Annotated in this window: 118 protein-coding genes, 4 tRNA genes, 1 pseudogene and 1 riboswitch (2 of these 124 only partly in view); of the genes and pseudogenes, 28 read left to right on the top strand and 95 right to left on the bottom strand. The window is 61.1% G+C overall.

Features of this window, described 5'->3' with window-relative positions:
• The 3 genes from AC0VX3_RS13405 to AC0VX3_RS13395 form a co-directional block, all read left to right on the top strand.
• On the top strand, nt 1-207 hold the 3' end of the coding sequence (locus AC0VX3_RS13405) for a GntR family transcriptional regulator (RefSeq protein WP_475525104.1). It extends 336 nt beyond the left edge of the window; only the last 207 of its 543 coding nucleotides appear in the window; its start codon lies off the left edge, out of view; the stop codon is at nt 205-207.
• Between the two features lie 164 nt (nt 208-371).
• Nucleotides 372-593, top strand: coding sequence for a hypothetical protein (locus AC0VX3_RS13400; protein WP_475525103.1), 222 nt, complete (start codon nt 372-374; stop codon nt 591-593).
• A gap of 427 nt (nt 594-1,020) precedes the next feature.
• Nucleotides 1,021-3,765: an autotransporter outer membrane beta-barrel domain-containing protein gene (locus AC0VX3_RS13395; RefSeq protein WP_475525102.1), complete on the top strand. Its 2,745-nt coding sequence runs from the start codon at nt 1,021-1,023 to the stop codon at nt 3,763-3,765.
• Nucleotides 3,766-3,849: 84 nt separating this feature from the next.
• Here the strand turns inward: AC0VX3_RS13395 and lysM are convergent, their stop codons facing one another.
• Complete coding sequence (gene lysM, locus AC0VX3_RS13390) at nt 3,850-4,284, bottom strand: peptidoglycan-binding protein LysM (RefSeq protein ID WP_475525101.1); 435 nt, start codon at nt 4,282-4,284, stop codon at nt 3,850-3,852.
• 261 nt (nt 4,285-4,545) lie between these two features.
• Between lysM and AC0VX3_RS13385 the strand changes: the two genes are divergently transcribed.
• Entirely contained in the window at nt 4,546-6,027 is a 1,482-nt protein-coding gene (locus tag AC0VX3_RS13385; RefSeq protein WP_475525100.1) for a protein adenylyltransferase SelO, read from the top strand.
• A 210-nt stretch (nt 6,028-6,237) separates the two neighbouring features.
• Entirely contained in the window at nt 6,238-6,666 is a 429-nt protein-coding gene (locus tag AC0VX3_RS13380) for an HIT family protein (protein ID WP_475525099.1), read from the top strand.
• Between the two features lie 31 nt (nt 6,667-6,697).
• Here the strand turns inward: AC0VX3_RS13380 and AC0VX3_RS13375 are convergent, their stop codons facing one another.
• The 3 genes from AC0VX3_RS13375 to AC0VX3_RS13365 all read right to left on the bottom strand — a co-directional run bounded on the left by AC0VX3_RS13375 (nt 6,698) and on the right by AC0VX3_RS13365 (nt 8,685).
• Complete coding sequence (locus AC0VX3_RS13375; protein ID WP_342892627.1) at nt 6,698-7,081, bottom strand: AzlD domain-containing protein; 384 nt, start codon at nt 7,079-7,081, stop codon at nt 6,698-6,700.
• Complete coding sequence (locus AC0VX3_RS13370) at nt 7,081-7,842, bottom strand: AzlC family ABC transporter permease (protein ID WP_475525098.1); 762 nt, start codon at nt 7,840-7,842, stop codon at nt 7,081-7,083. Before AC0VX3_RS13370 ends, AC0VX3_RS13375 begins: the two co-directional genes overlap by 1 nt.
• Nucleotides 7,843-7,980: 138 nt before the next feature.
• A complete protein-coding gene (locus AC0VX3_RS13365) occupies nt 7,981-8,685 on the bottom strand; it encodes an SDR family oxidoreductase (RefSeq protein ID WP_475525097.1) in 705 nt (234 codons plus the stop codon).
• A 201-nt stretch (nt 8,686-8,886) separates the two neighbouring features.
• Between AC0VX3_RS13365 and AC0VX3_RS13360 the strand changes: the two genes are divergently transcribed.
• A complete protein-coding gene (locus AC0VX3_RS13360) occupies nt 8,887-10,290 on the top strand; it encodes a patatin-like phospholipase family protein (RefSeq protein WP_475525096.1) in 1,404 nt (467 codons plus the stop codon).
• A 371-nt stretch (nt 10,291-10,661) separates the two neighbouring features.
• Here AC0VX3_RS13360 and clpA read toward each other — a convergent pair whose 3' ends face one another.
• From clpA to AC0VX3_RS13345, 3 genes are all read right to left on the bottom strand, one after another.
• Entirely contained in the window at nt 10,662-13,109 is a 2,448-nt protein-coding gene (clpA, locus tag AC0VX3_RS13355) for an ATP-dependent Clp protease ATP-binding subunit ClpA (RefSeq protein ID WP_475525095.1), read from the bottom strand.
• Between the two features lie 12 nt (nt 13,110-13,121).
• Nucleotides 13,122-13,454 carry an ATP-dependent Clp protease adapter ClpS gene (clpS, locus tag AC0VX3_RS13350; protein ID WP_475525176.1) on the bottom strand — a complete coding sequence of 111 codons (333 nt, stop codon included), beginning with the start codon at nt 13,452-13,454 and terminating at the stop codon, nt 13,122-13,124.
• A gap of 401 nt (nt 13,455-13,855) precedes the next feature.
• Nucleotides 13,856-14,188 (bottom strand): phasin family protein, encoded by a 333-nt coding sequence (locus AC0VX3_RS13345; RefSeq protein ID WP_475525094.1) that lies wholly within the window; start codon nt 14,186-14,188, stop codon nt 13,856-13,858.
• A gap of 606 nt (nt 14,189-14,794) precedes the next feature.
• Here AC0VX3_RS13345 and AC0VX3_RS13340 point away from each other — a divergent pair.
• The gene (locus tag AC0VX3_RS13340) at nt 14,795-16,471 is read left to right on the top strand and encodes a serine hydrolase (protein WP_475525093.1); all 1,677 of its coding nucleotides are present in this window, start codon (nt 14,795-14,797) and stop codon (nt 16,469-16,471) included.
• A gap of 16 nt (nt 16,472-16,487) precedes the next feature.
• On the opposite strand, the gene AC0VX3_RS13335 is transcribed toward AC0VX3_RS13340, so the two are convergent.
• The 3 genes from AC0VX3_RS13335 to AC0VX3_RS13325 form a co-directional block, all read right to left on the bottom strand.
• The gene (locus AC0VX3_RS13335; RefSeq protein ID WP_475525092.1) at nt 16,488-17,195 is read right to left on the bottom strand and encodes a DnaJ domain-containing protein; all 708 of its coding nucleotides are present in this window, start codon (nt 17,193-17,195) and stop codon (nt 16,488-16,490) included.
• The gene (locus tag AC0VX3_RS13330; RefSeq protein ID WP_475525091.1) at nt 17,192-17,935 is read right to left on the bottom strand and encodes a vWA domain-containing protein; all 744 of its coding nucleotides are present in this window, start codon (nt 17,933-17,935) and stop codon (nt 17,192-17,194) included. The genes AC0VX3_RS13335 and AC0VX3_RS13330 overlap by 4 nt, the downstream gene beginning before the upstream one ends.
• A gap of 93 nt (nt 17,936-18,028) precedes the next feature.
• Complete coding sequence (locus tag AC0VX3_RS13325) at nt 18,029-18,679, bottom strand: DUF2306 domain-containing protein (protein ID WP_475525090.1); 651 nt, start codon at nt 18,677-18,679, stop codon at nt 18,029-18,031.
• A gap of 79 nt (nt 18,680-18,758) precedes the next feature.
• On the opposite strand from AC0VX3_RS13325, the gene AC0VX3_RS13320 reads away from it, so the two are divergent.
• A complete protein-coding gene (locus AC0VX3_RS13320; RefSeq protein ID WP_475525089.1) occupies nt 18,759-19,379 on the top strand; it encodes a TetR/AcrR family transcriptional regulator in 621 nt (206 codons plus the stop codon).
• Here the strand turns inward: AC0VX3_RS13320 and AC0VX3_RS13315 are convergent.
• On the bottom strand, nt 19,376-19,810 hold the full coding sequence (locus tag AC0VX3_RS13315) for a DUF1489 family protein (protein WP_475525088.1): 435 nt from the start codon (nt 19,808-19,810) through the stop codon (nt 19,376-19,378). The two genes, AC0VX3_RS13320 and AC0VX3_RS13315, sit on opposite strands and share 4 nt — an antisense overlap.
• Nucleotides 19,811-19,993: 183 nt before the next feature.
• Between AC0VX3_RS13315 and AC0VX3_RS13310 the strand changes: the two genes are divergently transcribed.
• Both AC0VX3_RS13310 and AC0VX3_RS13305 read left to right on the top strand, forming a co-directional pair.
• A complete protein-coding gene (locus AC0VX3_RS13310) occupies nt 19,994-20,878 on the top strand; it encodes an SDR family NAD(P)-dependent oxidoreductase (RefSeq protein WP_475525087.1) in 885 nt (294 codons plus the stop codon).
• 284 nt (nt 20,879-21,162) lie between these two features.
• Nucleotides 21,163-21,702, top strand: coding sequence for a hypothetical protein (locus AC0VX3_RS13305; RefSeq protein WP_475525086.1), 540 nt, complete (start codon nt 21,163-21,165; stop codon nt 21,700-21,702).
• Nucleotides 21,703-21,797: 95 nt separating this feature from the next.
• On the opposite strand, the gene AC0VX3_RS13300 is transcribed toward AC0VX3_RS13305, so the two are convergent.
• Nucleotides 21,798-21,932, bottom strand: coding sequence for a hypothetical protein (locus tag AC0VX3_RS13300; protein ID WP_342892547.1), 135 nt, complete (start codon nt 21,930-21,932; stop codon nt 21,798-21,800).
• A gap of 392 nt (nt 21,933-22,324) precedes the next feature.
• On the opposite strand from AC0VX3_RS13300, the gene AC0VX3_RS13295 reads away from it, so the two are divergent.
• Nucleotides 22,325-23,080, top strand: coding sequence for a DUF599 domain-containing protein (locus AC0VX3_RS13295; protein ID WP_475525085.1), 756 nt, complete (start codon nt 22,325-22,327; stop codon nt 23,078-23,080).
• Here AC0VX3_RS13295 and AC0VX3_RS13290 read toward each other — a convergent pair.
• Both AC0VX3_RS13290 and AC0VX3_RS13285 read right to left on the bottom strand, forming a co-directional pair.
• Complete coding sequence (locus tag AC0VX3_RS13290) at nt 22,966-24,213, bottom strand: adenylate/guanylate cyclase domain-containing protein (RefSeq protein WP_342892545.1); 1,248 nt, start codon at nt 24,211-24,213, stop codon at nt 22,966-22,968. The two genes, AC0VX3_RS13295 and AC0VX3_RS13290, sit on opposite strands and share 115 nt — an antisense overlap.
• Nucleotides 24,214-24,317: 104 nt before the next feature.
• On the bottom strand, nt 24,318-25,208 hold the full coding sequence (locus AC0VX3_RS13285; RefSeq protein WP_475525084.1) for a YdcF family protein: 891 nt from the start codon (nt 25,206-25,208) through the stop codon (nt 24,318-24,320).
• 299 nt (nt 25,209-25,507) lie between these two features.
• On the opposite strand from AC0VX3_RS13285, the gene AC0VX3_RS13280 reads away from it, so the two are divergent.
• On the top strand, nt 25,508-25,912 hold the full coding sequence (locus AC0VX3_RS13280) for a globin domain-containing protein (protein ID WP_475525083.1): 405 nt from the start codon (nt 25,508-25,510) through the stop codon (nt 25,910-25,912).
• An 87-nt stretch (nt 25,913-25,999) separates the two neighbouring features.
• On the opposite strand, the gene AC0VX3_RS13275 is transcribed toward AC0VX3_RS13280, so the two are convergent.
• The 12 genes from AC0VX3_RS13275 to AC0VX3_RS13220 all read right to left on the bottom strand — a co-directional run bounded on the left by AC0VX3_RS13275 (nt 26,000) and on the right by AC0VX3_RS13220 (nt 34,730).
• Nucleotides 26,000-26,614: an ATP-dependent Clp protease proteolytic subunit gene (locus tag AC0VX3_RS13275; protein WP_475525082.1), complete on the bottom strand. Its 615-nt coding sequence runs from the start codon at nt 26,612-26,614 to the stop codon at nt 26,000-26,002.
• 183 nt (nt 26,615-26,797) lie between these two features.
• A complete protein-coding gene (locus tag AC0VX3_RS13270; protein ID WP_475525081.1) occupies nt 26,798-27,649 on the bottom strand; it encodes an adenylate/guanylate cyclase domain-containing protein in 852 nt (283 codons plus the stop codon).
• Between the two features lie 75 nt (nt 27,650-27,724).
• Nucleotides 27,725-28,168 carry an ACT domain-containing protein gene (locus AC0VX3_RS13265; protein WP_475525080.1) on the bottom strand — a complete coding sequence of 148 codons (444 nt, stop codon included), beginning with the start codon at nt 28,166-28,168 and terminating at the stop codon, nt 27,725-27,727.
• A 247-nt stretch (nt 28,169-28,415) separates the two neighbouring features.
• Nucleotides 28,416-29,378 (bottom strand): agmatinase, encoded by a 963-nt coding sequence (locus AC0VX3_RS13260; RefSeq protein ID WP_475525079.1) that lies wholly within the window; start codon nt 29,376-29,378, stop codon nt 28,416-28,418.
• Between the two features lie 84 nt (nt 29,379-29,462).
• Nucleotides 29,463-30,152 carry an SDR family NAD(P)-dependent oxidoreductase gene (locus tag AC0VX3_RS13255; RefSeq protein WP_475525078.1) on the bottom strand — a complete coding sequence of 230 codons (690 nt, stop codon included), beginning with the start codon at nt 30,150-30,152 and terminating at the stop codon, nt 29,463-29,465.
• Between the two features lie 65 nt (nt 30,153-30,217).
• Nucleotides 30,218-30,601: a cupin domain-containing protein gene (locus AC0VX3_RS13250; RefSeq protein WP_475525077.1), complete on the bottom strand. Its 384-nt coding sequence runs from the start codon at nt 30,599-30,601 to the stop codon at nt 30,218-30,220.
• 21 nt (nt 30,602-30,622) lie between these two features.
• A complete protein-coding gene (locus AC0VX3_RS13245; protein ID WP_475525076.1) occupies nt 30,623-31,795 on the bottom strand; it encodes an isovaleryl-CoA dehydrogenase in 1,173 nt (390 codons plus the stop codon).
• Nucleotides 31,796-31,873: 78 nt separating this feature from the next.
• Nucleotides 31,874-32,320, bottom strand: coding sequence for a PaaI family thioesterase (locus AC0VX3_RS13240; RefSeq protein ID WP_475525075.1), 447 nt, complete (start codon nt 32,318-32,320; stop codon nt 31,874-31,876).
• Nucleotides 32,317-32,718, bottom strand: a complete 402-nt coding sequence (locus AC0VX3_RS13235; protein ID WP_342892534.1) for a MerR family transcriptional regulator — start codon at nt 32,716-32,718, stop codon at nt 32,317-32,319. The genes AC0VX3_RS13240 and AC0VX3_RS13235 overlap by 4 nt, the downstream gene beginning before the upstream one ends.
• 90 nt (nt 32,719-32,808) lie before the next feature.
• Entirely contained in the window at nt 32,809-33,519 is a 711-nt protein-coding gene (locus AC0VX3_RS13230; protein ID WP_475525074.1) for a glycoside hydrolase family 25 protein, read from the bottom strand.
• A gap of 69 nt (nt 33,520-33,588) precedes the next feature.
• On the bottom strand, nt 33,589-34,011 hold the full coding sequence (locus tag AC0VX3_RS13225; protein ID WP_475525073.1) for a VOC family protein: 423 nt from the start codon (nt 34,009-34,011) through the stop codon (nt 33,589-33,591).
• Between the two features lie 293 nt (nt 34,012-34,304).
• A complete protein-coding gene (locus tag AC0VX3_RS13220; RefSeq protein WP_475525072.1) occupies nt 34,305-34,730 on the bottom strand; it encodes an organic hydroperoxide resistance protein in 426 nt (141 codons plus the stop codon).
• A gap of 149 nt (nt 34,731-34,879) precedes the next feature.
• Between AC0VX3_RS13220 and AC0VX3_RS13215 the strand changes: the two genes are divergently transcribed.
• Complete coding sequence (locus tag AC0VX3_RS13215) at nt 34,880-35,617, top strand: MarR family winged helix-turn-helix transcriptional regulator (protein ID WP_475525071.1); 738 nt, start codon at nt 34,880-34,882, stop codon at nt 35,615-35,617.
• A gap of 28 nt (nt 35,618-35,645) precedes the next feature.
• On the opposite strand, the gene mgtE (AC0VX3_RS13210) is transcribed toward AC0VX3_RS13215, so the two are convergent.
• From mgtE (AC0VX3_RS13210) to AC0VX3_RS13190, 5 genes are all read right to left on the bottom strand, one after another.
• Nucleotides 35,646-37,061, bottom strand: a complete 1,416-nt coding sequence (mgtE, locus tag AC0VX3_RS13210; protein ID WP_475525070.1) for a magnesium transporter — start codon at nt 37,059-37,061, stop codon at nt 35,646-35,648.
• Nucleotides 37,062-37,276: 215 nt separating this feature from the next.
• Nucleotides 37,277-37,621 carry a hypothetical protein gene (locus AC0VX3_RS13205; RefSeq protein ID WP_475525069.1) on the bottom strand — a complete coding sequence of 115 codons (345 nt, stop codon included), beginning with the start codon at nt 37,619-37,621 and terminating at the stop codon, nt 37,277-37,279.
• A gap of 134 nt (nt 37,622-37,755) precedes the next feature.
• Nucleotides 37,756-38,337 (bottom strand): hypothetical protein, encoded by a 582-nt coding sequence (locus AC0VX3_RS13200; protein ID WP_475525068.1) that lies wholly within the window; start codon nt 38,335-38,337, stop codon nt 37,756-37,758.
• Nucleotides 38,338-38,552: 215 nt separating this feature from the next.
• Nucleotides 38,553-38,639, bottom strand: a tRNA-Leu gene (locus tag AC0VX3_RS13195).
• 132 nt (nt 38,640-38,771) lie between these two features.
• On the bottom strand, nt 38,772-39,038 hold the full coding sequence (locus AC0VX3_RS13190) for a FliM/FliN family flagellar motor switch protein (RefSeq protein ID WP_342892526.1): 267 nt from the start codon (nt 39,036-39,038) through the stop codon (nt 38,772-38,774).
• A gap of 97 nt (nt 39,039-39,135) precedes the next feature.
• Here AC0VX3_RS13190 and lipB point away from each other — a divergent pair, with 97 nt between their 5' ends.
• On the top strand, nt 39,136-39,843 hold the full coding sequence (lipB, locus tag AC0VX3_RS13185) for a lipoyl(octanoyl) transferase LipB (protein WP_475525067.1): 708 nt from the start codon (nt 39,136-39,138) through the stop codon (nt 39,841-39,843).
• Between the two features lie 123 nt (nt 39,844-39,966).
• On the opposite strand, the gene AC0VX3_RS13180 is transcribed toward lipB, so the two are convergent.
• The 8 genes from AC0VX3_RS13180 to AC0VX3_RS13145 form a co-directional block, all read right to left on the bottom strand.
• A complete protein-coding gene (locus AC0VX3_RS13180; RefSeq protein WP_475525066.1) occupies nt 39,967-40,830 on the bottom strand; it encodes an NAD-dependent epimerase/dehydratase family protein in 864 nt (287 codons plus the stop codon).
• Nucleotides 40,831-41,697 carry a glycosyltransferase gene (locus AC0VX3_RS13175; protein ID WP_475525065.1) on the bottom strand — a complete coding sequence of 289 codons (867 nt, stop codon included), beginning with the start codon at nt 41,695-41,697 and terminating at the stop codon, nt 40,831-40,833.
• A gap of 9 nt (nt 41,698-41,706) precedes the next feature.
• Nucleotides 41,707-42,927, bottom strand: a complete 1,221-nt coding sequence (locus AC0VX3_RS13170) for an NAD-dependent epimerase/dehydratase family protein (RefSeq protein ID WP_475525064.1) — start codon at nt 42,925-42,927, stop codon at nt 41,707-41,709.
• A gap of 158 nt (nt 42,928-43,085) precedes the next feature.
• A complete protein-coding gene (locus AC0VX3_RS13165; RefSeq protein WP_342892521.1) occupies nt 43,086-43,373 on the bottom strand; it encodes an acylphosphatase in 288 nt (95 codons plus the stop codon).
• A gap of 31 nt (nt 43,374-43,404) precedes the next feature.
• Nucleotides 43,405-44,352 (bottom strand): DMT family transporter, encoded by a 948-nt coding sequence (locus AC0VX3_RS13160; RefSeq protein ID WP_475525175.1) that lies wholly within the window; start codon nt 44,350-44,352, stop codon nt 43,405-43,407.
• 52 nt (nt 44,353-44,404) lie between these two features.
• Nucleotides 44,405-44,594, bottom strand: a riboswitch (FMN riboswitch).
• Between the two features lie 50 nt (nt 44,595-44,644).
• Nucleotides 44,645-45,295 (bottom strand): HAD family hydrolase, encoded by a 651-nt coding sequence (locus AC0VX3_RS13155; RefSeq protein WP_475525063.1) that lies wholly within the window; start codon nt 45,293-45,295, stop codon nt 44,645-44,647.
• Between the two features lie 34 nt (nt 45,296-45,329).
• Complete coding sequence (locus AC0VX3_RS13150) at nt 45,330-46,898, bottom strand: hypothetical protein (RefSeq protein ID WP_475525062.1); 1,569 nt, start codon at nt 46,896-46,898, stop codon at nt 45,330-45,332.
• Between the two features lie 205 nt (nt 46,899-47,103).
• On the bottom strand, nt 47,104-49,116 hold the full coding sequence (locus AC0VX3_RS13145; RefSeq protein WP_475525061.1) for an acetyl-CoA carboxylase biotin carboxylase subunit: 2,013 nt from the start codon (nt 49,114-49,116) through the stop codon (nt 47,104-47,106).
• Between the two features lie 192 nt (nt 49,117-49,308).
• Between AC0VX3_RS13145 and AC0VX3_RS13140 the strand changes: the two genes are divergently transcribed.
• From AC0VX3_RS13140 to AC0VX3_RS13130, 3 genes are all read left to right on the top strand, one after another.
• Nucleotides 49,309-49,785 (top strand): hypothetical protein, encoded by a 477-nt coding sequence (locus tag AC0VX3_RS13140; RefSeq protein WP_475525060.1) that lies wholly within the window; start codon nt 49,309-49,311, stop codon nt 49,783-49,785.
• 119 nt (nt 49,786-49,904) lie between these two features.
• Complete coding sequence (locus AC0VX3_RS13135; protein ID WP_475525059.1) at nt 49,905-50,375, top strand: hypothetical protein; 471 nt, start codon at nt 49,905-49,907, stop codon at nt 50,373-50,375.
• A 157-nt stretch (nt 50,376-50,532) separates the two neighbouring features.
• Entirely contained in the window at nt 50,533-50,847 is a 315-nt protein-coding gene (locus AC0VX3_RS13130; RefSeq protein ID WP_342892515.1) for a hypothetical protein, read from the top strand.
• Nucleotides 50,848-50,913: 66 nt separating this feature from the next.
• Here the strand turns inward: AC0VX3_RS13130 and AC0VX3_RS13125 are convergent, their stop codons facing one another.
• On the bottom strand, nt 50,914-52,446 hold the full coding sequence (locus AC0VX3_RS13125; protein WP_342892514.1) for an acyl-CoA carboxylase subunit beta: 1,533 nt from the start codon (nt 52,444-52,446) through the stop codon (nt 50,914-50,916).
• A 437-nt stretch (nt 52,447-52,883) separates the two neighbouring features.
• On the opposite strand from AC0VX3_RS13125, the gene AC0VX3_RS13120 reads away from it, so the two are divergent.
• From AC0VX3_RS13120 to AC0VX3_RS13095, 6 genes are all read left to right on the top strand, one after another.
• The gene (locus tag AC0VX3_RS13120) at nt 52,884-54,308 is read left to right on the top strand and encodes a circularly permuted type 2 ATP-grasp protein (RefSeq protein ID WP_475525058.1); all 1,425 of its coding nucleotides are present in this window, start codon (nt 52,884-52,886) and stop codon (nt 54,306-54,308) included.
• Between the two features lie 168 nt (nt 54,309-54,476).
• Complete coding sequence (locus AC0VX3_RS13115) at nt 54,477-55,427, top strand: alpha-E domain-containing protein (protein ID WP_348146580.1); 951 nt, start codon at nt 54,477-54,479, stop codon at nt 55,425-55,427.
• A 187-nt stretch (nt 55,428-55,614) separates the two neighbouring features.
• The gene (locus AC0VX3_RS13110) at nt 55,615-56,436 is read left to right on the top strand and encodes a transglutaminase family protein (RefSeq protein WP_475525057.1); all 822 of its coding nucleotides are present in this window, start codon (nt 55,615-55,617) and stop codon (nt 56,434-56,436) included.
• A gap of 74 nt (nt 56,437-56,510) precedes the next feature.
• Nucleotides 56,511-57,242, top strand: a complete 732-nt coding sequence (locus AC0VX3_RS13105) for a proteasome-type protease (protein WP_475525056.1) — start codon at nt 56,511-56,513, stop codon at nt 57,240-57,242.
• Nucleotides 57,243-57,319: 77 nt separating this feature from the next.
• Complete coding sequence (mgtE, locus tag AC0VX3_RS13100) at nt 57,320-58,744, top strand: magnesium transporter (protein ID WP_475525055.1); 1,425 nt, start codon at nt 57,320-57,322, stop codon at nt 58,742-58,744.
• Between the two features lie 118 nt (nt 58,745-58,862).
• On the top strand, nt 58,863-59,168 hold the full coding sequence (locus AC0VX3_RS13095; RefSeq protein ID WP_475525054.1) for a GIY-YIG nuclease family protein: 306 nt from the start codon (nt 58,863-58,865) through the stop codon (nt 59,166-59,168).
• Nucleotides 59,169-59,265: 97 nt separating this feature from the next.
• Here the strand turns inward: AC0VX3_RS13095 and AC0VX3_RS13090 are convergent, their stop codons facing one another.
• Complete coding sequence (locus AC0VX3_RS13090; RefSeq protein ID WP_475525053.1) at nt 59,266-60,039, bottom strand: ATP12 family chaperone protein; 774 nt, start codon at nt 60,037-60,039, stop codon at nt 59,266-59,268.
• Nucleotides 60,039-60,719 carry an HAD-IA family hydrolase gene (locus AC0VX3_RS13085; protein ID WP_475525052.1) on the bottom strand — a complete coding sequence of 227 codons (681 nt, stop codon included), beginning with the start codon at nt 60,717-60,719 and terminating at the stop codon, nt 60,039-60,041. Before AC0VX3_RS13085 ends, AC0VX3_RS13090 begins: the two co-directional genes overlap by 1 nt.
• Before the next feature lie 418 nt (nt 60,720-61,137).
• Here AC0VX3_RS13085 and AC0VX3_RS13080 point away from each other — a divergent pair, with 418 nt between their 5' ends.
• The 3 genes from AC0VX3_RS13080 (at nt 61,138) to AC0VX3_RS13070 (ending at nt 63,207) form a co-directional block, all read left to right on the top strand.
• Complete coding sequence (locus AC0VX3_RS13080) at nt 61,138-62,418, top strand: DUF2778 domain-containing protein (protein ID WP_475525051.1); 1,281 nt, start codon at nt 61,138-61,140, stop codon at nt 62,416-62,418.
• A 68-nt stretch (nt 62,419-62,486) separates the two neighbouring features.
• Complete coding sequence (locus tag AC0VX3_RS13075) at nt 62,487-62,657, top strand: hypothetical protein (RefSeq protein ID WP_342892504.1); 171 nt, start codon at nt 62,487-62,489, stop codon at nt 62,655-62,657.
• A 49-nt stretch (nt 62,658-62,706) separates the two neighbouring features.
• Nucleotides 62,707-63,207, top strand: coding sequence for a P-loop nucleotide/nucleoside kinase family protein (locus tag AC0VX3_RS13070; RefSeq protein WP_475525050.1), 501 nt, complete (start codon nt 62,707-62,709; stop codon nt 63,205-63,207).
• Nucleotides 63,208-63,228: 21 nt separating this feature from the next.
• Here the strand turns inward: AC0VX3_RS13070 and AC0VX3_RS13065 are convergent, their stop codons facing one another.
• The 6 genes from AC0VX3_RS13065 to AC0VX3_RS13040 form a co-directional block, all read right to left on the bottom strand.
• Nucleotides 63,229-64,248 carry an RluA family pseudouridine synthase gene (locus AC0VX3_RS13065; protein WP_342892502.1) on the bottom strand — a complete coding sequence of 340 codons (1,020 nt, stop codon included), beginning with the start codon at nt 64,246-64,248 and terminating at the stop codon, nt 63,229-63,231.
• 131 nt (nt 64,249-64,379) lie between these two features.
• Nucleotides 64,380-64,769, bottom strand: a complete 390-nt coding sequence (crcB, locus tag AC0VX3_RS13060) for a fluoride efflux transporter CrcB (protein WP_475525049.1) — start codon at nt 64,767-64,769, stop codon at nt 64,380-64,382.
• 275 nt (nt 64,770-65,044) lie between these two features.
• Nucleotides 65,045-65,833: a sterol desaturase family protein gene (locus AC0VX3_RS13055; protein WP_475525048.1), complete on the bottom strand. Its 789-nt coding sequence runs from the start codon at nt 65,831-65,833 to the stop codon at nt 65,045-65,047.
• A 74-nt stretch (nt 65,834-65,907) separates the two neighbouring features.
• Nucleotides 65,908-66,687: a sterol desaturase family protein gene (locus AC0VX3_RS13050; protein ID WP_475525047.1), complete on the bottom strand. Its 780-nt coding sequence runs from the start codon at nt 66,685-66,687 to the stop codon at nt 65,908-65,910.
• Nucleotides 66,687-67,466: a sterol desaturase family protein gene (locus AC0VX3_RS13045; protein ID WP_475525046.1), complete on the bottom strand. Its 780-nt coding sequence runs from the start codon at nt 67,464-67,466 to the stop codon at nt 66,687-66,689. Before AC0VX3_RS13045 ends, AC0VX3_RS13050 begins: the two co-directional genes overlap by 1 nt.
• A gap of 101 nt (nt 67,467-67,567) precedes the next feature.
• The gene (locus AC0VX3_RS13040) at nt 67,568-69,961 is read right to left on the bottom strand and encodes a patatin-like protein (protein WP_475525045.1); all 2,394 of its coding nucleotides are present in this window, start codon (nt 69,959-69,961) and stop codon (nt 67,568-67,570) included.
• A gap of 487 nt (nt 69,962-70,448) precedes the next feature.
• On the opposite strand from AC0VX3_RS13040, the pseudogene AC0VX3_RS13035 reads away from it, so the two are divergent.
• A pseudogene (locus tag AC0VX3_RS13035) lies at nt 70,449-71,273 on the top strand (adenylate/guanylate cyclase domain-containing protein); the annotation flags it as partial.
• A gap of 84 nt (nt 71,274-71,357) precedes the next feature.
• On the opposite strand, the gene AC0VX3_RS13030 reads toward AC0VX3_RS13035, so the two are convergent.
• The 47 genes from AC0VX3_RS13030 to AC0VX3_RS12800 all read right to left on the bottom strand — a co-directional run bounded on the left by AC0VX3_RS13030 (nt 71,358) and on the right by AC0VX3_RS12800 (nt 109,956).
• A complete protein-coding gene (locus AC0VX3_RS13030) occupies nt 71,358-72,662 on the bottom strand; it encodes a replication-associated recombination protein A (protein WP_348146542.1) in 1,305 nt (434 codons plus the stop codon).
• Nucleotides 72,663-72,669: 7 nt separating this feature from the next.
• Nucleotides 72,670-74,157 carry a DegQ family serine endoprotease gene (locus AC0VX3_RS13025; protein WP_475525044.1) on the bottom strand — a complete coding sequence of 496 codons (1,488 nt, stop codon included), beginning with the start codon at nt 74,155-74,157 and terminating at the stop codon, nt 72,670-72,672.
• A 162-nt stretch (nt 74,158-74,319) separates the two neighbouring features.
• A complete protein-coding gene (locus AC0VX3_RS13020; RefSeq protein WP_475525043.1) occupies nt 74,320-76,383 on the bottom strand; it encodes a methyl-accepting chemotaxis protein in 2,064 nt (687 codons plus the stop codon).
• Nucleotides 76,384-76,682: 299 nt separating this feature from the next.
• On the bottom strand, nt 76,683-77,108 hold the full coding sequence (gene rplQ / locus AC0VX3_RS13015; protein ID WP_342892494.1) for a 50S ribosomal protein L17: 426 nt from the start codon (nt 77,106-77,108) through the stop codon (nt 76,683-76,685).
• 77 nt (nt 77,109-77,185) lie between these two features.
• Nucleotides 77,186-78,208: a DNA-directed RNA polymerase subunit alpha gene (locus AC0VX3_RS13010; protein WP_094071083.1), complete on the bottom strand. Its 1,023-nt coding sequence runs from the start codon at nt 78,206-78,208 to the stop codon at nt 77,186-77,188.
• Nucleotides 78,209-78,298: 90 nt separating this feature from the next.
• On the bottom strand, nt 78,299-78,688 hold the full coding sequence (gene rpsK, locus AC0VX3_RS13005) for a 30S ribosomal protein S11 (protein WP_153768601.1): 390 nt from the start codon (nt 78,686-78,688) through the stop codon (nt 78,299-78,301).
• A 71-nt stretch (nt 78,689-78,759) separates the two neighbouring features.
• Nucleotides 78,760-79,128: a 30S ribosomal protein S13 gene (gene rpsM, locus AC0VX3_RS13000; RefSeq protein ID WP_342892622.1), complete on the bottom strand. Its 369-nt coding sequence runs from the start codon at nt 79,126-79,128 to the stop codon at nt 78,760-78,762.
• A 177-nt stretch (nt 79,129-79,305) separates the two neighbouring features.
• On the bottom strand, nt 79,306-79,902 hold the full coding sequence (locus AC0VX3_RS12995; RefSeq protein ID WP_475525042.1) for an adenylate kinase: 597 nt from the start codon (nt 79,900-79,902) through the stop codon (nt 79,306-79,308).
• Nucleotides 79,899-81,230, bottom strand: coding sequence for a preprotein translocase subunit SecY (gene secY, locus AC0VX3_RS12990; protein ID WP_475525041.1), 1,332 nt, complete (start codon nt 81,228-81,230; stop codon nt 79,899-79,901). Before secY ends, AC0VX3_RS12995 begins: the two co-directional genes overlap by 4 nt.
• A gap of 50 nt (nt 81,231-81,280) precedes the next feature.
• The gene (rplO, locus tag AC0VX3_RS12985) at nt 81,281-81,748 is read right to left on the bottom strand and encodes a 50S ribosomal protein L15 (protein WP_475525040.1); all 468 of its coding nucleotides are present in this window, start codon (nt 81,746-81,748) and stop codon (nt 81,281-81,283) included.
• A 22-nt stretch (nt 81,749-81,770) separates the two neighbouring features.
• Complete coding sequence (gene rpmD / locus AC0VX3_RS12980; RefSeq protein ID WP_342892490.1) at nt 81,771-81,968, bottom strand: 50S ribosomal protein L30; 198 nt, start codon at nt 81,966-81,968, stop codon at nt 81,771-81,773.
• 41 nt (nt 81,969-82,009) lie between these two features.
• Entirely contained in the window at nt 82,010-82,576 is a 567-nt protein-coding gene (rpsE, locus tag AC0VX3_RS12975) for a 30S ribosomal protein S5 (protein WP_265962079.1), read from the bottom strand.
• 41 nt (nt 82,577-82,617) lie between these two features.
• A complete protein-coding gene (gene rplR, locus AC0VX3_RS12970) occupies nt 82,618-82,980 on the bottom strand; it encodes a 50S ribosomal protein L18 (protein WP_342892489.1) in 363 nt (120 codons plus the stop codon).
• Nucleotides 82,981-82,992: 12 nt separating this feature from the next.
• The gene (gene rplF / locus AC0VX3_RS12965; RefSeq protein ID WP_342892488.1) at nt 82,993-83,526 is read right to left on the bottom strand and encodes a 50S ribosomal protein L6; all 534 of its coding nucleotides are present in this window, start codon (nt 83,524-83,526) and stop codon (nt 82,993-82,995) included.
• A gap of 41 nt (nt 83,527-83,567) precedes the next feature.
• On the bottom strand, nt 83,568-83,966 hold the full coding sequence (gene rpsH, locus AC0VX3_RS12960; RefSeq protein WP_342892487.1) for a 30S ribosomal protein S8: 399 nt from the start codon (nt 83,964-83,966) through the stop codon (nt 83,568-83,570).
• Between the two features lie 12 nt (nt 83,967-83,978).
• Nucleotides 83,979-84,284: a 30S ribosomal protein S14 gene (rpsN, locus tag AC0VX3_RS12955; protein ID WP_342892486.1), complete on the bottom strand. Its 306-nt coding sequence runs from the start codon at nt 84,282-84,284 to the stop codon at nt 83,979-83,981.
• A gap of 21 nt (nt 84,285-84,305) precedes the next feature.
• Nucleotides 84,306-84,863, bottom strand: coding sequence for a 50S ribosomal protein L5 (gene rplE, locus AC0VX3_RS12950; RefSeq protein ID WP_342892485.1), 558 nt, complete (start codon nt 84,861-84,863; stop codon nt 84,306-84,308).
• Nucleotides 84,856-85,173, bottom strand: a complete 318-nt coding sequence (rplX, locus tag AC0VX3_RS12945) for a 50S ribosomal protein L24 (RefSeq protein WP_342892484.1) — start codon at nt 85,171-85,173, stop codon at nt 84,856-84,858. The genes rplE and rplX overlap by 8 nt, the downstream gene beginning before the upstream one ends.
• Nucleotides 85,173-85,541 carry a 50S ribosomal protein L14 gene (rplN, locus tag AC0VX3_RS12940; RefSeq protein WP_475525039.1) on the bottom strand — a complete coding sequence of 123 codons (369 nt, stop codon included), beginning with the start codon at nt 85,539-85,541 and terminating at the stop codon, nt 85,173-85,175. Before rplN ends, rplX begins: the two co-directional genes overlap by 1 nt.
• 68 nt (nt 85,542-85,609) lie before the next feature.
• Nucleotides 85,610-85,840, bottom strand: a complete 231-nt coding sequence (gene rpsQ, locus AC0VX3_RS12935) for a 30S ribosomal protein S17 (RefSeq protein ID WP_342892483.1) — start codon at nt 85,838-85,840, stop codon at nt 85,610-85,612.
• Between the two features lie 10 nt (nt 85,841-85,850).
• A complete protein-coding gene (gene rpmC, locus AC0VX3_RS12930) occupies nt 85,851-86,051 on the bottom strand; it encodes a 50S ribosomal protein L29 (RefSeq protein WP_475525038.1) in 201 nt (66 codons plus the stop codon).
• Between the two features lie 21 nt (nt 86,052-86,072).
• Nucleotides 86,073-86,486: a 50S ribosomal protein L16 gene (gene rplP / locus AC0VX3_RS12925; RefSeq protein ID WP_006936446.1), complete on the bottom strand. Its 414-nt coding sequence runs from the start codon at nt 86,484-86,486 to the stop codon at nt 86,073-86,075.
• A 47-nt stretch (nt 86,487-86,533) separates the two neighbouring features.
• The gene (gene rpsC / locus AC0VX3_RS12920) at nt 86,534-87,262 is read right to left on the bottom strand and encodes a 30S ribosomal protein S3 (RefSeq protein ID WP_342892481.1); all 729 of its coding nucleotides are present in this window, start codon (nt 87,260-87,262) and stop codon (nt 86,534-86,536) included.
• Nucleotides 87,262-87,642 carry a 50S ribosomal protein L22 gene (gene rplV / locus AC0VX3_RS12915; protein WP_342892480.1) on the bottom strand — a complete coding sequence of 127 codons (381 nt, stop codon included), beginning with the start codon at nt 87,640-87,642 and terminating at the stop codon, nt 87,262-87,264. The genes rpsC and rplV overlap by 1 nt, the downstream gene beginning before the upstream one ends.
• A gap of 2 nt (nt 87,643-87,644) precedes the next feature.
• Complete coding sequence (rpsS, locus tag AC0VX3_RS12910) at nt 87,645-87,923, bottom strand: 30S ribosomal protein S19 (RefSeq protein ID WP_342892479.1); 279 nt, start codon at nt 87,921-87,923, stop codon at nt 87,645-87,647.
• A gap of 12 nt (nt 87,924-87,935) precedes the next feature.
• Complete coding sequence (rplB, locus tag AC0VX3_RS12905; protein ID WP_342892478.1) at nt 87,936-88,769, bottom strand: 50S ribosomal protein L2; 834 nt, start codon at nt 88,767-88,769, stop codon at nt 87,936-87,938.
• A gap of 18 nt (nt 88,770-88,787) precedes the next feature.
• Nucleotides 88,788-89,081 carry a 50S ribosomal protein L23 gene (locus AC0VX3_RS12900; protein WP_342892477.1) on the bottom strand — a complete coding sequence of 98 codons (294 nt, stop codon included), beginning with the start codon at nt 89,079-89,081 and terminating at the stop codon, nt 88,788-88,790.
• Nucleotides 89,078-89,698, bottom strand: a complete 621-nt coding sequence (gene rplD, locus AC0VX3_RS12895; RefSeq protein ID WP_342892476.1) for a 50S ribosomal protein L4 — start codon at nt 89,696-89,698, stop codon at nt 89,078-89,080. Before rplD ends, AC0VX3_RS12900 begins: the two co-directional genes overlap by 4 nt.
• Nucleotides 89,698-90,408, bottom strand: coding sequence for a 50S ribosomal protein L3 (gene rplC / locus AC0VX3_RS12890; protein WP_475525037.1), 711 nt, complete (start codon nt 90,406-90,408; stop codon nt 89,698-89,700). The genes rplD and rplC overlap by 1 nt, the downstream gene beginning before the upstream one ends.
• A 23-nt stretch (nt 90,409-90,431) precedes the next feature.
• Nucleotides 90,432-90,740, bottom strand: a complete 309-nt coding sequence (gene rpsJ, locus AC0VX3_RS12885) for a 30S ribosomal protein S10 (protein WP_006936455.1) — start codon at nt 90,738-90,740, stop codon at nt 90,432-90,434.
• Between the two features lie 74 nt (nt 90,741-90,814).
• Complete coding sequence (gene tuf, locus AC0VX3_RS12880; protein ID WP_475525031.1) at nt 90,815-92,005, bottom strand: elongation factor Tu; 1,191 nt, start codon at nt 92,003-92,005, stop codon at nt 90,815-90,817.
• Between the two features lie 47 nt (nt 92,006-92,052).
• Entirely contained in the window at nt 92,053-94,128 is a 2,076-nt protein-coding gene (gene fusA, locus AC0VX3_RS12875; protein ID WP_475525036.1) for an elongation factor G, read from the bottom strand.
• Between the two features lie 25 nt (nt 94,129-94,153).
• Nucleotides 94,154-94,624 carry a 30S ribosomal protein S7 gene (gene rpsG, locus AC0VX3_RS12870; RefSeq protein ID WP_342892473.1) on the bottom strand — a complete coding sequence of 157 codons (471 nt, stop codon included), beginning with the start codon at nt 94,622-94,624 and terminating at the stop codon, nt 94,154-94,156.
• A gap of 12 nt (nt 94,625-94,636) precedes the next feature.
• Nucleotides 94,637-95,008, bottom strand: coding sequence for a 30S ribosomal protein S12 (gene rpsL, locus AC0VX3_RS12865; RefSeq protein WP_006936459.1), 372 nt, complete (start codon nt 95,006-95,008; stop codon nt 94,637-94,639).
• 668 nt (nt 95,009-95,676) lie between these two features.
• The gene (locus AC0VX3_RS12860; RefSeq protein WP_475525035.1) at nt 95,677-95,970 is read right to left on the bottom strand and encodes a regulator; all 294 of its coding nucleotides are present in this window, start codon (nt 95,968-95,970) and stop codon (nt 95,677-95,679) included.
• A gap of 81 nt (nt 95,971-96,051) precedes the next feature.
• On the bottom strand, nt 96,052-100,251 hold the full coding sequence (gene rpoC / locus AC0VX3_RS12855) for a DNA-directed RNA polymerase subunit beta' (protein ID WP_475525034.1): 4,200 nt from the start codon (nt 100,249-100,251) through the stop codon (nt 96,052-96,054).
• A gap of 92 nt (nt 100,252-100,343) precedes the next feature.
• Nucleotides 100,344-104,483, bottom strand: a complete 4,140-nt coding sequence (gene rpoB / locus AC0VX3_RS12850; protein ID WP_475525033.1) for a DNA-directed RNA polymerase subunit beta — start codon at nt 104,481-104,483, stop codon at nt 100,344-100,346.
• A gap of 284 nt (nt 104,484-104,767) precedes the next feature.
• Nucleotides 104,768-105,145, bottom strand: coding sequence for a 50S ribosomal protein L7/L12 (gene rplL / locus AC0VX3_RS12845; protein WP_342892469.1), 378 nt, complete (start codon nt 105,143-105,145; stop codon nt 104,768-104,770).
• Nucleotides 105,146-105,203: 58 nt separating this feature from the next.
• Entirely contained in the window at nt 105,204-105,722 is a 519-nt protein-coding gene (gene rplJ, locus AC0VX3_RS12840) for a 50S ribosomal protein L10 (protein ID WP_475525032.1), read from the bottom strand.
• Nucleotides 105,723-106,049: 327 nt separating this feature from the next.
• Nucleotides 106,050-106,748, bottom strand: coding sequence for a 50S ribosomal protein L1 (gene rplA, locus AC0VX3_RS12835; protein ID WP_342892467.1), 699 nt, complete (start codon nt 106,746-106,748; stop codon nt 106,050-106,052).
• 4 nt (nt 106,749-106,752) lie between these two features.
• Nucleotides 106,753-107,181, bottom strand: coding sequence for a 50S ribosomal protein L11 (gene rplK, locus AC0VX3_RS12830; RefSeq protein ID WP_342892466.1), 429 nt, complete (start codon nt 107,179-107,181; stop codon nt 106,753-106,755).
• A 174-nt stretch (nt 107,182-107,355) separates the two neighbouring features.
• The gene (gene nusG / locus AC0VX3_RS12825) at nt 107,356-107,886 is read right to left on the bottom strand and encodes a transcription termination/antitermination protein NusG (RefSeq protein ID WP_342892465.1); all 531 of its coding nucleotides are present in this window, start codon (nt 107,884-107,886) and stop codon (nt 107,356-107,358) included.
• A gap of 54 nt (nt 107,887-107,940) precedes the next feature.
• Complete coding sequence (secE, locus tag AC0VX3_RS12820; RefSeq protein WP_342892464.1) at nt 107,941-108,138, bottom strand: preprotein translocase subunit SecE; 198 nt, start codon at nt 108,136-108,138, stop codon at nt 107,941-107,943.
• 104 nt (nt 108,139-108,242) lie between these two features.
• Nucleotides 108,243-108,318, bottom strand: a tRNA-Trp gene (locus AC0VX3_RS12815).
• Between the two features lie 107 nt (nt 108,319-108,425).
• Nucleotides 108,426-109,616: an elongation factor Tu gene (tuf, locus tag AC0VX3_RS12810; protein WP_475525031.1), complete on the bottom strand. Its 1,191-nt coding sequence runs from the start codon at nt 109,614-109,616 to the stop codon at nt 108,426-108,428.
• A 159-nt stretch (nt 109,617-109,775) separates the two neighbouring features.
• A tRNA-Gly gene (locus AC0VX3_RS12805) sits at nt 109,776-109,849 on the bottom strand.
• Nucleotides 109,850-109,871: 22 nt separating this feature from the next.
• Nucleotides 109,872-109,956: transfer RNA gene (locus AC0VX3_RS12800), tRNA-Tyr, on the bottom strand.
• Nucleotides 109,957-110,319: 363 nt separating this feature from the next.
• Between AC0VX3_RS12800 and AC0VX3_RS12795 the strand changes: the two genes are divergently transcribed.
• On the top strand, nt 110,320-110,428 hold the 5' portion of the coding sequence (locus AC0VX3_RS12795; protein WP_475525030.1) for a MarR family winged helix-turn-helix transcriptional regulator. Its footprint extends 434 nt past the window's final position; the window shows 109 of its 543 coding nt (coding positions 1-109); the start codon lies at nt 110,320-110,322; its stop codon lies beyond the right edge, outside the window.

Raw genomic sequence — 110,428 nt, 5'->3', positions numbered from 1 at the left:
ATCCCGGACCCGATCCTGCGGGATGCGTTTTCAGCCAGTTACTGGCGGATCGTGCGCTGGCAGATGAGTGACCTCGCGGCCGATGCTCCTGCCGCGGCAGAGGCGCTGCGCGGACTTGTCCTGCACCTTGCGACCTATGAGGCGCAAAACAGTATCGACCTGTTCAACCGCGTTATCGAAGCGGAGAAGCTGCAAGGGTCCCGCTGACGGATACAACCGCGCGTGTTTCAGCCCCCCTCCTCCTGCGCGGACAAGACCGCCCCTCGAACGGCGCGCTGAAAGCATTGCCTGTGTGTGGCCTGAGGGACCAGGCCTTGTTGCGAGGCGTTTCCTTGAGGACACTGCGATCGGGCTTGCGGGAACATGCCGGGATGTTCCCGCCCGTCCATCTTCGCCCCACCTTCGCCCCATCTTCGCCCTGTCTTCGCCTGCGCCGCCTGAGCCGGGCAGGCGCGGTGCTCGCGGCTGCCGATCCGGACGTTACCACGACCACTCAGATGGCGATGAAATTCGGAATTCTGCTTCCCGGCCGCTTTGCCGGTGACTACTGGCGAATCTACGGCGACACGCTTTCGGCGACGCTCTTCTTCTGAGCCGGAGAACCCGTTTCCTGGTTGTTTTTCAAAATTTTCGCTGTTTTGCAGAAACTGAATAGCCGCCTTGCGAATCCGTTCCTAAAACGACTCCCGGCAGCAAATGCACTGGCTGGTGGCGATGCCTTTCGGTCAAGGCCGGCTCTCAGACGATTCCGATCCACAGGGTCGAGCCCACGACTTCAACAACAGATACATCGCGCGGTTTCAAGCCAGGATCAAATTGGCGAGATCCGGTCCGCCAGGCAACCTATTCATGCGCATCAAAAAAAAGCACACGATCCCTTCCGGCTTGTCGAATTGTCATACAGACGTTCCATCGACATGGAGTTTCCCTCCACCGAAATCCCTGCCATCCTCATTTTCCAAACGCGTATTCAGCACCCTGCGCCTCGCCACACTCGACATCGTTCTTGGAACCGCTGTCTTGGCCGCACCATCCGTCACGGCGGTCCAGGCCGGGTCCGTCGGTGTCGCGGGCGCCGATGGAACCTCCATCACCAACAGCGATGCATCGTCCACCACGAGCACAACGCCGGGAATAAACGCGGGCGTGATCGACCTCACCGCAATTGCCGGTATCGCCAACGGCGACAGGGTTGATTTTACAGTCGACGGCACAACAACCACAGTCACCATCAACACCGGCGATACCCTGGCCGACTTCGCGAATGATATTTCGGCAATCTCCGGTATCACCGCCTCGGTCACGAACTTCGGCACCAACGACACACTCACAATCTCCTCGGAATCCGTGAATACGCAGGTTGTCGCAGCGAATACGGCAGGAACACCGTTAACCGCGCTCGGGTTCGCACTGATCCCGGGAACACTGCCGGTGGTGACCACGCCAGGCGGAGACGGCACCGATGGCGGCAGCGGCCAGATACAAGTCGCGGGGACGACGCTCACCGTTGCCGACACGATTACCGGCGGAGCCGGCGGCAAGGGCGGAACGACCGTCTACAATCTGACCGCTACGGACGGCGGCAACGCCGGTGCCGGCGGAGCCGGGCTTTCCTATACCGGAACCGATTTGCAGACGCTGACCAACACAAGCACGATCACAGGTGGCGCCGGTGGCGTGGGCGGTGCGGGAACCGGACCCGGTGGAAACGATGGCGCAACCGGCAGCGGCGGAGCCGGCATCACCAACACCGATGCCGGTGCCGCGGGTCTCGAGATCGTCAACTCGGGAACCATCTCGGGCGGCCTGAGCGGCGATGGAACAACACGCGCCAGGGCCATCGATCTGGTCAATTCCGGCAATACACTTTCCTTGAAGACCGGGTCTTCTCTGGTCGGCGATGTGGTTCTGGGCTCCGGCGCGGGCACCCTGAAACTGGATGGCACCGGCACCGAGGTCTCCCGTTTCATGGAGACACAGACGATTGTCGCGGCCGACAGATCCAACTGGACCCTTTCCGGCGATGTCGAGCTTGCAGCTGGTGGCACGCTGGCGTTCACCACAGCGGGCACCAGCACACTGACCATGAGTGGAACCCTTGATGCCGATGATCTGAGCAAGGCCGGCAGCGGAACGCTGCTTGTGACCGGCGACAACTCCAGTCTTACCGGCACGACAATGCTGAATGCCGGCAAGCTGGTGGTCAACGGCAGCATCGGCGGCATCACCCTGAATGGTGGTACGCTTGGCGGCTCCGGCACCGTCGGCTCGTTGACGGCCCGGTCCGGTACCACTGTCGCGCCCGGCAATTCCATCGGCACGCTCAATGTCTCCGGCAATGCCAGCTTCGCCTCCGGTTCCACCTTTGCTGTAGAGGTCGACGAGGACGGCAATGCCGACAAGCTGGCCGCCACCGGTGCGGTGACGATCGATAGCGGCGCTGCGGTCAGCGTGAGCGCGGAGAACGGCACGGACGACGGCTCCACCTACGCCGCCTCCACCGCCTACACGATCCTCACTGCAGGCACCGGAGTGACCGGCACCTTCGGGTCCGTCAGCGAGAATTTTGCCTTTCTCGACGCCGCGCTCGTCTATGGCGCGAAGGCCGTCACGCTGACCTTGACGCGCAATTCTTCGGGTTTTTCCTCCGCAGCCCAAACGCGAAACCAGCGCGCAACGGCCAATGGCGTCAGCAGCCTCGGCAATGGCAATTCCCTCTATGATGCGGTCGTTGTCCTCAGCGCAGCGGACGCAAGGGAGGCCTTCGACGGTCTTTCGGGCGAGATGCATGCCTCAACTAACACGCTTCTGGTTCAGCAAAGCCGCTTTGGTCGCGATGCCGTTGGCGAGCGTATTCGCGGCGCGTTCGACGGACTGGCGGCGGGTGACCTGCCGATGATCGCCTACAACGGCGCCGGTCAGGCGCTGGACCGCTCCATGGACGTGACTGCCTGGGGCAAGGCCTACGGCAGTTGGGGCGAGACCGGCGGCAACGGCAACACGGCGCAGATGGACCACACCAGCGGCGGTTTTTTCCTCGGTCTGGATGCGGACATCTTCGACGGTTGGCGCGCCGGTGTGCTGGCCGGTTACGGCAAGACCAGTTTCGACGTTGACGCCCGCACCTCGTCGGGGGATGCCGACAACTACCAGCTCGGTGCCTATGCCGGCCATCGGTTCGGCGCGCTCGGCCTGCATCTGGGGGCCGGTTATGCCTGGCACGACGTTTCCACCACGCGCAATGTCAGCGCGGGCACGCTCAAGAACACCTTGAGCGCCGACTACGCGGCCTCCACCGCGCATGTCTTCGGAGAAGCCGGTTACATGTTCGAGACGCCGTTTGCCCGGCTTGAACCCTTCGCGGGAGCAGCCCTTATCCATCAGCGCAGCGATGGCTTCACCGAGACCGGCGGCGCGGCGGCACTCACCGTTGCTTCCACATCGCAAACCCTTGGCACCACCACGCTCGGCCTTCGGGCGGAAGCACAGATCGCAGCTATCGGCGCGTTCAACGCCTCGCTGACCGGCAGCCTTGGCTGGCGTCACGCCATTGGTGATCTGGATGCGGCCTCGACGATGCAGTTTTCCGGTGGTGATGCCTTCGACATCTCCGGCACGCCACTCGACCGCGACGCCGCCCTGATCGAGGCCGGCCTGAACTTCGGCATCGGCGACAGCCTCAGCGCGACTCTCGGCTACAGCGGCGAACTGGGCGAAACCGCAAGCGATCACGGCGTCAACGCAAGGCTGTCGGCCCGGTTCTAGAAGGTCAGATTGACCGCGCGCACCCGCGAGCAGACAGACCGCGGCATATACCGCGGTCTGAAAAACCGGTCTTGCAAACCCGTCTTACTGGGCCGGAATGCGCAGGACCTGGCCCGGATAGATCTTGTCCGGGTGCGAAAGCATCGGCTTGTTGGCTTCGAAGATCGCCTGATACTTGGCCCCGTTGCCATAGGCCTTTTCGGCGACCGCCCACAGCGTGTCGCCCTTTTCCACCGTGTGGAAAGTTGCTTCCGGCTCGCTGGTGGCGACCGAAATCTCTTCTTCGACCTTGCCGATACCCAGAATGTTGCCAGCGGCAAGGATCAGCTTTTCACGGGCTTCCTGTGTCGGTGCCGCGCCGGCGATCTTGACGGTATCGCCATTCACCTCGACCTTGACGTTGCCGTCCAGCCCAAGATCAGCAACTTCCTTTTCGATCGCTTCCGCGCTCGAGGCCGGAGCTTCGTCATCGCCGAAAAGCTTTTTGCCGGCATCCTTTACAAAATCGAAGAAACCCATGTCATTTTCCTTTTGAGCGTGCTGATGCGAAACCCGCCGGCCACCCTTGTGGTAGCAATTTCACGTAACGGCATCATATTGCAGAATTATGGTACACGCGGAAGCAATTTTCCCGCGCCGCGCTCGCTGGCAAATGAGATGCTGCTGCCGGCAGTGTGACCGCATAGCCTCCAGCAGCACTTGCGATTGTCCGTGCTCTTGGCTGGATTTGTGAACCGCAGTGCCTACATCCGGTCCTGGAAACCTGCTATTGCGAGACCCATGACCTCATCACAGACGCCATTCCGGTTCGACAATTCCTTCGCCCGCGACCTGCCCGGTTTCTATGTGGCCTGGGAAGGGGCAAAGGTGCCCTCCCCGGAGCTGATCCTGTTCAACACCGCGCTGGCGGAAGACCTTGGCCTGGACGGCTTGCATCGCGAGACGGCCGGAGCCGCTGAAATCCTCTCCGGCGTGACAACACCGGAAGGTGCGTACCCTCTTGCCCAGGTCTATGCGGGCCACCAGTTCGGCGGCTTTTCCCCGCAACTCGGCGACGGCCGGGCGCTGCTGATCGGTGAAATCCTCGATCAGGCCGAGCGCCGCCGGGACATCCAGTTGAAGGGCTCGGGTCCGACGCCGTTTTCGCGCGGCGGTGACGGAAAGGCAGTGATCGGACCGGTGTTGCGCGAATATGTCATAGCGGAAGCCATGCATGCGCTCGGCATCCCGACAACGCGCGCACTCGCAGCCGTGACAACAGGCGAAACCGTCTATCGCGACGGTGAGAAACCCGGTGCGGTCCTCACGCGCGTGGCCGCCAGCCATTTGCGCATCGGCACATTTCAGTACTTCGCTGCGCGGGGCGAGACCGACAAGCTCGGCCAGCTCGCCGACTATGCAATCGCACGCCATGATCCGGACCTGACCGGCGCCGACGGCCGCTATCTTCACCTGTTGCGGCGGGTCGTGGAGCGTCAGGCTGCGCTTGTCGCCCGGTGGATGCTGGTCGGCTTCGTCCACGGCGTCATGAATACGGACAACACAACCATTTCAGGGGAGACCATCGACTATGGCCCCTGCGCCTTCATCGATGCTTATGATCCCGCTGCCGTGTTCAGTTCGATCGATCACGGCGGCCGCTATGCCTTCGGGCGTCAGCCGTCGATCCTGCAATGGAACCTGGCGCGTCTGGCCGAGGCGCTGCTGGCGCTGATTGCACCGGACGATCCGGACGGGGCCGTGGAACGCGCCAGCGCGGAACTCGGCCGCTTCGCCGATCTCTACAGGACGCACTGGCTGACCGGCATGCGCGCCAAGCTCGGCCTGGAAACCGAGGACCCGGGCGACCAGGATCTTTGCGAGACCCTGCTGGGCCTGATGCAGCAACAGGGCGTCGACCACACCTTGTGTTTTCGCCGGCTTGGCGACGCCGCGGCGGGCGCACCGGACAGGTTCCGGGATCTGTTCACCGATCTGCCTGCAATCGATGCCTGGCTGCTGGACTGGCGGCGGAGGCTTAAGCAGGAGGCCGCTCCGGACACGGACCTGAAGGCCCGCATGAACAGGGTCAATCCGCTCTATATACCACGCAACCACAAGGTCGAAGAGGCCCTGTCCGCGGCGGAAACCGGGGACTACACATTTGTCAGGACCTTGCTGGAGGCTGTCAGTTCTCCGTTCGAGGAGCGGCCCGACCTGGAGGCCTACGCCGAACCGGCACCGGCCGCCTTCGGACCGTACCAGACCTTCTGCGGAACCTGACGAGGCTTCAAGGGCCTACCCGCGCGTCCCTGAGACACCCCGCCCTGGGCCGGAACCGGTACCAGGTCCGCCGGCCGATTTTGCGTGATTGTCCGTCACAGCGCAAACGGCGAAGCTAGCCTCTTGCCCCGCCTCTGCCTCTGGGCATAGTCTCCGGTAAAACCACCCATGCTTCGCCGGTCCCGGCACCTGATGAAGGAAATTCACCCCATGTCCACGCCCGCCTATGACGACCAGAATGTGTTCGCGAAGATCCTGCGCGGTGAGCTTCCGTGCCAGAAGGTCTACGAGGACACGAAGACCCTGGTGATCATGGACATCATGCCGCGCGGCGACGGCCATATCCTGGTGCTCCCGAAAGCCCCGTCTCGCAACATTCTGGATATCGATCCCGAGGATCTCAATGCCGTCATGGCGACCGCCCGGAAGATGGCGCGGATCGTGATCGAGGCCTTCGATGCGGACGGCACGACGATCCAGCAGTTTTCGGAACCGGCCGGTGGCCAGGTGGTGTTTCACACCCACGTCCATGTTATCCCGCGCTTCGACGGCGTGCCGCTGAGGCCGCATACCGGCGACATGGCCGACCCGGACGTGCTCGCAAGCCAGGCGGAAAAGATCCGCGCGGCCCTGAGCTGAGGCGGCGGCCAAAACGGCGCGGCATCTTTCTTCAGAACGCGCCGTTCAATGCATCGAGCCCGAGCCAGCCGGCCAGAAGAAACACTTCCGCCGCCAGCACCCCGACCACAACCCGCTGCCTGGACAGAAAAAACGCCGCGAAGCCGAAACCGGCCGCCGCCAGCCGAAGCGACAGCGATGTTTCGGCCAGAGCCCCTTGCGGAAACAGGATCAGCTTGGAAATGACGCCCGCGACCAGCGCCGTCGCCACGCAGCGGACCCAGATCAGCAGCTCGCCGTCTTCCCGAAGCCAGCCGCCCGCAAAGACCCCCAGCCACCGCCAGACATCCGTCGCCAGCCAGCCGGCGACGAGGATCATCACGAACGGCCACCACCAGGTATCGGCAATGGCCACGCTCGCCACCTGCCCGTCCATCACGACAGCCCCCGGCGCATGAGGCGTGTGCCCAGATAGGCGATCGTGCCGCCGGCAAGCCCGGTCCACAGCAGATCGAGCCCCGGCAGATACAGGAAGAACACCGGCCCCAGCGCCAGTCCGGTCACCATCGCGGCCTTGTCCGCGTTCAGCCGCGAGGCGCCCCAGAGCGAACACAGGAAATAGACAGGCGTCAGAAGGAACAGCGCGCCCGCCACCACATCCGGCAGACGTTCCACCAGCAGATAGGCGACCGCCGTCATGCAGAAGACGAATCCGGAAACGGCGCCACCAAACCCGACGAAGAACGGCAACCGGCCTTCCCTCGGCATGTTGGGCAGGTTCTTCATGGCAAAGACCCAGGCCGTCACCGCCACGAAGTGGGACGCGATCAGCAACTGCCAGCCGCGGGTCTTGCCCGGCACCTTGATGAGCGGCATCAGCGCCATCGTCATCGGCATCAGCCTGACGGACGCCAGCGCGACGGCGATACCCGCGGGCAGCAGACCCATGCCGGACGAAAGCGCGCCGGTCAGCACGACAACCGACGGCAATGCCCAGACAAGGCCGGTCATGGCCAGGGTTTCGGCCAACGTCAGTCCGGTCTCGCGGGCCAGTCCCGCATAACCGACAAAGGCGGCCGTAAGAATAAGTGCGGGGATGGATATGGCAGCACGCGCGCCACGCAGCATCCAGACCCGTGCGGGAGGCAGCGGATCTTCGGGCGCGACAGGCGGCGCAGACCGGGATTGGGCAGTCATGGACCTGATCTCAAGAACTGGATTTTAGTAAGGAAGCCTTACCTTTATACGGACAAGCTGTCTAGGTCACGGCCTCATAAATGAACGCGAAATGGTTTGAGGCGGATTGCGCGTCATCAAGGATCCGGAAGCGGCCGGTCAGACCGATCGGGTCAACCCGCCGTCGATGCGAATGTTCTGGCCGGTAACATAGGCCGCCTGATCGCTGGCAAGATAAGACACCAGACCGGACACTTCGTCGGCACGTCCGTAACGGCCCATCGGAATGCGGGCCAGGCGGTCCTCCTTTTCCGGCAGGCTGTCGATGAAACCCGGCAGGATGTTGTTCATGCGCACGTTTGCGGGTGCGAACTTGTCTGCAAAGAGCTTGGTGAAGCTTGCCAGCCCGGCCCGGAAGACGCCCGATGTGGGAAACAGCGGATCCGGCTCGAAGGTTGCGAACGTGGAAATGTTGATGACCGTGCCGCCTCCCCGTTCGGCCATGACCGGCGCGACCAGCCGGCTCGGGCGTATGACGTTCATCAGGTAGGTGTCCATGCCGAGGTGCCAGTCCTCGTCGGATATCTCCAGAATATCACCTTTCGGACCATGCCCGGATGAATTCACAAGAACATCTATTCTTCCATATGTTTCCAGAGCTTTTTTTACAAAAAGCTTCAAGTCATCACTGGACAGATTGGAGCCCGTAAAGCCGACACCGCCAAGCTCTCCGGCCAGGGCCTCGCCCTTGCCGGAGGAGGACAGGATCGCGACGCTGAATCCGTCCGCCGCGAGCCGCCGCGCCGCATCCGCCCCCATGCCCGAACCACCGGCCGTGATCAGCGCCACCTTCTTGTCGGTCATTGAATATCTCCTGTTCACATCGTCACCATAGCCGGTCATCGGGACCGGCACCGGAAAATTGTTTCGCTGAACGGGCCGCGTCGGAAACGTGAATGAACACCAATGCAGCCACGGCATTTGGTGCAAGGCAGCACACCCCTTCCGCGACGGGTATTTTATGATAGCCTAAACCTGAAATTGTCTAACGCTGGGGATACATACATGCCGATCGGACTTGTTCTGGGCGGAGGTGCGCCGCACCTCCCCTTGATGAGTGGCGCCTTGCTTGCGCTCGACGAAGCCGAACTCGATTTCAAGGTCATTTCCACCACGGGCGCCGGCATGCTGGCCGGCCTCCTTTATGCCTCACCGGAGCGGGAGCATCCGGGCGAGAGCCTCCGGCAGGCCAGACAGCGCACACTCAGGGCCACCAGTTCGATGGGCATCGAGGACGCCATCTACCGGTTCATGCCGTTCAATTACAAGGTTTTTCAAAAGCCCGGGCCGTTCGCCGAAGCGCTGGCGCCATTCAACAACATGTTCCTGAAATTTCCCAGGGACACCATGCATCAGCGTCTTGCAGGTGACTGGCTGGCCCTGATGTCCGCGACCTTCACCCCGTCCACGCTCAACCCGTGGAGCAAGGGCCTTTGCCAGCCGCCCTCCTGGATCGACGGCATGACCGACTTCGACGGGCTCGGCGTCAATCTTGGCGAAATCGCCTTCCGTCTTGGCGCCTATTGTGTCGAGGACCGGGTCGATGTGTCCTTCAACCAGGAAGACCTCACGATCGATCACTGCAAGGCCGCTCTCGCGATGCCGTTCATCTATGAGCCCTACAAGCTGCCCGTTCCGGGTGCCGGCACCGGGACGAAGACCTATCTGGAAGGGTCCGCATTCGAACCCTTGCGCCTCAACCCGGAAAACATCATGGTCGACAACAACATCGACACGATCATCTTCTTCGACATTCTGGGTCACCGCAAACTGATCGATGAACCGCGCGACCTGACGGATGCCTGGGTTCAGTCGATCATCGCCCCCCTCACCCGCCTGTCCGAAAACAGCCTGGCGACGTTCAAGACCAAGCGTGCGCAAAACGCACGGCAGCGGTTTTTGAATGCCTACCAGCGGGCGGCGGGCCTGGCCGGTTCCGACGTCGGCGCCTTCAGGGAGAAACACGCCCAAATCTTGAAGGAACAGGAACTGTATGAACTCGCGGACCTTCTCGGCAGCGCCGATGTCGACCTGGCCGCTTTCAGGAAAAGGGTCGCAGCGCTACCGGCCGATCACAAGGACCGCAAGCTGAAAGAGATCGTGAAACTCGCCGGTGAAGATTACGCCGCCTTCGTGGATGCGCGCGAGGCCTATCTGAAGGCGCGCGAGCTAGCCGAAGGCGTGCCCTCGGAGCGCCCCCGAACGCACAGCCGCCGGTCGGAACTGCTGCGCATGCCGTTCGGCCGGCATATTCCCGACCACCACTGGCCCAAGATCCTGGACTGGAGCCATTCCAACATGTCGACGCTCTTCGACATCGGCTACGACACCGGCAAACAATTTGTCGCCAACCACAAGAACCGGCTGGAAAGCAGCATGGCGAAGGACCTTGCCGGAGCCATGGCCTGACACTGCTGACAAACTCTCAGTTGGTCCTCCCGGACAAGTGCAGCGACGCTGCGCGATGATCCGGGATCCGGGATCCGGGATCCGGGATCCGGCATGTCAGCGCGAGCGAAGGCGAGCACAAGAGCAAGTCAAGCATTTGAAATAATTATTAAAGACGCGCCTACGGCGCGAAGAATTCGCTGGATTCCGGCTCTGGCCATGCAGCTGCGCTGCAGACCGTCCGCAATAACGCCGTGGGTTTGTCCACAAACTGAAAAGCACCGGACGGATCCGGGGCTTTCGATGAATTCAGTCAGTCAGACGGCTGATCGTCCAGAAGCTGATCGCTTTCCAAGCGTTGGAGCATCGGGCGTTTCTAAAACGCCCGATGATCAATCCGCCAGCGGGACTTTCGGCACCAGGCTTTTCTTGGCCGGTCCGCCCTTGCCGGGTGCGGACTTGGCCTCCTTGGCCGTTGCCGCCTTGGCAGCCGGTTTGCGCTTGCGCTTGGGTTTGGGCTTGGTCTCTGCCCTGGCCTTTGCCTTCGGCGGCGACGCGCGTTCCTCGATGCTTTCCAGCAACAGGCCCTTGCCGTCCTCGGAAACCGTCACCTTGACCATGCCACCCTTTTTCAGCTTGCCGAACAACACTTCGTCGGCAAGCGGGCGCTTGATGTGCTCCTGAATGATCCGGCCCAGGGGACGGGCCCCCATCTGGCTGTCATAACCCTTGTCGGCCAGCCACTTGGTGGCATCCTCGGTCAGTTCGAACGTGACACCGCGATCCGCCAGTTGCACTTCAAGCTGCATGACGAACTTGTCGACGACCTTGTAGACGACCTCCATCGGCAGATTGCCGAAGGGAATGATCGCGTCGAGGCGGTTGCGGAATTCAGGCGTGAACAGCTTGTTGATCGCCTCGGCGTCGTCGCCCTCCCGCTTGATCCTGTTGAAACCGACAGGCGTCTTGGCCATGTCCGCGGCGCCGGCATTCGTTGTCATGATCAGGATGACATTGCGGAAATCGACCTGCTTACCATTGTGATCGGTCAGCTTGCCGTGGTCCATCACCTGCAGCAGGATGTTGAACAGGTCCGGATGGGCCTTCTCGATCTCATCCAGCAGCAGCACGCAATGCGGATGCTGGTCGATGCCGTCCGTCAGCAGACCGCCCTGATCAAAACCGACATAGCCCGGAGGCGCGCCGATCAACCGGGACACCGTGTGCCGTTCCATGTATTCCGACATGTCGAACCGGATCAGTTCGACACCGAGCGAGGACGCAAGCTGGCGCGCGACTTCGGTCTTGCCGACACCGGTCGGACCGGAGAACAGGTAGCTGCCGATCGGCTTGTCCGGTTCGCGCAGGCCCGCGCGGGCCAGTTTGATGGCCGAGGCCAGCGTCTCGATCGCCGCGTCCTGGCCGTAGACCACGCGTTTCAGGTCCGTTCCGAGGTTTTCCAGCAGCTCGGTATCGTCCTTGGAAACGGATTTCGGCGGGATTCGTGCCATGGTGGCGATGGTGTTCTCGATTTCCTTGACGCCGATGGTCTTGCGCCGCCGGGCTTCGGGAACCAGCATCTGCGACGCGCCGGTCTCGTCGAGAACATCGATCGCCTTGTCCGGCAGCTTCCGGTCGGCGATGTATTTCGCCGACAGTTCAACAGCCGTCTTGATGGCATCGTTGGTATACCGGACCTTGTGGAAGTCCTCGAAATAGGGCTTCAGGCCCTTCAGGATATCGATGGCATCCGGGATCGACGGTTCGTTGACGTCGATCTTCTGGAAACGGCGCACCAGAGCCCGGTCCTTCTCGAAGAACTGGCGGTATTCCTTGTAGGTGGTCGAGCCAATGCAGCGGATGGCGCCGGAGGCCAGCGCGGGCTTCAGCAGGTTCGAGGCATCCATCGCCCCGCCCGAAGTCGCGCCCGCACCGATCACGGTGTGGATCTCGTCAATGAACATCACCGCACCCGGATAGTCCTCGACCTCCTTGACCACCTGTTTCAGGCGCTCCTCGAAATCGCCGCGATACCGGGTCCCGGCCAGCAACGAGCCCATGTCGAGCGAAAAGATGGTTGCGTCCTTGAGAACGTCCGGAACGTCGCCGTTGACGATGCGGCGCGCGAGGCCTTCCGCAATCGCGGTCTTGCCGACACCCGGGTCGCCGACGAACAGTGGATTGTTCTTGGACCGGCGGCACAGGATCTGGATCGTGCGCTGGATCTCGGTGTCACGGCCGATCAGCGGATCGATCTTGCCCTTCAACGCCTTCTCGTTGAGATTGACGCAATAGGCTTCAAGAGCATCGGTCTTCTGACTGGATTTCTTTTCCGTCTCGGCGCCCGGCAGCACGTCCTCTTCCTCCGCCCCGTCGACCGGACGGGCATCCGACATGCCCGGACGCTTGGCGATGCCGTGCGAGATGTAGTTGACCGCGTCGTAACGGGTCATGTCCTGGTCCTGCAGGAAATAGGCCGCATGGCTCTCGCGCTCCGCAAAGATCGCGACAAGCACGTTGGCTCCGGTCACTTCTTCCCGGCCGGACGACTGGACATGGATCACCGCACGCTGGATGACCCTCTGGAATCCGGCGGTCGGCTTGGAATCCTCGTCACTGTCCGTGACCAGGTTTTCCAGCTCCGTTTCGATATAGTCGATCAGGTTCCGGCGGATCGTGTCCAGGTCCACATTGCAGGCCCGCATGACGGCCGCCGCGTCCTGATCGTCGAGCAGGGCCAGAAGCAGATGCTCCAGCGTTGCGTACTCCTGCTGGCGTTCATTGGCAAAGGCCAGAGCCTGGTGGAGCGCTTTTTCAAGACTTCGTGAGAAGGAAGGCACGTGCGATGGTCCTCACTTTTTTTCCATGACGCATTGCAGCGGATGCTGGTGTTTGCGCGCGAAATCCATGACCTGGGTGACTTTCGTTTCCGCCACCTCATAGGAAAAGATTCCGCATTCCCCGACGCCGTGATGGTGAACATGCAACATGATGCGTGTCGCCTCTTCCCGGTTCTTCTGGAAGAAACTCTCCACAACATGGATGACGAACTCCATGGGCGTATAATCGTCATTCAGCAGCAGCACACGATAGAGATTGGGCCGCTTCGTTGCTGTTTTTGTCCGGGTGACAACAACCGTTCCGGCGTCGCCACCGTCATCGTCATAATCAGAGCCCGCCGACATTACCGTTACTATCGCCTCAATCACTCCGGCCATCACCAAATTTCGCGGTTTCGATCAGACTGGCGGATGCGGCTGGTCCGGAGCTTTTCCGGGCCGCGGGTCACGCCGCCTGTCGATGAACGTCACCGGCAATCCTGCCGCGCAAGCCGCGCTCGCGCAATGGTCGATTTCATCAACATTCAGATGAACAGCACAATCAGGACGACTGCGCTGCTGTTATTGATCAATGTAGGTCGCTTGAATTCGATTAAAAGATGGGAAAGCAACGCAATTCGGCATCCCGTTGTCGCAGGGCAAAAAGGCCCGCACTGCCGGGCAAATCTGTGCATATATGAAAAAACCCGGCTCAAATGAGCCGGGTCCCAAATCCGACGCCGTCGTGAAACGGCTGAAATCGTCGGTTATTTCGCCATTTTGCCCATGACGCCTTCGTAAGGCTTGTAGGCATCCTTGGACAGGTCGGTGACCATTTCACCGATTTTGGTCATTTCGCCGACAAACCCTTCATAGGAGGTTTTGACGTAATCGGCCTGAGCCTCGAAAGCCTTGTCCAGGGATTTTGAAGCCACGAGCTTCTCGACTGCGGCGGTGCTGTCTTCGAAGGACTTCTTCTGATAGTCGGCCACCTCGGCGGCGATCGCCTGGAAACCCTTGCTGAAAGACCCGAAAGACGCCATGGCCATGTCCATGTTGTCCTTGCCCAGTTTCTGGATATCTTCAAAGTTGTTCATCATTTTCACTGCCCTCGTCCAGCGTCCCGGTGCCCTGGAGTCCCGACTTCGGGCCACCTTGGACGACCGGTTCGTTTCTTGCGTTACCTAACGAGACTTCGAAATAATGCACTGCAACATAAGTGTCAAGGTGTTTTTGCGATGCAAAAACAACCCTAGCGCGAAGATTGAATTCTTTTTGCCTGAATCGTGCCGTTTATCAGGTGCGTTAAATTCAGCAGACCACACCCATAGGTTCATCACCTCACGTTCAATACGGCCGAACGGCCAGATGAACGCCCTCCGTGATCATCTGCACGCCACCGACGAGACAGCAGACCCCAGAAAATAAACGGACTATTAACGCAAAATATACAGTCATTAGAAAAAATTACTTAAAGAAAACCAATAATTACTTTCTCTTTAAATTTAACCAAGCATTAACTCTAACAAAAAACTATTTTTTTAAGTGCTTTTCATGTCATTCATTTACACATTCGTAACCGTGATTCAATCAAATGGCCTGAGAGCAACGGGGCGGTGGCTTGAATCGCACGGGGGTTAGATCCAGGCCGCGCAGCTCCAGATACGAACCGTGTAACCCGATATGGGATAGTTATTGTGTTTGGTATGCGTTTTCTTCGCAATGCAGGGACCCTCGTCCACACAGGCAGGCTCCTGGTCCTCGGCGTTCTCCTGTTGAGCCTTCCGGCAACGGCCCTGGCCAATTCGAAGTATGCGGGCATCGTCTTTGATGCCAAGACCGGCAAGACCCTCTATGCGTCTTCGGCCGATGCATACAGATATCCGGCCTCGCTCACCAAGATCATGACCCTTTATCTTGTCTTCGAGGAACTCGAAGCCGGACGGTTGTCGCTGAGTTCCCCCCTGACCGTGTCCAAATACGCGTCTGGACGGCCACCCTCCAAGCTTGCCCTGAAGCCGGGCAGCACCATCAAGGTCAAGGACGCGATCCTGGCTCTGGTCACCAAATCCGCCAATGATGTCGCCACCGTCATCGCCGAGAATATTGGCGGATCGGAAAAGAAATTCGCCGAACGGATGACGCGCACCGCGCGCCAGCTCGGCATGTCCAAGACCACATTCAGGAATCCGCACGGCCTGCCCAATTCGGGGCAGCGGACCACGGCGCGTGACATGGCCCGGCTCGGCATCGCCGTCCAGGAGCGCTTTCCCCAGTATTACGGCTACTTCAAGACACGGGCCTACAAATACAAGGGCCGGACCTACGGCAACCACAACAAGCTGCTGGGCCGGGTCAAGGGTGTGGACGGCATCAAGACCGGTTATATCCGCGCGTCCGGGTTCAATCTGGTCACCTCGGTCAACCGCAACGGCCGCCAGATCGTCGCGGTGGTCATGGGCGGCAAGACCGGGGCCTCGCGCAACGCCCAGATGACCAAGCTCATCGGCCGCTATTTGCCGAAGGCCAGCAAGGGCACGAAATCGGCGCCGCTGATCGCCACACGGGGCGTTCAGCCGAGTTTCGTGGCCGCCTCCCTGTCCAACCCGCCGCTTCCCAACGCCAAGCCCGGCAGCAAGCCCGCGCCGGCGACCGGTGCGCCGATGCTGCTTGCCTTGAACGCACCGGCGCCTGCTCCGGCACCCGTCGTTCCCAAGCGCGCTCCCGCATTCGCCTCGGCCACGGTCTCGGCGCCTGTTGTCTCGTCGAGAGCCGCGCCGGCTCCGGTCGCCGTTCCCGGCTTCGGTACAAACGTGCCGCTGCCGCCAAAGGCGATCAGGCACCGCCTGGACAGCACCTTCGCGGTGGCAACGTCCCTGCCCCCGATCCCGCCGGACAGTCCGGATGCCCCCCTGACCACCAATTCGATCTCCAGGGTCGCATTGTTGCAGGCGGCCCGCGCCAAACAGTCGGGCAGCGCCCAGCCTCAGAGCGTGCCTTCCCAGCCGATGCCGACCAGAAGCGTCAAGGTCGAGACGATCGCGGTTAACCCCACACCGGTGGAAACGGTCGCGGCAGAGCTGGAAACGGCTTCCGACACCGTCACCGTGGCAACCAGCGACACGCCCGATGTCGAACCGGGCTGGCAGGTTCAGATCGCCGCCGCCGAATCGGAAAATCAGGCCATTGCCATGCTGAAAAGCGCCAAGGCCAAAACCGGAGCCTCCCTGCGGGGCCGCGTCCCTTATACCGAACCCGTTGAATCCGCCGGACAGACCCTTTACCGGGCGCGTTTCATCGGCTTTGACAGCAAGTCCGCAGCCTGGAACGCCTGCAAATCCTTGAAAAAGGCAAAATACGCCTGCTTCGCCATCTATCAGTAACCGCGTAACGGATCCGTCAATGTCTTCTGAGAAGCGTGTCTTTAGCCTCGTTGATTTTCGCCGCGAGGAAACCGGAGCCTCCCTGATCGGGATGGACCCGCATCATCAACCGACGGTGCGCGGCTCGAATTTCCGCGTCCCCGGCCTCACTCGAAAGCCCCAGGATCTGGTAGGCCTCCTCATCTGTCATGGGGCCCGGGCCAGGCGCGCTTCCCTGCCGATCTGTTCCATCCGGCTGGAAGTGTTCTCGCCAGTCGGCAAGCCGGCGGTCGAGATAAGCTTCGACTAACTGCCGGCTCTGGCCGTCCTGGGCAGTCTCCTGCCAGAACTGTTCCAGTTCCGGCTCACTCAGGTCATCGAGCTCGCGCCCCTGATGGCCGCCGACCAGGACCGTTCCGGACATGGCGCCCGTGTCATGGTCCAGTTCCATTTCCACCATTGCGGTGCGGACCCGGGATCGTTGTCCCGATGCCTTTTTCGGATTGTAGCCTCTCCCCAGCCGGCTCAACCCGGCAAAGCCCAGCACCGACAGGCCGAGCCCCAGCAGCGGGATCGCCAGGATCACCCGGCCGGTCAGGGCGAACACGGCGGCCAGACCGAGCAGAAACACGCCCGCCAGGGTGCGCAGCCCGCTTGCAAGGGCCGCCGGGTTCGCGGTGACAAAGCGGTTCGCGAGCAGCAACAGCGCCGAGAGCAGTATCAGGCCGATAAGCAGATAAATCATTTGGCAGGCTTGATCTGTTCCAACAGGAGGCGTGCACTGTGCCCGCCTTTCTTCTCCAGTGCCACAAGAGCGTCTCGCCCGCCAGCCGCAAAAACGGCGACGGCCTTGAGCAGTTCGGCCAGTTGGCGTTCCGCACCCGGCTCGAACCGGCAATAGGCACCGCGGGTCAGCCTTGCCATTTCCCGGAAGGCCCGTTCAGCGACGCTGTCGCGCCCTTCCTGAAACAGGAACATCGGCACGCCGAGAAGACCCAGCCGCCCGGCCTTGTCGCACAGGTCATCAACGTCTTCTTCCATGCAATCGCCCACATAGACAAGTGCGGCAACCTTCTCCGCGTCGGCGGACTTCAGGGCCGCCGACAGAACCTTGCCGATCTGGGTGCGCCCGCCCTGGCAGGAAATGCGGCTCATGACGGTGGCAAGCTCGTCGCCGTCCGCAAACCATCGCGATGCCCTGCATTCCCCGAACCCCCGGAAATAGACCAGCTTGATCTGCAGTCCCGAGATCTTGCCGGCCTCCCGGAACATCTCCGACTGGATATGGCAGGCCTGATCCCAGGCCGGCTGACGGCTCATGGTCGCATCAAGCGCGAAGATCAGCCGCCCACCCTGTCCGGTATCCGGCGTCGCCCGCACCTTGTCCAGAAAGGCCGCCACATCCGAAGCCGCGGATTGCGTGTCGGGCCTCTGGTCCTGCCGAATGAACGGTACCTTTGTACTCTTGCCCGTTGGTGCCACCACGGCCGCTGTCCTCCTGCCAATCGCTGACCCTCAAATTGGGACCGTCAGCCCGGTTTGGCAAGCGCACGTGCGGCGGTGCCGCACACGTGCGGATCAATTCGCGATGGCAACCGCGCCTTGGCGCCGGGCCTTCAACGGGCGCGCAATCCGGAGATAGAGCTCGACGGCAAGGGCGTTCGGTACCCAGCAGGCCCAGGCAATCACGGGATAGGCCACCTCAATGTCGGCCCCGAATGCCATGGACATGCCCAGATAAAGACGCAGTGTCACCGCAGCAAAAGTCAGCGCTGCCGAACGCATCATCCAGGCCGCGTGACGGGAGACTTCCCTGCGCAAGGCAAACACAAGGGCTGTTGCCGTGGTTGCGAGCCATGCCACCGCCAGCACACCGAATCCGATGCCTGCGAAACTGCCTGCGGTGGTGTGAAAGGCAAGCTGAAGCCCGGCAAGCCCGGACACGAGAATCGCGGCGACATAGACCCGCCCGAACCAGCGGTGGATCGCGGGCCGCCGCGACCTGAGAGCCGGCCAGAACTGGAACGGCATCACCGCCAAGGCGATCGGGGCCAGGCCGATATGGGCGTAGAGTGCCAGGGCGTTGCCATCGAGATTATGGGCAACATGGTCCATGGCCACGGCCACGCCGTCGGGAACGAATCGGTACGACACGGCCGCGACCAGCACCGACAACAGTCCCGCAACGAGATAACCGCCCCAACCGAAAACCCTCAACACCCGTTCCATTGCCGACCTCCATTAAACTTGACACTGTCAAGATAAGTCGCGACTTGACACTGTCAAGTCAATCGTTGATGACGCTTTCATGAAAACACCCGCTTCGCCCGCGCGCCGCCCCCGGGATGGCACTCTCAAGACCGCTCTTGTGGATGCGGGCGTCGCCCTGTTGCGCAAGCGGGGCCCAGACGGTCTTTCCTTGCGGAAATGCGCGGCCCAGGCGGGCGTGTCACACGCGGCCCCGGCCTATCATTTCAAGAATCTGGCCGGCCTTTCCACCGCCATCGCCGCGCGCGGCTACAGCGTGTTCTGCCAGACCATGACGGCACGGCTGGAACAGGCGGATGCTTCAGCCATGGACAGGCTGAACGCGATCTGCCACGGCTACCTCGATTTTGCGAGCACGCAGCCGGAACTGTTTCTGTTCATTTTTTCCGGCCAGAGCTTCAACAAGGAAGACGATGAGTTCGAACGGCATTCCTCGAATGCCTATGCGATCCTGCGCGAAGCCTGCGCCCCGTTCGTGCCGTCGGGCGCGGAACCGGAAGAGGTCGAAATCCTGGTCTGGTCCGTCGTGCACGGCTATGCGCACCTGACCATGACACGCAAGGCCGACAGCCCGAGATTTCGCGACAGCTGGCCGAAACTGGATCTCCTGCTCGAGCACCTCGACAGAGCATTGGAAACCGGGCGCGGAAATGATCGCTAAAGCAGGCAGAGATCCGTCAGGTCGCGGCGCATGTCATCCGGCATGGGCTGGGCGTCACCGCCGGTTTTCAAGTCCGCCGGCGCGTCCGCGGCCTTGAGATAACGCCAGCCCTGAAACGGGCGTTTCGGCTGATACTGTGTCAGGATCAGCCTGGGCTCCATGACGAGGTCACAGCGCTTGATCCCCGCCTCATCGGTGAAGGGCCGGATGTCGATCAGGTGCTGCCGCACCTGAATGCGGCCCTTGATCACCCAATAGAGCGACCCGCCATCCAGCAACTCCTCGCTGCGGGACGGTGTCATGCGTGTGGTGTGGACCGATTCCGCCGGCAGTCCGGTCCGGGCCGCATTGTCCATGCGAAAATCGATCCAGGCCTGCAGCGATTCGACGCTGTCGGCTCCCACACACAGTTTCACGAGATGCAAGGTCATGCCTGTGACGTAGCAGGCCTGCGGGCAAGGTCAAGATCGGGCTGTCAGATGGCGGTGGATTGTGCCTGGGGTGGCGGCATCACCGCGCGCACCCGGCCTCGCAAAGACCACTTTTGTATCGATCAAATGAACCGCTATGATCGGATGATGCTCTCGGGTCTGCGGACAAGGTTCTCTTTGGCAATGGATGTGTTTGTTACAGGCGGCACCGGCACCATCGGCGCACAGGTGGTCCGCCGGCTTGTCCGGGACGGCGCCAGCGTCATCGCTCTGGCACGGTCCGAAGCTTCCGCCGCGAAACTCAGGGCGCTGGGTGCGAGTGCCTATCCCGGAGACCTGCGCGCGCCGGAAGGCTGGGTCTCCAGGGCCGCCTCCTGCGACGCGCTGATCCATGCAGGGGCGACTTTTTCAAGTGACATGGGCCGGACCGACCGGCAGTGCATGCTCGCCCTGAAACAGGCGGCAAGACATCGCCATCAACCGTTGAAGGTGATCTATACCGGCGGGATCTGGCTGTTTCCTGCAGTCGGAGGCGGTCGCAAGATAACCGAGAAGACGTCCTTTTCGCCCTTGCCCGCCTTCCGGTTCATGAGCGAAACCATCCGCATGCTGTCGAACGGCACGGATCTTAATCTCGCGGTGGTCCACCCCGCGCTTGCCTGCAGCCGGGAAACAGGGCCGATCGCCGACATGACACAGGCCCTCAAGGCCGGCCGGCCCTTCGAGACGCGCGCCACCCCGGACACCGTCTGGCCGCTTGTGGAAACCGGAGATCTCGCGGAACTTTATCTGCTGGCGCTGCGGCAGCCGAGATTCCGCCTCTCCCTGATCGCCGCCAGCATTTCCGGCATTTCCGTCGGCCATCTGGCATCTCACATCTCCGCCCGCCACGGCCGGCCGCTTGAGATCGTCACCGCGCCCGGCGCCAACGATGTCGATCCGGACAGCGACTGGACCGCCGGCTACGCATTGTCGCAAACCATCGACACCAGCCACACACACCGCATCACGGGATGGCAGCCGGACCATTCAGCGGTCGAAGACCTGGTCGTGGCGTTGTCAAGATAGACGCGAACCGGTCCGCCGGGACGAAATCTGCCCGGCCCGGTCGGGTCACGGTCTCCTAAATCCTTTCTCAAACTTTCTCCGGGTATCCTCGGCTCCTGAGCGCTCTTGAAGAAAGCAAGGTCCCTTTTCCGGATCGTCCATGTCGGTGGGCCGTGGCAGACGCAGGTTCCGGCCTCCGCGACACGCCCGGCAACAGTCGGCAGCCTGTCGGGCGAACCTCGATACCGGATCGTATGGCTTGCGGGTCTTCAGGAGCATCCTTGTCTCGTTGAAGGTCGGCTTCGTTGAAACTGTTTACGCAATTCCTGGTGTTTTTCCTGCTCTCCACGCCGCTCGTCGCCGGGGAAGAACCGCCAGTCGGAACTTTCAAGATGGTGAACACGAGTGGGTTCGTTGAAACCGTCGAGGGCCGGACGCCGCTCGCCCCGGACACGGATGTTGCCACGGTCCTGATCGAAAGGACCGCCGGCGACGGTTTGAACGTCCTGATAAACGGATCCGAAATTCAGCTGTTCCGGCTGGAAGACGGCCTGGCCGCCCTGCAATGGAACGCCAATGGAACCTCGCTGCTCCATTCGGCCGATATCGTGGCACTGTTCGGAAAATCCAGCCCGCACGATGTGCCGGCCTGGGGAGCGGATCTGGACTGGCCCGGTGCCGGCGCGGTGCAACTGGTCGTGCTGCCGCTCGGACAGGCGGCCTATACCGGCTTTCTGATCAGCCGGCCCGCACACAAGACAGTGGTGCGGCAGATGGAGTTCCGTCAGGTGTTCGGCCCGTCATCCCGGCCGAGCAGCCCGCGCGCGGCAACAGCATCCGATTGACACGGTTCGCGCCTGCCGAAGAAGAACACGGGTTCCAAAAACACAAAAGGCGCAGCCATCCGCTGCGCCTTTGGTATCCTGAGCGTCCCGCGCGCTTATTGAGCGGCGGCAACGGCTTGTTGTGCACTTTCCACATCGTTGAACAGCAGCACCATTGTCAATGCGATGCCCACTGCAGCGACAGTCCATAGAGTGACGCTCCAACAAGATTTCTGCACGTTTTCGTCCATTCAATCCCTACACTTCTTGATCGGCGCCTGCCCCCAGCCAAATTCAAATATGGCGCCATTGAGGCGACGAGGTAAACGATCCTTTACCAATTCGCAAGCGCAAAAAAGGAGCAGCAGCCTCAGCATTTTTGCAGATCTGTTTTATTCCATGTTTTTCAGATGCTTATAAAGAAACCCAACCATACACAGAACCCGGCTTCTGTTCATATGTTGCATTGCGACAAGCTGGAGGTACGACGCTCCCGCCGCGGGGTTGCACGTCGGCACAGCAAAGCTACGCCGACCACGATCCGGAACCTCTCGCCCCGGCGATGTCACTTATGGGGGCCGCCAAACTCTGTTATGACAGTTGAGGGCAGGATTCGACCGCCCGGAAAACGGAAAGGTTCGCGATGCAGGCGCTTTCGCTTTTGGACCTCGCTGCGGCCGCCTGGTTTCTGGTTGCCTGGTTCGGGTTCAATCTTGTCGTTGATGTCAGCCCTTTGCGCAAGAAAACACTGTCCTTCGCCATGGACAATTACCGGCGCGGCTGGATGTCCTCCATGTGCGCGCGCGAAGTCCGCATCATGGACACGGCCATCATGTCCGGACTTCAGCAGGGAACGGCCTTTTTCGCCTCCGCGTCTCTCCTGGCGATCGGCGGAGGCTTCGCGCTTCTGGACGCGACGGAGCGCATTCTCCAGGTCGCCGGAGATCTGTCGATCCCGGTCGCCGACAACCGGGCTCTCTGGGAGATCAAGGTGCTGGGGCTGATGCTTGTCTTCGCCTACGGCTTTTTCAAGTTCGGCTGGGCCTACAGGCTGTTCAACTATGCCAGCATCATCATGGGCGCCGTGCCGGAAAAAGGGTGGGCGAGCGACGACCAGATCCGGAAGATGGCTGCGCAGGCAGGTGAGCTGAATGTGCTCGCCGGTCGCCATTTCAACCGCGGCCAGCGCGCGCTTTTCTTCTCGATCGGCTTCCTGGGCTGGTTCGCGGGTCCTTACGTCTTTTCCGCGGCGACGCTGTCGGTGCTTGTGGTGCTGCTCCGGCGTCAGTTTGCTTCCAAGGCCCGCTCGGCAGTGTTGTCGGGGCAATACCCCATCTCCGAGGCTCCGCTCAAATCCGGTGAGTACACCGCGACAGGATCATCGAACCCCTTCACCTGATAGCGGCCGAAAAGCCCAGACCGGCACCCCATGATCTCCGCGATGGCATCAGAGACCAGAACTTGCCGTTCCAGATCCTTGGCCAGTCCGGCGATGCGGGATGCAAGATTGACCACGGGTCCGACCACGGTGAAATCGAGCCGGGTCTCGCTGCCGACATTGCCGTAAAAGACATCGCCGGCGTGCAGCGCGATGCCGACGCTCATGTCCGGGGTCTCCATGCAGGTCTTGTCCGAGTTGATTTCGGCGATCCGGGACAGGGTTTCGCGCGCCGCCATCAGCCCCCGGAGGGCCGCCTGGCCGGCCTCCTCGTCTGACTGGTACGGAAAGATCGCCATGACCTCGTCACCGATGAATTTCAGCACTTCGCCGCCATGTGCCTCGACAGCCGCCGTCATGGCCCCGAAATACTTGTTCAGGAACAGGACGATCTTGTCGGCCGGCAGCGTGTTGGACAAGCGGGTGAAACCGCGAATATCGGCAAAGGAGACCACCGCCTTGATCCACTCCCCCTCCCCGCGCCGTGTCGTGCCGTCCAGAACCTTGGATCCGGCCCTGGGGCCGACGTAGGTGTTCAGGACGGTTTCCGCCGTCCGGCGGAGCGTCTTCAACTCGCACACCAGGGCCAGCGGACGGATCAGTGAATCGAAGACGCCGACATGGGAATTCGAAAATCCGCCGGGTGTTTTGGTGGCAAAGCTCGCGAATTTGACCGACCCGTCCGAAAACGGCATCGGCAAGGCGATATAGTCCGTATAGCCTTCCTCGCGCATTTCCGCCCCGACCGGGTATTCATCCGCAGCTGCAGGGTCCCGCTCGATCGCGATGCGCACAGGCTGCCGGCTTTCATGCACGCGCTTCACCGGGCTCTTCACATAGTCGTCTTTTGTTTTGCTGTCGGCTGTGTAGAGCACCAGTTCCGGCGTGCCGTCGCTCGACCAGATGGAGGCTTCCGCGCGCACATTCGGATGCACCACCCAGATCCCGGTGGTGACACGGTCAACCGGCACCTTTCCGGCGCGCAGACGCTGCCCGAGTTCGGTGATGATCTCCAGCGTCCCCTTGAGCTGGGGTGCATCGCTATACAGCCATTGCACAACGTCTGCCGCAACGAGCGGCGCTTCCAGGACCATTTGCCCACGTCCTCTTGTCTCTTAAATCAGGCCTAATATGGGGTAAGCAACCGGCCGGTAAAAGAGGCGGTTGTTCACATGATGGTAAAGAGTGAAACGGATTTTCAGGCCCGGGGGTGGGGAAAGAACGCCGTGCTCCGGCCCGTCAGCCGATATACAGCCAGCCCGACCCATTCGCGAAACGCGATATCGAACCGCCTCAGACCTTTCGACGCGCCATCGAAACCGAGCATCCTGTCTTCCGGGCCCCTTGTCCTGTAGTCGACGGGATAGGCGGTAACGCCGGTCCAGCCGGCCTGTTCAAACACCCCCATGGCCCTTGGCATGTGATAGGCGGAGGTGACCAGAAGCCATGTCTGCCCCGCTTCCGGCCTGACCAGGTCCTTTGCCAGCACCGCATTCTCCCAGGTATTTCTGGAAGCATCTTCCAGAACAATCCTGTCCGGCGAAATGCCGAAATCCCGGAACAGACGCGCGGCCCCCTCCGCTTCCGTGGCCTGGGAGGACACGATGACGCCCCGGCCGCCGGTATGGACCACCAGCGCATCGGGCAGCCGGGTGGCAAGACGCGCGGTAATCGTGATGCGCTCGGCCGACATGGTCAGCGCCGTGTCGCCGCGTGCGCCCGTCACGACCGTATCGACCGCACCGCCCAGGACGATGATGCCGTCAAACCCCTCGATCTGCCCGGGCCGCTGAAACCGGTCCTCCAGCGGCAGAAGCAACCAGTTCGCAGCAGGTGAAAATCCGCAGACCACCAGACCGATCGCTCCGGCCCAGGCAAGCCCACGACCGCCCGGGCGCCACTTTCTCCGCACGCTGATCAACAGGCCGATGACAATCAGCGCCAGCAGAAAGTTGGACGGCTGGATCACGAACCCGCCAATCTTGGAGAGATAAAAGAACATGCAGCGAATCCCGTTCAGGTAAAGCCCGGCGGCCACATGAGCCCGGCAACCCGACGGTTTTATGACCGCGAAAACCGCCCGTGACATGGGGCACTCCAGGCGTCAGGCCAGGCCTCGCACCAGGCGCTGTACCAGGAGTTGGGCCGGCACCGGGCCGGAAAAGGGAATGTCACAAAACGGATAATCCGTTGTCACAATTCAAGGACATGGTGCTCCGCGCCCGACGCGGGGTCTTCCATGGCCCTTGCCGGCCCGGGCCGCAAATCGCGGACAATGACACTGTCGAATTTTGCAAAGGGACGAACCGTGATCGAGGTCACAGGGCTGTTGGCCCGATTGCGGCAGGCTCTCGATATAGTTTCGAAGGTACGATCGAGGATAGCCAGATGACACTCTACATGAAACTCGGCGGCCGCAAGGCGATCATGCAGGCCATGCCGGACCTGCACGCGCGGCTGGACAAGGACCCGTGTTTCGACCTTGCCACGTTTCGCCAGGAATTCGAGCGGTCCGATGACCTGACCGAGTTCCTGATCTTTCTCTCCGGAGGTGCGCCTTTCTACGACGGCAAGCCCGTTGCCGACCTGCTGTCCCCGATTTGCACCGGTGAGGACGTCTATATCCGGTTCGTCGACCATCTGGTCGCCGTGCTGTTCACCGAAAGATCCACGGAAGACGAGAAAGACGCCCTGAGACAGCTCATGGACCAGCTTCGTCCGCAGGTCCTGGACCCAAAACCGGTTGCACCGGTTCTGGTCTATGCGATCGAGCCGGACCCGCTGAACGCCTGACGTGGCGCCGGCATCAACAAAAACGCCGGCCAACCGGCCGGCGTCCTCGACTATTGCAATGACACGTTCGGACTGACGCGGGCAGCGTCAGCCGAGCTGGTCGACGCTCGTGACGACTTTCCCGACAAGACCGTATTCGATCCCTTCTTCCGGGCTCATCCAGTAGTCACGATCGGTGTCTTTCTCGATACGTTCGATCGGCTGACCGGTCGCGTCGGCGAAGATCTTGTTGAGCCGGTCGCGCATCTTGATGATTTCCTTGGCCTGGATTTCGATATCCGTGGCCATGCCGCCGGCACCACCGGACGGCTGATGCAGCAGGAACCGGGTGTTCGGGGTGCAGAAGCGCTTGTCCTTGGGAACGGAAACGTAAATCAGCGCCCCCGCGCTTGCGACCCAGCCCATGCCCAGAATGCGGACCTCGGGCGCGATGAACTTGATGGTGTCGTGGATCATGTCACCGGATTCAACATGTCCGCCCGGGGACGACACGATGACGGTGATGGGATCGTTCGAGACCTGCGCCAGCGCCAGCAGGCGGGCACAGACGTCGCGCGCCATGTCCTGGGTCACCGGACCGGTGATCAGAACCGTGCGCGCTTCGAACAGATGCTTGTCGACCTGGATCGACGGCTGGCTCTTGGGTTTTTCGTCCTCGTCATCATCGAGGTGTGCAGGCACCGTGGTCGAATAGTTTTTCATGCGCAGGATGAAGCTCCCTTGGCTGTTGGGACCGGCAAGGCCGGCATTCTGGAAGGGGTGGCGGACGGACCCGCCATCCCTGCGTTGATTCATGTGTAAGCGATGTGACGGACGCTCGCAAATGCTGAGGCCCTCAATAGCGCGAAAAGAGTTAGCAGATTGGCAACGGACCGGACCGTGCGGTCAGTCGCCCTGCTGTGTCTGTTCGTCAAGCGCCTTTTCACGGCGCCCGACGAACAGATGCCAGACCAGCATCATCGCGAAGGGCAGCGACGGCCATACGAACCACAGGGACGTCAGCCCGGATGTCAGCAAATTGAGCACGAAGAAGAAGCCGATCATGAACACGCAGCTGCGCACGCGCCTTGGTTGGGCGCGCAGCCAGCGGCGCGCCTCCTCAAAACCGTTGGCGACCGCCTTGGTATCCTTTTCCCAATTGGGAGGTGCCGTTCCTTGCTGCGGACCGTCTCCGGCTGCGCCGGCGTGTTCATCCGCCTTCTCCGGCGCATTTCTGCCACCGAGCCGGACGGCGAAAGTCTCAACCGGTTCGCTGACATTCTTGACGTGCTGGGGCCCCAGCGGATCGAAGCCCAGCGCCATCTTGGTCCGGACCTGCTCGTGAACCGACTGGGACAGCATGATCCCGCCCCTCGGTGCAAGCTCCTGAAGCCGGGCCGCGACATTCACGCCGTCACCGTAGATATCGTCGCCCTCGACCATGATGTCGCCGAGATTGATGCCGACACGGAATTCCATCCGGTTGAGGTCGGGCAGCTCGGCGTTGCGAAGTGACAGCTCGTTCTGGATATCGACGGCGCATTGCACGGCTTCCGTCACGGAAGCGAATTCGATGATGACCGCATCGCCCCAGGTATTGACGATCCGTCCGTTGTGCCGGTCGGTCAGCGATGACATCACCGTGCGATAGGCTTTCAGGCGATCTAGCGTGCCGTCTTCATCCCGCTCCATCAGCGCGGAATACTGTGCAACGTCCGCGCACATGATCGCCGCAAGACGCCGCTTGACCCGTTGCATGCTCTTACCCCTGATTGCTCAAGCTTAGGAATGGGAAGGCGCACCGCAAATTGCAAGGAAAAAACCTTGGAAATTTCAAGTTAGCCCCCCACCGGAACCGATCACGGACGCGTCCTGATCGTCTCCGGCAAGGTGCCGCAGGACAGACATGGCCTCCTCCGCGCGCTCTTCCGGCACGAAAACATGATCATGAAAATAGGCCGCGACGACATTTGCGGGGATGCCCCTGTCGGCGAGCGCAGCAGCCACGGAGGCGGTCAGCCCGACGGCGTCCAGGGAGGAATGCACCGTCAGCGTGATCCTGCGAAACCACTCCGCCTCCGCGAGCCCCAGGCCGCGCGCCTGCTCGACCGGCAGCAGCGCGGTCAGGCCTTCCGTCTCGGCGAACAGGCCGATCGGCTCGCAGAGCGCCAGCTCCGTCATGGATTTCGTCGCAAAGGTACAGAACACGTAGGGGACCGGATCCAGCATCGGCCGCATTTGCGCGATCAGGGTGTTCAGGTCGGTCTCACCGGACATGATCGGGTCCATTCCTTCAGGGGCTTGCGCATCAGCGGGCGCCGTTCGCACGGGCAAATACAATACCTGCTTCCAGCACCTGCGCCATCAGCCGGGTTCAGCGTTTCAAACCGCGCAGTTCCGGCAGACCTCGGCAAGGGTCTCCCTTGCCGGAAAGAAGAACATCTTTTTTCCTCCGGCGGCAATATATCCCGCTGAAGAGCACGCTGGTCCGGCCGCAAACCGCGCCCCCGGAGGACAGCCGAAGCTATGATGTCGCCGACACCGCCATGTTGCACAGCATCTCGAACATGATGGACACACCGAGGAAGGCCGTGCCGCCGCTGGCGTCGAAAGGCGGCGAGACCTCGACAAGATCCGCGCCGGCGATCCTGACACCCTCGAGCAGCCGGGCAACCTGGAGAGCCTGGAAGGAATTCGGCCCGCCGACCTCCGGTGTCCCCGTTCCCGGGGCAAAGGCCGGATCGACAAAGTCGATGTCGTAGGAGACATAGGTGTCTGCCTCGCCGACGATCCCCCGTGCCTCCGTCATGACATCCTCCGCTCCCCTGGCGTGAAACTCCTCTATCGGGATCACCCGAATGCCGACGCTGTCGGCGAAATCCCTGTCTTCGCTGTCATAGGCGGTGCCGCGTATACCGATCTGGACGACGCGCTTGGGATCCAGAAGCCCCTCTTCCACCGCCCGGCGGAAGGGCGTACCATGCGTATAGAGCATGCCGCCGAAATAGCTCTTGTAGAGATCCGTGTGACTGTCGAAATGGATCATGCCGAGCGGCCGCTTCTTCGCCAGAGACCGCAGGATCGGCAGCGAACACAGATGATCGCCTCCGGCAGTCAGCGGTATGATGCCGGCGGCCACCACCTTGTCGAAAAACTCGGTGATGCGTGTGAGGCTGTCCTCGATACTGGCGGGATTGGGTCCGACATCGCCGAGATCCGCGCAATTGACAAGTTCGAACGGCCTGACGCCCGTTGCCCCGTTGCCGGCCCGGATCATTGTCGACATGTCGCGCAACTGGCGCGGTCCGTGCCGGGGTCCCGGCCGATTGGTGGTGCCGCCATCCCAGGGCGTCCCGATCAGGCCGATGCGCACATCCTCCAGGCGCGGATGGTCCAGATCCACATGCGGTAGGCGCATGAAGGTCGGCACGCCGGCAAAACGCGGCAGATCGAAACCGGAAACGGGATGGAAAAAGGCGTCGGACATGGTGTTATCCTCGACAGGGCAGCAAACCCGGGAAATGATGGCCTCATTCAAACCGCGCCGGGATGAAAATTCAATCACCCGCCGCTACCAGGGGATGATGTCACCCTGCTGATCGAAAAATCCACCCGATTGCGCGGGCTCAAGACCCCGGACAACATCAAGCAGCCGCCGCGCGGACTGCTCGGGTTCCTGCACTTCCAGCCCGTTCTTGGCGAATCCCTCCGTCAGCGGCGTGCGGACGGTGCCTGGATGCAGCGCCACGCAGACCGCCTCCGGTTTGCCGCGCGCCAATTCAACCGCAGCCGTATGCACCAGTTGATTAAGCCCGGCCTTTGACGCCCTGTAGGCGTACCAGCCGCCGAGCCTGTTGTCGCCGATCGAGCCGACCCGGGCCGACAGCGTGGCAAAGACGCTTCGACCGGACTTCGGCAACAGCGGCAGGAAATGTTTCATCAGCAACGCCGGTCCGATGGCATTCACTGCGAAGGACCGCGCCAGTGCCACCGGATCGAGTTCGCGCAGGCTCTTTTCCGGGCGCGACCCATCCAGCGCCAGCGCACCCGTGGCGTCGAAGACGAGCCTGATGGTTCCCCCGGCGTTTCCTGCCAGTGCGGCGCACTCCCGGATACTGGTCTCGTCAAGCAGATCCAGCGCAGGCTCGGAGGACCGGCTGAAGCCGATGACACTGTCATAGTCGCCAGAGCGTTCCAGAACGCTTCGGATGGCGGATCCGATCCCGCCACTGGCACCCGTTACAACCGCGATCGTCGTCATCGCTTCCCCCTGGTTCTTGTCTGTCAACCTTACGCATCAGGCCGGCCGGAGGATCTCAAGGCGTGTCAGATGGTCGGCTGCCACGGCCCTTCGACGAACGTCGCTTCCGTGTCGCCGGGCCACGGCGGCATCGAGATACAGATGAATTTCAAGGGAGCAGCGCCGGTGTTGCGGTACTGAAACGCCGTGCCCGCCTGAATGTCGATGGACACACCGCTCTCCAGGTCGACGACGCTCTCGTTCACCCCGTCGCTCCGCCAGATCTGCCCCTTGCCCTCAAGCACGTGCCAGAACTCGTAAACGGTCTCGTGCCGGGTGGCCCGGTTGATCTGGCCGGGCGGAACGGTCGAGTGGATCATGTTGCCCGTCGGGCCATCCATGATGAAGCGGATCTCGGCGCCTGCCGGCGACTTCGCATCCGGATGGTCCGGAACTCTGGTCTGTTTCATGTTGGCCTCGATTGCGCCGGCTCATGCCGTCTTGTTGAAGATCTCCCGGCCGATCAGCATACGGCGAATTTCAGACGTTCCGGCACCGATTTCGTAGAGCTTGGCGTCCCTGAGCAGCCTGCCGGTCGGATATTCGTTGATGTAGCCGTTACCACCGAGAAGCTGGATGGCATCAAGGGCTGTCTTGGTCGCGTTCTCGGCAGCATACAGGATCGCACCGGCTGAATCCTCGCGGGTGGTCTCGCCCCGGTCACAGGCCCTGGCGACTGCATAGACGTAGGACTTGGTGGCGTTCATCGAGACATACATGTCGGCAACCTTGCCCTGGACAAGCTGGAACGTGCCGATCGGCTGGCCAAACTGCTCGCGGTCGTGGACATACGGGATCACCACATCCATCGCCGCCTGCATGATGCCGACGGCCCCCGCAGCCAGAACCGCCCGTTCATAATCCAGTCCGGACATCAGCACGTTGACGCCCTTGCCGACCTCGCCAAGCACGTTCTCTTCGGGCACTTCGCAATCCCGAAAGACAAGCTCCCCCGTCTCCGAGCCGCGCATGCCGAGCTTGTCGAGCTTTTGGGCCACTGAAAAGCCCGGAAAACCCTTTTCCACCAGGAACGCGGTAATGCCCTTCGGGCCGGCGTCCGGGTCGGTCTTGGCGTAGATGATCAGGGTGTCGGCGGACGGGCCGTTGGTAATCCACATCTTGGACCCGTTGAGAATGTAGCGGTCACCCTTCTTGTCGGCCCTCAGTTTCATGGAGACGACATCCGACCCGGCGCCCGGCTCCGACATGGCCAGGGCCCCCAGGTGTTCACCCGTCACCAGCTTTTCCAGGTAGCGCTTCTTCTGGTCGTCACTGCCCCAGCGGCGCATCTGGTTGACGCACAGGTTGGAGTGGGCACCGTAGCTCAGCCCGATGGACGCCGAGGCGCGGCTGACCTCTTCCATGGCGATGCAGTGTTCCAGGTAGCCGAGCCCGGAGCCGCCCCATTCCTCTTCCACGGTGATTCCGTGCAGGCCGAGCTCGCCCATTTCCGGCCAGAGCTCGCGCGGAAACCAGTCCTCGCGGTCGATCTTCTCGGCCAGCGGGGCGATCCTGTCCTGGCTGTATGAACGGACCGTGTCTCGCAACATGTCGGCAGTCTCACCGAGGTCGAAGTTGAAAGACGGAAAATCATTGCGGATCATGGTGTTTCCTCCCGGGCTCCCCGAACCGGGAGCACATATTTCAATCAAAAAATTCTGCGACCGTAAAACCAGCCGGCCTCAATCGGTGACACCGGAAACGCTCATCAGCGTGAACAGGCCCGTGGCGACATGAATCTGGTCGCCGTCGTCAAGTCCGTAGACATCCGCCTTTGCGATCGTCAGCGTCCGCCCCGGTTTGACCACCCTGCCCCGCGCCAGCAGAACCGGCTGCCTGGCCGGGTTGAGCAGATTGATCTTGTATTCGCTGGTCAGCACGCCGAAGCCGGGTGCAAACAGGCTCAGCGCGGCATACCCGGCTGCGCTGTCGGCAATCGACAACGTCGCGCCCGCATGGAAAAACCCGTGCTGCTGGGTCAGGTCGGGTTTCATTGCAAGCTCAAGATCGACAGCTCCCGGTGAGACATGCGTCATCCGGGCACCGAGATGGGTCATGAACGCCTGAGCGTCGAAACTGGTTCTGACCCGGTCTTTCCAGTTCGGGTCCCTTGGCGACAGATCCATCATGCCTCTTCGGCCCGCGTGCGCCCGGCAAGCTCCGACATGCGGACCATTGCGCCGGCCTCGACCTCGTCCAGCTCCAGGAGGGTCAGTTCGATATCCCGCTGTTTTTCAGCCAGTTCCGACCGCCGGGCGGCAATCTTGTCGAGCAACAGGCGCAATTGCCCGCTTTCCCCGGGCGAACTGCCGTACATCTCGATCATTTCCTTGATCTCGTTCAGGGAAAACCCGAGGCGTTTGCCGCGCAGGATCAGCTTGATGCGGGTGCGGTCACCCGGCGTATAGAGCCGCTGGCGCCCCCGGCGCGTCGGCGTCACCAGCCCCTGGGCCTCATAGAAACGCAGCGTCCTTGTGGTGACATCGAATTCCTGGGTCAGCTGGGTAATCGTAAAATAGCGCTGCATGCCCGCTCCTTGTTGGGGCGAACAGTTCAGTGTTTTTACGTTAAAGTCAACTCATCTGCTTTTAGGCTGATAAAACATGAGGTTGATCAATCACAACCGAAGACTGTCAAGATCCGAATCCGGGTGCAGAACATTGAGGTCGACCTTGCTGGAAATCCCTTCGACCCGTCCCCGGTCGTGATATTGCCACAAGGTCCAATCCGGCGCATAGTCCGGGGAGTGCCAGATCGACCGCGCCCACAGGCGCCGGTTGAGGCCCCGTCCCTTCAGATAGGCCCCGTGAAATGCATCCGGCGCATAGAAGATCACCTGTTTGCCCAGGGCCTGCTCGACAAGGTTCGTGAACGCGCTGATCTCGCTCAGAACGTCGTCGGCGGGCGGGCGACTGTCGCAATTGCCGGTGAACTCCAGATCCAGCATCGGCGCCAGCATGGAGCTGTCCCGGGGCAGCACGCTCAGGAAGTTTTCCGCCTGTTTGACCCCGGGCTGGCACAGGCTGAAAAAATGATAGGCCCCGCGCGCCAGCCCGGCGCTGCCGGCACCTGCCCAGTTGCGTGCGAAGGCTCCATCCTTGAAGTCACCACCCTCGCTCGCCTTCATATAGACAAAGGCGACATCATCGGCCGCGACCCGGGGCCAGTCGATATCTCCAAGATGATGGGACACATCAATGCCACGCACGGGAAAATCATCCCGGTCCGGTTCCCAGTTCATGAAGAAAAACGCCGCTCCGCCAATTGAGATCACGCCACCGACCACAACATAGAACAGGGTCCGCAGCATCGTTTGCAAGACATTCATTGCACCACCACCCGACAGCTCCGTATTGGATCTCAAACTGACCCGAAACTGCGTGAAAACGGTTAAGATTCACGACAAGAAATTCGGCCAGAGCGGCGCGGTGGCGAGTTCCAGGACATTGCCGTCCGGATCGTTGAAATAAAGGCTCGTGCCACCGGCAGGCCAGACAACCTCACTGATCACCTCGACACCCGCGCCGGCCAGAAAGCGGCGCCACGGCTCCAGTTGACCGGCGGAAACGCGGAACGCGAAATGGCTGTGTCCGTTGGTGTCATGGCCCGGCACGACGCCGCCTGCCGTCGCCACATCGGCGCCGGTGTGGCCACGGTGAAACACCAGCAGCGCCTGCGCGGGACCGGCGTCATAGGCATAAAGCCGGTCGCCGGCGACCATGCGCTTGAGACCCAGTATTTCCGAATAAAATGCATGCGCTGCGTCCATGTCGTCGACATAGACCGCGGTCTCCAGAATGCCGTCAATTTTCGGTCGCATATCCGTTCCCGTTTCCTGCCCGTGCCCTGATTGCGTCCTTGCTGTCCGACGCGCCCCGAGCATACCTCTGCAAGCGGAGCTGTCGAGCCTTGCCATGAGCACCTGGCGCCGCCGCAATCCAGTGGATGCGCCTCTCTTTCCCCGCGCGGCTGTCGCAGATGACCCGGAAATCAAGGCAATGGCCGGCATTCTCCCGGACAAGCGGACTGCGTCCGGGAGAATGCCGGCAGGGCATCGGACTTGCCGGTTTGACCGGGGGCGTCCTCATCCCCCGCTCACCGGTCGCAGCAGTGTCAGACGACCGTCAGCTTCACATCGATGTTGCCGCGGGTCGCATTGGAATAGGGGCAAACCTGATGCGCCTTGGCGACAAGATCCTCGGCGGCGGACTTCTCAAGCCCTGGCAGGGAAACCTCCAGCGCCACGGTCAGCCCGAATCCGCCCGCCGAACGCGGCCCGATACCGACCGTGGACGTGATCGACGTGTCGGCGGGAACCGCGATATTCTCCTGGCCACCGACGAATTTCATCGCCCCGATGAAGCAGGCCGCGTAACCGGCTGCGAACAGTTCTTCCGGGTTGTTGCCGTTACCACCGGCTCCCCCGAGTTCCTTCGGGGTCGACAGGCTCACCTTGAACGAACCGCTCAGGGTCTCCGCGACACCGTCACGGCCTCCGGTCGCCCGGGCCCTGGTTTCATAAAGCACATCTACTGACATCGGTTTTCTCCTTCAAACCTGGTTCACGCGCCGGTCAATTTTATATCGCCTGCGTTTTTATCGTGTACGATATATATTATTCACAACCGGACGCGACTTGTAAAGACCAAAGGGTTGCGATCATATCGTGCGCGATTTATAACGGCTTCATGAATGACAAGACGAACCAGATGTCACTGCTGGACGCGATCGGTCTCTCCGAACCCGAAAAGCCGGGAAAGCCGAAGAAATCCAGAAAGGGCGCCCCGGAGACTGTCGAAACAACCGCGAAAAAGCCACGCCGCAAGGCTGCCAGATCGACCGGCCCCATACCCGCGTCCGATGCGGACATTCCGGCAAATGCGGCCAAGCCGCCCTCCCCGGCCGCACTCGAAGACATCCCCGGATCTGTACCGTCTCCCGCCGCTTCCGCTGACCGGTCCCTTGCAAACGGGGAAGAGATCGCCCGCGATCATCTGCCCCTCGACAGGTTTCTCTGTTTTGCGCTTTATTCGGCCAACCACGCCATGCACTCGGTTTACAAGACCCTGCTGAAGGAGATCGGCCTTACCTATCCCCAGTATCTGGCGATGACCGTTCTTTGGGAAAACAACAACGTTCCGGTCGGCACCATCACATCGAAACTGCAGCTCGATACCAACACGCTGACACCGCTCCTCAAACGTCTCGAGACGATGGGTCTGGTCACGCGCACCCGCAACCCGAAGGACGAGCGCCAGGTCATCCTGAAGCTGACCCGCAAGGGCCGCGCGCTGCAGAAAAAAACCACCCACTTCAGTGCCTGCGTCCTCTCGGGAACAGGCCTGGAAATGGACGATGTCCTGGATCTTCAGTCCAAAGTCATGACCCTGCGCGACAACCTGCGCAAGGCGGGTCTGGAAAGCTGAGCCTTCCCCCCTCGAACAGGGCGCCGGACTAGAGCGGCAGTCCGAACCAGAGGGCGGCGATGCCGAGGAAGGCGAAGAAGCCGACAATATCCGTGACCGTGGTCACGAAGACGCTGGAGGCAATCGCCGGATCCGCGCCGACCTTGTCCAGGGCGATCGGGATCAGAAGGCCGGACAGGCCGGCAAACAGCATGTTGATCACGATTGCCCCCGCGATCACCACGCCGAGCCCCGGACTTGCGAACCACAGCCAGGCCGTCAGGCCGATCAGCAAAGCCAGCACAACACCGTTCAAGGCACTGACCAGTATTTCCCGGTTCAGGACGCGCATCATGTTGCGTGCGCTCAGTTCCTGGGTCGCGATCCCGCGCACGGCCACGGTCATGGTCTGCGTCCCCGCGTTGCCGCCCATGGAAGCGACGATTGGCATCAGCACGGCGAGCGCCACCATGGCTTCGATCGTGTCCTCGAACAGGGCGATCACCACGGAAGCCAGCACCGCGGTGCCGAGGTTGACGACCAGCCAGGCCAGCCGCGAGCGTGCGATGGTCACGACACTGTCTGAAATCTCCTCGTCCCCGACCCCGGCAAGGGCGCGCAGATCCTCTTCGGCCTCTTCCTGGATCACGTCGACGATGTCGTCGACGGTCAGGACGCCGACCAGCCGGTCGTTCTCGTCGACCACGGCGGAAGAAACGAGGTTGTAGCGCTCGAACCGCCGGGCGACTTCCTCCTGATCTTCCGTCGCCAACACGGCCTGGCGGCTTTCCTGCATGATGGACGTGACCTTCTCCTTGCGCTTGGTGCGCAGGATCTTGTCGAGATGGACCGAGCCGAGCAGCTTGAAGGCCGGATCGACCACGTAGATCTCGTAAAAACTGTCCGGCAGGTCGCGGGCTTCACGCATGTAGTCGATGGTCTGGCCGACCGTCCAGAACGGTGCGACAGCGATGAATTCACTCTGCATGCGCCGGCCGGCGCTGTCTTCGGGATAATCGAGCGCCTTCTGCAACTGCGCCCGGTCGGCATAGGGCAGCTCTTCCAGGATCGCCGCCTGGTCGTCCTCGTCAAGGTCTTCCAGAATGTAGACGGCGTCGTCCGAATCGAGGTCTTCCAGACCCTCGGCGATGACATCATGCGGCAGGTCCTCCAGCAATTGCAGGCGGACCGCCTCGTCGATCTCCGTGAGCGCGGTGTAGTCGAAGTCGTCCCCGAGCAAGCGGACAAACGCCGCCCGGTCTTCCGTTTTGAGGGTTTCCAGAAGATCGCCGGTGTCGGCTTCGTGCAGATCGGCCGCAAGCGCCCCCAGCGCATCACCGTCATTTGCCTGGATCGCGGCTTCGACGGCGGCAATGAATTCCGGATTGAGGTGCTCTTCCTCGTCGCGAACCGCGATTGCCGGACCGGGAGTGGCGGCCTTTTCAAGCTCCGCTGCTTCGCTCATCCGGCACCTCCCTTCATCACGCGTCGATCACTCCCGGCGAAGCGGCGCCGGGCCTTGTGCCCAGAACTATCGTTTGCCGTTAGAAAGCGCCACAGGAAAAGCGGGCCGGTTCAAAGTCTCGCACCAGGCGGCATTGGATCGGTCGGTTTACGGCGGATAAGCCGACACATCGGCGCACCCGAGCACGGATGACCGTACAGCCATTTCAAGCCGGATCAGAAGCCCGGACACGACTTGGCGCGCGCCGACTGGCGCAGGATTTCGAGATAGTCGCGTGCCTTTTCGGGCAGGATGGCCTCGCTGTCTGAAATGCAGCGCTTTGCCCGCTGGAAGGCGCGCCGGGCCCTTGCACTCTTCAGGCAGACCCGCCCCTCCGCCAGGACTTCCTGCTCGACATACCAATGCTGCTGGCAGGTCATCGCGCCGAACCGACCTGGATTGACGGAGAGGCTTTGCGCTGCCCCCGGCATCACCGTGAGGCTGACCATAACGCCCGCCAGCGCCGAGACCTTCAATGGCCCGGGCCACAAACGTCTGGCCCGTGCGGCAGATGTGTTCATGCCGTCAGGTCTCCTTGGGATCGTCGCCGCTTCCGCAATACGGCACGGGACACCGCGTCACGGTCACCTGCATTCCCGGCAAAATTGGGGCTGCCGCTGGCACGGCAGCACCTTCCCTCATGCCAATGCGAGCCTCAGCGCGCACATTCCGGAGGAAGCGTGTCCATGGTCCAGTCGCTCACCTTCATGGCCGGCAGGGATGTCTTGAACGTCTTGCCGTTGTGAACGCCCTTTCCGGTGAGCAGATTAACGTCGCATTGTCCGGCGGCATCCGGGTCAAGCGTGTCGTAATAGGTGTAGGTGTAGCCTGCGACCACGAACGCGCCGCGGCGGTAGGCGATCGTCAGGATCTGCTCCCAGCGTTCCCGGCCGACGGCGGAATTTTCCGAATAGATCTTCAGAGATCCATGGTCCCTGGCTTCGAGCCACGGCTCCTGGCCATACATGCCGCCGCGCCAGACGATGTCGCTGGCATGGACGGTCTGTTTCCAGCCGTCGCCCGCGTCCGTGAAAATATAAAGGTCTGCGCCCTCCTCGGTTTCGGCGAGCACGGCCCGGTAGCGCAGAATGTCGCCATCCACCGGCACGGTCGCCGATCCGGCAACGGCCTCGGCCGGGATCATGGCGCTCTGGGCCGCGGCGGGCAGCGAATGGATCGCCAGCAGCAATGCCGCAACGACACATACGGCAACAGGGAAACGGAACTTTGACACCATCACGGTTCTCCGGGACGCATTGGCCGGCGGCCGGTCGTCGCCGCTCGCCGTAGCGACTGTTTCAGGAAAGGAGAGGAAAGCACATCACGACAGCGGTCAAAAGCCCCCGGGCGAATTCCATCATCGAATTGAAGCAGGTTCCGGATCCGGGGCGTCAGGAATCAAAAAGGCCACCCGGAGGCGGCCAATTGAAGCAACTCGTGTTGCTGTTCGAATGGTGCGGTCGAGAAGACTCGAACTTCCACGGGTTTTACCCCACAGCGACCTCAACGCTGCGCGTCTACCAATTCCGCCACGACCGCATATTCGATTGTTCCCGGCGCCTGTCAGCGTCGAGGCGCTCCATGTAGCAAAAGGACTTTGGGGGCGCAAGTGCCGATTTCGCAATAATTCACAAGTGCATGGTTTTCCACGCGCCGGAAGGTTTCAGCAGCTCAGAGCGGCCCGTCGGTGCGCATCGGCCGGATTTCGGGTGGCCGCAGCAGAACTTCGGTGATCGAAATCCCGATGCGTTCTCCAAGCAGCACCACCTGCCCCTTGGCCACCAGGGTGTTGTTGGCGTAGACCTTGACGTCATCATCCTCGGAAACGTCCAGGTCGATCACGGCACCACGCCCCATGCGCAACAGCTGGTGAACGGGCATCTCGTTCTCGCCAAGCACGACGGAAATATCGACATTGATCTCATCGAAGGTGGTCATCTGACGCCTTGATCCTTAAATAGGGCGAACACCCGCCAGCGCTTAACCATATCACGGCACGGCAAGCCAGCTCAAAAAACAATAGAGTGTCATCCACATGTCACCCGCTGAAAGAGACGCCCTTTCCCTGAGTTTTCTGCCTGAATCCGGCTCTCCGCCGGTGGAATGGCGGATTTCGGACGATCCGGTCGATTACGAGACCGCGCTTCGGGAGATGGACGACCGGGTCCAGAGAATCATTGCCGGCGACGCCGGCGAACAGATCTGGCTGCTGGAGCATCCCCCGCTTTATACCGCCGGAACCAGCGCGCAGGACAGCGATCTGGTGGCTCCGGACAGGTTCCCGGTCTATCGCGCGGGGCGCGGCGGACAGCACACCTATCATGGCCCCGGCCAGCGGGTCGCCTATGTCATGCTCGACCTGAAGCGGCGCCAGCCCGATGTGCGCGCCTTCGTGTCCGCGCTCGAAGCCTGGCTGATCGGCACGCTGTGGCAGTATCATCTGCGCGGTGAACGTCGCGAGGACAGGGTCGGCGTGTGGGTCCGGCGCCCGGATCGCGGTGCCGACCACGAAGACAAGATTGCCGCCATCGGTATCCGGCTGCGCAAGTGGGTCACGTTCCACGGCATCAGTTTCAATGTCGAACCCGAGCTGGAGCATTTTTCCGGCATCGTTCCATGCGGCGTCACCGACCATGGCGTCACCAGTCTGGTCGATCTCGGCATCCCGGTGACCATGGCGGAAAACGACAGCGTTCTGCGCGCGGAATTCGAAAAGATCTTCGGTCCGACAGCGGACGCCTGACACTTCCGCCCCTCCACCAGTGGGACCGCGCGCCCTGCACTCAGGCCGTACTTTCAGGATTGGGCGATCAGGACTGGGCCATCAGGACTGGGCCATCAGGACTGGGCCATCAGGACTGGGCCATCAGGACTGGGAACGCAGAAATGCCTGCAAGCGTCCCGGACCTCCCGGCGACCAGCCAAGTGTCCTGAGCCTGTCGATCGCCATGACACCCGGTGCGCCGTCCCCCGGCACCGGCAGAGCCCGGTCCAGGCCGATGGTTTTTGAATAGAGCCGCAGCAATTCGTGCCGGTCCAGGAGCAGGTCGGACACGTTGAAGATCCCGAAGGGACTGCTCGCCTTCAGGTCCTGCCGCAGCATCAGGGCAACGGCTCCGGCAAGATCGTCGCCATGGACTTCCGTGCCGATCCGCGGCGGTACAGCTTCTCCCCGCCTGAAAGTCTCGAAAAGATCCGACCATTTGTGCCCGGCCCTTCCGGGCGGGACCCCGTAAACTCCGGTCGCGCGCAGCACACTGCCTCGAAAGCTGACGCCGCAAAGCGCTTGCAGAGCCCGTTCGCCGGCCAGTTTCACCTCGCCGTAAAGCGAATCCGGCAGGGGTTCGTCCGTTTCCAGCAGGATTTCGCCGCTGCGGTGATCGCCATAGACCGCCCGGCTGGATAAAAACACTGCTTGCCGGCAACCGGCCCTTCTGGCGGCCTCGAACAGCCGCCGGGACCCGTCCACATTCACGCTCTGAAACGTTTCGGGATCCGAGCCCTCCCCGCCGCGAAACCTGCCCGGTTCGTGCAGCAGCGCGCAATGCACCAATGCGTCGGCTGCCGGCAGGTTCGGCACCGGATCAGCCAGATCAAACCCGCTGAACGCAACTGAAGGGTCATCGACCGGGCGCCGGCCCAGAGCCGTCACCCTGCATCCGTCCGCCAGCAGCTTGCGCATGACGAACCGTCCGATATCGCCGCTCGCGCCTGTCAGGAGGACATGCATTCACGACACCTTTCGGTCGGCCCATTCCCGCGGACCTGGAAGTCCGGCAATATCCTCCGGGATACCGGTTCCGGTGGCAAAGGCCTGCCAGAGGTCGATCAGGGGCCGCAGCCGCTCCGATTTGTCGTGGCCGTCCTGCCAGGGTTTTTCGTACTGGTAATGCAGGATGTGGATCCGGTTCCAGTCCCATAGGTCAGGCAGGTTGAACCAGACATATTGCAGCATGTTGTAGAACACCGGCAGGCCATGCCACTCCGGAAACCAGCTTTCCAGAAAAGTCTGGTCCGTCCGCCGCCAGAAGGCCTCCGGCCGGTCGAGGCGCTCGAGCATGGCCGCATAGGTCGCCTGGCTCGGACGGGCGGTGAAGACACCGCTGTTCATGCGATGGAAGTCCTGCAGGCCTTCATAGACATTCGGCGCCGCGCAGAATTCCGGATAGTCGAACAGCTTGTCGCAGGTCTTCAGAACCAGCGCGTCCGCGTCGATGAAGACGACCTTGTCATACGCGTCGAGCTGCCAGAGACGCAGTTTCACGAAATTGTCCAGCGGCGTGTGAAACACCGGCTTGCCGCCCTTGGCGAACGGCGCCGCCGTGTGCAGCCGGCCACGTTCGTGGCGTTCGTTGAAGGCCTCCGACGTCGGCAACCGGTCACACCGCCCCAAGCACGGATCGAACTCCTGCAGCACCGACAGATCGGCGTCCTCGACGCCCGGAGTGACCAGGACCACCAGATCCGCCGCCGTGCCGGTCCGCCGGAGCGAACGCAGCAAGGCGGACGCACCGAGCACGTAATCGCGGTTGGTCACCAGCGTGACATAGGCGGTTCTGGCGCCCGGGGCGCGGTCAAACCGGGGAGCATCCTGCATCTTCCGTCCTCAGGAGACCGACTTGAGCCTGGGATGTTCCGGATCCCGCTCGATCTCTTCCCCGATCTGCTTCGTCCAGGCAGATACCGCCGGGACGCGGCTGCGGTCGACGCGGTAGGAATAGGTCTTGGCGACATCGACCACCTCGCTCAGCAGCCCTTCCTCCAGCGTGATCGGGTTGAGACCCAGCTCCAGGAACTGCTTGTTCTCGACCACCAGATCGTTTTCCGCGGCTTCTTTGCGCGGGTTCGGCAAATGAGCCACCTTGGCGCCGGTGAGACGCGAGATCATTTCCGCGAGGTCGCGGACGCGGTGGGTTTCGGTCATCTGGTTGAACACCTTGACCTTGTCGCCCCGTACGGGCGCGTTCTTGAGCGCAAGCTCGATGCAGCGCACCGAATCCTGGATGTGAATGAACGCCCGTGTCTGTCCGCCTGTGCCGTGCACCGTCAGCGGATAGCCGATGGCCGCCTGGATGAGGAATCGGTTCAGCACGGTGCCGTAATCGCCATCGTAGTCAAACCGGTTGATGAGCTGCTTGTGGCGCTGGGTCTGCTGCGTATGCGTGCCCCAGACGATGCCCTGATGCAGATCGGTGATCCGCAGCCCGTCATTCTTGGCGTAAAACTGGAACAGGAGCTGATCCAGGCATTTGGTCATGTGATAGATCGAGCCCGGATTGGCAGGATAGAGAATGTCCTGGCTGGCCTTGTCCCCGCTGAGCGTCTCCACGTCGACGGACAGATACCCTTCCGGGATCGCCGCACCGACGCTGGAATAGCCATAGACGCCCATGGTGCCGAGGTGCACGAGATGGGCATCGAGGTCCAGCTCCACCATCGCGTTGAGCAGATGGTGTGTGGCGCTGACGTTGTTGTTGACCGTGTAGTTCTTGTGGTGATCCGATTTCATCGAATAGGGAGCTGCGCGCTGTTCCGCAAAATGGATGATCGCGTCCGGCCGGGTTTCTCCCAACCACGCCTTGAAGACCTCGTAGTCCCTGGCGATGTCAATCAGCTGGAAGCGAATCGTGTTGCCGGTTTCCTGTTTCCAGATGCGGGTGCGTTCCTGGATGGAGTCCATGGGCGTAAGAGACTGCACGCCGAGTTCGGCGTCGATCCACCGCCGGCTCAGATTGTCGACGATATGGACTTCGTGTCCCTGATCGGACAGGTGCAAGGATGTGGGCCAGCCGACAAAACCGTCACCGCCAAGTATCGCAATCTTCACAGAAAATCTCCCTGGGTTATTCCGGCGGAGCGAGCGGACCGCTCCGATTGCTCCATTTGAGAGATCAGATCATTGCGATATTTCCGTGACAACTCAACATCGAACTTCGAAATTGATACAGGAAGAGGCGAATGGTCACGGGCATTCCGGCAGGTTTGTCAGACTGTTGCGCAGATCTCGAAGCCGCTGTCGACGGGATCGACCGGCTCCAGATCCCTGACAAGGCTGACGCGGGCCAGCGACGGTCCCTGCCAGAGCACATCCAGCATGTCCACCACCGTGTCCGACGGCCCCGAAAAGACGGCTTCGACGGCGCCGGACGCATGGTTCCGGACCCAGCCGGAAAGCGCGCGCGCCACCGCCTGGTCCGCGCACCAGGCCCTGTAGCCGACACCCTGCACCCGGCCCTCTATCAGTACGTGAACGGTCAATGTGTCCGCCGTCATGAAGCACTCCTGTCAGCCGCTGCGGCAAAGATTAGTGCGCTTCGGACCGGGTGGCTAGGGCGTTTGCCCGCGCCATGCGCTTCTGTTCGTCCAGCATCACCAGCAGCGACGCGCCGACGATCACCAGCGCGCCCGGCCAGAAGGCGCCGGCCGGGGCGAATCCGAAGGCGAAGAACCCGACGGCGATGTTGAGCGGCAGCTTCAGATGGTCGAAGGGCTGCACGAAGGTGGCATCCGCCTTCTGATAGGCGAGCGTCAGCAGGTAGTTGGCAAGCACCGTCAGGACGCCGGCGCCGACCAGGAGCCAGAGAGCCGCGCCGGAGGGCACGATGCCGCCCTCGCCCAGCGCCAGCAGAGCGTTGACCGGTGTCAGCAGAAGCAGCAGGTAGACCGTGATGGTATCGGCATGCTCGGTCCGGGTGAGCTTCTTGGTGACCAGCGAGGTCCCCGCCCAGAACGCCGCCGCTCCGACGGGCAGAAGGGCCGCCAGGCTGAAACTGTCCGTCCAGGGCTCCAGAATGATCATTCCGCCCGAAAAGCCGGCAAGCGTCGCCAGCCAGCGGACCACGCTGACCCGCTCGCCGAAAAACAGCTTGGCGCCGAGAATGACGAAGAACGGCGACGTCATCACCAATGCGATCGCCTGCCAGATCTCGACTTGGGCCAGACCCGCGACCCAGAGCTGGATGCCGATCACGGCGAAACCGGCGCGCAGGAGATGCCATCCGGGTTGCCGCGTCTTCAACGCCCCCGGCCCGCGCCGCAGGACTAAGGGCAAGGCCACCAGCAGGCCCAGCGCATATTGCCAGAAGGCGGCCGATGTCGACGGGACGCCAAGTTGCATCGTCGCGCCCTGGAGGGCGCCGTTGACCAGTGCGAAACAGGCCCCCGCCCCGACCATGGCCAGCGCGGCAAGAAGTGATTTCCGGGAACTGTCCGGCATGGCATGCCCTTCTGTGTGATCCGTTCCATAGTCCATCAGAACAGTCTCAACAGACACGCGCCCGCACCGCCCCGGCTGGGGCTTGCGGCCAAGTTCTCTCTCATCCGGACTTTCAGGTGGATCCCGAGTGTCGAAATCACACCAACCGTCGGCTCCGGCCTCTCACCGGATCTGCTGACCCTGACAGCGCATAGATAGGTGCTGCCGCCAGGCGCTCGCGGGCTCCAGGTCTCCCTGATACCGCCGGTGGGGAGTTTCACCCCGCCCCGAGAACTGTTCCCTCAGCGCTGTTTACGCGTTGGCCGGCGCCTTTGCAACGCTGACAGGCCTAAATTTTCAGTATCGCTGAAATCTGCTCGGGCCTTTCGGCAATCAATATCGGTCTTTCCGCCTCCAGTTCCTCCCGGCTGCCATAGCCCCACAGGACCCCGACTCCGGCAACGTCATTGGCGTTGGCGCCGATGAGATCATGCTTGCGATCGCCGATCATGACCGTTTCCGACGGCCTGATTCCCTCCTGCCGCAGGATATGGCCGATCAGCTCCGCCTTCGCCGACCGTGTACCGTCCAGCTCGGAGCCGTAGACCTTGCCGAAATACGGCGACAGACCGAAATGCGCCACGATCTTGCCGGCGTAGACATGCGGTTTGGACGTACACACATGAAGCGTCGCGCCTGCATCGCGCAGCGCTGCGAGACAGTCCACGATACCGTCGATGAGCCCATTCTCGAAAAGGCCCGTCACCGTGTACCGCTCACGGTAGAAGGCAACCGCCCGGTCGAGTTCGGTCCGCTCGTCTGTTCCAAGGAGAACCTCGAAGCTGTCCCACAAGGGCGGCCCGATGCACCAGCGCAGATCTTCCGCGGCCGGCACCAGGCTTCCCATCTTCTCCAGAGCATACTGGATGGAGCGGACGATCCCCTCGAACGGATCGGTCAACGTCCCGTCGAGATCAAAGAGCAGTGTTGGGCTGGTCAAAATTCACCTTTCGAAACAACATCTTGCCAAGAGCCTATCCGGCATGGTCCTTGTGGAGATAGATCACCAGGTCACCAAGCTGCCGGTAGACGGAGTAGTTCTCTTCAATCCAGCTTCCAACACGCGCGCCGGTCGTTTCCGAAAAATACCAGGGCGGCATGTCTTTTGCGACAATGAACGCCGGCTTCAGGTCCATCAGCCGGCCGACTTCGTCACCGGACACATAGCCCGCATCGGCCAGGGGCCTGTAGACCGAACTGTCCGGGTTGATATTCGCCGGATGGGTGAGCGCCCGCGAAAGCGGAACGGAATTCAGATACATGTGCACGATTTGATAGTTCATCGCCCAGACCCGCTTGTCGGCGATGTCCGAGGCAAGAATGACCCGCGCAGCTTTCTGGACAAAATGGGCATCCTGCAATCTGCCACGATTCTCGAACACGCCGATTGCCGATGGCAGCGTGATCGCCAGTGCCCCCGCGACCATGACAAGAACGCCCGCAACACCCGCTCCGTGCGCAATACGGGATCCCGTGGCCCGCGAGATCCCGCAGGCAACGAGGACAGCCAGCAGCGGAAAGACCTGGTTCCAGTAGTGGGAATAGGCGGCGCCTCCCAAAATGATGGACAGCAAGACCGCGATCAGGACGAAACCCGTTGCCAACACGGTGCGCTCACCCAGCAGGAACGTTCTGCCCGAACGCCCCGGCAGTTGAATTGCCAACACGACAAACGCCCCGGCAAGAACAAGCGTCGCACTCGCGAACACCAGCGGTTCGTGCAGGATCCTGCCGCCCCAGTAGACCGCGTGCGCGCTCAAGGTGTTCATGATGGAGCCGTCTTCCCGCGACGCATAGGAGATCGGCGCATCAATCATCGCCAGCTTCAAGGTGGCCAGTTCGCCCTGCGCGGCGTAAACGCCGACCAGCAACACGACAGGCACCATACCGCCCACGATATAAGACGACACTCTTCCCGCAGCGCCACGCATCCCCTGGCCGCGCAGCACGATCAGGAGATAGATCCCCAGTGTCACGGCAACCAGACCGAGATTGCTTCGGGTCAGGACCGCGAGGGACACCAGCAATCCCGCGGCGGCAAGACGCGCGGGCGTAAGCGACGGGGAAGAGGCCAGGTAAACGGCCGGCATGAGAAATGCCATCGCCAGATGCTCGGTCTGTGTGTGCTGGGCAAATCCGGACGCACTCAGGCTGACCAGAAACAATGTTCCGAGCCCGGCGCTGAAAGCGCCGGCAGACCGGCTGGCGGTCAGAAACGTGAAACAGCAGATCACGATCAGGCTGGCATCTCCGAACGCCCTGAGGGACCACAGAGTGTCACCGAAAACGCTCATCCAGCCACCGAGGGCCAGGAACAGGACCGGTGGTTTCAGATCGAACAACTCGACAAATGGCAGATGTCCGCGCGCTACACTCTGCGCCATCAGGGCAAAGGTGCTCTCGTCCCAGTCCAGGACCTCCGTGGACAAGGAACCGATCTGGGTCAGCATCACCAGAACCGCGAACAGCAGCATCCAGATCAGGTTGACCAGAACCGCGGTCTGCTTGTCTTCTGTGACCAGATTTTCGCTATCAACAGCCATGCACGCCCCGCCCGGATCAATCAGCGGCCGAACTCAAACAGAACCCGCGAGAAGTCGCAAGCCCCTGAAACCCCGTGTTGACGGCAGACACGATCGGCCCGGATGGAACATACTTTGGCCAGCCCGGCAGGGACCGGCTGCCCGGCGCCCCTGAGGGCGCCGGCTTTTGATCGCCCAGGCTGCAGCAAACGGAGGGCTGCCGGGCTCAGGAAAATTCCATGATCACCGCATCCACGGCAAGACTGTCGCCGGGGGCCGCCTTGATGGCCGTCACCGTGCAGTCCCGTTCGGCGCGCAAGACGTTTTCCATCTTCATGGCTTCCACCACCGCAAGCTGCTCGCCTGCCTTCACTTCCTGCCCTTCCGCGACGGCGATCGAAACCACAAGGCCCGGCATCGGACACAGCAGCAGCTTCGATGTGTCGGGGGGAAGTTTTTCCGGCATGAGCTGGTCAAGCTCGGCAATGCGCGGGGTCATGACTTTCGCGATCACCGAATAACCCTGCCAGTCGAGACGGTAGCCACCGCGCACGGGCCGCACCTGAACCGTGACCTGCCGGTTTCCGATCGTTCCGGACCACAGGGGATCCCCCGGCGCCCAGTCGGCCTCGACGGTCACGACAGGTCCATCGCCGATCGCTACGTCCATTTCCACGGGTGTGGCGGGATAGCCGGCAGCCAGGCGGATCGGCACGTAGGTCTTGTCCAGCTTGATCACCCAGTCCTCGCGGATGGCGCCCGAATGCGGCCTCAGCCGTCCGGGCAGATGATCCAGCCGCTCGCGCTCCAGCGCGCCCATCGACAGCGTCACCGCCGCCAGGACAGAATAGGCGGCCGCGTCCGGCTGCGCCGGTGCAAACCCATCGGGATATTCATCGGCGATGAAACTGGTGGACAATTGTCCGGAGCGCCAGCGCGGATGGTTCATCAGCGCCGTCAGGAACGGCACGTTGTGCTGGATACCGTCGACGTAGAACGCGTCCAGCGCAGAACTCATCGCATCGATCGCCTCTGCGCGGGTCGGTGCATGCGTGACCAGCTTGGCGATCATCGGATCGTAGAACATGGAAATCTCCGACCCCTCGACGACACCCGTGTCGTTGCGGATCGTCACGCCGTCGCTGGCCGATTCCTCCGGTGGCCGATAGCGCACCAGCCGTCCGATCGACGGCAGGAAATTGCGGTAGGGATCTTCGGCATAGATCCGGCTTTCCACCGACCAGCCGTTCAGCTTCACATCGTCCTGCCTGATCTGGAGCGCCTCGCCCGCCGCGGACCGGATCATCTGTTCCACAAGATCCACCCCGGTTATCAGTTCGGTCACCGGGTGTTCGACCTGCAGGCGCGTGTTCATCTCGAGGAAGAAGAAACTCTTGTCCTGACCGGAAACGAATTCGACCGTTCCGGCGCTGTCGTAATCAACGGCTTTTGCCAGGGCGACCGCCTGTTCGCCCATCATCCGGCGGGTGTCCTCGTCGAGCAGCGGCGACGGCGCCTCTTCGATGACCTTCTGGTTGCGGCGCTGGATCGAGCATTCCCGTTCGCCCAGATAGATTGCATTGCCGTGCTTGTCGCCCAGAACCTGAATTTCGATGTGGCGCGGATTTTCAATGAACTTTTCGATGAAGACCCGATCGTCGCCGAAGGACGACGCGGCCTCCGATTTCGAGCGGACGTAGCCGTCGCGAACCTCTTCGGCGTTCCAGGCAACGCGCATGCCCTTGCCGCCACCGCCGGCCGACGCCTTGATCATCACCGGGTAGCCGATATCCGCGGCGATCTCGACCGCCTGGTCCGCCGACTCGATCACGCCGAGATAACCCGGGACAGTGCTGACACTGGCCTCGTTGGCGAACTTCTTGGATTCGATCTTGTCGCCCATGGCTTCGATGGCGCGCGGATTGGGACCGATCCAGACGATACCCTCCTTTGCCAGAGCGGCCGGAAAGCTCGCGCGTTCCGACAGGAACCCGTAGCCCGGATGGACCGCCTCGGCCCCGGTCTGCTTGCAGGCCGCGATGATCTTGTCGGCGACGAGATAGGACTCCGCCGCCGCCGCCGGCCCGATATGCACCGCTTCGTCCGCCATTTCCACATGCAGCGCATCGCGGTCCGCATCGGAATAGACAGCAACCGTGCGGATGCCCATACGGCGCGCGGTCTTGATAACCCGGCACGCGATCTCACCCCGGTTGGCGACAAGAATTTTCGAAAACATGAATTTCCACCCGACTGGCCTGTTTTAAAAGTTGTAGGCCGCGCCAGATCGGCACGCAACTTATCCAAAGGGCGAGACGTGTTTTTGCGGAGCCTGCCGAAGAGCCGGTTCCGGGAGCGGTGACAAGATTGTAATTTATCCGAATATTAATAAACTTATTGCAGTAATTACTTGTGCAAACGAGGAATTCAGATGATCAGACGCGTTGCAGGCGCCCTTCTCGCCAGTATGCTGTTATCGCCCGCAGCACTCGCTGCTAGTGCCGGCAAGTGGAACAGTGGCGAGGTCAACGGCTTTACACGCTACTGGACCACCAACAGTTCCGGAGCGAGTTTCGTTGTCTGGTGTCACCCTGAGCGCAAGGTCAACGGCACGCTTTTTCATATCCTGATAGACGGCAAGACTCCGGCGCCCAACACCCGGATCAAGCTGGTTCTGGACAGGGAAATTCTTGAACTTCCCGTCAACAATCAGGGCTATATCGACACCGGCTGCGCCACGTGTTCCGACAGTTTCGGCTACATCTGGCACCGTATGCGCGCCGCCCACTCCATGGCCGTCAAGTTCTATGACCAGCGCTATGCCGGTTTCTCGCTGAAAGGCGCGCCGGAGATCCTGCCGGGGCCGGTCTGCCCGACCGACTGGCAGAAGAAACAGCCGAACAGCTGATCAGCGCCTCAAATTCAATGCCCACCGCACAAATTATCCCCTTCAGTGGAACACCTTGTTTCTTAAGGATTCCTTAGGCAGCCTATGTAATTTTTCCAATGATTATTTGGACGGGTCTGATGAATCGGATTATTTTTCTACTGGGTGTCTGCCTGATGATTGACGCATCGCCTGCCGGTGCTGCCGAGGCAGGCATCTGGCGCAGCGATACCGCGCATGGCTATGAGCGTTACTGGACCGAAAACAAGGACGGTGCCCGGTTTGCCATCTGGTGTCCGCCCAGCCACGATATCAAGGCGGCTCTTATCGGGATCGACATCAACGGCCGGTTGCCGGCCCCGGATACCGTTGTTCGGGTGGAACTGAACCGCAAGCTCATCAAGTTCAAGGTCGGTCACGACGGATACATCCACAACACCTGCGCCTCCTGCCCTGACAACCTGACCTATTTCTGGCACCAGATGCGTTCCGCCCCGAGAGTCATGGTTCTGTTCGACGACAAGCGATATGCGGGTTTTTCCCTCCGCGGCATCCAGAAGGCGACACCGCACTCCGTCTGCGCCAGCCAACTGTCCCGGAACACCCGGTAGAACGCGCAATCGGCCCATCCGTGCTCAGGGTCACATTTCAGCCCGCCTCCCCGGGTCATAATCCACACTCATTGGTACAAGAACCAGAGGAAGTCGCAGGAGCCGTGCGCGTACAGGTGCCGGCGGCCGGGTGACTTCGGACCCTCAGGAGGCAGAAATGCGGAAGAACCACTTGCTTGCAACGGCGCTCGTCCTTGCAGGGCTCGGCATGTCCACGGCAGCACAGGCCCGGCCGGATCTTCGCCAGATGACCTGCGGACAGGCCCAGAACCTGGTCCGCCAGCACGGCGCCGTTGTGTTCACCACCGGCCGGCACACCTATTCCATGTTTGTCTCGAACCGCAGCTATTGCGACCGCAACCAGGTCCTGTTCACCCAGTTCGGACCGACCCGGGATCATCCCAAATGCCCGGTTGCCTTCGAATGCAGGGAACCCCTGTTCGAGCGCGGCCCCTTCAGACGCTGGAATTGACGCCGCCGGCAGGGCGCATCCGCCCGGCCGTCTTCCGCTCCGGTCACACCTGCACGGGCCCGTATCCTAAAGCGGAATATTGTCGTGTTTTTTCCACGGCATTTCGGCCTTCTTCGATCGCAGCAGCGCCAGAGCCTTGGCAACACGGCGCCGCGTCGAATGCGGCCGGATGACATCATCGATGTAGCCGCGCTCCGCGGCCACGAACGGATTGGCGAACCGGTCCTCGTATTCCCGGGTGCGCTCGGCGATCTTGTCCTTGTCGCCCAGTTCCGAGCGGTAAAGGATTTCAACGGCGCCCTTGGCCCCCATCACGGCGATTTCCGCGCTCGGCCAGGCATAGTTGATGTCGCCGCGAATGTGCTTTGAACTCATCACATCGTACGCGCCACCATAGGCCTTGCGCGTGATCACGGTGATCTTCGGCACGGTTGCCTCCGCATAGGCGAACAGAAGCTTGGCGCCATGCTTGATCAGGCCGCCATATTCCTGGGACGTGCCCGGCAGAAAGCCGGGAACATCGACAAAAGTCACCAGCGGGATGGAAAAACAGTCGCAGAAACGGACGAAACGGGCGGCCTTGCGGCTCGCATCCGAATCCAGAACCCCGGCAAGCACCATCGGCTGATTGGCGATGATGCCGACGGTCCGGCCTTCCATCCGGCCGAACCCGGTCAGGATGTTTCCGGCAAAACTGCCCTGGATTTCATAGAAATCGCCTTCATCGACCGTCTTCAGGACAAGTTCCTTCATGTCGTAAGGCTTGTTCGGATTATCCGGAATGAGAGTGTCGAGGCTGGTGTCGATCCGGTCCGGATCATCGAAGTGGGTCAGCTCCGGGAGATCCGACTGATTGTTCATCGGCAGAAAATCGATCAGCCGGCGCATCTCCTGAAGGGCTTCCACATCGTTGTCGAACGCACCGTCGGCGATGGAGGACTTGGTCGTGTGGATCGAGGCACCGCCCAGTTCTTCGGCGGTCACGGTTTCATTGGTCACCGTCTTCACGACATCCGGGCCGGTCACGAACATGTAGGACGTGTCCCGGACCATGAAGATGAAATCGGTCATGGCCGGAGAATAGACATCGCCGCCCGCGCAGGGTCCCATGATCAGGGAGATCTGCGGGATCACGCCGGAAGCCAGCACATTGCGCTGGAACACCTCGCCATAGCCGCCCAGCGCCGCCACACCTTCCTGGATGCGGGCACCGCCGGCATCGAACAGACCGATGATCGGGGCACGGTTCTGCAAGGCCATGTCCTGCAGCTTGGTGATCTTTTCCGCATGGGTCTGTGACAGCGACCCGCCAAAAACGGTGAAGTCCTTGGAGAACACATACACCGTCCGGCCGTTGACCGTGCCCCAGCCGGTGACCACACCGTCTCCCGGGATGTGCTGTTCTTCCATGCCGAAATCGGTGCAGCGGTGCTGCTTGAACATGTCGAACTCCTCGAAGGAGCCCTCGTCCAGCAGGATTTCGATCCGCTCGCGCGCCGTGAGCTTGCCCTTGGCGTGCTGCGCGTCGATCCGGCGCTGCCCGCCGCCCAGGCGCGCCGTCTCCCGGCGCTGTTCCAATTCGGCCAGAACTTCTTTCATCCGGTCCTCCCAAAACTGCCAAACTCGCTGTCATCATGCCGTATCATGGCCGCCTTTTACAGGATAGTCAGCACAAGGGCCTATGGAAGCGGGGAAGCCTGCGGAACACCCGAGGCCGGGCGCCGGGTAAGGACGCTCGCGCATCCCTGTCCGCTGGCCACTGACACCGCTCCCGACCAGCGGTGCCACCGGCCACGGATTTGAGTTTTCTCAGGCCGTTCTACCGGCATCCGGGCGCCTCGGGCGGGAAAACGCCGCCCCCGCCGACACAGGGACGAGACCCGAGAGGCCGCGAAAATTGACGCCGCGTCCCGTTTTTTGGCGGCTGCCAGTTTTTTGCCTAACTTGAAGGCACCGCCGCCGCGACATTGTTCTTTGACACCTTTCAGAAATTTGCCATCATTGCTCAAGAAGGTAGCATTGACGAAGGGGAGGCCATGTCGGACGAACGCACGTTCTTCAACGAAATGCTCGACGAGACCGGAGCGCCGCGGCAAGCCTATGCCAGGCTTGCGAACTGGCTCGAGGAAAAACCCGCGAATTTCCTGTCCCGCAAGAGCAGGGACGCTGAAACGATCTTCAAGAGGCTGGGCATCACCTTTGCGGTCTATGGCGCCGAGGATGCCACCGAACGTCTTATCCCCTTCGATCCGATCCCGCGTGTCATATCCGCTGCCGAGTGGCGCCGCCTGTCCGCCGGCATCGACCAGCGCGTGCGCGCCCTCAATGCCTTCCTTCATGACATCTATCACCGCCAGGAAATCCTGAAGGCCGGCCGGATCCCGGCCGATCTCATCCTGCAGAACGAAGCGTTCCTGCCCGAGATGGCCGGCTTCACACCGGCGCGCAAGGTATATGCCCATATTATCGGCACCGACCTGGTCCGCGTTTCGGAAAACGAGTTCTACGTTCTGGAGGACAACACGCGCACACCGTCCGGTGTTTCCTACATGATGGAAAACCGGGAAATCATGATGCGGCTGTTCCCGGAGCTCTTCCAGAGCCACCATGTCGCTCCGGTGGAATATTATCCCGAAAACCTGCTGCAGACCCTGGAGAGTGTTGCGCCGGATCCGTCAAAGTCCAGTCAGACCATCGTCGTGCTGACCCCGGGCATCTACAATTCGGCCTATTTCGAGCACGCCTTTCTGGCCGATTCTATGGGTGTCGAGCTGGTCGAAGGCCGCGACCTGTTCGTCGACGCCGGTCATGTCTACATGCGCACGACGCGCAAGCCGAAGCGGGTCGACGTGATCTACCGGCGCATCGACGATGCGTTTCTCGATCCCCTCACCTTCAATCCTGGCAGCATGCTCGGTGTCCCGGGCCTGTTCGACGCCTACCGGGCCGGAAACGTGACCATCTGTAACGCTCCGGGCACCGGCATTGCCGACGACAAGGCGATCTACGCCTATGTGCCGGACATCATCGAATTCTACACCGGCCAGAAGCCCATCTTGAACAACGTCCCGACCTGGAACTGCTCGCGCGAAGACGATCTCGCCTACGTGCTGGACAATCTGGCGGACATTGTCGTCAAGGAAGTGCACGGCTCCGGCGGCTACGGCATGCTGATCGGCCCGACCGCCTCCAAACGTGAAATCGCCGAATTCAGGAAGGTCCTGCAGTCCAACCCGTCCAACTACATCGCGCAGCCGACGCTGGCACTGTCCGCCTGCCCGACACACGTGGCCTCCGGAGTGGCGCCCCGCCATGTCGACCTGAGGCCGTTTGTCCTCATCGGCGACCAGGTGCGCATCACGCCGGGCGGCCTGACACGGGTCGCCTTGAAGAAAGGCTCCCTGGTCGTCAATTCCAGCCAGGGCGGCGGCACCAAGGACACCTGGGTCCTCGAGGACTGAGAACGGGAGGGTATCATGACGAGACTGAAGCGTTCCCCAGGCCGGTCAGGCCCGGTCGCAGGGAGTGATCCCGTCGCCGTGTGGCCGGTCAGGCCGTTGCCAGATCCTCCGGCCTTGAGCGCATGCGTCTCCGGCAGAATGCTTCAACCCAACCACGACAGGCTCTAGATGCTCGGAAGAACCGCCTCCTCTCTGTTCTGGATGTCGCGCTACAACGAGCGCACCCAGAATGTCACCCGCCTCCTGGATGTCGCCTATCGCGGTGCCATCATGTCCCATTCGGGACAGGAGGACGGCGCCCACTGGACCTTCGCGCTCGCCAACACCGGATGCGAGAGCGGCTACCAGGAAAAATACGACGAGCTGCACATCCGCCACATGATCGCCTACATGATCTTTTCCAAGGAAAACCCGACCAGCGTCCGCTCCTGCCTCGAACTGGCGCGCAACAACGCACGCGCCGTGCGGACCGGCATCACCGCGGAGCTGTGGGAAGCGATCAACACGACCTGGATCGAGTTCGTGGAAGTCAGCCCGCAATCCGTGACCCAGGATAAGCTTCCGGATTTCCTGGCCTGGGTGAACCAGCGCGGCCATCTGTTCCGGGGCGCGCTCCTGAACACGATCTTGCGCGATGACGGCTATTTCTTCAGCCAGATGGGTAATTTCGTGGAACGGGCCGACAACACCGCGCGCATCCTCGACACCCAGTACTGGTCTCTTCTGCCCGACAATAACATCATCGAGGACGGCGTGGCGGAACGCTATCAGTGGTCGGCCATTCTCAGGGCCCTTTCCAGCCGCCGCAGTTATCGGTTCGCCTATCCCAATTCCCGGCTGAACGCCTTCAACATCGCGGAGTTCCTGATCCTCAGGTCCGAGATGCCGCGCTCGCTGGCCCATTGCTGCGACTGGATTGCGGACACCGCCGAGGACCTGGCACAGTTCTACGGCTCCCGCGAGCCGAGCCTCGACATGGCGGCGGACCTGACCCGTGAGCTGACCGAAAAACAGATGCATGAAATCTACCGGCAGGGACTGCACGAATTCCTGACGGACTTCATCGGGCGCAACAACCAGTTCGCCCATCAACTGTCATTGGATTACAATTTCGCCTAAGGTCTGTGGAGAACCGGAATTTGGTCGAGGTCCGAATGCAAACCAGTCAAGTCAAAACGCACATTCATGGCCGCCGCGGCCCTTGCGCACGGCCGTCCGGAGCAGCCAGGACCGGATCTTGCCACCTGCCCCGACAGGACGCTGTTCCACATCAGACATTTCTCATTGACCCCTTGCCCGGTGCCGCATGCGATTAACCGTCCGTCATACCACCCGCTACCGTTATGAAACGCCGCTGGCCAACGCCATGCAGCAGCTTCGCCTGACGCCTGAAAGCGGCCCCGCCCAGAAAATCGTCGACTGGTCGATCGAGGCTCCCGGCATCGAACGGGCGACCACCTACAAGGATGCCTTCGGCAATCAGGTCCACATGGTGTCCCGGTCCGAACCTGTCGAGGACGTGGAAATCACCGCAACCGGAACCGTCGAGACATCCGACACCAGCGGGGTCATCGGCCATGAGCCCGATGCGGCCGCGCCGCCCCGGATCTACACGAGGGTCACCCCGCTCACACAGGCCAACCAGGCGATCCGCAAACTGGCGGCGAACGCGGAAGGCCATGACAAGATCGCCGGGTTTCACGACCTCATGCACGCGATCCGCGACAAGGTCGAGTACAAGGTCGGCGTGACCGAGACCCACGCGACCGCAACCGCCGTGCTTGCAGCAGGCGAAGGCGTCTGTCAGGACCATGCCCACATCTTCATCGCCGCAGCCCGGTCGCTCGGCATGCCCGCGCGCTATGTTTCAGGATATCTGCTGCTGGAAGACGAGCAGGCCTCGGAAGCCCATCACGCCTGGGCGGAGGTGCTGATCAACGGCCTTGGATGGACCGGATTTGATATATCCAACGCTATGTGCCCGAACGATCGCTATATTCGCTTGACGGTGGGCCTGGATTCCCGTTCTGCTGCCCCGATCAGGGGGATCCGTTTCGGCGGTCTGGAGGAAAACCTGCGGGTTGAGGTTGATGTGGCGCAGGTCGCCTTCCAGCAACAGCAGCAATAAAAGTCATTCTTCCGACGCCGGCTCCGGACTTCTCCAGACGGATTGTTCCCGAACATTGCCTGAAGGGCTTGCGAATGACCTATTGTGTCGGCTTGAAACTGGATCGCGGACTTGTGTTTGCCTCCGACACGCGCACCAATGCCGGGGTCGACAACATTGCAACGTTCAAGAAGATGCACAGCTGGCAGGAGTCCGGCGAGCGGGTGATCACCCTGCTGTCCGCAGGCAACCTGGCCGTGACCCAGGCTGTCATTTCGTTGCTGACCGAACACATCACCTCGGCAGACGCAGATCGTGCCACCCTGATGACCGCCAAGACCATGTTTCAGGTGGCCCGGCTGGTCGGCAGCGCGGTGCGGGAAGTCAAGGCGATCGACGGCGAAGCCCTTGCGGCGAGCGCCGACAACTTTTTCGTCACCTTCATTCTGGGCGGCCAGATCAAGGGTGAGGAACCACGCATGTTCCAGGTCTACGCCGCCGGCAACTTCATCGAAGTCTGCGAGGACACGCCCTTTCTTCAGATCGGCGAGCACAAATACGGCAAACCGATTCTGGATCGCGTTACCCGCGCCGACATGCGTCTTGGCGAAGCCGCCAAACTGGTGCTTCTGTCCTTCGACAGCACCGTGCGTTCCAACCTGTCGGTCGGCATGCCCATCGACATGCTGCTCTACAACACCGACAGTTTTTCCACCGAGCGTCAGGTGCGAATCCAGCAGGACGACCCCTATTTCCAGAAACTGTCGAACGGCTGGTCCGAAAAGCTCCGTCAGGCCTTTGCCGAAATTGAAGAATTCGAAGTCTGATCCCGACTGGGGCTGTCAGCGCAACGTCACAAACGGACGATAGAAGCGGACCGGTCCCTTCCGCAAAGTGAGCAATCATGACCACGTCCAGCGCCGTTCCCGAGCCTGACACCGTCTCCTGGACCCGGGAGCCGGCGCAAGAGCCGCTTGACGAAAACGATGCCGCGCTGAAGGCGGTCCGCGACATGATCAAGGCGGGCAAGCGGGCCCCGCTCGTGGACATGCTCAAACGCTGGGATCCGGTTAACGTCATGCAACTGCTCACGCGGCTCAGGCTGAAACAGGCCCGCAAGCTGTTCCAGTGGCTGCCGGCCAATCCGTCGATCAAGGTGGTTGCGGAACTGCGCCCCGAGTTCCGCTCCATCCTGATGGAGGAATCGACGCTCGAGCAGTTTCGCGACATTCTTGCCGGACTTGACCCGGAAGACGCGGTCGAGATCCTCAACGAGTTTCCCGACGACGTTGCCGAGGAACTGATCGCCCGCCTCCGCGACGTGGAAGACATCGGCACGCGCGGATCCTATGCCGACGACACGGCCGGCCGGGTGATGGCCCAGAAATTCGTTGCCCTTCCTGAGGATTGCACGGCCGATGAAGCCGTGTCACAGATGCGCGAGCAGGCCGACCGGATCCGCAAGGTCTTCACCGTCTACGTCACCGACGCGTCGGGCAAGCTCGTCGGCACGGTGGAGGTCGGCAAGCTTCTGCTGGCACCGCACGACACGCCGCTCGGAAAAATCATGAACAGGGACGTGATTGCCGTCTCTGCAGATACCGACCAGGAAGAGGTTCTTCGCCTTGCCCGCAAGCGCGACATGCGCACGGTTCCTGTCGTCAGCGGAGACGGTCATCTGCTCGGCCGGATCACGCCGAAGCAATTGACCCGGATTGCGTCGGACGAGGCCAATGAGGACATGCTGCTGATGAGCGGCGTCTCCGCGGAAGCCCGCTCGGACGACACGGTCCTGAGGATCGTCAGGGGCCGTCTGCCCTGGCTGCTGGCCGGACTTGTCGGCGCCAGCGTCGCCGCGACCGTCGTCGGCTCCTATGAGGACCAGCTCGCCGAAGCCGCGATCCTGGCCGCCTTCATCCCTGTCACCATGTCCATGGCCGGCAATGCCGGTCTCCAGGCGTCCGCGGTCGCGGTCCAGGGGATCGCCACCGGAGCGCTATGGTCGGGCGACATCTTCTACAGGCTCCTGAAGGAAATGATGGCCGCGCTGTTCAACGGTGCCGTCGCCGGGATTATCCTGGGCTGCCTCGTGCTGCTGGCCTCCCTCGTGGTGCCGCTGGAAGCCCCGGAGCGTCTGGCTCTGGCCACGTCCCTGTCGCTCCTGTGCGTCACCACCCTGGCTGCAACTGTCGGCGCGAGCGTCCCGATCATCCTGGACAAGATCGGCGTCGACCCGGCCATGGCCATCGGCGTCTTCATCACGTCCTCCAACAACGTCCTCGGCGTGCTCATCTTCTTCCTGATGGCGACCACGTTCTATCTGGGGTGAAGGCGGCTTAAATACGCGGTGGTGTTTTCAGATACAGTCTATGAAGGTTCCTGGGTCCCCGCTTTCGCGGGGATGACAAACTGTTTATTGTCTGCGTCACAATCGAAAATGACGGCGCATGCGACGACATTCCTATTTTACGTATATTCTTGCCAGCAAAGCGGGTGGCACCCTTTACGTCGGTGTAACGAACGATTTGGTTCGAAGAACCATGCAACACCGAGAGGGTTCAGCCAGCAGCTTCACAAGGCGCTATAAAGTCCACAGGCTGGTCTATTTCGAAGCACACACGGATGTTGAATATGCAATCAAGCGCGAGAAGAATATCAAGAAATGGAAACGCGCATGGAAGATTGAGCTCATTTCCAAATTTAATCCGGATTGGCACGACCTTTTGCCTGGTTTGCTAAAGTCGGGTGACTGAAAAAATCCTTGTCATCCCCGCGAAAGCGGGGACCCAGGAAACTTCATAAGCCGCAATTTCAGGAAGGCAGCTCCCGCAATTCTCTCGCGAAACGCCTTCACCCTTCCCGCAGGATCAGCACCGCGGCATCAAATTCCGTTCGCTTGTAGGCGCGCAGGCGGGTTGCTTCGGCGTCTTCGCCCCAGCGTTCGATGGTGAAGTCCTCTTCCGCGTGGGCGGCGGACCAGACGCTGTCCGGATCGAGATGGCCTTCGGAAAGGGCAAGGGCAAGCAGGGCCGAGCCGGTCAGGCTGGTGACGGTGTGCAACGCGGCCAGGCTCAGGGGGCTTCGCGTGTCGATCCGCTGCCGATAGGCGGCAAGAAGAGCATCGGGCTGCGGTGCGTGTATCAGTCCCTCGATCAGTACGAAGCGCCCGCCGAGCAGACTGCCGGCCCAGTCGACCACGGGGTCCCAGAGGCGGTGCTGCGTCTCGACCAGGCTGTCGGGATCATCGGCGCGATAACAAAGCGCATCGTTTCCGGCGAACCGCGTCACCTCATCGGCCACTTCTGCGAAGCGGACGCTGACCGCGTCCTGGGCCGAATTGGCGAGCCGGGTCAAAGGCATGACAGCCGGGTTGATTTCCTTTTCCTGCGCTTCCCATTCGGCGGCAACCGCCGCGCCGAGCGCTGCGCTGGGCAGCAGCAGCGTCGCCTTGCCGGGGGTCTTGACCGGGCGGCCGTCCAGATGGATGGCATAGCCGCCATCGACCGCGACATGCGCCGCTTCCTTGTAGAACCGCTTGGGAAGTTCACGCCTGGACAGGTCCCGCGCGCGCTGTTCGGGATCCTTGGCAGCGTCTTCCTGCAAGACTTCAATAAAGTCACGCATCAGGTTGTTTCCTCGTTGAACTTCAACATTTCCGAGACAGCCGCATCCAGCTCGCCGTAATGATGGACAAGACGGTCCGCTCCGGTTTCGTTCAGCCGGCTGTGGTCGTGATAGCCCCAGGTGACGCCGAGCGCATGCGCACCGGCCGATTTGGCCATGGCCATGTCGAAGCCGGTGTCGCCGATCATCAGCGTCCGTTCCGGATCGGTCCCCGTCTCCGCCATGGCCCTCAGCAGCATGTCGGGATGCGGCTTGGAGGGCGACGTGTCCGCCGTCTGGAAGGTCACGAACCGGCCGGACAAATCGTGGATCTCCAGCATGTGGCTGACCCCGCGCATGGCCTTGCCAGTGGCAATCCCGAGCAGAACATCCTCCCTGGCGTGGAGCCTGTCGATCGCCTCGCGGGCGCCCGGGTACAGGGGATCGACGTCAAGCCCCTGCTGACGGCGCGCGACCTTCGACTGCCGGTAGGCCTCGGCCATGGCCGGCACCTTGTCCAGGCCGGACGGGCCGACAAGATCGGAAAACGCGTTCTCAAGCGACCGGCCAACGATCGACAAGGCCGTTTCCCGATCCGGCATGCCAAGCCCGACTGCGTCGAAGCCCACCTGCAATCCGTGCAGGATCGTGTTCTGGCTGTCCACCAGCGTGCCATCGACGTCAAATACGATCAGGTACATTGAGGGCCTATCGGAAGACTGGAAATTGCGGTTCCGCATGTGCCGGGTTTTGACCCAAGCGTCAAGGCCCGCCGTCCGTTTCGCTGCGCGCGCAGGCAATTCCCGAGAAATTCCGGGTCCCCTTAAGCAGTTTCAACGATAGGCAAGGACTTCCCTGCTGCGCGGCAAAGTGACCCGCAATCTTTGGATATCGCGAAAATTGGAAAAGCGCCTGAAAATTGCCCCTTTATTCTTGCAATCGAGCGCTCACCCGGCACTTAGGATCCTGTTAACCATGTTTCTAAACACACTGGTCACCATGATCGACGACAATCCCTGATGTGGGTGGGCAGGATCGTCTGGCGCAAGATGGCTGCCGGCAGATTTGAATTTGGGACCGCGGCCGGTACGGCCGGCGCGACAGAGTGGTTTTGTCTGCATGCAACGCAACAGCAATTCAACTGGCCGGAACAGGCTCACCAGGGACAGCAAGAGCGGCCGCGCGTTTTATACCGTGCTTGCCGGTGCCACCCTTTTGATCTCGAGCTTCGCGGTGACGGTTGCGCATCTGGGAACGTCGCTGACATCGGCCCACTTTGCCTCCGACACGCGGACCGCCGGGCAACTGACACTCTCGCAGGCCGGACCTGACAAGGCCCTCCCCTTGCCTGCACAACCCGGACCCGCGCCCCGAGCGGCCGCGAACGTCAAGGTAACAGCGCTGTCTTTTCAGCCACCGCGCGACAGCGCACACGCAAGCATATCCATCGATCTGGCTGACGCGCGCAGGATGGCGGCCGCAACCGGACAGCTCAAGGCCCGGCAAGCCGCAAAGGCGGCTCTGGCACGGAAGCTCGCACGGCTGAAACTGGCCCGCACACTGCTTGCCGCACAGACCCGTTCCACGTCCGGGTCCGAATTCGGATCCGCGGAAACCGGAACGCAAGCCGCCGGTTCCGGCATTTCCGTTGCCATTGCCGTGAACCAGAGCGTGGGTACGGGCGCGATCGCGGACACCGATGTCATCGCCAATTCCGCGCCGGCCGTCATGGCAAGCCTGGCAACGCCGGCCATCGGCCGGCCGGGCGCGATCCTGCCACCGGCGCCCGACACAAAGCCCGCCGCTCCGCGCAGGACGTCAGCCACAGCCCGGCCCCGCCGAACCGCGCCGCCGGAAGAAACCGCGCCGGTCCTTGCCTACGCACGGCCGGGCAATCCCGAGGACGATGAGAGCGGCGTCTTCGGCGGGCTCGGCAAACTCTTCGGCGGCCCGAAGGGCGGCCTGCCCGGACCGGCCAGCAAGGTCGCGGTCTACGACATCAGCTCCGCCACCGTGCATATGCCGGACGGCACCAAGCTGGAAGCCCATTCGGGCATCGGCCACCGCATGGACAATCCGAAATACGCCTATGTGAAGAATTACGGCCCGACACCGCCGAACGTCTACCGGCTGCGCATGCGCGAGCGGCGCTTCCATGGTGTCGAGGCCATCCGCATGCTGCCGCTTGACCGCGCCGCCATGAAGGGCCGTGACGGCATGCTGACCCACACCCGCCTGCTGCGCCGCTCGATCGGGTCTCACGGCTGTGTCGCCTTCAAGGACTACAACAAGTTCCTGAAGGCCTTCAAACGCGGCAAGGTCAAGACACTGATCGTCGTTCCGTCCATGGAAAAACTGCCGACCTACTACGCCCAGCACCGCAGAAGCACCGGCGCCTAAAGCACTCGACTCCGGTGGTGGCAAAGGCTATGTGAAACGGCCACGCCAATCACCTTCCGGATCCGCACTTGACCAAGGTCCTTATTCTTCTGCTTTTTCTGGTTGCCGCGATCCAGGTGATCAAACCGCTCGGCTGGCCGGGTTTGAAGAAACGTTCCGACGCCTGGAAACTGGTCGCCGGTGTCGTCGCAGTCACCTTCGCCTCGGTGATCCTGACCGCACTGTTTCACGGGCTGTAAGACCCGTTCCCGGCGCAGTTCCATCGAACGAGACACGCTTCCGGCCGCAATGACGACACCCTCTCAAACCACACTTCATCTGCTTTGCGGAAAAGTCGCATCCGGCAAGTCGACGCTGGCCGGACAGCTTGCTTCGCACCCCTGCACCCTTCTCCTGAGCGAGGATGCCTGGCTCTCCGGTCTGTATTCCGGCGAGCTCCGCACACTCGCGGACTATGTGCGATATTCCGCCCGTTTGAGACAGACGATTGCGCCACATGTCATCGAGTTGCTGCGGAACGGGACGTCGGTGGTTCTCGACTTCCAGGCCAACACGCGGAACAGCAGACTTTGGATGCGCCGCCTCATCAACGAGGCTCAATGCCATCATCAGCTTCACTACCTCGACGCCCCCGATGAGATCTGCAAGGCACGGCTTCTCCTGCGCAACGCTGAAGGCACCCATGATTTCAATGTGACCGAGGCACAGTTCGACAAGGTGACGGCTCATTTCGAGCCGCCTTCCGCGGACGAAGGCTTCAACCTGACGCGCTACGAAACCATCCCCTGAACGCCGGCGGGATCATCGCGGCTAGCGCTTGTTGAGCGCGTCGTCCGGATCGTCCGTTTCCGGATCGTAGTCCGAGGCATCGAACCCCAGAAGGTTCCAGGTCTGCTGCATGTGGGGCGGCAGCGGCGCCGAGACGTCGATCTGGCCGTGGCCTGAAGGGTGCGGGATCACGATCCGGCGGGCGAGCAGATGCAGCCGGTTCTGGATACCGCCCGGCAGCTCCCAGTTCTCGATGTTGAAATACTTGTCGTCGCCGATGATCGGAGTGCCGATATGGGCGGCATGGGCCCTGAGCTGATGGGTCCGTCCGGTGACCGGTTTCAAGGTCACCCAGGACAGTTTCTGCGCGGACTGCTCGAACACCGAGTAGAGCGAGACGGCGTGCTGTGCCTCGTCGTCGCCCTGACGGGCCACCCGCATGCGCTCTTCTTCCTCGTCGCGTGCCAGGAAGGTCGAGATACGGCCCTGCTTGGGCTTGGGCACGCCTGCCAGCATCGCCCAATAGATCTTGCGGGTGTTGCGGTGCCGGAACGCCTTGGTCAGTTCCTGCGCCGCCTTGCGCGTCCGCGCCACCAGAATGATGCCGGACGTCTCCCGGTCGAGCCGGTGGACCAGACGCGGCTTGTCGCCTTTCTGGTCGGTGAAGGCCTCCAGCATGCCGTCCAGATGGCGCTTGAGCCCGGAGCCCCCCTGCACCGCCAGTCCGGCGGGCTTGTTGAGAACCATCACCTGACTGTCCTCGAACAGCAGCATGTCCTCGATGGCCTTGCGGTCGTCGTCGATCAGCTTGGTGGATTTCGGCCGGGCATTCCTTTTGTCGTTGGCGGGCAACTCGACGCCGAGCGGCGGAATGCGCACCATCTGGCCCTTGGCGATGCGCGTGCTTGCCTCCACGCGCTTGCCGTCAACCCGCACCTGGCCCGTGCGCAGCAGTTTCTGCAGGCGGCCGAAGCCCAGCCCCGGATAGTGGGCCTTGAACCAACGGTCGAGGCGCATGCCCGCCTCATCGGCGGTCACATGTTTCTGTTCAATCGCGGACATGTTGTTCTCAATTTTGGCGGCAGGGGATTTTTGCGGTCCCGCGCGGTCCAGGGCCCCGCGCCTGGAAGGCGCCGGAGCGAAAAATCGTTCCGGAGCGTATAGGCGCAATTGCCGTCAAAGGGAAGGGAAAGTTAGGAACCGACCTGGCGCATGATTATCAGTCCGGCGAAGACCGCGGTGATCGACAGCAGCACCGATGCGGCGACATACATGAGCGCAAGGTGGGTATCGCCCCGTTCCCACAAAACGGCGGTATCAAGGGAAAAGGCCGAGAACGTTGTAAAACCGCCGAGTATGCCGGTTGCGAAGAAATAGCGCAGCGACTGAAGACCGCCGGTTGCGGTCTCGTGCTTGACCAGCCAGCCGATGAAGAGACCCATGACCAGCGATCCGATGATATTTACGCTGAGCGTGCCGAGAGGAAATCCCGGTCCGAACAGCCTGAGCATCACCATCGACACCAGATGCCGTCCACCGGCACCGATACCACCGCCGAGCATTACAAGAAGAAGATGGTTCAAATCCTGGCCCCATTCGACGGAGAGATTTTACGGCGGGCGCCCGTGCCACCGGATCATTCGCCGGGCCTGGCACCGGATCTGGCACCGACTTCCTTACGCCGCCGCCCCGGACGTGCGTCGGACCTGCTGAAGGTCATCCCGACTGGTCCGGATCAGGGTGCGGGACCCCGGTCTCGGGTGACCGGCAGACCCGGGTTGTTCCTTCAGCAAAGCCTTTGCAGTGCGGCGGGTCAATCCGTCATTTGACGGCCCCGAACGGGACCATGACACGGGGTCTATTCGCCCGGAGCCGGGGTTTTGGCATCCTTGTCCTCACCCATGTGCTCGAACACCTTGACCTGATCGTCATATTTCGGATCGATGGTGCCGCAAACCCGGTCCCAGAACGAAAAGAAATTGGCGAAATTGTAGCGGAACCGGGAATGATGCTGGTCATGGAAAGTCACGCAGACCATCGGCGACGGCATCCGAGACATCGGAGACGCCCAGAACTCAAATCCGGAATGACCGATGGTTCCGTTGAAATGATCCCACAGGCGGTGAACGATCAGAACCGGGATCGCGATCGGCAGGAAGATCACGATCCACAGGTAGTAGCTCTGCATCACGAAGGCATCGACCAGATCGTCGGAATAGGTGCTCCACACCGTCGGTGCGACGGACCGGTGGTGCTCGGCGTGAAACCGGTACATCACCTTGGTGTGCATGAACCGGTGCGCCCAGTAGAACCAGGTGTCGTAAGCGACGATGGAGACCGCGAACATCAGGATGACGGACCACCAGGACAGCTCCAGCGGCGACACCAGCGTCCAGCCCTTGAGCGACAGGAAGATGCCACCCGCGAGACAGCCCGCGGTCACAGTCAGCGACAGCACGCTCGCGCGGATTTCCTTCCACATGCGCTTTTCGCCGCGCCGGTTCTGCTGAATGCGCCGCTCGGGATGCCGGTTCTGGATCTGCACCAGCACCCAGCCGGTGGCGAAATACAGGAACACGTTGATCACGTAGACGGCCGCGTAAATCGGCAGAAATTCCAGCAGAACGGTCAGGGCCTGATTCAGCATGATTTTCCTTAAAGTCCAATCGGTCGGTTGGCTGGCACAGCGAGAACGCACAAGAGGCGAAAAAATGTGCGGGCTTACCCGGTTGCCTTGATTTTTGTGTCTTCCGTTTCCGGAATCTCGCCGGTTTCTTCCATCGAGCGCACCAGCGCATCGTATTTGGGGTGGACCGTACCGCAGAACCGGTCCCAGAAAGAAAAGAAGTTACCGTAGTTATAGTGGAATTGCGAATGATGCAGATCATGGAACGTCGTGCAGATCAGCGGCGAGGGAAACCGCGACGACCTTGATGCGAAATATTCGAACCCGGAATGGCCGACCATTCCGGAGATCTGGTCGAACAGACGCAGCGCAAACACGCTGAGCGCGGGAACCGGCAGCACGAACCAGACCAGAAAATAGAAAAAGTGCTCGATCAAGGTATCGACCGTGGTCGAGCTGTCATTGCTCCATACGGTCGGCGCTATCGAGCGGTGATGCGGCACATGGTACTTGTAGAGCGCCGGCAGGTGCAGCAGCCGGTGGCCCCAGTAGAACCAGGCATCGAACAGCACGAAGCAGACCGCGAACATCAGCGGGAACGACCACCAGGAAAGTTCCAGCGGCGCGAACAGCGTCCAGCCCTGGCCCTGCGCGAAAAATCCGGCGGACAGGAGCGCGGACGAGGTCGCGAGCGCCGACATGGACGCGCGGATTTCCTCCCGCTGACGCTTGAGGCCGTCGCGGTGCTTCTGGATACGCCGATCCGGATGGGACGCGTTGATCGCCAGCACGGTGAACCCGGTGACGAAATAGACCGCCACCATCGCCAGGTAAGTCAGTGCGAACACCGTGAGATAGTCGATCAGAAGGTCCATCACGCCTGATCCTGCTTGCCCGCATAAAGCGCTTCGAAGCCTTCCACCTTGTCGTCATAGGTCGGATGGATCGTGCCGCAGTACCGGTCCCAGAAGGAGAAGTAGTTGGCGTAGTTATAGACGAAATACTGGTGATGCTGATCGTGGTAGAGCGTGCACAGCAGCGGCCACGGCTTGCGCGCGCTACGGCTGGCGAAATGTTCGTAGCCGCAATGGCCGATGGCCGCGGAAACCTGGTCGAACAGGCGGTGTCCGAGGAACACGAGCGGCGGCATCGGAACCACGAACAGAACCAGGGCGTAATAGGAATGCGCGAAGATCGTATCCACACTGGAGCCGGCATCGTTGGACCAGACGGTCGGCGTAACCGTCATGTGGTGCGGCTTGTGAAACCGGTAGAACAGCTTCGTATGCAGGATCCGGTGTCCCCAGTAGAACCAGGTGTCGTGAAGCGCGAGCGACACGACGAAGAACAGGGGCACGGACCACCAGGACAGGGCAACCGGCGCGAACAGGGTCCAGCCGCGCATCTGCGCGTAGAGACCGATGGACAGGCAGATGCTGGTGATCGCCAGTTGCCCCATGGAGGACCTGATGTCCCTGAGAGCATCGTGGGTCGGCTGCCGTTTCTGAATTTTCCGGTCGGGATGGCGCTTGTTCAGCGCCGTCATCGTCAGCCCCGTCGTGAACAGCACGCACAGGCTGATGACGTAAAGCCCCGCGAACAGGGCAAAAAATGCCCCGGCTCCCGTCCCGATTGTCGCAAATACAAAATCCATGAAGTCCCTGGTCCGTCCGGTTGGCGCCCACGCCTCCTGTGGTTAGCCAAACAGCGGACCTCACGTCAAGGAAACACTTGCCGATTTGTCGGCCCGTCCGCCTAAACCTCTTCGGCAACATGTTCGAAATCAGGGAAGACGGAACGGACCAGCTTGTCGATCCGCTCGATTTCTTCCGGAATTTCAGTGAGTTTGCTCCGTTCCTCTTCCAGGATCGCGAGAAAGATGCAGGCCCTGGCCTGATTGACCTGAGGCTGCGGCAAAGTGCCTTCCCCGGCTGCGGACAGAACAATGCTGACCAGCCGGTCAGCAGCGTTCAACCGTCCCCAGAGGTAATCGTGCTCGCGCCAGCCGCGATTGAAGAAGGCACCGAAGGTATTCAGCGACTTGCCCTTGAGATCGAACCCTTCCGTATAGAGGCTGGCGGCATCCGTCGGGCTGATCCGGTCGACCAGGATTTCCGTCACCTCGGAAAAATCATTGCGCTGCAGGACAGGAAACGTGATCAGGTCGAAAAAGCCGAACCCGATATAGGAGCGCATCAGCGACAGGTGGCGGTCCCGGTCGAGCAGACTACGCGCCGTTTCCGAAAACACCTCATCCTGCAGTCTGTCCAGATCGGCCAGCCCCATCCTGTCCGTGAAGGACGCGAGCAGCGGCGCGACATGCGCACCGGCGGTGCTGGCACCTGCCTCCACGTCGCGCAGAAAAGCGGCGGCCAGTTCACGGCTGTTCGCGCCGAAGAACGGCTCTTTCCAGCGCCAGCCCAGATGATCGATCTGCTCGTAAAGCAGACCCTTGAGATGATCGAGCGCCTCCGTGTCGGGGGGCGCGATCGTGCCGTCGCGCTTGTGCTGGTAAAAACCGTTGAGCTTGCGGATGGCAAAACGCAGCCGGCGGATCCTGTAGTCAATATCCAGTCCGCGCAGAAGGCCCACGATGACCGGGTCGGTCCTGCCCAGCACATCCCCGCTTTGCGCGACCAGAGCGTTGAAGTGATCCGATATCAGCCCCAGCAGCGTTTCTTCATGATTGCGCGCCTCGTCCGGCCCGCTCAGCCGGACGGTCAGCCGCGCCAGCCGTTCGGCCAGCGAATGCAGTTTCAGCGACTGATAGTTCAAAAACGCGAAGCCGGCCTGTTCGAAAGCCGCCACCGTGGCCTGCCTGCGGCACCTGGACAACAGTTCGGGCGTCACCTTCCGGCGCCGTGGAAGGAGGCCGGACACCGCCTGATCGACCGCCGGTCCGGCGGAATCGATCAACTGGGACAGCCAGCGGCTGCGCCGGTTGTTCTGTTCCAGTTCCTTCAGGTCGTCGCCAATCGGCTCGTTGCGGGGAATATGGGCGAGCGAGGCCAGGATCACCCGGAAGAATCCCGGCAATTCGCTCGCTCCGGCACCGCCTTGCGTGTGCTCGACCGGCGCCGGATCGACATAGATCAGACGCCGGGCGACTTCGCGCGCCGCCGGTTTGTCCTGGATGACGTCCAGCACCGGAGCGAACGGTTTGTTCATCACCACACTGCCGTCGACAAAACAGTGCCGGCCGGCCGTGTCGGCATCGAGCTGGAACCCCCGGGCAAGAAAGGCATCCCGGTTGCGCCAGCTCTGCTTGTGACCGGCCAGAACCCGCTCCATCTCCGCGACCGTCGCCGGCGGAAAAGCGCCGGGAAAAGAGGACGTCGCCCGCGCCGCGAACACAAGATCGGGAATGTTGTCGCTATCGAACTGGCTGTTGACTGAACCCGGCATGCGATGGTCCGCGCGGAAATTCAGGATCCGTCGATGATCCCATTCCTCCACGAAATCAGGATCGTCCAGGTGAATCCGCCGCCTGACACCATTGTAATCGGTGATGGTGACGAAGAGATCCAGCGTCTGGCCCCGCGGAATGAGGCTCTGGCCGGCGCGGGCATCCTTTTCCATCTCCCGGCAGGCATCGAGCATCCAGCTGATGAAACGCTCGCCGGAAAACGGTGGCGAGAACCAGCGCGCCTGCATGAACAATCGCAGCTTTTCCCGGGTTTCCGGGCTTTCTATCTGCTTCTTGAGCCGAGACGAAATCATCTGGTCCAGCATCGGCGAAATCGAGATCTTCAGATAGCGGGACAGACCGGATTGAGGCCGCGCCAATCGCGTGACATCGGCATTTTCGAGCCACATCCGGCTGTGGCTGTCGAGGGGCAGGTCGTGGGTGATCGCCCGCGCCAGCATGATGCCGTTGACCCCGCCGGCCGAAGCGCCTGCGATGGCATCGACCACGACCCGGATGTCGGCCACCGGTGACAGCAGATCAAGAAGATCGTGGAAGGCGTGCTGTACCGGCGTCAGATCCCGCTCGCCGTTCTCCGGCGGCGCCTTGCGCGCCTTCCGGTCGAGCCGGATACTTGAAGCCCTGACCAGGTTCAGGACCTCACGACTGACACCGTGCATGTAAATGGCCAGGGAAACACCGCCATAAAGCACAAGTGCAAGTCTGAGCTCTATTTCTTTCATGCAATCACCGCAATCCTGTCGGTCCGGCACGTGGCCCGGTACCTGTCGACAACTGTCAGGTCCGAGATCACGCGTATTCGCGAGGTAAAAACCGCGCCGCGAATTCATGCTGTCCTACGTCAATTCCAGCCGAACCGTGTGCGAAGCTTGTCCGGTATGGAACTTCCCTGCCTTGAAAAACGTTTTTTTGATCGTCCACAGGGAATATGAGGCTAGGATAGTCATTACTTTTACGGCTGATTCTTAAACAATCGAGACTATAAGCCGACCAACTGGCCCGATCACAACATCGCAGACTGAAATGGCAGAGAGTAATAACAAATTGGTGCGACACTCGGCTGCGAACAAGACTTCCGCGGACCCTGCCCCTCTTGACGTCCTTGAGGAAGAAAACGCGTATCTGAGATCCGAACTTGAGGACCTCCGCCTTCTGTACGAGGCCACCATCGAACATGGCGAAGCTGTCGAAGATCAGCTCGCCAACCAGTCCAGCCGTCTTGAGAATCTGTCCAGGCAACTCGCCAAATATCTGTCGCCGCAAGTCTACAAGTCGATCTTCGACGGCCGCCAGGAAGTCAAGATTGCCGCGACACGCAAGAAGCTCACCGTCTTCTTTTCCGATATCGCGGATTTCACCGAGACCGCCGACAGGCTGGAATCGGAAGAACTGACCTCGATCCTCAATCAGTACCTGACCGAAATGTCGCATATCGCGCTCAAGCACGGTGCGACGATCGACAAGTATGTCGGCGATGCCATCCTGATCTTTTTCGGGGACCCGGAGTCGCGCGGGGTGCCCGAGGACGCGCTGGCCTGCGTGCGCATGGCCATCGAAATGCAGGAGCGCATGACGCAGCTCCAGGATGTCTGGCGCGCGGCCGGCATCTCCAGGCCGCTCAAATGCCGCATGGGCATCCACACCGACTATTGCACTGTCGGCAACTTCGGCAGCGACACCCGGCTCGACTACACGATCATCGGCCGCGGCGTGAACACCGCCTCCAGACTGGAAAGCCTGTCGACGCCGGGCTCGATCCTGACCTCCTTCGAGACCTATTCCCAGGTCCAGGATCACATCACCTGTGTCGAAAACGGCGAGATCACGGTCAAGGGCATCGCCTATCCGGTCACCACATATGAAGTGATCGGCCTGAAAGAGCCCGCGGCGGTCCGGCAGACACCCGATCTGCCTGCCATAACCCGGCAGCTTGGCGACCTTGCCGTGGGCCTGCCGGACTCCATCAGCCCGCAGGACCGCGACAACCTGAAGAAATCCCTCCAGAGCGCTCTGGACCGCCTGAAAGCGGACTGAGCCGCGGTCCGGCAGACCGCCCGTTCTTCCCCGTCCGACCCGTCGGCCTGGCTCCTGAAGCTTCCGCTTCAATGCAGAGGTCCTTCAGCCGCGCTCCTTGCGCAGCTTGTCCCAGTATTCCAGGCGTTTTTTCAGATCCCGCTCGAAACCACGCTGCGGCGGATCGTAGTAGCTCTTGCGGCCCATTTTCTCGGGAAAATAGTCTTGGCCGGAAAACCCGTCCGGAGCGTCGTGGTCGTACTGATAGCCCGTCCCGTAGCCTTCTTCCTTCATCAGCTTGGTCGGCGCATTCAGGATATGCTTGGGCGGCAGCAGCGACCCGCTGGACTTGGCGTCGCGCATGGCCGCCTTGTAGGCCACATAGGCCCCGTTGGACTTGGGAGCCGTCGCCAGATAGATGACCGATTGCGCGAGCGCCAGTTCCCCTTCCGGTGAGCCGAGCATCTGGTAGGCGTCGCGGGCGGCGTTGGCCTGCACCAGGGCATTGGGGTCCGCAAGACCGATATCCTCGACCGCCATGCGAATGAGGCGGCGCGCCAGATACATCGGATCCTCGCCACCATCGAGCATGCGGCAATACCAGTACAGCGCGGCATCGGGATCGGACCCGCGCACGGACTTGTGCAGGGCCGAGATCAGATTGTAGTGGCCGTCGGCGCCCTTGTCGTAGATCGGCGCGCGCCTTTGCACGATTTGCTGCAGACGCTCCGCATCGAATATCTCGTCATCGTCCGCCGCCCGCCAGACATCCTCTGCCAGCGTCAGCGCGGACCGCCCGTCACCATCGGCCATCCGCACCAGCACCTGCCGCGCCTCCGCGTCCAGCGGCAGCGGACGCTCCTCGGTCTCCTCCGCCCGGCTCAGCAGACTGTCGATCGCTTCCCGGGACAGGGAATGAAACGTCATCACGTGCGAGCGCGACAGCAGGGCCGCATTGAGCTCGAAGGACGGGTTTTCGGTCGTGGCACCGACCAGCGTGATCGTGCCATCCTCCATCACCGGCAGGAAACTGTCCTGCTGGGCCCGGTTGAACCGATGGATCTCGTCGACGAAAAGCAGCGTCGCACGGCCACTCATCCGCCGGGCCCTGGCCGCTTCGAACATCTTCTTGAGATCGGCGACCCCCGAGAAGATTGCCGAGATCTGCTCGAAGGCAAGGTCGGTTTCGGTGGCCAGCAGACGGGCAATGGTGGTTTTGCCCGTTCCGGGCGGCCCCCAGAAGATCAGCGAGCCGAGCGTGCGCGTTTTAAGCATCCGCGTGAGTGTGCCGTCCGCACCCAGCAGGTGATCCTGGCCGACCACGTCCGCAAGACGCGTCGGGCGCATCCGGTCCGCAAGCGGTCTCGGTCCGGCCGTGCTCAATCCGGATGCTTCGAAGAGATCGCTCACCCGGCCCTCAACCCCGCAAGGTGATCTGGGACACCTTGCCGTCGCGCTCGATGTCGAGGCGCCACACGCGCGGCGGCGTTTTGGTGATCGTCTCGAGCATCCGGGTCGTTTCGACGGACTGACGGTTGATGGTGCGGATGATATCGCCCGGACGCAGACCCACACGATCCGCCGCGCTTCCGCGCCGCACTTCCGAGATCACGACCCCGTCATACAAGCCCTCAAGGCCGAGTTCCTCGGCGACCGCCGGCGACAGGTTCATTACCGTGGCGCCTTCGAACGGCGAATAGTCGGTGAGCTCCCGTTTGTCCCGTGGAACCGTTTCCGGTGCAGGAACAAGGGGCACCGTCAGCGTGACTTCCCTGTCCTCGCGCAGAACGACGAATTCAGTGGTTCCACCGGTCATTTTCGTGGCGAAGCGATAGCCGAAGGAATTGGGATCGGTCACTTCCTTGCCGTCAACCGCGATCACCAGATCGCTCACCTGCAAGCCGGCCTCACGCGCCGGCGATCCTTCATGCACCGACGTGACCAGCACGCCCCGGGGGCGTTCAAGCGACAGCGCTTCGGCAATCTCCGCGCTGACCAACTGCACCCTGGCGCCCAACCAGGGCCTTTGGACCTTGCCGCCCTGATCCGCCGCCCTGGCCACGAATCGGGCCATGTGCGCCGGGATCGCGAAACCGATGCCGTTGGAGCCGCCGGAACGCGAGAATATGGCTGTGTTGATGCCGACAAGCTTGCCGGTCATGTCGACGAGCGCGCCCCCGGAATTGCCCGGATTGATCGCGGCATCCGTCTGGATGAAGAACTGGAAATCGGTGACCCCGACCTGGGTGCGCGCGGTCGCCGACACGATGCCCTGGGTGACTGTCTGTCCGACGCCGAACGGATTGCCGATCGCCAGCACGATATCACCGACCTCAAGGCTGTCGGATTCGGCGAAGGCCGCATGTTCAAAAGGCCCCTCGCCGCGGATCTTGAGCACCGCCAGATCGGTGCGCTCATCCAGCAGCACGATGTCGGCATCGAACTCGCGCCGGTCATTCAGCGCCACCCGGACCTCGTCCGCATTCTTGATCACGTGGTGATTGGTGATCACGGTGCCGTCGGCCGAAATGATAACACCCGATCCGAGCGAGGATTCAACGCGCTGCCGCGGGCGGTTGAAGCCGCCGCCCGGCTGACCGAAAAAACGGCGGAAAAAAGGATCGTCGAAAAACGGCGAGGTCTGCTGCTGCTGAACCACCTTGCGGCTGGCATAGACGTTGACCACTGCCGGTGCGACGGCTTTCACGATCGGCGCGAAGGACAGCTTGATCTGGGCTTCGCTTTGCGGGACCAGGCGCAGGTCCTCGGCAGAAGATTGCGCGGATGCGGCGGTGGCGCCGAGGAGGCCGGCGAGGCCCACGACGAGCCCCGCGACGAAACTGGAGCGCAAAGTGCCGTATTTTGCCGGACGCATGGCGGATGCCTTTTCTTCGATTCTACTCATGTTCATGGCGATACATGGCAGATAGGGAGGAATGGAGGCAAATACAAAAAACAACGGGCCGCCGAATTACCGGCGGCCCGTTCCTTCAGCCGAAACCCGGCTGTGGATCGCGGGAGGCGTGACCGGAAACGGTCTAGCCTCCCGATGTGTGCGAACGTCGTCCTAGGCCGAGCGCACCTGAGTCAGGAAGCTGCGGACCTCCTGATCGAGTTCGTCGGCCTGGTTGGCCATGTCGGCCGCTTCTTCGGTGAAGTTCTGGGCCGCCATGTTGGTGTCGTTGGACAGCGCCGACACGTTGCGAATGTCTTCGGTCACCTTGGAGGTGCCTCCGGCCGCCCGCTGGGTGTTTTCGGCGATCCCCTGAGTGGCATAGCTCTGCTCGGTCACGGCAGCCGCGACATCGCTCACCGACTTCGTGATTTCGTCGATGGTCTTCTGGATATCGCCGATGGCATCCACCGCGTCGTCCGTGGCACCGCGGATCGCGTCGATCTGCTGCTGGATCTCGCCGGTGGCCTTGCCGGTCTGCGCGGCCAGGTCCTTGACCTCGGACGCAACGACCGCGAAGCCCTTGCCTGCCTCACCTGCCCGCGCCGCCTCGATGGTGGCGTTCAGAGCGAGAAGGTTGGTCTGGTCCGCGATATCCGAAATCAGCGTGACAACCTCCCCGATCCGGTTGGCTGCTTCCGCAAGCGACCTGACGGTGTCGTTGGTGGTCTCGGCGCGCTTTGTCGCCTCGGCCGCCACACTGGAGGAGCGCTCGATCAGGTTGGAGATTTCCTGGATCGAACTGGACAGCTGATCGGAGGCAACCGCGATCGATTCGACTTCCGCCAGGGTTTCTTCCGACATGGTCGCGGCATTGGCCGAGGTCTCGCCCGCGGTGTCTGTCATGGTGCGCATGGAGGTTGCGGATTCCCGCAGCTTGGCAGCGGACCGAGCGACCTTGTCGACCACGGTGCCCACCGTAGCTTCGAAGTCGCCCGCCAGGCTTGCCAGCATTTCCTGACGCTGGTCGGCCTGCTGCCGGGCGGCATCGGCTTCCTCGGCAGCGCGCCGCTCGTTATCATCCGCAGCATTCTGACGGATCTGCAGCACGGCACGGCCGATGTCGCCGATTTCATCCTTGCGGCTGGCAGCCTTGATCTCTGCGCCCAGATTCCCAGAGGCAATCGCGTTGAGCGCGCCCACCAAAGTGGTCAGGGGACCGGTTATGGAGCGCGAGAACAACAGGGCGATGACGGCAGCGACCGCAATCGTGGCCAGGGACCACATGAACATCTGGTCGCGCATGTTGGTGACCGCGGAAAGCGTTTCCTCGACACTCTTCTCGGCGACAATCGCCCAAGTCTGCCCCTGGAATTCGAGCGGTCTTGCGACCACAAGATTCTCGGTTCCGTTCATGCCTGTAACGATACCGGCGGCATCCGTTCCGGCCGCCGCGGTCAGCACAGGCGCGGCGGTGGTGGTGGCGACAAGGGAAGTCGGTTCGCTGGCCAGAGGCATGTCAGTCAGCAGGAGCCCGTCCGCATTGGTGACATAAACCTGCCCCGTTTTTCCCAGGTCTTCGCGGCCTCCCACGACATTGTCGAGAAATTCGGAATCGAGCCTGACCACTGCAACACCGCTCAGGCTGATGGTGCCGAAGGAATTCATGAACACCGGCGAAGCCAGGAACAGGGAGCCGCTGTCTCCGGCCGGAGCGTAGGACTGGAAGTTGCTGGAAACGATTTCACCGATCTGAAGATCCTTGGCCTGGTTGTAAACCGTCTCCAGGGCTGTGCCCTCGGCGATGCTGCCCTCGCCCAGCTTGGACAGGAATTCGTTCCCCTTGGTGACACTGTAGAGGACCAGGCCCTCGGGATCGATCAGATAGATATCGGCATAACCGCCGCTCTTCCAGACGTTGTAGAGTGCCGGATGCGCCTCGGTATGGCGCCACGCATACATCGTTTTCTGTTCCTTGCCGGTCAATTCGGCGCGCTCCTCAGGCGTCTGAGGCGACTGGAACAGAGCAAGGATCTCATCCTTTTCCTTGGCGATGTTCATGGTGGCATTGCCAAGATTGCTGAGCGGATCGGAGACGCTCGAAGCAAGGTTGACCACTTCATCTTCCGCGGCGCTCAGAACCGACTGCAACAGCGCCGATCTGGCCGCGATGACCATGTCGAGTTCGGCTTTCGCCGCCTTTTCCAGCCCGTCCCGACCAGTAAGGTATCCAATCACCCCAACCGCCGCACAGGCTGCGACTGTCACGACGATCATGAGTGTCGGGATGATGAACGAAAGGCGAAGAGAAAGCCCACGCTTCCGCCCAGCGGAATTCTTTTTACCAATCACGATAATACTCCCCAGCGTCTGGCACCCCTTTCCGAGGCACAGCGGGACCCTAGGCAGTTTTCCTTAATTCATTGATAATTGGAAACGACAAGTTGCAAGTGCCTTGCGATTGACAACCGGTTTTCCGGACACAAAAAAGGCGGGCAAATCGCCCGCCTTTCCAATTTCTTTCGAAGCGACAAAACTTACGCAGCGTTCTCTGCGGCTGCCTCGGCTTCGACGCGGGCGCGGTCTTCGGCGCCACGCGCTTCCGGGTCCCGGTCGACCAGCTCGATGACGGCCAATGCGGCATTGTCACCATAGCGGAAACCGGCTTTCAGAACGCGGGAATACCCGCCGGCACGGTCCTTGTAGCGCTCGCCGAGCGTATCGAACAGCTTGGCGACCATGGCCGCATCGCGAATCTGCGAAATGGCCTGGCGGCGTGCATGAAGACCACCGCGTTTGCCCAAAGTGATGAGCTTGTCGATGATCGGCTTCATTTCTTTGGCCTTGGGCAGCGTCGTCACGATCTGTTCGTGTTTGATCAGCGACGCTGCCATGTTCGCGAACATAGCCTTGCGGTGGCTAGAGGTCCGGTTGAGCTTGCGGCCGGATTTACCGTGGCGCATGGCGCTCTCCTTTTCCTATCGGGCAGTCTGCACTTTCGGCACTTTCCCGGTTGAGCTGATAGGGACGCGTACGTCCCTTAGTACTGATGGTCTTCGTAGCGCTTGGCGAGATCGTCGATGTTCTCCGGCGGCCAGTTGGCCACTTCCATGCCGAGATGGAGACCCATCTGGGCGAGAACTTCCTTGATCTCGTTCAGCGACTTGCGGCCGAAATTCGGGGTCCGCAGCATTTCTGCTTCGGTCTTCTGGATGAGATCGCCAATATACACGATATTGTCGTTCTTCAGGCAGTTTGCAGACCGGACAGACAGTTCCAGTTCGTCGACTTTCTTCAGAAGCGCAGGGTTGAAAGCCAGTTCCGGGACAGTGTCCTCGGCGACTTCGCGCTGCGGCTCTTCGAAATTGACGAAGATGGACAGCTGATCCTGCAGAATGCGCGCTGCGAAAGCCACAGCATCATCCGGCTTGACGGAACCGTCGGTTTCGACGGTCAGGGTCAGCTTGTCGTAGTCAAGAACCTGGCCTTCACGGGTGTTTTCCACCTTGTAGGACACTTTCTTGACGGGCGAATACAGGCTGTCGACCGGGATCAGGCCGATCGGAGCATCTTCGGGGCGGTTGCGGTCCGAAGAATGGTAGCCCTTGCCGGTGTTGACGGTGAACTCCATGCGGATTTCAGCGCCTTCATCGAGCGTGCAGAGCACCAGTTCCGGGTTGAGCACTTCCACGTCGCCGACGGTCTGAATGTCTCCGGCGGTCACAACACCCGGCCCCTGCTTGCGCACGACCATGCGCTTGGGTCCTTCGCCTTCCATGCGGATGGCGATTTCCTTGATGTTGAGCACGATGTCGGTGACATCTTCCCGGACACCCGGGATCGACGAGAACTCGTGGAGAACGCCGTCGATCTGAACCGCGGTCACGGCCGCCCCCTGCAGGGAAGACAACAGAATGCGGCGCAGGGCATTGCCCAGGGTCAGCCCGTAGCCACGCTCGAGCGGCTCGGCAACAACGGTTGCCAAGAAGCGCGGGTCCTCACCCGGCTTGATCTCGAGTTTGGTCGGCTTGATCAGTTCCTGCCAGTTCTTTTGAATGGTCACGTTTTCGTCCCTTCGGCTATCCCGCCCGGCCCATTCAAGCCGGGCAATTCCTTGCCATTTGGAGAAACAGGTACGTAAAGCTGGAAAGCCTTAGACGCGGCGACGCTTGCGCGGACGGCAGCCATTGTGCGGGATCGGCGTCACGTCGCGGATGGACGTGATGAGGAAACCGGCAGCCTGGAGCGCACGCAGCGCGGACTCACGACCCGAACCCGGACCACGGACTTCGACTTCGAGGGTGCGCATGCCATGCTCGGACGCTTTCTTCGCGGCATCTTCAGCGGCAACCTGCGCGGCATACGGCGTGGACTTTCGCGAGCCCTTGAAGCCGAGTGCGCCGGCGGACGACCATGAGATCGTGTTGCCCTGGGCATCGGTGATCGTGATCATGGTGTTGTTGAACGTGGAGTTCACATGCGCGACACCCGAAGAAATGTTCTTGCGTTCGCGGCGACGCACGCGCGTCGTTTCTTTAGCCATTCTTTAGTCCTTTTATTGATCTCGTCACTGCCGTAATGCCGGCAGCTCCACCACCAATCGCGGGTCGATGATTATTTCTTCTTGCCTGCGATCGGTTTCGCCGGACCCTTGCGGGTGCGGGCATTGGTATGCGTGCGCTGGCCGCGAACCGGAAGGCCGCGACGGTGACGCAGGCCGCGGTAACAGCCAAGGTCCATAAGACGTTTGATGTTCATCGCGGTGTCACGGCGAAGGTCACCTTCAACCATGTAGTCGCGGTCAATGGTCTCGCGGATGGACAGAACTTCCGAGTCGGAAAGTTCGTTCACACGGCGGGCAGCGTCGATATTGTTCTTTTCGACGATTTCCTGCGCGAACTTCGCACCGATACCATGAATGTACTGAAGCGCGATAACCACGCGCTTGTTCGTCGGGATGTTAACGCCAGCAATACGTGCCACGTTGGTCTCCATGTTGAGCGGCAGATGCACCATCCGGCCGCAGTGAATATGCCCGCGTCCGGTGGAGTCCGGCCCTTGCGGGTACGAAAATGCCGGGGCATGCCCGGCACAGAGAATGCCGGCCCCACTCAGGTGGAACCGGCGAAACTGTAAGGTAGAGCGCGTCGTTTAACGACTCTAAACCTTTTCGTCAAGTCCTTGCAGAACGGAATCTATGGACGCCTTGACGTCTTCGATAGACTGCATTCCGTCGATAACCGAAAGCAGGCCCGTCTTCTCGTAATACGGCACCACGACGGCGGTATCCCGATTGTATGCCTCGAGACGTTGCTTGAAGACTTCCGGGTCGTCGTCCTTGCGCACGGGTTGCCCCGAGGCCTTGGCCTCTTCCGCCCGCTTGATGATCCGGTCGACAAGCTTGGACTGGTCGACGCGCAGTTCAACAACCGCGTTCAGCTTCAGTCCGTTGGCAACAAGCATCTCGTCGAGCGCTTCCGCCTGCGCGAGCGTGCGCGGAAATCCGTCCAGGATGAAACCCGTTTTGGCATCATCCTCGGCAATCCGGTCCCGGATGATGCCGACCACGATCTCGTCCGAGACAAGACCGCCTAAATCCATGACTTCCTTGGCCTTGAGACCCACAGGGGTCTTGGCGGCGACCGCTGCCCGCAGCATGTCCCCGGTGGACAGCTGCGGAATTCCGTATTTCGTAACGAGGTGAGCGGCCTGTGTTCCCTTCCCCGCTCCTGGTGGTCCTACCAGAATGAGCCTCATCGACGTTTCCCCCTGAGCTTCGCTTTTTTCACCAGACCTTCATATTGGTGTGCAAGCAAGTGGCCCTGGATCTGCGACACAGTATCCATGGTAACACTCACCACAATCAACAATGAAGTGCCTCCGAAATAGAACGGAACGCCCGTCGCCGAAATGAGGAATTCGGGTAATAGACAAACGATGGTGATGTATATCGCACCGACCACTGTAATGCGTGTCAGCACATAGTCAATATACTGGGCTGTGCGCTCGCCCGGACGGATGCCCGGAATGAAGCCGCCATGCTTCTTCAGATTGTCCGCGGTGTCGCCCGGATTGAACACGATCGCGGTGTAGAAGAAACAGAAGAAGATGATCATCGCCGCATAGAAAATCATGAACAGCGGCTGGCCGTGACCGAGTGCCGCGGTGATGTAGGTCAGCCATTCATTGCCCGATCCCTGACCGAATCCGGACAATGTGGCCGGAACCAGCAGCAGCGAAGACGCGAAGATCGGCGGGATCACACCGGCCGTGTTGAGCTTCAGCGGCAGGAACGAGGTGTTGCCCTCGAACATGCGATTGCCCATCTGGCGCTTCGGATACTGGATCAGGAGCCGGCGCTGCGCCCGCTCCATGAACACGATGAACCCGATCACGGCCACAGCCAGGATGATCACGGCAAGGATGATCCAGGTCGCAAGCGATCCCTGTCGGCCAAGTTCGAGCGTCTGGATGACGGCCGAAGGCAGACCGGCGACGATACCGGCGAAGATGATCAGCGAGATGCCGTTGCCGATGCCGCGCGAGGTGATCTGTTCACCCAGCCACATCAGGAACATGGTGCCGCCGACAAGCGTGATCACAGTCGACGCACGGAAGAACCAGCCTGTCTCGGTGACGACATTGGCCGCCCCCTCGAGACCGACGGCGATGCCGTAAGCCTGGAAGGCAGCCAGTATCACGGTGCCGTAGCGGGTGTACTGGTTGATGACCTTGCGACCCTGCTCCCCTTCCTTCTTCATCTGCTCGAGCGACGGCACGACGGTCGTCATCAGCTGCATGATGATGGAAGCGGAAATATACGGCATGATGCCGAGGGCGAAGATCGCCATGCGCTCGACGGCACCGCCGGAGAACATGTTGAACATGCCGATGATGCCGGACTGGGCCTGGTTAAAGGCCTGCGCGAAGGCTTCCGGATTGATGCCGGGCAGCGGAATGTAAGTGCCCAGTCGATAAACCAAAAGCGCCCCCAGTGTGAACCAGATGCGCTTTTTGAGTTCTTCAGCCTTGGCGAAAGCTGAGAAATTGAGATTTGACGCCAGTTGCTCGGCGGCCGATGCCATGCCCTACTCCGCTCACATGCTTGCCCAGAAAATGGGTGAAACCCAGGCTGTTAAGCCTGGGCTCCGAGAACGGCAACCTTGCCGCCTGCTTTTTCAATCGCTTCGACTGCGCCCTTGGACGCGCCGGCGACTTCGAACGTTGCCGCCGAAGTGATCTCGCCGTTGGCGACGATACGCACGCCGTCACGGATCCGCTTGACCACACCGGCATCCTGCAGCGCCTTGACGGTAACCGTCTCGCTTGCATTCAGCTTGCCGGCATCGATCGCCTTTTGAACGCGGCCGATCGACACCGTGTTGTAGTCGTTCGCAAAGATGTTCGTGAAACCGCGCTTCGGCAGCCGGCGATGAAGCGGCATCTGACCGCCTTCAAAGCCTTTGATGGCAACACCGGAGCGGGATTTCTGACCTTTGACACCACGGCCACCGGTCTTGCCCTTGCCAGAGCCGATGCCGCGACCGACGCGGGTGCGGTCTTTCACGGCGCCTTCGTTGTCACGAAGTTCGTTGAGCTTCATGTCTTTTCTCCTCACCCCGACCTTATGCGTTGTCTTCGACGACGCGGACGAGATGCTGGACCTTGCTGATCATGCCGCGCACTTCGGGAGTGTCCTTCAGTGTGGAACGGCGGTGCATCTTATTCAGGCCGAGGCCGACAAGCGTCGCGCGCTGGTCCTTCGGACGGCGCAGCGGGCTGCCGGTCTGTTCGACCGTAACAGTCTTTTCGGTGTTCGCCATGGAACTTACCTTCTCTCAGCTGGGGACCGGAGCCGCCAAGGTCAAGCCTCGGCAGCAGCCGGAGCCGCTTCATCGGTGTTGTCACGACGCCGCGACTGCAAAACCGAGACCTTCAGGCCACGGCGGGCAGCGACGGAACGCGGGCTGTCTTCCTTGGTCAGCGCTGCGAATGTTGCGCGAACCATGTTGTAGGGGTTCGAAGTCCCCAGCGACTTGGCCACAACGTCCTGAACGCCGAGTGTTTCGAAAACGGCACGCATCGGGCCGCCTGCGATGATACCCGTACCTGCGGGAGCGGCACGCAGCAGCACCTTGCCGGCACCGTGACGGCCTTCCACATCGTGATGCAGGGTCCGGCCTTCACGCAGAGGCACACGAATCATCGTGCGCTTCGCAGCTTCCGTTGCCTTCCGGATGGCTTCCGGCACTTCCCGTGCCTTGCCATGACCGAAGCCGACCCGGCCCTTCTGATCACCAACCACTACCAGGGCGGCGAAGCCGAAACGACGGCCACCCTTGACCACCTTGGCAACGCGGTTGATGTGAACGAGCTTGTCGACGAATTCGCTGTCTCGCTCGTCGCGATCGCGATTATCCTGTCTCGCCATATTATCTGTCTTCCGTTCTTAAGAGCGCCAACGCGCGCTGGTCAGAATTCAAGTCCACCTTCGCGGGCCGCGTCAGCGAGCGCCTTGATGCGCCCATGAAACATGTACCCGCCCCGGTCGAACACGACCTGCTTGACGCCAGCGGCAACCGCGCGCTCGGCCACAAGCTTGCCAACGGCTGCAGCGGCAGCAACGTCGGCGCCTGTTTTCAGGCCGCCTTTGACATCGTTTTCGATCGTAGAGGCAGAGGCGATCGTATGCCCCTGCGCATCGTCGATGATCTGGGCATAGATCTGCTTCGACGACCGGAAGATAGAAAGGCGCGGACGACCGTTCGCGGCTTTCTTGATCGAACGGCGCACGCGATCGCGGCGGCGCTCGAAAGCTTGTTTGCTGTTCGCCATGATCCTGATCCGTTACTTCTTCTTGCCTTCTTTGCGAACGATGAATTCGTCCGCATAACGAACGCCTTTGCCCTTGTAGGGCTCCGGCGGGCGGAAATCCCGGATTTCAGCAGCAACCTGCCCGACACGCTGTTTGTCGGTGCCGGCGATGCTGATTTCCGTCGGTTTCGCGCACACGATGTCGATGCCTTCCGGGATCGGATAGACAACATCGTGGGAGAAACCGAGAGCCAGCTGAAGGTTCTTACCCTGGACCTGTGCGCGGTAACCGACACCGGTGATGGCAAGGTCTTTCTTGAAGCCTTCCGTCACCCCGGTGATCAGGTTCGACACCATGGTCCGGCTCATGCCCCACATGGAGCGGGCCGGCTTGGTGGTGTTGCGCGGATCAATCTTGATTCCGTCATCAGTCATTTCGGCCAGAACAAGATCATTGAGCACGAAGGACTTTTCACCCTTCGGACCCTTGATCGTAACCGTCTGACCGTCGATCGATGCCGTTACCCCGCTTGGCACGGGGACTGGCTTTTTGCCAATACGAGACATGTGACCAACCTTGTCGTTGTTTCAAAGGCGAGGCTGCCGCATCAGAAGACGCGGCAGAGAACCTCACCACCTACATTTTCATCCCGCGCCTGATGGTCGCTCATGACGCCGCGCGGGGTCGAGATGATCGACACGCCCAGGCCATTGGAGACATGCGGGATGTTACGCACCGAGGAGTACACCCGGCGGCCCGGCTTGGATACGCGCTCAATCGTGCGGATCACAGGCTCGCCGTCGAAATACTTCAGTTCGATTTCCAACTCGGACTTGCCGCCCTCGTATTCAACCGTGGTGTAGCCACGGATGTAACCCTCTTTGGCGAGCACATCAAGTACGTGCGCGCGCAATTTGGAATTTGGTGAATTGACCTTGTTCTTGCGACGCATCTGCGCGTTGCGAATCCGGGTCAGCATATCCCCCAACGGATCAGAAATTGCCATCGGAGTTTCTCCTTACCAGCTCGACTTGACCAGGCCCGGGATCTTGCCCAGGGAACCCAGTTCACGAAGCGCAATACGCGACATCCTCAACTTGCGGTAATAACCGCGCGGACGGCCGGACACTTCGCAACGGTTGCGAACGCGGTTCGGCGCGGAGTTCCGCGGCAGTTTCGCCAGTTTCAGACGGGCATTGTAGCGCTCTTCCAGGGTCAGGCTTTCGTCTTTAGCCATCGCCTTCAGAGCACCGCGCTTCTCTGCATATTTCTTGACAAGCTTCTCGCGGCGCTTGTTTTTCTCGATTGCGCTTTTCTTCGCCATCGTCGTTCCCTTCCTTGCCCGTTACTTCGTGAACGGGAAGTTGAACGCGCGCAGCAGCTCGCGCGCTTCGTCATCCGTCGGCGCCGTCGTGCAAACGATCACGTCCATGCCCCAGATCTGGTCGACCTTGTCGTACTCAATTTCCGGAAACACGATGTGTTCCTTGATGCCCATGGCGTAGTTGCCGCGACCGTCAAAGCTCTTCGGATTCAGGCCCCGGAAGTCACGCACGCGCGGCAGCGCGATGGTGATCAGACGGTCCATGAATTCGAACATCTGCTGGCGGCGCAGGGTCACCTTGACACCAAGCGGCATGCCCTCACGGACCTTGAAGGTCGCAATGGACTTTTTCGCCTTGGTGATGACCGGCTTCTGACCGGCAATTGCCGCCAGGTCTTCAGCTGCGATACGCGCCTTCTTGGAGTCGCTTACCGCCTCACCGACACCGATGTTGAGGACGATCTTTTCCAGCTGCGGAACCTGCATGACGTTCTTGTACTGGAACTTCTCGAGAAGCTGCTTGCGCACGACTTCATCGTAATGCGTCTTCAGACGCGGGACGTTTGTGGTCTCAGCCATCGATCAGGTCTCCCGAGCGCTTGGCCACACGGACCTTGGTACCATCGTCCTGCACCTTGAAGCCGACACGAGTCGCCTTGCCGTCGGTGGGATCGATCAGCGCGAGATTGGAAAGGTGGATCGGAGCTTCCTTGGCAACGATACCAGCTTCCTGGTTCTGCGACTGTTTCTGGTGGCGGCGGACCATGTTGATCCCGCGAACCAAGGCCTTGTTGTCGGCGGTCACCATCTGGATGACTTCGCCTGACTTGCCCTTGTCACGGCCGGTCAGTACGACCACCGTGTCGCCTTTTTTAATTTTCGCAGCCATCAGAGCACCTCCGGCGCGAGCGAAATGATCTTCATATGGTTCTTTGCGCGGAGTTCACGCGGCACTGGTCCGAAAATACGGGTGCCGACCGGCTCCTTGTTGTTGTTCACCAGCACGGCCGCATTGCGGTCGAACCGGATCACGCTGCCATCGGGACGGCGGATATCCTTAGCCGTGCGCACGACGACAGCCTTCATCACGTCGCCCTTTTTGACGCGCCCCCGCGGAATTGCCTCTTTGACGGACACGACAATGATGTCGCCGACCTTGGCATATTTACGCTTGGAGCCGCCGAGCACTTTGATGCACATGACACGACGCGCGCCGGAATTATCGGCGACGTTGAGGTTTGTTTGCATCTGAATCATGACTGGCTGCCTTGTTCTTCTATCGGCGCACGGGTCACGGGCGCCTGATGCTCACTCATGAACAGAGGTCACTGGGTGACCACGGTCCAACGTTTGTTTTTCGAAATCGGCGAGCACTCTTCAATCTGAACAGAGTCGCCGACCTTGTACTGGTTTGCTTCGTCATGCGCACGGTACTTCTTGGTCCGGCGCACAGTCTTCTTCAGCAGCGGGTGTGTAAAGCGACGCTCCACATTCACCGTTACCGTCTTGTCATTGGCGTCGCTGACAACGGTGCCCTGCAGGATACGCTTCGGCATGGCCGTCTCCTTACGCGTTCGCCGTCACACGCTTTTCGCGTATGATCGTCTGGATACGCGCGATGTCGCGGCGGATTTGCCGGACTCGCGCAGTGTTTTCAAGCTGACCCGTTGCCCTCTGGAAGCGCAGGTTGAACTGCTCTTTCTTCAGGCCCTCGAGCTCACTGCGGAGCTCGTCGGGGGTCTTGGCCCGTACATCGGTCGCCTTCATGGCTCTAACTCCTAGCGTGCCTTACTCGCCGATACGCTGAACGAAACGGCACTTGATCGGCAGCTTGGCGGCAGCAAGACGCATGGCTTCACGCGCAATGTCTTCCGGCACGCCGTCAATTTCAAACATGATCCGGCCTGGCTTGACGCGGCAAGCCCAATAGTCCGGAGAACCCTTACCCTTACCCATACGGACTTCAGCAGGTTTCGAAGAAACCGGCACGTCCGGGAAGATCCGGATCCAAACCCGACCCGCACGTTTCATGTGACGGGTCATAGCACGACGGGCCGCTTCGATCTGACGCGCCGTAACACGCTCCGGCTCCATAGCCTTCAGACCGAATGCGCCGAAGTTGAGGTCAGTGCCCCCCTTCGACAAGCCGTGAATGCGGCCTTTGTGCTGCTTGCGGAACTTTGTGCGCTTCGGTTGCAGCATCGTTCTTCTCTCGTCTTTCTGTTCTTACGAGCGGCAGGCAGCTTGAATTAAGCTGCGCGCTCGCGGCCCCGATCCCGGCGTCCGCCGCGATCACCCTGATGTCCTTCGGAAGCAGCGGTCGCACGGCGTTCGGACGCCATCGGGTCGTGCTCCAGAATTTCACCCTTGAAGATCCAGACCTTCACACCGCACACGCCGTAAGCCGTATGCGCGCTTGCCACACCGTAGTCGATGTCGGCACGAAGGGTATGAAGCGGCACGCGGCCTTCGCGGTACCATTCGATACGTGCGATTTCCGCGCCGCCGAGACGGCCGCCGCAGTTGATCCGAATGCCCTGGGCACCGAGACGCATGGCGGACTGGACAGCCCGCTTCATGGCACGGCGGAAGGCAACACGGCGCTCAAGCTGCTGAGCGATCGAAGCGGCAACCAGGGTCGCATCAACTTCCGGCTTGCGCACTTCAACGATGTTGAGATGCACTTCCGAATTGGTGATTTCGGCGATCTTCTTGCGAAGACGCTCGATGTCCGCACCCTTCTTGCCGATGACCACACCCGGACGACCGGAATGGATGGACACGCGGCACTTCTTGTGCGGACGCTCGATGACGACCTTGGACACAGCAGCCTGCTTGAGTTCCTTGAGAAGGAACTCACGGATGCGGAAATCCTCGTGCAGAAGATCACCGTATTCGTTCTTGTTCGCGAACCAGCGCGAATCCCAGGTGCGGTTGATCCCGAGGCGCATGCCGATCGGGTTTGTCTTGTGTCCCATCAGGCAGTCTCCTCAAGTTCACGCACAACGATGGTCAGGTTCGAGAAAGGTTTCTCGATCCGGCCGACACGTCCGCGTGCACGGGCCTGGAACCGCTTGATGACAAAAGCCTTGCCAACATGAGCTTCGGCAACCACGAGGTTGTCGATGTCCAGGTCATGATTGTTTTCCGCGTTTGCGACGGCTGACATCAAAGTCTTCTTGACGTCATCAGAAATACGCTTGCGGGAGAATGTCAGGTCCGCAATCGCGGATCCGACCTTTTTTCCGCGGATCGAAGCCGCAACGAGGTTCAGCTTGCGCGGCGAAACGCGCAGCATGCGGGTCATTGCCCGAGCCTCGTTGTCAGCGAGCGTCCGCTCACGCTTCGGCTTGCCCATCGTTACTTCCTCTTCGCCTTCTTGTCGGCGCCGTGTCCGTAATAGGTCCGGCTGGGCGAAAACTCGCCGAGCTTGTGACCGATCATGTCTTCAGACACCAGCACCGGAACGTGCTTTTGACCGTTGTAGACGCCGAAGGTCAAACCGACGAACTGCGGCAGGACGGTCGAGCGGCGGCTCCAGGTCTTGATGACCTCGTTCCGGCCGGACTCACGTACCTTGTCCGCTTTCTTCAGCAGATACCCGTCGACAAACGGACCTTTCCAGATCGAACGTGCCACGATCCTTGTCCTTTACTTCTTGCGCGCGTGACGGCTGCGGACGATATACTTATCGGTCTGCTTGTTGCGCCGCGTGCGCTTGCCTTTGGTCGGTTTACCCCAGGGAGTAACCGGATGACGTCCACCGGAAGTCCGGCCTTCACCACCGCCATGCGGGTGGTCGATCGGGTTCATGGCAACACCGCGTGTGTGCGGACGAATGCCAAGCCAGCGGGAACGGCCTGCCTTGCCGAGGTTCACATTGGAGTGGTCCGGGTTGGACACGGCGCCAATGGTGGCCATGCAGGTGCCGAGAACACGGCGCTGCTCGCCTGACATCAGGCGCAGAGTTGTGTAGCCCTGGTCGCGACCGACGATCTGGACGAACGCACCGGCAGAACGAGCGATCTGGGCGCCCTTGCCCGGCTTCAGCTCGATGTTGTGCACGATCGTACCGACCGGAATGCGTGACAGCGGCGCGGCATTGCCGGGCTTCACGTCGACGCTTTCACCAGCGACAACCGCGTCGCCGACAGCCAGGCGCTGCGGCGCCAGGATGTAGCTCAGCTCGCCGTCTTCGTAACGGATCAGAGCGATGAATGCGGTCCGGTTCGGATCGTATTCGAGACGCTCGACCGTTGCCGGCACATCCCACTTGCGACGCTTGAAGTCGACAAGACGGTAAGTCCGCTTGTGACCGCCACCGCGGTTCGGAGACGTCAGACGGCCGGTGTTGTTACGACCGCCGCTTTTGGACAGACCCTCGGTAAGGGTCTTGACCGGCTTGCCCTTCCACAGACCTGCGCGATCAACTTGAACAAGCTGACGGCGGCCTGGGGACGTTGGGTTGAATGTCTTGAGTGCCATTTTCTTAAAGTCCCCGCCTTAGAGCCCGGTGGTCACGTCGATGCCGTGACCTTCCTGCAGCGTTACGACGGCCTTCTTGAAGTCGGACTGACGGCCCAGACGTCCACGGAAGCGCTTGACCTTGCCCTTGCGGACCAGGGTGTTCACAGCCGTGACCTTGACACCGAACAACGCTTCGATTGCGGCCTTGATTTCCGGCTTCGTCGCATCATTTGCAACTTTGAAGACAACCTTGTTCTCTTCGGAAGCCATCGTCGACTTTTCGGTGATTACCGGGCCGACGATCTTGTCGTAGTGAGGAAGATTGCTCATTTGAAGCGCTCCTCGAGTGCCGACAGCGCTGCCTTGGTCAACACCAGGGTGTTGGCCCGCAGGATGTCGTAAACGTTGATGCCCTGAACCGGCAGCACATCCAGATGCGGAATGTTGCGTGAGGCCAGTGCGAAGTTTGTGTCAACCTCGGCGCCGTCGATCACCAGGGCACTTGTCAGTCCGAGCTTTTCGAGCTGGGCCTTGAGTGCCTTGGTCTTCGCTTCGGCTGCCTTGGCATCCTCGACAACAACGATGCTGTCCGCCCGGGCTTTCGCCGACAGGACATGCTTCAGGCCGAGGGCGCGAACCTTCTTGGGCAGCTCATGGCCATGATCGCGAACGACCGGACCGAATGCTCTGCCGCCACCGCGGAACTGCGGGGCCTTCTTGTTGCCGTGACGCGCGCCGCCGGAGCCTTTCTGACGGACGAATTTCTTCGTCGTGCCGGAAACTTCCGAACGGCCAAGCGTCTTGTGGGTGCCGGCCTGGCGTTTCGCCAGCTGCCAGCGCACCACACGGTGGATCAAATCGGTGCGCGGCTCGAGACCGAAGATCTCGTCAGACACCGTGATCGAACCGGCCGCCCCACCTGCGAGGGTCTTGACCTGGAGTTCCATCACTCACTCTCCTTCCCGGCGGCCGCAGTCGCTTCGGATGCCTTGAATGCACCCGGAACCGGAACGTTTTCCGGCAGCGCCTTTTTGATCGCGTCGCGGACCTGGATCCAGCCGCCCTTGGCGCCCGGAACAGAGCCCTCGACCATGATCAGGCCACGCTCAACATCAGTGCGCACAACCTTGAGGTTCTGCGTGGTCACGCGGGCATCGCCCATGTGACCGGCCATCTTCTTGCCCTTGAACACACGGCCCGGGTCCTGACACTGACCGGTTGAACCGTGTGCACGGTGCGAGACCGAGTTACCGTGCGTCGCACGGCCACCACCGAAGTTGTGACGCTTCATCGCACCGGCAAAACCCTTACCGATGGATGTACCCGTCACGTCGACGAACTGGCCCTCGACGTAGTGATCGGCGGTCAGCTCTGAGCCGACGTCGATCAGGTTGTCCGCGGTGACGCGGAATTCAACCACGGTCCGCTTCGGCTCGACCTTTGCAACGGCAAAGTGGCCGCGCAACGCCTTCGGCGTGTTTTTGACTTTACGGGTACCGGCACCGAGTTGCAGTGCAGTGTAACCATTTTTTTCGTCAGTCCGGTGGGCTACCACCTGGCAATTTTCCAGCCGCAGAACGGTGACCGGAACATGCTCGCCTGCATCATTATAGATGCGGGTCATGCCCACTTTCTGAGCGATCACTCCAGAACGCATGGATGTGTTCCCTTCGACCCGGCTTAAAGCTTGATCTCGACGTCGACACCAGCGGCGAGGTCGAGCTTCATGAGCGCGTCCACGGTCTGGGGCGTCGGATCAACGATGTCGAGAAGACGCTTATGCGTGCGCATCTCGAACTGATCGCGGCTTTTCTTATCGATATGCGGTCCGCGAAGCACAGTGTACTTCTCGATCCGCGTCGGCAGTGGCACGGGACCCCGTACCTGAGCACCGGTCCGCTTGGCCGTATTGACGATCTCCTTGGTGGAGGCGTCCAGAATACGGTGGTCAAACGCCTTGAGGCGGATCCGGATATTCTGACCGTTCATTGTTATTGTTCCCAATAAGACTGCGGGCCTGCCCGCGTAACATGTTCAGTTCTGCCGGCAGGCCCGGCGGTCGATTACTCGATGATCGATGCGACGACGCCGGCGCCGACGGTACGGCCGCCTTCGCGGATCGCGAAACGCAGGCCTTCTTCCATGGCGATCGGAACGATCAGTTCAACGTCAACGGAGACGTTGTCGCCCGGCATCACCATTTCCGTGCCTTCCGGCAGCGACACCACACCGGTCACGTCCGTCGTACGGAAGTAGAACTGCGGACGGTAGTTGGTGAAGAACGGAGTATGACGGCCGCCCTCTTCCTTGGTGAGGATGTAAGCCTCGGCCTTGAACTTCGTGTGCGGGGTCACAGAACCCGGCTTGCACAGAACCTGGCCGCGCTCCACGTCTTCACGGGCAACACCGCGGATCAGCGCGCCGATGTTGTCGCCCGCTTCACCGCTGTCCAGCAGCTTGCGGAACATTTCAACGCCGGTAACCGTCGTCTTCGTGGTGTCCTTGATGCCGACAATCTCGACTTCCTCGCCAACCTTGACGATGCCGCGCTCGACACGGCCGGTCACGACGGTGCCGCGGCCGGAGATCGAGAACACGTCTTCGATCGGCATCAGGAACGGCATGTCCTTCGGACGCTCCGGAGTCGGGATGTACGCGTCGACCTGAGCCATCAGCTCGCGGATCGCGTCACGGCCAATGGCCGGATCGCGGTTTTCCACGGCTGCCAGCGCCGAACCCTTGACGATCGGAATGTCGTCGCCAGGATACTCGTAGGAGGACAGAAGTTCGCGGATTTCCATTTCGACGAGCTCGAGAAGCTCTTCGTCGTCGACCTGGTCAACCTTGTTCATGAACACCACAAGTGCCGGAACGCCAACCTGACGGGCAAGCAGGATGTGCTCGCGGGTCTGCGGCATCGGGCCGTCTGCGGAAGACACCACAAGGATGCCGCCGTCCATCTGCGCGGCGCCCGTGATCATGTTCTTCACATAGTCGGCGTGGCCAGGGCAATCAACGTGAGCATAGTGACGGTTTTCCGTCTCGTACTCGACATGCGCCGTGGAGATCGTGATCCCGCGCGCCTTTTCTTCAGGCGCACCATCGATCTCGTCGTAGGCTTTTGCTTCGGCTCCGCCGGTCTCCGCCAGCGTCATCGTGATCGCTGCGGTCAACGTCGTCTTGCCATGGTCAACGTGGCCAATCGTGCCAATGTTAACGTGCGGCTTCGTGCGCTCAAATTTTGCTTTCGCCATCGGATTACTCCGTTTCTCTATTTCTTTATGACTTCAAGAGGTCGGGGTCAGGCGTATTTCGCCTGAACCTCTTCGGCGACCGCCTGCGGCACCTGTTCGTAGTGATCGAAAACCATCGAATACTGGGCACGGCCCTGGGACATCGACCGCAAGTTGTTCACGTAGCCAAACATGTTGGCCAGCGGGACCATTGCGGTAATGACCGTGACAACGCCGCGGTTTTCCGTTCCGGCAATCTGGCCGCGACGGGAATTCAAGTCGCCGATCACGTCACCCATGTAGTCTTCAGGGGTGACGACCTCGACCTTCATGATCGGCTCGAGCAGTTTCGGACCGGCCTTCTGGATACCTTCGCGGAAACCGGCACGACCGGCGATTTCGAAGGCGAGAACGGACGAGTCAACATCATGATAGGCGCCGTCGATCAGGGTTGCCTTGATGTCGAGCATCGGGAACCCGGCGATCGGACCGGAAGACATGACACTTTCAATACCCTTGGTGACACCCGGAATGTATTCTTTCGGGATGTTGCCGCCAACGATCTTGCTCTCGAAGACGTAGCCTGCATTCGGCTCGGCCGGCTCGAGGACCAGCTTGATACGGGCGAACTGGCCGGAACCACCGGACTGCTTCTTGTGGGTATAGTCCACTTCGGCAGTCTTGGTGATGGTTTCGCGGTAAGCCACCTGAGGTGCGCCGATATTCGCTTCGACCTTGAACTCGCGCTTCATGCGATCGACGATGATGTCCAGGTGCAGCTCGCCCATGCCGGCGATGATGGTCTGACCGGATTCTTCATCAGTCTTGACTCGGAAGGACGGATCCTCGGCTGCCAGACGGTTGAGCGCGAGGCCCATTTTTTCCTGGTCGCTCTTGGTCTTCGGCTCGACGGCGATCTCGATCACCGGCTCGGGGAATTCCATGCGCTCCAGGATCACCGGCTTCAGCGGGTCACACAGGGTGTCGCCGGTCGTGGTGTCCTTGAGACCCGCGATCGCCACGATGTCGCCGGCATAGGCCACATCGATGTCTTCACGCGAGTTGGAGTGCATCTGCATCATCCGGCCGACGCGCTCACGCTTGTCTTTCACGGTGTTGAGCAGGGACGTGCCCTTGTTCAGAACACCGGAATAGATGCGGCAGAACGTCAGCGAACCGACAAACGGATCGTTTGCGATCTTGAAGGCCAACAGACCGAGCGGCTCTTCATCGGAAGACTTGCGAATGATTTCGGCGTCGGTCTTCGGATCAATGCCCTTGATGTCCGGAACTTCAACCGGGCTGGGCAGGTAGTCGACAACAGCATCAAGCAGCGGTTGAACGCCCTTGTTCTTGAATGCAGAACCGCAGAAAACCGGAACAAATTCGGTGCTGATCGTACCCTTGCGGATCAATTTCTTGATCGTGTCCAAGTCCGGCTCTTCACCTTCCAGGTAGGCTTCCATGACGGCTTCGTCGATTTCGACAACCGTTTCGATCAGGGCATCGCGCGCTTCCTGAGCACGGTCGACCAGATCGGCCGGGATATCGACCACATCCCATGCGGCGCCGAGATTTTCGGACTGCCAGATGAGGGCCTTCATCTCGAGAACGTCGACGAGACCGGCGAATTCGCTTTCCGCACCGACCGGGATCTGCATGACCAGCGGCTTCGCACCGAGGCGATCCTTGATCATCTTCACGCAGCGATCGAAATCGGCGCCCAGCTTGTCCATCTTGTTGACGAAGATCATCCGCGGGACGTGATATTTGTCGGCCTGGCGCCAGACAGTCTCGGTCTGAGGCTCGACGCCGGCATTTGCGTCCAGAAGGGCGACGGCACCGTCGAGCACACGCAGGGACCGTTCAACTTCAATGGTGAAGTCGACGTGGCCAGGGGTGTCGATGATGTTCAGGCGCTTTTCTTTCCAGAAAGCGGTCGTTGCAGCAGACGTGATCGTGATGCCACGCTCCTGCTCCTGCTCCATCCAGTCCATGGTGGCTGCGCCGTCATGAACTTCGCCGATCTTGTGGCTCTTGCCGGTGTAGTAGAGGATCCGCTCCGTCGTGGTGGTCTTCCCTGCATCGATGTGAGCCATGATGCCGAAGTTGCGGTAGTCCTCGATATTATGCGTGCGCGACATAGCGTCAGCCCTTCGAAGTCACAAATTACCAGCGATAGTGCGAGAACGCGCGGTTGGCGTCTGCCATCCGGTGCGTGTCTTCGCGCTTCTTGACTGCGGTACCACGGCCGTTTGCCGCATCGAGCAGTTCGCCGGACAGGCGATCGACCATCGTGGTCTCGTTGCGATTGCGCGCGGCCGTGATCAGCCAGCGGATCGCAAGTGCCTGACGGCGCTCGACACGAACCTCGACTGGAACCTGGTAGGTCGCACCACCGACGCGGCGGGAGCGAACTTCCACCTGCGGCATTACGTTCTCAAGAGCCGCATGGAACACCTCGATCGGGTTCTCGCGAGCCTTGTTCTCGACAACGTCGAAGGCACCGTAGACGATGCGCTCGGCTGCGGACTTCTTGCCGTCGTACATGATCGAGTTCATGAACTTGGTGACGACAGTGTCCCCGAATTTCGGATCCGGGTTGATTTCGCGTTTTTCAGCGCGGTGACGACGGGACATCTTGTGTGCTCCTTACTTCGGCCGCTTGGCGCCGTATTTCGAACGACGCTGCTTACGATCCTTAACGCCCTGGGTATCGAGCACACCACGGATGATGTGGTAGCGCACACCCGGCAAATCCTTGACGCGGCCGCCACGGATCATCACCACCGAGTGTTCCTGAAGGTTGTGACCTTCACCCGGGATGTAGCCGATGACTTCGAAGCCGTTGGTCAGGCGGATCTTGGCCACCTTACGCAGAGCCGAGTTCGGCTTCTTCGGAGTCGTCGTGTAGACGCGGGTGCAAACACCACGCTTCTGAGGGCAGGCCTCCATGGCCGGCACCTTGTTCCGCTTCGGCGGATCTTTCCGCGGCTTGCGGATCAACTGGTTGATGGTCGGCATTCTTTGCCCTTTACCTTGTCCATCCAAAAATTCGTATGCAACTGCAGTCCCCGCTGACCCTGCTGCCCGACAAGACATGCAAAATCGCGCCCGCGCGCTCTCGAAAGAGCGGCCGGCGCTGCGAAAAACCAGAGGACCACGAGTTGCCCCGCAGTCATGCAATCGACGCGTATTCGCCTATGTAACCCGGCAGCGTTTAAGAGGATTGGGTCCTGCGCCTTGGTCAGCGCTGGACGGGTTCACTCTTACCGCCTGCCCTTGGGATGCGCGGAAACTACTCATATGCACCCATTGCGTCAAGTGCTTTGTCGAAAAAACCGCGCTTCTGCGCATCAGGCCAGGTCGCCCTCATTTTCCGCAATGTTTCCGGCAACATATGATGTGTCTGTGCGTGTTTGTGACGGGCTTTTTGTAATTTTGTTTCACGCCCGTCATCACCATCCCGTCCGAAACTGAATTGGATGTTAAGAGGGTGAGTCAAAACGGGGCGTCCGGGCTTCCAACGGCGCACCAGAATCGTCCGACGTACCCTGTGCGCAACTGATTCCGCTTGCCTCCATCGCTCCCCCGGCTCCGCCGCAACGAGAGACCGGTACCGAAGCCCCCTTCCCCGCCGGGCCTGCTTCAGCCACTCCCGGCACCGGCGCGGTGCCGGCGATCGTCCGGGCTCAGTCGGAAATCGTGACGATGGCCACATTGCCGGACAGCGCATCCTGGTAGGCGCTTTCATACACCGGATCGTCCGGTTCCCCGTCCATCACGCCGATCTGTTCCAGCTCCGCTTCGGCAAATCCTTGCGAGGAGAGCGACTCCAGGGTCTTGCGGACCGCATCGTCTTCATCCGGTGCCTTCAGCAGCGCATGCACGGTGATCGCGTGCTCGGGCGAGGCCTCTTCGTTTTCCCAGACCCGGCCGATGACGATGTAGACCACCGGATCCAGTTCGAGTTCATTGTCATTCATGTTTCCGGCCTCCTGTTGCGACCATTCTAAAAGAAAGGCCGCCCGGAGGCGGCCTTTTTCGATCGTTTGTCGGAGCACCGGTTACTCGGCCGCTCCGCTCATGTCCTCCAGAAGCCCTTCCGCGGCGCTGTCCGAAGACTGCTGACGTTGTGCTTCCTGGATCAGGTCGTCGCGGTGCGAGGCGATCTTGCGGATACGCTTCATCACCCCGCCGGTACCGGCAGGGATCAGACGCCCGACGATCACGTTCTCCTTGAGGCCGACCAGCGGGTCGGTCTTGCCGTTGACAGCCGCATCGGTCAGGACGCGTGTCGTCTCCTGGAAGGAGGCGGCGGAGAAGAACGACCGGGTCTGCAGGGACGCCTTGGTGATCCCGAGCAGGACCGGGCTGCCCTTGGCCGGGTCGCGCGCATTGTCGACCGCCTTGCGGTTGGCCTCTTCGAAGTCGAGCTTGTCGACCTGCTCTCCCGAGAAGAACTCGGTTTCGCCAGGATCGGTGATCTCGATCTTCTGCAGCATCTGCCGGACAATCACCTCGATGTGCTTGTCGTTGATGGTCACGCCCTGCAGACGGTAGACTTCCTGGATCTCGTTGACGAGATAGGCGGCGAGCGCTTCCACGCCCTTCACGGCCAGAATGTCATGCGGTGCCGGGTTGCCGTCGAGGATATACTCCCCCTTCTCGATGGCATCGCCTTCCTGAAGATGGAAGTGCTTGCCTTTCGGGATGAGGTATTCGACGGGCTCGGCACCCTCCTCGGACGGCTCGATGATGACGCGGCGCTTGTTCTTGTAATCCCGGCCGAACCGGATCGTGCCATCGATTTCGGCGATGATCGCATGATCCTTGGGACGGCGGGCCTCGAACAGTTCCGCAACACGCGGCAGACCACCGGTGATGTCCTTCGTCTTGGCGCTTTCCAGGGGAATACGCGCCAGAACGTCACCGGCCTTGACCACGGAGCCGGGCTGCACGGAGAGAACCGCGTCGACCGACAGCATCAGCCGGGCGTCCGAGCCACGCTGGTTTTTCTGAATCGCACCCTTGTCGTCCTTGACGACAATGGCAGGTTTCAGATCGACGCCGCGCGGTGTGGACCGCCAGTCGATGACGATACGTTTGGTGATGCCGGTCGCCTCGTCGGCGGTTTCCTGCATGGAAGCACTGTCGACCAGGTCCTCGAAGTCCACGACACCGTCGACTTCCGCGAGCATCGGCCGTGTGTACGGATCCCACTCGGCAATCCGCTGGCCGCGCTTGACCGCATCGCCCTCGTCTACATGCAGCCTGGAACCATAGGCAACCCGGTGCACGGCACGCTCGTTGTCGTCGCTGTCGATGACAACGATGGACATGTTGCGGACCATGGCAATCAGGTTTCCGTCAGAGTCCCGCTGAACCGACCGGTTGCGGATCTTGATGGTTCCGTCGACGTTGGACTCGATGAACGAGCTGTCGACAACCTGCGCCGTACCGCCGATGTGGAACGTCCGCATCGTCAGCTGGGTGCCGGGCTCACCGATGGACTGCGCGGCAATGACGCCAACAGCCTCACCAAGGTTGACCGGTGTCCCGCGGGCAAGGTCACGGCCGTAGCAGGTCCCGCACACGCCGGTTTCCGTCTCACAGGTCAGAACCGAACGGATCTTGATCTGCTGAACCTTGGCTGCCTCTATGACTTCAACGTCCTTCTCGTCGATCAGCGTGCCTCTGGCAACGATGAGCTCGCCGGTCTGGTTGTTGAAGACATCCTCAGCGGTCGTACGACCGAGAACGCGCATGCCCAGGGAGGCGATGACGTTACCGGCATCGACGATCGGGGCGACGGTAATGCCGCGTGTCGAACCGCAGTCCGGCTCCAGGATGATCGAATCCTGCGCGACATCCACCAGACGGCGGGTCAGGTAACCTGAGTTCGCCGTCTTCAGGGCGGTATCGGCCAGACCCTTACGGGCACCGTGGGTGGAGTTGAAGTACTCCAGAACCGACAGGCCTTCCTTGAAGTTCGAGATGATCGGGTTCTCGATGATCGATCCGTCCGGCTTGGCCATCAGACCACGCATGCCGGCCAGCTGTTTCATCTGCTGGGGCGAACCACGGGCACCGGAGTGAGACATCATGTAGACCGAGTTCATCGGTTTCTGACGGCCAGTCTCCTCATTGATCTGGACCGCCTTGATGCGGGCCATCATCTCGTCGGCAATCTTGTCGGTGCATTTCGCCCAGGCGTCGACGACCTTGTTGTACTTCTCGCCCTGGGTGATCAGGCCGTCATTGTACTGCTGCTCGTATTCGGTCGCCAGCGCGGAGGTTTCCGCCACCAGGTTCTGCTTGGTGTCCGGGATGACCATGTCGTCCATGCCGAAGGAAATGCCGGCGTTACAGGCATTCTTGAAGCCAAGCTGCATGATCCGGTCACAGAAGATGACCGTCTCCTTCTGACCGCAGGCCCGATAGACCGTGTCGATCATCTTGGAGATGTCTTTCTTGGTCATCAGCTTGTTGCAGGCGTCGAAAGGCACCTCGAAATGCTTCGGCAGCAGTTCCGCGATCAGCATCCGGCCCGGGGTCGTCTCGAAGATCTCCGAGGTCGGATTGCCGTCCGCATCAATGGACTTGAACCGTCCCTTGATCTTGGAATGCAGCGTGATGACCTTGTTGGCGAGCGCATGATGGATCTCGCCGATGTCGCCGAAGGCCATGCCTTCACCCGGCTCCTTCTCCGCCATGATGGAGAGGTAGTAGAGACCCAGAACAATATCCTGCGAAGGCACGATGATCGGGCCACCGTTTGCCGGGTGCAGGATGTTGTTGGTCGACATCATCAGCGTGCGTGCTTCCAGCTGGGCTTCCAGCGAAAGCGGCACGTGAACAGCCATCTGGTCACCGTCGAAGTCGGCGTTGAAGGCCGAACAGACGAGTGGATGCAGCTGGATGGCCTTGCCCTCGATCAGCGTCGGCTCGAAGGCCTGAATGCCGAGACGGTGCAGGGTCGGCGCACGGTTCAGAAGAACCGGATGCTCACGGATGACTTCGTCGAGGATGTCCCAGACTTCCGGGCGTTCCTTTTCGACCAGCTTCTTGGCCTGCTTGACCGTGGAGGAAAAGCCCTTGGCGTCGAGGCGCGAATAGATGAACGGCTTGAACAGTTCAAGCGCCATCTTCTTCGGCAAGCCGCACTGATGCAGCTTCAGCTCCGGACCCACGGTGATCACCGAACGGCCGGAATAGTCGACGCGCTTGCCGAGCAGGTTCTGCCGGAAGCGGCCCTGCTTGCCCTTGAGCATGTCGGACAGGGACTTCAGCGGACGCTTGTTGGCACCGGTGATGACCCGGCCGCGGCGGCCGTTGTCGAACAGGGCGTCAACGGACTCCTGCAGCATGCGCTTTTCGTTCCGGATGATGATGTCCGGAGCACGCAGTTCCATCAGGCGGCGCAGACGGTTGTTCCGGTTGATCACGCGGCGGTACAGATCGTTCAGATCCGACGTCGCGAACCGGCCACCATCCAGGGGCACGAGCGGGCGCAGATCCGGCGGGATCACCGGAACCACGGTCATGATCATCCATTCGGGCCGGTTGCCCGATTCCATGAATGCTTCGATGACCTTGAGACGCTTGGCCAGCTTCTTCGGCTTCAGTTCGGTTGTCGCCTCGGCGATTTCCTGACGCAGCTTTTCGCTTTCGCGCTCAAGATCCATGCTCATCAGGATCTCGCGGATCGCCTCTGCGCCGATCATCGCGGTGAAGGCATCCTCACCGTATTCGTCCTGGGCGGCGACGAAATCTTCTTCCGAGAGCAACTGATGCTGCTTGAGCGGGGTCAGGCCCGGCTCGAGCACCACGTAGTTCTCGAAATAAAGAACGCGTTCCAGATCCTTCAGCGTCATGTCGAGCAGCAGACCGATGCGGCTCGGCAGGGACTTCAGGAACCAGATATGCGCGACCGGAGCCGCCAGTTCGATATGGCCCATGCGTTCACGGCGGACCCGCGACAGGGTGACTTCAACGCCACACTTTTCGCAGATGACGCCCTTGTACTTCATGCGCTTGTACTTGCCGCAAAGACATTCGTAGTCCTTGATCGGGCCGAAGATGCGTGCGCAGAACAGGCCGTCGCGTTCCGGCTTGAACGTGCGGTAGTTGATGGTCTCCGGCTTTTTGATTTCGCCGAACGACCAGGACAGGATCTTTTCCGGGCTCGCCAGCGAGATCCGGATATTGTCGAAGGTCTGTGCGGGAGCCTGCTGATTGAACAGGTTCATGACCTCATGATTCATGATCATCTCCTTCGATGCGCGGCCGGGGAGCGGGCGTTGTTGCCCCTCCCCGCGACCGGCATACCAAGTCATTTGTGGTCCGTTGGCGGGGGTTACTCTGCGGCGTCCGCAGTGTCTTCCTCGCCAATCGCGGGTACATCGGTCCGTTGCAGTTCAACGTTCAGACCCAGGGACCGCATTTCCTTCACAAGCACGTTGAAGCTTTCCGGAATGCCCGCCTCGAACGTGTCGTCGCCGCGGACAATGGCCTCATAGACCTTGGTCCGGCCAGCCACGTCATCCGACTTGACGGTGAGCATTTCCTGCAGCGTGTAGGCCGCACCGTAAGCTTCGAGCGCCCAGACCTCCATTTCACCGAAGCGCTGGCCACCGAACTGTGCCTTGCCGCCCAGCGGCTGCTGGGTAACAAGCGAGTACGGGCCGATCGAACGGGCATGGATCTTGTCATCGACCAGGTGGTGAAGCTTGAGCATGTAGATATAGCCCACGGTCACCTTGCGGTCGAATTCCTCGCCGGTCCGTCCGTCATACAGAACGGACTGTCCGCTCGGATCGTAGCCGGCGACATTGAGCGCCTCGACAACGTCCGGCTCACGGGCACCGTCAAAGACCGGCGTCGCGATCGAAACGCCCTTCTTCAACTGATCCGCAAGACGTTCGATACCTTCGTCGTCAAACTCCTGGACAGCGTCGCCCTTGAGATTGTCGCCGTAGATCTCGACGATCTTGCCGCGCAGCTCTCCGATTTCACCGGACTTGCGGTACTCGTCGTAGAGTTCGCCGATCCGGTTGCCCATGCCACGGCAGGCCCAGCCCAGATGTGTCTCCAGGATCTGGCCGACGTTCATGCGCGACGGCACGCCGAGCGGGTTGAGCACGATATCGACATGGGTGCCGTCCGCCAGGAACGGCATGTCCTCGCACGGGTTGATCTTGGACACCACGCCCTTGTTGCCGTGACGGCCGGCCATCTTGTCGCCCGGCTGCAGCTTGCGCTTCACCGCGACGAAGACCTTGACCATCTTCATGACACCCGGCGGCAGCTCGTCACCGCGCTGCAGCTTCTCGACCTTGTCGATGAACCGCTGCTCGAGACGCTTGCGGCTGTCGTCGTACTGACCGCGCAGAGCCTCGATTTCGGACATGAACTTCTCGTCGTCGCTGGCGAACTGCCACCACTGCGACCGCGGGAAGTCGTTCAGGACATCTCCGGTCAGGACTGCGTCCTTCTTGAAGCCCTTCGGGCCGGCAACAGCGGTCTTGTCCATCAGCATCTCGGCCAGACGGCCATAGACGTTGCGGTCAAGGATCGCCTGTTCGTCGTCCCGGTCCTTTGCCAGCCGTTCGATTTCCTCGCGCTCGATCGCCATCGCGCGCTCGTCCTTTTCAACGCCGTGGCGGTTGAAGACGCGCACTTCGACAACGGTGCCCGCGACGCCCGGCGGCAGGCGCAGGGAGGTATCACGGACGTCGGACGCCTTCTCGCCGAAGATGGCGCGCAGAAGCTTTTCTTCCGGCGTCATCGGGCTTTCGCCCTTCGGAGTGATCTTGCCGACCAGGATGTCGCCCGGATTCAGCTCGGCACCGATATAGACAATGCCGGCTTCATCGAGGTTCTTCAGGGCTTCTTCCGAAACGTTCGGAATGTCGCGGGTGATTTCCTCCGGACCAAGCTTGGTATCACGTGCCATCACTTCGAATTCCTCGAGGTGAATGGAGGTGAAGACATCGTCGGAGACGATGCGCTCGGACAACAGGATGGAATCCTCGAAGTTGTAGCCGTTCCAGGGCATGAACGCGACGAGCACGTTCCGGCCGAGCGCCAGATCGCCGAGATCTGTCGAGGGACCATCCGCGATGATGTCGGTCTTGTGGACCCGGTCACCGACACGCACCAGCGGACGCTGGTTGATGCAGGTGTTCTGGTTGGACCGCTGGAACTTCTGCAAGCGGTAGATATCGACGCCGGACTTGCCCGGATCGAGGTCTTCCGTTGCCCGGATCACGATACGGGTCGCATCGACCTGATCGACAATACCGGCGCGGCGGGCACCAATGGCGGCGCCGGAGTCGCGGGCCACGATCGGCTCCATGCCGGTGCCGACAAACGGCGCCTCGGCGCGAACCAGCGGAACCGCCTGACGCTGCATGTTCGAGCCCATGAGCGCGCGGTTGGCGTCATCGTTTTCCAGGAACGGAATGAGCGCCGCGGCGACCGAGACAAGCTGCTTCGGCGACACATCCATGAGGTCGACCTTGTCGGACGGCACCATCATGTTTTCACCGGCGTGACGGCAAGTGATCAGCTCCTCGGTGAAGTGACCCTCTTCGTTGTAGACCGCGTTGGACTGCGCCACATAGTGCTTGGCTTCTTCCATGGCGGAGAGATAGACGACGTCGCTGGAAACGGTGCCGTCCTTCACCTTGCGGTACGGGCTTTCGATGAAGCCGTACTTGTTGACACGCGCAAACGTCGCCAGGGAGTTGATCAGACCGATGTTCGGGCCTTCCGGCGTTTCGATCGGGCAGATGCGGCCGTAATGGGTCGGGTGAACGTCGCGGACCTCGAAGCCTGCACGTTCACGGGTAAGACCACCCGGGCCAAGCGCCGACAGGCGGCGTTTGTGCGTGACTTCCGACAGTGGGTTGGTCTGATCCATGAACTGCGACAGCTGCGAGGAGCCGAAGAATTCACGAACGGCAGCCGCGGCCGGTTTCGCGTTGATCAGGTCCTGCGGCATCACGGTATCGATCTCGACGGAGCTCATCCGCTCCTTGATCGCCCGTTCCATGCGCAGCAGGCCGACGCGGTACTGATTTTCCATCAACTCGCCGACCGACCGGACACGGCGGTTGCCGAGATTGTCGATGTCGTCGATTTCGCCCTTGCCGTCACGCAGTTGCAGAAGCACCCGGATGACTTCCAGGATGTCTTCCTTGCGCAGGGTCCGGACGGTGTCCTCGCACTCCACGTCGAGACGCATGTTCATCTTGACCCGGCCGACAGCGGACAGGTCGTAGCGCTCTCCGTCGAAGAACAGCGACTGGAACATCGCTTCGGCAGTGTCGATGGTGGGCGGCTCGCCCGGACGCATCACGCGGTAGATGTCGAACAGCGCATCTTCGCGGGACTCGTTCTTGTCGACGGCCAGCGTGTTGCGGATGTAGGGACCGGTGTTGACGTGATCGATATCGAGGATCGGCAGATCGTGATACCCACGCTCAACCAGCTCTTCCAGCAGCTTGCCAGTGATCTCGTCTCCGGCTTCGCAGTAGATTTCACCGCTCGTGGCATCGACAAGGTCTTCGGCCAGATACTGGGCGTGCAGGTCCTCGTCGGTCACTTTCAGCGCGGTGACGCCCTTTTCCTCGAGCTGACGGATGGTGCGCGCGGTGATCTTGCGCCCGCCCTCGATGACAACGTCGCCGCTGTCCGCGTCGATCAGGTCAAAGGATGCCTTGGTGCCCTTGAGGCGGTTGCCGTCGAACGGCAGGCGCCAGGACCCGTCCTTCTGGCGGGTGTAGTCGATCCGCTCGTAGAAGGTGTTGAGGATTTCCTCACCGTCCAGACCGAGCGCCATCAGCAGAGATGTCACCGGGATCTTGCGGCGGCGGTCGATACGCGCATGCACGATGTCCTTGGCGTCGAACTCGATATCGAGCCAGGAACCGCGATACGGGATCACGCGAGCTGCGAACAGCAGCTTTCCGGAGGAATGGGTCTTGCCCTTGTCATGATCGAAAAAGACGCCCGGAGACCGGTGCATCTGGGAGACGATCACGCGTTCCGTGCCGTTGACGATGAACGTGCCGTTGTCCGTCATGAAGGGCATGTCGCCCATGTAGACGTCCTGTTCCTTGATGTCCTTGACGGACTTCGCACCGGTGTCCTCGTCGACATCGAATACGATCAGGCGCAGAGTGACCTTCAGCGGCGCGGCGAACGTCATGTCGCGCTGGCGGCACTCGTCGACGTCGTACTTCGGAGCTTCAAATTCGAAGGAAACAAATTCCAGCAGTGATGTGCCGGCAAAATCGGAGATCGGAAATACGGACTGGAAGACGGCTTCCAGGCCTTCAACCTTGCGGCCACCGCCCGGCATCTCGTCGACCTGAAGAAACTGGTCGTAGGATGCTTTCTGAACCTCGATGAGATTGGGCATAGCCGCGACATCGCGGATCGATCCGAAATATTTACGGACCTTTTTGCGACCGTTGAACGTTTGGGTCATTGTCGCTCCTCGTATCGGCCGGGTAACGGCTTCCCGAAACGCCCCGTTTTCAATCGGGCCTGGGCCCGGGCGCTTCGGAAAACCGTCCCCCTCGGATCAACCTGCTTCAAAGTGACCTCACCAGAAAGCAGACGCGTTGATCGGTCTGTGGGGTCCAGGACATACCGTGCCATCGGCAGTTTCGGCATGCCCTAGTGGTACGTTCGCCCCGGAAACGGGTCAGACCCGCCGGGGCAATCAACGGTCCCGGCGAGCCGGGACCGTTCATAAGGCCAAAGGCCTTATTATTTCAGCTCTACGGAAGCACCAGCTTCTTCAAGCTTCTTCTTCAGCTCTTCAGCTTCGTCCTTGCTGACAGCTTCCTTGACGGCCTTCGGAGCGGACTCGACGAGTTCCTTGGCTTCCTTCAGGCCCAGGCCGGTGATGGCGCGGACTTCCTTGATGACGTTGATCTTCTTGTCGCCGGCGGCGGTCAGAACAACGTCAAATTCGGTTTTCTCTTCAGCAGCGGCAGCTTCGCCGGCACCACCGGCAGCAGCGGCAACTGCGACCGGAGCAGCAGCGGATACGCCCCACTTTTCTTCAAGAAGCTTGGAAAGTTCAGCAGCTTCCATGACAGTGAGGGCGGACAGTTCTTCTACGAGCTTTTCAAGATCAGCCATTTTCTTAGTACCTTAAGTTCGAACCAGTGTTGGTTTCGTGAGACAGTGTTTGGTCGCCTTATGCGGCCTCGTCCTTCGTGGCATACGCATTGAAGACGCGGGCGAGCTGCCCGGCCGGTGCGTTGACAACCTGAGCGATACGGGATGCCGGGGTCTGGATCATGCCAACCAGTTTCGCGCGCAGCTCATCGAGCGACGGCATGGTTGCCAGGGTCTTGACCCCGTCCGGATTCAGGTTGGTCGAGCCAAGAGCACCGCCAAGGATTGCAAACTTCTCGTTTGCCTTGGCGAAATCGACGGCTGCTTTCGGAGCGGCTACCGGATCGTCGGAGTGGACGATGACGGTCGGGCCCTGAAACAGGTCGGAGATGTGCTCAAGGTCGGTGCCTTGAAGGGCGAGTTTCACAAGGCGGTTTTTCGCGACTTTCACAGTGCCGCCGGCTTCACGTACAGACGCCCGCAAGGCGGTCATCTGAGAAACCGAAAGACCTGCATAGTGCGCAACAACAACAACACCGGAGCTACCCAGCTCGGCGTTGAGAGCCGTCACGAACTCGTGCTTTTCCGCTCTTTCCACTTGCCTTCTCCATTTGGCGGCGTTGCCGCCGCCGGTTTACCTTTGCCGCCCGAAGGGTGGTTCCGAACCCGAAACCGCCGGTCAGGCGACGCTCAGGGTCCTGTCCCCTCGCCTTCACACCTGTTCGGTGCGCGGCAAGGTCTGGTTCGAACCAGGTGGTCCGCCGGATCGGCGGAGAAACCGGTTCTCACCCATCTATGCAGGCCTTGATGGCTTAAGCCGGTTTCCCGGCACCTGCAGTCTCGGACAGGGCAACCCGGCGGCGAACCGCCGGATCTTTCCGGCCTTGCGGCCGGAATCTCTTCAAGTCAATCCGGCCTGGCCGGATTACTCGCCGGCAACGCTGGCGAGATCGATCTTCACACCCGGGCCCATCGTCGAGGACACGGCGATGCGCTTCAGATAGGAGCCTTTCGAGCCGGACGGCTTGGCCTTCTGGACGGCATCCAGGAGCGCCTTGACGTTCTCCGCGATGGCTTCTTCGGAGAAGGACACCTTGCCGACGCCGGCATGAACGATACCGGCCTTTTCGACGCGGAACTGGACGGCACCGCCCTTGGCGTCGTTGACGGCTGCGGTCACGTCCGGGGTCACCGTTCCGACCTTCGGGTTCGGCATCAGGCCGCGCGGGCCAAGCACCTTGCCGAGACGACCGACCAGCGGCATCATGTCCGGAGTGGCGATACAGCGGTCAAAGTCGATCTTGCCGCCCTGCACTTCCTGGACAAGTTCTTCCGCGCCGACGATGTCGGCACCGGCCGCCTTGGCCTCGTCGGCCTTGTCGCCACGGGCGAACACGGCGACACGGACATTCTTGCCTGTGCCGTTCGGCAACACGCACACGCCACGGACCATCTGGTCGGCGTGACGCGGGTCGACACCCAGATTGATCGCAAGTTCGACGGTCTCGTCGAATTTGGTCTTGGAGCGCTCTTTCACGAAGCTGATGGCTTCGCCGAGCGAGTACAGCTTGTTGCTGTCGATGCCCTCACGAGCGGACTTGAGACGTTTTCCAACCTTCGCCATGATCTTACCCCTTAACCTCAAGGCCCATGGAGCGGGCGGAACCTTCAACCATCAGCATCGCGGCTTCGATGTCGTTGGCATTCAGGTCCTTCATCTTGGACTCGGCGATTTCCTTGACCTGTTCGCGGGTCACGGAACCGGCGGTGCCGCGGCCAGGGGTCTGTGCGCCCTTCTGAACCTTGGCGGCCTTCTTCAAAAAGAAGCTGACCGGAGCGGTCTTCACTTCGAAAGTGAAGGACTTGTCCGAGTAATAGGTGATCACGGTCGGGCACGGAGCACCTTTTTCGACATCCTGGGTCTGGGCGTTGAACGCCTTGCAGAATTCCATGATGTTCAAACCACGCTGACCGAGCGCCGGCCCGATGGGCGGCGACGGTGTCGCGGAAGCTGCCGGTACCTGAAGCTTCAGGAAACCAGTGATTTTCTTCGCCATGTGTCTCTCCTGTCATTTACAACCGGTCGGCAAACCGGCTGCCTGGGAGGTGGTGGTACGGCCCTTGACGGGACCCGGCGATGAGCCCCAGAACCTTCCACCCAATTCACCGCGGCACCTGCCTCTTCAGACCGGCGCCGGGCACTCGAATCCGCCCTTGCGGACGGACAACAGTCAGAGCTTGTCGACCTGACCGAATTCCAGTTCCACCGGCGTCGCACGACCGAAGATGGACACGGCCACCTTGAGACGCGCGCGCTCGTCGTCGACTTCCTCGACCAGACCGGAGAAGGAGGCGAACGGCCCGTCGGACACACGCACCTGCTCGCCGATCTCGAAGGTGACGGACGGCTTCGGCCGGTCCACGCCTTCCTGCACCTGGTTGATGATGCGCAAGGCTTCCTTTTCCGGGATCGGCATCGGCTTCTGGTCCGCGCCCAGGAACCCGGTCACTTTCGGCGTGTCCTTGATCAGGTGGAAAGCCTCGTTGGTCATGTCCATCTTCACCAGCACGTAGCCCGGGAAGAACTTGCGCTCGGCGTCGACCTTGCGGCCACGGCGCACTTCAACGACCTTCTCCATCGGAACGAGAATCTCTTCAAACAGATCGGACAAGCCTTGCTGTTCGGCCTTTTCGCGGATGGAATCGGCGACCTTTTTCTCGAAATTGGAGTAGGCGTGCACAATGTACCAGCGCTGAGCCATTGATTTCAGTTCCGCTTCTTGTTCTTTGTCTTCTAACCGGTCGGCTGCAACTGCCTAGCCGCCGACACCCAGCAGGTAACCGATCCCGAGGCCCATCAACTGGTCCGCCACGAGAAAGAAGATCGAGGCGATCAGGACCATGATGAACACCATGACGGTGGTCACCGCGGTCTCGCGCCGCGTCGGCCAAGTCACCTTGGACGTCTCCGCCCGCACTTCCTGGATGAATTTAAAGGGATTGGTCTTTGCCATTCCGATTCCGGTCTTCTAAATGCGAGCGGGCGCGCGAAAATCATTCGCGCGCCTTGCTCAAGGAAACTGTTTAAGCCCTCGAGGCAAACTAATCAAGAGCAAAATGGCAGGGGCAGCAGGGTTCGAACCCGCGACCTACGGTTTTGGAGACCGTCGCTCTACCAGCTGAGCTATACCCCTTCAAGGCGTCCGCTTTCACGAACACGCTCCTGATACCTCTCAACGCTGCTCACCGCAACACTTAAGAGGCGAGGCCGCCGGACACAAGCCCGGTGGCCCTGTTCATCTTACTCGATGATCGATGCGACGACGCCGGCGCCGACGGTACGGCCGCCTTCGCGGATCGCGAAACGCAGGCCTTCTTCCATGGCGATCGGAACGATCAGTTCAACGTCAACGGAGACGTTGTCGCCCGGCATCACCATTTCCGTGCCTTCCGGCAGCGACACCACACCGGTCACGTCCGTCGTACGGAAGTAGAACTGCGGACGGTAGTTGGTGAAGAACGGAGTATGACGGCCGCCCTCTTCCTTGGTGAGGATGTAAGCCTCGGCCTTGAACTTCGTGTGCGGGGTCACAGAACCCGGCTTGCACAGAACCTGGCCGCGCTCCACGTCTTCACGGGCAACACCGCGGATCAGCGCGCCGATGTTGTCGCCCGCTTCACCGCTGTCCAGCAGCTTGCGGAACATTTCAACGCCGGTAACCGTCGTCTTCGTGGTGTCCTTGATGCCGACAATCTCGACTTCCTCGCCAACCTTGACGATGCCGCGCTCGACACGGCCGGTCACGACGGTGCCGCGGCCGGAGATCGAGAACACGTCTTCGATCGGCATCAGGAACGGCATGTCCTTCGGACGCTCCGGAGTCGGGATGTACGCGTCGACCTGAGCCATCAGCTCGCGGATCGCGTCACGGCCAATGGCCGGATCGCGGTTTTCCACGGCTGCCAGCGCCGAACCCTTGACGATCGGAATGTCGTCGCCAGGATACTCGTAGGAGGACAGAAGTTCGCGGATTTCCATTTCGACGAGCTCGAGAAGCTCTTCGTCGTCGACCTGGTCAACCTTGTTCATGAACACCACAAGTGCCGGAACGCCAACCTGACGGGCAAGCAGGATGTGCTCGCGGGTCTGCGGCATCGGGCCGTCTGCGGAAGACACCACAAGGATGCCGCCGTCCATCTGCGCGGCGCCCGTGATCATGTTCTTCACATAGTCGGCGTGGCCAGGGCAATCAACGTGAGCATAGTGACGGTTTTCCGTCTCGTACTCGACATGCGCCGTGGAGATCGTGATCCCGCGCGCCTTTTCTTCAGGCGCACCATCGATCTCGTCGTAGGCTTTTGCTTCGGCTCCGCCGGTCTCCGCCAGCGTCATCGTGATCGCTGCGGTCAACGTCGTCTTGCCATGGTCAACGTGGCCAATCGTGCCAATGTTAACGTGCGGCTTCGTGCGCTCAAATTTTGCTTTCGCCATCGGCGTCGCTCTCTATCCAATACTCAGTTCGGTCGACACAGGCCGCTCTCCGGCGTCAAGGACAGGTCCGAGAACGACGAATGCTTCCCATTGAACTTCTTGTCAGGATTCCCGGGCGAAAGAGCCTTCCGTTCCGGACACTCCGATCAGCACCCATGATGGAGCGGGTGAAGGGAATCGAACCCTCGTCGTCAGCTTGGAAGGCTGCTGCTCTACCATTGAGCTACACCCGCACAACGAGAGAAACAGAAACGATGGTGGAGGAGGTTGGATTCGAACCAACGTAGGCATAGCCAACGGATTTACAGTCCGTCCCCTTTAGCCACTCGGGCACTCCTCCATCTCGTCCTGCTTCACGCCGAAGCGAACAGGATGGCTTACCGAAGAGCCCGCCCGGATGGGGCGAGCAATCCCGTGGCGCGTGTTATGCAGATGCGGACCTGCCCTGTCAACGCTGATTTTGCAAACAAATGCACAAAATCAGCGGGTCGCTCGAAACAGGTGCTTCGAACGCATCGGATCGCCCCGGGCGGCCACCTGCCAAGAGTGCCGCGCATGCGTTCGAATGTCACCAATTCCCGTGAATCGGACCTTTGAAAACCATGCCCGCGCCGCCAGCCTGTGGACAACTTTCCGCCGGCCCGACCGGCGCCCCGCGGTCTTGCGTCTTGCCCGCGCCCATCCTTTGTTGTACCTACAACACATGACGTCTACTCTTGATGAAATCGACTTTCTGCATATGGGCAGAACCTGTTTCGGGCACGCCGCACGGCGCACCGCGAATCTGCTCACCCGGCACTACAACCGGCACC

This window comes from Roseibium sp. QJM3NY_11 (assembly GCF_056173175.1).
This window is presented reverse-complemented; position numbering and strand designations above follow the sequence as displayed.

What these genes read in the sequence shown, in the direction of transcription:
- AC0VX3_RS13400 (WP_475525103.1), top strand. Translation starts at nt 372, where the DNA reads ATGTTCCCGCCCGTCCATCTTCGCCCCACCTTCGCCCCATCTTCGCCC.
- lysM (WP_475525101.1), bottom strand. Translation starts at nt 4,284, where the DNA reads ATGGGTTTCTTCGATTTTGTAAAGGATGCCGGCAAAAAGCTTTTCGGC.
- AC0VX3_RS13385 (WP_475525100.1), top strand. Translation starts at nt 4,546, where the DNA reads ATGACCTCATCACAGACGCCATTCCGGTTCGACAATTCCTTCGCCCGC.
- AC0VX3_RS13380 (WP_475525099.1), top strand. Translation starts at nt 6,238, where the DNA reads ATGTCCACGCCCGCCTATGACGACCAGAATGTGTTCGCGAAGATCCTG.
- AC0VX3_RS13375 (WP_342892627.1), bottom strand. Translation starts at nt 7,081, where the DNA reads ATGGACGGGCAGGTGGCGAGCGTGGCCATTGCCGATACCTGGTGGTGG.
- AC0VX3_RS13370 (WP_475525098.1), bottom strand. Translation starts at nt 7,842, where the DNA reads ATGACTGCCCAATCCCGGTCTGCGCCGCCTGTCGCGCCCGAAGATCCG.
- AC0VX3_RS13365 (WP_475525097.1), bottom strand. Translation starts at nt 8,685, where the DNA reads ATGACCGACAAGAAGGTGGCGCTGATCACGGCCGGTGGTTCGGGCATG.
- AC0VX3_RS13360 (WP_475525096.1), top strand. Translation starts at nt 8,887, where the DNA reads ATGCCGATCGGACTTGTTCTGGGCGGAGGTGCGCCGCACCTCCCCTTG.
- clpS (WP_475525176.1), bottom strand. Translation starts at nt 13,454, where the DNA reads ATGTCGGCGGGCTCTGATTATGACGATGACGGTGGCGACGCCGGAACG.
- AC0VX3_RS13345 (WP_475525094.1), bottom strand. Translation starts at nt 14,188, where the DNA reads ATGATGAACAACTTTGAAGATATCCAGAAACTGGGCAAGGACAACATG.
- AC0VX3_RS13340 (WP_475525093.1), top strand. Translation starts at nt 14,795, where the DNA reads ATGCGTTTTCTTCGCAATGCAGGGACCCTCGTCCACACAGGCAGGCTC.
- AC0VX3_RS13335 (WP_475525092.1), bottom strand. Translation starts at nt 17,195, where the DNA reads ATGATTTATCTGCTTATCGGCCTGATACTGCTCTCGGCGCTGTTGCTG.
- AC0VX3_RS13325 (WP_475525090.1), bottom strand. Translation starts at nt 18,679, where the DNA reads ATGGAACGGGTGTTGAGGGTTTTCGGTTGGGGCGGTTATCTCGTTGCG.
- AC0VX3_RS13320 (WP_475525089.1), top strand. Translation starts at nt 18,759, where the DNA reads ATGAAAACACCCGCTTCGCCCGCGCGCCGCCCCCGGGATGGCACTCTC.
- AC0VX3_RS13315 (WP_475525088.1), bottom strand. Translation starts at nt 19,810, where the DNA reads ATGACCTTGCATCTCGTGAAACTGTGTGTGGGAGCCGACAGCGTCGAA.
- AC0VX3_RS13310 (WP_475525087.1), top strand. Translation starts at nt 19,994, where the DNA reads ATGGATGTGTTTGTTACAGGCGGCACCGGCACCATCGGCGCACAGGTG.
- AC0VX3_RS13300 (WP_342892547.1), bottom strand. Translation starts at nt 21,932, where the DNA reads ATGGACGAAAACGTGCAGAAATCTTGTTGGAGCGTCACTCTATGGACT.
- AC0VX3_RS13295 (WP_475525085.1), top strand. Translation starts at nt 22,325, where the DNA reads ATGCAGGCGCTTTCGCTTTTGGACCTCGCTGCGGCCGCCTGGTTTCTG.
- AC0VX3_RS13290 (WP_342892545.1), bottom strand. Translation starts at nt 24,213, where the DNA reads ATGGTCCTGGAAGCGCCGCTCGTTGCGGCAGACGTTGTGCAATGGCTG.
- AC0VX3_RS13285 (WP_475525084.1), bottom strand. Translation starts at nt 25,208, where the DNA reads ATGTCACGGGCGGTTTTCGCGGTCATAAAACCGTCGGGTTGCCGGGCT.
- AC0VX3_RS13280 (WP_475525083.1), top strand. Translation starts at nt 25,508, where the DNA reads ATGACACTCTACATGAAACTCGGCGGCCGCAAGGCGATCATGCAGGCC.
- AC0VX3_RS13275 (WP_475525082.1), bottom strand. Translation starts at nt 26,614, where the DNA reads ATGAAAAACTATTCGACCACGGTGCCTGCACACCTCGATGATGACGAG.
- AC0VX3_RS13270 (WP_475525081.1), bottom strand. Translation starts at nt 27,649, where the DNA reads ATGCAACGGGTCAAGCGGCGTCTTGCGGCGATCATGTGCGCGGACGTT.
- AC0VX3_RS13265 (WP_475525080.1), bottom strand. Translation starts at nt 28,168, where the DNA reads ATGTCCGGTGAGACCGACCTGAACACCCTGATCGCGCAAATGCGGCCG.
- AC0VX3_RS13260 (WP_475525079.1), bottom strand. Translation starts at nt 29,378, where the DNA reads ATGTCCGACGCCTTTTTCCATCCCGTTTCCGGTTTCGATCTGCCGCGT.
- AC0VX3_RS13255 (WP_475525078.1), bottom strand. Translation starts at nt 30,152, where the DNA reads ATGACGACGATCGCGGTTGTAACGGGTGCCAGTGGCGGGATCGGATCC.
- AC0VX3_RS13250 (WP_475525077.1), bottom strand. Translation starts at nt 30,601, where the DNA reads ATGAAACAGACCAGAGTTCCGGACCATCCGGATGCGAAGTCGCCGGCA.
- AC0VX3_RS13245 (WP_475525076.1), bottom strand. Translation starts at nt 31,795, where the DNA reads ATGATCCGCAATGATTTTCCGTCTTTCAACTTCGACCTCGGTGAGACT.
- AC0VX3_RS13240 (WP_475525075.1), bottom strand. Translation starts at nt 32,320, where the DNA reads ATGATGGATCTGTCGCCAAGGGACCCGAACTGGAAAGACCGGGTCAGA.
- AC0VX3_RS13235 (WP_342892534.1), bottom strand. Translation starts at nt 32,718, where the DNA reads ATGCAGCGCTATTTTACGATTACCCAGCTGACCCAGGAATTCGATGTC.
- AC0VX3_RS13230 (WP_475525074.1), bottom strand. Translation starts at nt 33,519, where the DNA reads ATGAATGTCTTGCAAACGATGCTGCGGACCCTGTTCTATGTTGTGGTC.
- AC0VX3_RS13225 (WP_475525073.1), bottom strand. Translation starts at nt 34,011, where the DNA reads ATGCGACCGAAAATTGACGGCATTCTGGAGACCGCGGTCTATGTCGAC.
- AC0VX3_RS13220 (WP_475525072.1), bottom strand. Translation starts at nt 34,730, where the DNA reads ATGTCAGTAGATGTGCTTTATGAAACCAGGGCCCGGGCGACCGGAGGC.
- AC0VX3_RS13215 (WP_475525071.1), top strand. Translation starts at nt 34,880, where the DNA reads ATGAATGACAAGACGAACCAGATGTCACTGCTGGACGCGATCGGTCTC.
- mgtE (WP_475525070.1), bottom strand. Translation starts at nt 37,061, where the DNA reads ATGAGCGAAGCAGCGGAGCTTGAAAAGGCCGCCACTCCCGGTCCGGCA.
- AC0VX3_RS13205 (WP_475525069.1), bottom strand. Translation starts at nt 37,621, where the DNA reads ATGAACACATCTGCCGCACGGGCCAGACGTTTGTGGCCCGGGCCATTG.
- AC0VX3_RS13200 (WP_475525068.1), bottom strand. Translation starts at nt 38,337, where the DNA reads ATGGTGTCAAAGTTCCGTTTCCCTGTTGCCGTATGTGTCGTTGCGGCA.
- AC0VX3_RS13190 (WP_342892526.1), bottom strand. Translation starts at nt 39,038, where the DNA reads ATGACCACCTTCGATGAGATCAATGTCGATATTTCCGTCGTGCTTGGC.
- lipB (WP_475525067.1), top strand. Translation starts at nt 39,136, where the DNA reads ATGTCACCCGCTGAAAGAGACGCCCTTTCCCTGAGTTTTCTGCCTGAA.
- AC0VX3_RS13180 (WP_475525066.1), bottom strand. Translation starts at nt 40,830, where the DNA reads ATGCATGTCCTCCTGACAGGCGCGAGCGGCGATATCGGACGGTTCGTC.
- AC0VX3_RS13175 (WP_475525065.1), bottom strand. Translation starts at nt 41,697, where the DNA reads ATGCAGGATGCTCCCCGGTTTGACCGCGCCCCGGGCGCCAGAACCGCC.
- AC0VX3_RS13165 (WP_342892521.1), bottom strand. Translation starts at nt 43,373, where the DNA reads ATGACGGCGGACACATTGACCGTTCACGTACTGATAGAGGGCCGGGTG.
- AC0VX3_RS13160 (WP_475525175.1), bottom strand. Translation starts at nt 44,352, where the DNA reads ATGGACTATGGAACGGATCACACAGAAGGGCATGCCATGCCGGACAGT.
- AC0VX3_RS13150 (WP_475525062.1), bottom strand. Translation starts at nt 46,898, where the DNA reads ATGGCTGTTGATAGCGAAAATCTGGTCACAGAAGACAAGCAGACCGCG.
- AC0VX3_RS13145 (WP_475525061.1), bottom strand. Translation starts at nt 49,116, where the DNA reads ATGTTTTCGAAAATTCTTGTCGCCAACCGGGGTGAGATCGCGTGCCGG.
- AC0VX3_RS13140 (WP_475525060.1), top strand. Translation starts at nt 49,309, where the DNA reads ATGATCAGACGCGTTGCAGGCGCCCTTCTCGCCAGTATGCTGTTATCG.
- AC0VX3_RS13135 (WP_475525059.1), top strand. Translation starts at nt 49,905, where the DNA reads ATGAATCGGATTATTTTTCTACTGGGTGTCTGCCTGATGATTGACGCA.
- AC0VX3_RS13130 (WP_342892515.1), top strand. Translation starts at nt 50,533, where the DNA reads ATGCGGAAGAACCACTTGCTTGCAACGGCGCTCGTCCTTGCAGGGCTC.
- AC0VX3_RS13125 (WP_342892514.1), bottom strand. Translation starts at nt 52,446, where the DNA reads ATGAAAGAAGTTCTGGCCGAATTGGAACAGCGCCGGGAGACGGCGCGC.
- AC0VX3_RS13120 (WP_475525058.1), top strand. Translation starts at nt 52,884, where the DNA reads ATGTCGGACGAACGCACGTTCTTCAACGAAATGCTCGACGAGACCGGA.
- AC0VX3_RS13115 (WP_348146580.1), top strand. Translation starts at nt 54,477, where the DNA reads ATGCTCGGAAGAACCGCCTCCTCTCTGTTCTGGATGTCGCGCTACAAC.
- AC0VX3_RS13110 (WP_475525057.1), top strand. Translation starts at nt 55,615, where the DNA reads ATGCGATTAACCGTCCGTCATACCACCCGCTACCGTTATGAAACGCCG.
- AC0VX3_RS13105 (WP_475525056.1), top strand. Translation starts at nt 56,511, where the DNA reads ATGACCTATTGTGTCGGCTTGAAACTGGATCGCGGACTTGTGTTTGCC.
- mgtE (WP_475525055.1), top strand. Translation starts at nt 57,320, where the DNA reads ATGACCACGTCCAGCGCCGTTCCCGAGCCTGACACCGTCTCCTGGACC.
- AC0VX3_RS13095 (WP_475525054.1), top strand. Translation starts at nt 58,863, where the DNA reads ATGCGACGACATTCCTATTTTACGTATATTCTTGCCAGCAAAGCGGGT.
- AC0VX3_RS13090 (WP_475525053.1), bottom strand. Translation starts at nt 60,039, where the DNA reads ATGCGTGACTTTATTGAAGTCTTGCAGGAAGACGCTGCCAAGGATCCC.
- AC0VX3_RS13085 (WP_475525052.1), bottom strand. Translation starts at nt 60,719, where the DNA reads ATGTACCTGATCGTATTTGACGTCGATGGCACGCTGGTGGACAGCCAG.
- AC0VX3_RS13080 (WP_475525051.1), top strand. Translation starts at nt 61,138, where the DNA reads ATGCAACGCAACAGCAATTCAACTGGCCGGAACAGGCTCACCAGGGAC.
- AC0VX3_RS13070 (WP_475525050.1), top strand. Translation starts at nt 62,707, where the DNA reads ATGACGACACCCTCTCAAACCACACTTCATCTGCTTTGCGGAAAAGTC.
- AC0VX3_RS13065 (WP_342892502.1), bottom strand. Translation starts at nt 64,248, where the DNA reads ATGTCCGCGATTGAACAGAAACATGTGACCGCCGATGAGGCGGGCATG.
- AC0VX3_RS13055 (WP_475525048.1), bottom strand. Translation starts at nt 65,833, where the DNA reads ATGCTGAATCAGGCCCTGACCGTTCTGCTGGAATTTCTGCCGATTTAC.
- AC0VX3_RS13050 (WP_475525047.1), bottom strand. Translation starts at nt 66,687, where the DNA reads ATGGACCTTCTGATCGACTATCTCACGGTGTTCGCACTGACTTACCTG.
- AC0VX3_RS13045 (WP_475525046.1), bottom strand. Translation starts at nt 67,466, where the DNA reads ATGGATTTTGTATTTGCGACAATCGGGACGGGAGCCGGGGCATTTTTT.
- AC0VX3_RS13040 (WP_475525045.1), bottom strand. Translation starts at nt 69,961, where the DNA reads ATGAAAGAAATAGAGCTCAGACTTGCACTTGTGCTTTATGGCGGTGTT.
- AC0VX3_RS13025 (WP_475525044.1), bottom strand. Translation starts at nt 74,157, where the DNA reads ATGAGTAGAATCGAAGAAAAGGCATCCGCCATGCGTCCGGCAAAATAC.
- rplQ (WP_342892494.1), bottom strand. Translation starts at nt 77,108, where the DNA reads ATGCGCCACGGTAAATCCGGCCGCAAGCTCAACCGGACCTCTAGCCAC.
- rpsK (WP_153768601.1), bottom strand. Translation starts at nt 78,688, where the DNA reads ATGGCTAAAGAAACGACGCGCGTGCGTCGCCGCGAACGCAAGAACATT.
- AC0VX3_RS12995 (WP_475525042.1), bottom strand. Translation starts at nt 79,902, where the DNA reads ATGAGGCTCATTCTGGTAGGACCACCAGGAGCGGGGAAGGGAACACAG.
- secY (WP_475525041.1), bottom strand. Translation starts at nt 81,230, where the DNA reads ATGGCATCGGCCGCCGAGCAACTGGCGTCAAATCTCAATTTCTCAGCT.
- rplO (WP_475525040.1), bottom strand. Translation starts at nt 81,748, where the DNA reads ATGAAGCTCAACGAACTTCGTGACAACGAAGGCGCCGTGAAAGACCGC.
- rpmD (WP_342892490.1), bottom strand. Translation starts at nt 81,968, where the DNA reads ATGGCGAACACCGAAAAGACTGTTACGGTCGAACAGACCGGCAGCCCG.
- rpsE (WP_265962079.1), bottom strand. Translation starts at nt 82,576, where the DNA reads ATGGCGAGACAGGATAATCGCGATCGCGACGAGCGAGACAGCGAATTC.
- rplR (WP_342892489.1), bottom strand. Translation starts at nt 82,980, where the DNA reads ATGGCGAACAGCAAACAAGCTTTCGAGCGCCGCCGCGATCGCGTGCGC.
- rplF (WP_342892488.1), bottom strand. Translation starts at nt 83,526, where the DNA reads ATGTCTCGTATTGGCAAAAAGCCAGTCCCCGTGCCAAGCGGGGTAACG.
- rpsH (WP_342892487.1), bottom strand. Translation starts at nt 83,966, where the DNA reads ATGGCAATTTCTGATCCGTTGGGGGATATGCTGACCCGGATTCGCAAC.
- rpsN (WP_342892486.1), bottom strand. Translation starts at nt 84,284, where the DNA reads ATGGCGAAGAAAAGCGCAATCGAGAAAAACAAGCGCCGCGAGAAGCTT.
- rplE (WP_342892485.1), bottom strand. Translation starts at nt 84,863, where the DNA reads ATGGCTGAGACCACAAACGTCCCGCGTCTGAAGACGCATTACGATGAA.
- rplX (WP_342892484.1), bottom strand. Translation starts at nt 85,173, where the DNA reads ATGGCTGCGAAAATTAAAAAAGGCGACACGGTGGTCGTACTGACCGGC.
- rplN (WP_475525039.1), bottom strand. Translation starts at nt 85,541, where the DNA reads ATGATTCAGATGCAAACAAACCTCAACGTCGCCGATAATTCCGGCGCG.
- rpsQ (WP_342892483.1), bottom strand. Translation starts at nt 85,840, where the DNA reads ATGCCGAAGCGTATCCTGCAGGGCACCGTTGTCAGCGACGCCAATGAC.
- rpmC (WP_475525038.1), bottom strand. Translation starts at nt 86,051, where the DNA reads ATGAAGGCGACCGATGTACGGGCCAAGACCCCCGACGAGCTCCGCAGT.
- rplP (WP_006936446.1), bottom strand. Translation starts at nt 86,486, where the DNA reads ATGCTGCAACCGAAGCGCACAAAGTTCCGCAAGCAGCACAAAGGCCGC.
- rpsC (WP_342892481.1), bottom strand. Translation starts at nt 87,262, where the DNA reads ATGGGACACAAGACAAACCCGATCGGCATGCGCCTCGGGATCAACCGC.
- rplV (WP_342892480.1), bottom strand. Translation starts at nt 87,642, where the DNA reads ATGGGCAAGCCGAAGCGTGAGCGGACGCTCGCTGACAACGAGGCTCGG.
- rplB (WP_342892478.1), bottom strand. Translation starts at nt 88,769, where the DNA reads ATGGCACTCAAGACATTCAACCCAACGTCCCCAGGCCGCCGTCAGCTT.
- AC0VX3_RS12900 (WP_342892477.1), bottom strand. Translation starts at nt 89,081, where the DNA reads ATGAGCAATCTTCCTCACTACGACAAGATCGTCGGCCCGGTAATCACC.
- rplD (WP_342892476.1), bottom strand. Translation starts at nt 89,698, where the DNA reads ATGGAACTCCAGGTCAAGACCCTCGCAGGTGGGGCGGCCGGTTCGATC.
- rplC (WP_475525037.1), bottom strand. Translation starts at nt 90,408, where the DNA reads ATGCGTTCTGGAGTGATCGCTCAGAAAGTGGGCATGACCCGCATCTAT.
- rpsJ (WP_006936455.1), bottom strand. Translation starts at nt 90,740, where the DNA reads ATGAACGGTCAGAATATCCGGATCCGCCTCAAGGCGTTTGACCACCGT.
- tuf (WP_475525031.1), bottom strand. Translation starts at nt 92,005, where the DNA reads ATGGCGAAAGCAAAATTTGAGCGCACGAAGCCGCACGTTAACATTGGC.
- fusA (WP_475525036.1), bottom strand. Translation starts at nt 94,128, where the DNA reads ATGTCGCGCACGCATAATATCGAGGACTACCGCAACTTCGGCATCATG.
- rpsG (WP_342892473.1), bottom strand. Translation starts at nt 94,624, where the DNA reads ATGTCCCGTCGTCACCGCGCTGAAAAACGCGAAATCAACCCGGATCCG.
- rpsL (WP_006936459.1), bottom strand. Translation starts at nt 95,008, where the DNA reads ATGCCGACCATCAACCAGTTGATCCGCAAGCCGCGGAAAGATCCGCCG.
- AC0VX3_RS12860 (WP_475525035.1), bottom strand. Translation starts at nt 95,970, where the DNA reads ATGAATGACAATGAACTCGAACTGGATCCGGTGGTCTACATCGTCATC.
- rpoC (WP_475525034.1), bottom strand. Translation starts at nt 100,251, where the DNA reads ATGAATCATGAGGTCATGAACCTGTTCAATCAGCAGGCTCCCGCACAG.
- rpoB (WP_475525033.1), bottom strand. Translation starts at nt 104,483, where the DNA reads ATGACCCAAACGTTCAACGGTCGCAAAAAGGTCCGTAAATATTTCGGA.
- rplL (WP_342892469.1), bottom strand. Translation starts at nt 105,145, where the DNA reads ATGGCTGATCTTGAAAAGCTCGTAGAAGAACTGTCCGCCCTCACTGTC.
- rplA (WP_342892467.1), bottom strand. Translation starts at nt 106,748, where the DNA reads ATGGCGAAGGTTGGAAAACGTCTCAAGTCCGCTCGTGAGGGCATCGAC.
- rplK (WP_342892466.1), bottom strand. Translation starts at nt 107,181, where the DNA reads ATGGCGAAGAAAATCACTGGTTTCCTGAAGCTTCAGGTACCGGCAGCT.
- nusG (WP_342892465.1), bottom strand. Translation starts at nt 107,886, where the DNA reads ATGGCTCAGCGCTGGTACATTGTGCACGCCTACTCCAATTTCGAGAAA.
- secE (WP_342892464.1), bottom strand. Translation starts at nt 108,138, where the DNA reads ATGGCAAAGACCAATCCCTTTAAATTCATCCAGGAAGTGCGGGCGGAG.
- tuf (WP_475525031.1), bottom strand. Translation starts at nt 109,616, where the DNA reads ATGGCGAAAGCAAAATTTGAGCGCACGAAGCCGCACGTTAACATTGGC.